Consider the following 110,898-nt stretch of genomic DNA (forward strand, 5'->3'; position numbering starts at 1 on the left):
GAGGAACGCGCGGGCGTACACGCCGGGGGAGGCGTGGCCCTGGATGAACACGTGGTCGCCGCCGCCGGGGTGGTCCTTGCCCCGGAAGAAGTGGTTGAAGCCGACCTCGTACAGGCTCGCCGACGACGCGTAGGTCGAGATGTGGCCGCCGACGCCGACGCCGGGCCGCTGCGCGCGGTGCACCGTCATCGCCGCGTTCCACCGGATCCAGGCCCGGTAGCGGCGCTCCACCTCCTCGTCGCCGGGGAACCACGGCTCACGCTCGGTGGGGATGGTGTTCACGTAGTCCGTGCTGGTCAGCGAAGGGACACCGACGTGGCTCTCCCTGGCCCGCTCGAGCAGCCGCAGCATCAGGTAGCGGGCGCGCTGCTGCCCGCCGCCCTTGAGCGCGGCGTCGAACGACTCCAGCCACTCCGCGGTCTCCTCCGGGTCGATGTCCGGGAGGTGGGCGGCCAGACCGTCACGGATGACGCGTACCCGCTCGGGGGTGTTCTGCGGGGCCAAGGGATCTCCTCGTTCCGGGGTCTTCTCAGCTCCATCGTCACCCGCCAGGCACGGTCCCGTCACCTCTACCGGTGAGTAACTCTGGATCGTTTCCTCGCGCGCGCGAATAAGAGGTGTGTAGAGCGTGCCTCATCCGGTCGGAGTACCGCACTCGGGGGTACCCGATGCGGCGTGTCTTGGCCGTTACGGTTGCGCGTGGCGGGGCTGACAGTGTTCGCTAGCCGCGACTGGTAGTGACATCGCGCGGCAGTCGTACCCCGGCTGCCGCTCTTGTGTACTTGGAGGAGTGAAAGCCGTGGTCGCCGCGGAAGACGCCGGCAAGATCGGTGTCGCCGACAGGCTCGGGATCGACCCGGGCAACGTGGTCCAGGAGATCGGCTGGGACGAGGACGTCGACGACGACCTCCGTGCCGCGATCGAGGAGCGGGTGGGCGGTGATCTGCTCGATGAGGACTCCGACGAAGTCATGGACGTGGTCCTGCTGTGGTGGCGCGAGGAGGACGGCGACCTCGCCGACGCCTTGATCAACGCCACCACGGGCTTGGCGGAGGACGGCGTGATCTGGGTGTTGACGCCCAAGACGGGTCGCGCCGGTCACGTCGAGCCGAGTGACATCGCCGAGGCCGTGGCCACCGCGGGGCTCGCCCAGACCTCCAACATCACGGTGAGCGGTGACTGGTCCGCGACCAGGCTCGTCGCACCGAAGTCGGCCAAGTCGAAGCGCTAGCCGCGCCGAGTCGCCGACCGCCCATGCCCTAGGCTCGACGGCGGGCTCCCCGATCGGGTGGAGCCCGTTCTTCGGGTTGCCCGGTTAGCGGCGTTTGTGGAGGGTTTGCATGGTCGAGGTCGGCGCTCAGGCCCCGGACTTCACGCTCAACGACTACAACAAGCAGCCCGTGACGCTGTCCTCGTTCCGCGGGGAGCGCAACGTGCTGCTGGTGTTCTACCCGTTCGCGTTCAGCGGCATCTGCACCGGCGAGCTGTGCCAGGTGCGCGACGAACTGGCCGCGTACGAGGACGAGAACGTGCAGGTCATCGGCGTGTCCGTGGACACTCCGTTCAGCTTGAAGGCGTGGGCCGCCCAGGAGGGCTACCAGTTCCCGCTGCTGTCGGACTTCTGGCCGCACGGGCAGGTCGCCCAGGCCTACGGCGTGTTCAACGAGCAGGCCGGCCTGGCCAACCGCGGCACGTTCCTCATCGACACCGCCGGCGTGATCCGCTACGCCGAGGTGAACGCCCCTGGCGAACCCCGCGACCAGGAGGCGTGGAAGAAGGCCGTCGCCGCCCTCTCCTGACAACTCCTGATACCTTCCCGGCGCCGCCTCACCACCGGCGCTCCACGGGCGCGTAGCTCAGCGGAAGAGCACTCGGTTTACACCCGAGCGGTCGCAGGTTCGAATCCTGCCGCGCCCACTGTGTCCCCTGGGGGTGCAACCCCCAGACCCCGCCCGGCGGGCTCCGCCCCCGGACCCCCGCCGTGGCTGTCGCCCCTGGCCCCCGCGTTGGCGGCCTTCGCTTCAGCGCTTCGCGCCTCCGCTCCGCCCGTCGAGCCTCACGTCGGGGTCCCGTTGCGTGCTTCAGGTTGCGTCGAGCCAGACGAGGTGGGCTCGGCGAACTCCGGCCGACTTGGAGCTGATCTCGAACAGGGTGCGGGCGTGTTCAGGGCTCTGAGAGGCGAGGTGGAAGTCGCCTTCCACCGAGTTCACCTCGGCGCGGCCCCCGTAGGCGAGGCCGTAGCCCGCGACGCGGATGTCCTCCGCGTCGCCGTACTCCTCCACGATGGCGAAAAGCCGTGGGGCTTCACCGGTGGCCAACTCACGCATCGACTCGTTCACGCGCTCCTCCTCGCGTAACCCTGGATGAGGTCCGCCAGCGCGTCGGCGGGCACCGGTTGGCTGCCTGCTTGCTCCGGCGTGATCAGCCAGATCACCGGTGTGGTGTCGAGAGCACTCGGTGGCAGCGGCATGGGCATTCCCGCGTCCACCACCCGTGCCTGGTCGCTCATCAGCACTGAGGGCAGCGGTGGGTGCACGAGGAAGTAAGCGATCGGCAGGTTCGGGAAGGCCGGCACCGGTGTCGGCAGGGCAGCGAACCGAGAATCGTCTGCCAGGGACATGACCAGCGACTCGGACACCGCGAAGGCGCCCAGGCGCTCACCGGTCACGGTGAGGACGTTCGGTTCGCGGGTACCGGGCGGAGACCACCACTCCCGCACCAGCGCGGCATCAGTGGTCGCTTCCGCGGTCGGTACCAGGCACGGATTGGCGACTCGCCGTTCAGTCACCGGGTCGGCGAAGTGTCCGTTGTGCCAGATAGCTCCCGGCAGCACCGGCCAGCCCATCTCGGCGTAGCTCAGGGCCGCTTGCAAAGCCGTCTGCGGCGGCGTGTTCGACGTGCTGGTCCGCAATGTCCTGCCCTTCCTCGGAGTGATCTTCGGCCAAGGTAGGGACCACTGAGCGTCACGGGTTGTACAAAATGTGTGACGATCTGCCGGCTAGGCTGGTCGTCGCACCCGCCGACGACCAGCGGAGGAGTCGGATGTCGGACACTCCCGACAAGATCGGCGAACGCGTCCGTTACTGGCGCCTACGTCGCAACCTCGGCCGCAAGCAGTTCGCGGACATGATCGGCCGGTCGACGTCGTGGCTGGACAAGATCGAATCCGGCGAGCGCAACCTGGTTCGCCTGCCGACCATCGACTTGGTGGCCGACGCGCTGTCGATCGACCCCGCAGTCCTCACGGACGGGTCGGCAGCGGCCCGTGCCGCGAACTGCGTGGACACGGCAGAGGTCACGGCGATCCGCGCCGCGCTGGGCCGCTACCCGGGCCTGGCCGCATCCGCCCGGGAACCGCGTGCGGTCGCCCAGTTGACCCGCCAGGCCGACTACCTCAACCACGCCTGGACGTCTTCGCACTTCACCACGGTCGCCCAGCACCTCCCGACGCTGCTGGAGGCCGCACAAACAGCGGCGCTCACCGCACCACCCGCCGAACAGGTCGCCACCCACCGGGTCCTCGTCACGACCTACCGCATCGCCTCCTCGGTGCTGCTCAAGTTCGAGAGCCACGACATCGCCTGGCTGGCGGCCGACCGGGCCATGCACACCGCGCTGGCGGTGGACGACACCTGGTCACAAGCACGAGCCACCCGCAGCGTCGCCCGAGCGATGACCGCCGCACGCCAGCGCACCGAGGCGGTCCACGCCCTCTTGGACATGTCCGAGCGGATGCGTCCCGCGGTGTCCAAGAACCCGAGCGACCTGCTTCCCCTCCACGGGATGCTCTACCTGACCGCCTCGATCACCGCTGCGAAGCAGGAGGACGCAGCCCTGGCCTTGACGATGCACGAGGAAGCGACGCGGGCCGCCGAACGCATGGAACCCCACTACGACACCAGCGACACCCAGTTCGGCGCAGCCAACGTGGCCATTCACCGCGTCGCGGCCCTCGTCCGCCTCTACGAGGCCGAGGCTGCGCTCCGCTTCGCCGAATGCATCCCGGCCGGCGCCATCAACGCCCTGCCACCGGAACGCCGGGCCAACTACTTGCTGGACCTGACCCAGGCCAACACCCACCGCGGCAACTACGCCGATGCCGTTCGCACCCTGACCCAGGCCGAGCGCATCGCGCCAGAGGAAGTCCGTTGCCGACCGGTGGCCCACAGCCTCCTGCGCACCCTGCTGTCCGTCACCACCGGTGAACCCTCCCGTCAAGTCCGTCAGCTAGCCCACAGAGCCGGAGTGCCCGCATGACAGAGCGAGTCCTGTACCTGATGGTCTGCGGCGCGGGCCCGGCGGACCAGGTCGAAGTCGTCATCAGCCTCGCGCAGGGCAGGGGGTGGTCGGTCTACTGCGTGGCCACCCCGGCCGCGGTCGAGCACTTTCTTGACCTTGAGAAGGTCGAACACCTCACCGGTCACCCCGTACGCACCGGCTACCAGCGTCAAGGGCAGGCAGCGCTACCGCGTGCCGACGCGGTCGTGGTCGCGCCCGCGACCTACAACACGATCAACAAGTGGGCGGCCGGGATTGCCGACACGTACGTGCTGACGCAACTCGCCGAGCTGACCGGGCTCGGTGTGCCGATCGCCGTCCTGCCCTTCGTGAACACGGCGCTCGCCGCCAACCCCGTCCTGCACCGCAGCATCGACGCGTTGCGGGCGTCGGGTGTGCGGGTGCTGTTCGGCGAGGACGGCTTCCGGCCGCACCCACCGAGAACCGGGGGCAGCGTGCTGGCCGACTACCCGTGGCACCTGGCCCTCGACGCCATCGAGTAGGTGTGTGCTCCGACGACGACCACGACTAGCGGCGGGGTCGGCTGATCGCACGGCGCCGATCGAACCACCGGCAGGCGGTGAAGTCCGTCGCCTGATCAGGTGGCGGCGCTCAAGGGCACCCGGCCAGTCTCGCGCCTACCACGTGATCCTCGTCGTCGGAGCGCTGCCCGAGCGAGCGCCAGATCGCCTCACAGCACGGCTCAGGGGCCGACACGGGTTCGGTGTGCCCCACCCGGTGCCAGCGGCCTTCGTGCAGGCGGTAGGTGCGGCCGTGGAGGGTGGTTTCGAAGGTCAGCCAGTGGTCCAGGGGGATCGGGGCGGTGAGCAGTTGTTCGCGTTCCTGGTCGGCGCACGGGATCAGGCGGGACTGCTTCAGCTCGTCCGTCCGGGCGAACTCGGGGATGTGGGCGAAGCGGGCGGTGACGGTGGTGACGTCCAAGGTCGCGTCCAGGGGAAGTGGGCCGTAGCCGCCCACGTCGTTGGAGCGGAACGCCACCGTGTCGCGGGCCCGGTCCGCCGCGGCGGCGGGCCAGCGCAGCGCCAGTCGACCGAACCGGGTGCTGCCGCCCAGCGCGGCGGCGAGTCGGCGTTCCAGTGCGGGGAAGGGGGTGTCGTCTTCGAGGGCGTTCACGGCGGGCCGGTGCTCCTTCTGCGGGGTGGCGGAAAAGTGCGGGAATTGGTGCGGTGAATCGACGATGGCGCACGGGAGGGTGAAACGGCCGGGTCGGTCGGTGAGTGGTGAGAGGGCAGAGCCGGGTGGCGAAGTCGATCACGGCAAGCCGATGAGGTGCGGTGACGGGATGGGTGGCCGTCTTCGGGCACGCTGCGGTGAGACGTTTGGTCGGTTCGGGTAGCGGTGGCCGGAAGACAAGTCGCTCGTTCGAGTGATTAGGCGGCTCGTTGGTGACGGTCGGCTGGTGAAAACGATTTTCGGTAAAGGCGGGATATCGGTTCCGCCGAATTGTCCGACCGGCAGCCGGACCGTTCGGCGCACGGGAGCGTCCGCTCGCCCCTGGTAGGCCGAACGGCGCATTAGGGGCTGCTAACCAGGTCCCCCTATGTGACATCCCCCTATACCGGAGCGTGTCGAGGACGTAACTTCCTCGCATGTCGCCCAGGACGGTCACCGCGGTGGTCGGTGTCGCGTTCTTCCTGGCCGGGTTGCTGATCATGCTGCTGCCCCTGTCCACCGACACGCCGGCGGGGGTTCCGGTCGCCTGCGGCAACAGCGTGGGCATGGGGTTCGACGAGGTCGCGGTCGAGGCCGAGGGTGCGGCGTTCGTCGAGATCTGCGGTCGGTTGCGGATGGAGCGGTTGGCGTGGGCGGCACCCGTGACGGTCGTGGGGATGTTGTGCGTGGCCGGGACCTTCGTGGTGCGGCGCAAGTCGTCCGCGTAGCTACCTGCGAGTAGCTTCTACCGCATGAGGTGGATGGTCTACGGCGCTTACGGGTTCACGGGCACGCTCGTCGCGGAACTGGCGGTGCGGCGCGGGCTGCGGCCGGTGCTGGCCGGGCGGGACGCGGCGAAGGTGCGGCCCCTGGCCGAACGGCTCGGGTTGGAGCACCGGGTGTTCGGGCTTGAGCAGGCGGCAAGGGCACTGGAGGACGTGGACGCGGTCGCGCACTGCGCCGGGCCGTTCTCGGCCACCTCCGGGCCGATGGTCGACGCCTGTCTGAAGAGCGGCACGCACTACCTCGACATCACCGGCGAGATCGACGTCTTCGAGGCCGTGAGCCGACGTGACGCCGAAGCCAAGGCGGCCGGGGTGGTACTGCTGCCCGGCGCCGGGTTCGACGTCGTGCCCACCGACTGCGTCGCCGCCCTGCTGCACGCCGCCCTGCCCACGGCCACGCACCTCGACCTCGCGTTCCTGGTCCAGGGCGGTGCCAGCGCGGGCACGGCGCGAACGGCCGTCGAAGGCTCGGGTGGCGGCGGACGGGCCCGCGTGGACGGCGAGATCCGCGGCGTCCGGCTGGGCCACCGGCGGCGCACGGCGCACTTCCGCGACCGGCCGAGGGAGGTCGGTGCCATCCCGTGGGGCGACGTGAGCACGGCCTACCGGTCCACCGGCATCCCGAACATCACCACGTTCACCACGATCCCGGGCGTGCTGGGCAAGCTCCAGCCGTTCACCGCGCCCCTGCTGCGCACCAAGGCCGCGCAACGGCTCGGCACCGCGTTGGCCAAGCGCATCGGCGGCCCGGACGACACCACCAGGGCCAGGACGCGCAGCGAGGTCTTCGGCGAGGCCTGGGACGGCGACGGCAACCGGGTCCGCGCCGCGCTCACCGGCCCGAACGCCTACGACCTCACCGCCGACTCGGTGGTCAAAGCGGTCCAAAGGCTGGCCGACACGACCCCCGGCGCGCACACGCCGTCCAGCGCCTTCGGAGCGGACTACGTCCGGGCGCTGGACGGCGTGGTGGTCAGCGAGCCGACAGCAGTGAGGTGATCTCCTGCGCGGCGCTGCCCGCTTCGAGCAGGTGGCGCAGGTTCTCCGGCAGCACGTCGCCGCGCTTCTGCACGGCCTGCGCGTACAGCCGGCCCGCGCGGTAGGACGAGCGGACCAGGGGACCGGCCATGACACCGGAGAAGCCGATCCGCTCGGCGGTCTCCTTGTGCGTCACGAACTCCTCCGGCTTGACCCACCGCTCCACCGGGTGGTGCCGGGGCGAGGGCCGCAGGTACTGCGTGATCGTGATGATCTCGCAGCCCGCGTCGTGCAGGTCGCTCAGCGCCTCGGTGACCTCGTCCGGCGTCTCGCCCATGCCCAGGATCAGGTTGGACTTCGTCACCAGGCCCGCCTCACGGGCGGCGGTGATGACCTCCAGCGACCGCTCGTAGCGGAACGCCGGCCGGATGCGCTTGAAGATGCGCGGCACGGTCTCCAGGTTGTGCGCCAGCACCTCGGGCCGCGACGAGAAGACCTCCGCCAGCTGCTCGGGCACCGCGTTGAAGTCGGGGATCAGCAGCTCGACGCCGGTGCCCGGGTTCATCGCGTGGATCCGGCGGACGGTCTCGGCGTACAGCCAGGCACCGCCGTCCTCCAGGTCGTCACGCGCCACGCCGGTCACGGTCGAGTAGCGCAGACCCATGGCCTGCACCGACTCCGCCACCCGACGCGGTTCATCGCGGTCGAGGTCGGCGGGCTTGCCGGTGTCGATCTGGCAGAAGTCGCAGCGACGCGTGCACTGCTCGCCACCGATCAGGAAGGTGGCCTCCCGGTCTTCCCAGCACTCGTAGATGTTGGGACAACCGGCCTCTTCGCACACCGTGTGCAGGCCCTCGCGTTTGACCAGGCCCTTGAGCTCCCGGTACTCGGGGCCCATCTTCGCCTTGGTCTTGATCCACGAGGGCTTCTTCTCGATGGGCGTTTGGCTGTTGCGGACTTCCAGCCGCAGCAGCTTCCGACCTTCAGGTACGACGGTCACGACTTCAACCCTACGTCACGAGGGGTCGGGCGCGACGCCCGTGAGCTTGGCCGTCAAGTCCCACAGCCGGCTGGCCGCGAGCTCGTCCCGGGCGGCCGTGGTGGACCTCGCCGGAGCCGGGTGGCCGCGCGTCTCGCGGAACCCGTCCGGACCGTAGTAGCCGCCCGGTTCGACGTCCGGCGCCGTGGCCGCGTAGAGCTGCGGCAACGCCCCCACCTCGACCGACTGCAGGACGAGGTTGACGATCTTGCCGCCGAGGCCGAGCAGCGCGCTGCCCCGCGCCCGCGCCATGTTGGAACTCAGCTCGGTGCCCGTCATGCCGGGGTGGGCCGCGACGGACGTCACGTCCAGGCCCGCCGCACGCGTGCGCCGGTCCAGCTCCCTGGCGAACAGCAGGTTGGCCAGCTTGGACTGCCCGTAGGCGCCCCACGACGTGTAGCGGCGCACCTCGTAGTTCGGGTCGGCCAGGTCGATCCGGCCCGCCTGGTGGGCCAGGCTCGACACGGTGACCACGCGTGCGCCCGGCCGGGTGCGCAGCGCGGGCATCAGCAGCCACGTCAACGCGGCGTGGCCCAGGTGGTTGGTGCCGAACTGGCGCTCGAAGCCGTCGGCGGTGCGCCCCAGCGGCACCCCCATCACGCCCGCGTTGTTCACCAGCACGTCCAGCGCGTCACCCGTGCGTTCACGCACCGAAGCCGCGGCCGCGCGCACCGACGACAGGTCGGCGAGGTCCAGTCGCACCAGGTCGGCCTTGCCGCCGGTGGCGAGCACGCGCTCCAGTGCGCGTTGCCCGCGTTCGGGGGACCGGCAGGCCAGCAGGACGTGCGCGCCCTTGCCCGCGAGCACCTCGGCGGTGCGCAGGCCGAGACCCGAGTTGGCCCCGGTGACCAGTGCGGTGCGCCCGCTCTGGTCCGGGATGTCCGCGATGTCCCACTTCCGGGCGATCCACTTCGGCATGGTCAATACCTACCAGGTGGTCAGGCGCTCTTGGCGAGCCTGCGGTGCCTGCCCGGCACGACGGCGGGCCGCGTGCGGACCAGGTTCGCGAACGCCGCGCCGACGCGGGCGATCTCCGCGCTCGGCTCGGACAGCTCCGCCAGGCCCGCGGTGAGCGCCAGCAGGCGCTGCTCCCGCTCGATCGCCTCGGTGGACGTCAGGTGCGCGTCGAGCACCGCGCGCAGCACCGGCTGCTCGGCGGCCAGTGCGCGCCACGTGCGGGCGACGGTCTCGACCCGGTCGTCGTCGCTGTCCTCCAGCGCCGTGCCGAGCCGTCCGGTGAGCTGCTGCATCCAGCGGTAGTGCAGGGCCAGGAGCAGCTCGTCCTCGGTCGCGAACAGGTCGCGGTCGAACGTCAGGGGTGCCGCGGGATTCCCCGCCGCGGCGCGGAGCACGGCGTCCAGAGCGTCGCGCCGTCGGTAGAAGTCGGACCAACTCATGATCACGCCCTCCTCTCGTGGTGACCGGCGTCATACCTCAGGTCTGTGGCATACCGTCGGTATGGCCGATAGGGCGAACATACCACGAGTACGTACCGCCGGTATGTCGTACGGTTGTGAACGTGGTGACAGTGCGGTCGAGGCGGTTGGACTACTCCGAGTCGACGAGGCAGGCCCTCGTGGACAGTGCCGTGGAGCTGTTCACCAAACGGGGTTACGCGGGCACTTCGCTGGACGAGGTGGCGAAGCGGGCACGGCTGACGAAGGGTGCGCTCTACCACCACTTCAGCGGCAAGCAGGCGTTGTTCGAGGCCGCCTTCGACTCGGTCGAGACCAAGTTCATCGAGAAGCTCGGCGAGATCGTCAGCGCACCCGGTGACCCGTGGGAGACCGCGATCGCGGGCCTGCGCGCGTACGTGCGGGTCTGCCTGGAGCCCGCCTACCAGCGGATCGTGATCCACGAGGCGCCGGTGGTGATGGGCTGGGAGCGCTGGCGCGAGGCCGAGGAGCACTTCAGCTACGGCCTGCTGCGCTCCACGATCGAGGTCCTGGTCACCTCCGGCGAGCTGGAGCAGCTGCCGGTGGAAACCATGAGCCGGCTGCTCTTCGGCGCGCTCTCGGCCGGTGCCAGCACGATCGCCGGCGCGTCGGACCCGCGCAAGGCCAGCGCCGAGGTGGAACGCACCATCGTCCGCGTCGTGGAAGGGCTCCGGATCCGGGAGGACGCGCCCGCGCCACCCGAGGAGAAGCGGTCCCGCTCACGTCGCCGGTGACCGAACTCCGGATCGCGAGCCCGTCCTCCGGCCGACTAGCGTCAACCGGGTGGAACTCCGCATCTTCACCGAGCCCCAGCAAGGGGCCTCCTACGACGACCTGCTGGCGGTGGCGCGTGCCGCCGAGGCCGCGGGCTACGACGCGTTCTTCCGCTCCGACCACTACCTCAAGATGGGCGGCGTCGACGGCCTGCCCGGCCCGACCGACGCCTGGATCACGCTCGCCGGCCTGGCCCGCGACACCAGCACGATCCGGCTCGGCACGCTGATGACCGCCGCCACCTTCCGCCACCCCGGCCCGCTGGCCATCTCCGTGGCACAGGTGGACCAGATGTCCGGCGGACGGGTCGAGTTCGGCTTCGGCGCGGGCTGGTACGAAGCCGAGCACACCGCGTACGGGCTGCCGTTCCCCTCCACGGTCGAGCGCTTCGAGCGCTACGAGGAGCAGCTGGAGATCATCACCGGCCTGTGGAACACGCCCGTCGGCCAGACCTACGACTTCTCCGGCAAGCACTACACCCTCGCCGACTCGCCCGCCCTGCCCAAGCCCGTGGCCAAGATCCCGGTGCTGGTCGGCGGCACCGGTCGCAAGCGCACGCCCGCGCTCGCGGCCAGGTTCGCCGACGAGTTCAACCTGCCGTTCCAGCCCGTGGACAACGCCGTCGAGGTGCTGACCCGGGTGGACGCCGCGTGCGCCGAGATCGGCCGCGACCCGGCGGAGATCACCCGTTCCGCGGCCCTGGTCGTGTGCGTGGGGCGGGACGACGCCGAGGTCGCCCGCCGTGCCGCCGTCATCGGCCGCGAGGTGGACGAGCTGCGGCAGAACGGCCTGGCCGGCACGCCCGCCGAGGTGGTCGACAAGCTGGGCTCGTGGCGCGAGCAGACCGGCATCAGCCGCGCCTACCTGCAGGTACTCGACCTGGCCGACCTCGACCACGTCGAGCTGATCGCGGCGGAGGTCGCGCCTGGGCTGCGCGGCTGACACGGCGGTGGGCAGGACGGCTCGTCCTGCCCACCCACGCCGGACGCCTACGAGAGGCTGACCTGGAAGTCCCGCAGGACAGCGGGCTCCACCAGGGCCAGCCGGACCAGCCGCGCCAGCTCACCCGCGCGGGCGAACCACGACTCGTCGACCTCGCGGATCAACACCGCCGCACTGCCGACCCGCCCGGCTTCCCGCACGCCGAGGACGACCGTGACGATCCCGGGCAGCACCGCGCACGCTTGGCCGACGTGCTCCCGGACCGACCCCACCCCGGCCAACGCCCGGTTCACCTGTGCCGCCGTGCCCGCCCACGTCCCCCTGGCCCACGGCCGCCGCCCCTCGTAGCCGCGCGGCACGTCGGGCAGCCTCCCGAGCACTTCGAGCTGCAACCGCGGATCCCGCAGATACCGCTCGACGTCCACCGACCGCCCGAGCACCAACCGCAACGCGTCGACCAGGAACGCCGGCCGCCCTCCCACCCGCACGCTCACCAGGTCCGCGGCCGCCCGGTCGCCCTCGACCATCACCGCGACCACCTGGTCCAGCGTCACGAACCGCCGCGGATCGTCCGCCTTCACCCCGTTCGTGGACGCGATGCCCAACGCCCGCAGCGCCGCCTGATGAGCCTCACCGTCGCCGAGGCAGTACCGCTCCCACTCGCCGACGCGCACCTTCTCGTCCCGCCGCACCAGCCCGCCCTCGACGGCCTTCGCGTACGCGCCCAGGTGGAAGACCGTCCCCGCCGCCCCCAACGGCTGCGGTTCGTGCGGACGCCACGAAACCCGACCACCCCTCCCGTCGTCCAGCACCGCGGCCACGTTTCGCCGGTTGGCGCGCAACCAGCCGAGCCAGTCGTCCGGCTCGGCGGCGGCCATGGGCAGCAACGTGGCCATCCCGCAGGTTTGGAACAGACGCCGTCGAGTCAGGAGCACGACAGGTCTCCCCTCATTCCGCCATGGCGGAACCCTAGAGGGAGAGCCTTCAGGCTGTCTGTACTGCGAAAGTGACGCCCGCGGCGGCTGGCTGCGTACGGACCAACGTGCGATCGGTCAACGGCAGGTCACCGTTCAGGGCGTCCACGACCGCCTGGCGCGCCAGCGGCAGCACCTCGGCCACGGTCACGTCCCGGCCCAGCTCGTGCGACAACGACGCCACCCCGGCGTCCCGGATGCCGCACGGGATGATGTCGCCGAACGCCGACAGGTCCGCGTCGCAGTTGATCTCGAACCCGTGCATGGTGACGCCACGCTGCACCCGGATCCCGATCGCCGCGACCTTGCGCTCCACGCCCTTGTCGTCGGCGGGCACCCACACACCGCTGCGCCCCTCGACCCGACCCGTGACGACGCCCAGCTGATCGCACACGTGGATCAGCGCCTGCTCCAGCCGCCGCACGTACTGCACCACGTCCAACGGCTCCGCCAACCCCACGATCGGGTAGCCGACCAGCTGCCCCGGGCCGTGCCAGGTGATCTTGCCGCCCCGGTCCACGTCGATGACCGGCACGTCACCGCCCTTGGGCCGCTCCTCGGGCTCGGTGCGCCGACCGCACGTGTAGACGGGCGGGTGCTCCAGCAGCAACACCGTGTCGCCGACCGCGCCGTCCGCGCGAGCCTCGGCGAGTTCGCGTTGCAGGTCCCACGCGGCCAGGTAGTCGATGGTGCCCAGCTCACGCACCTCGATCGGGTCCGTCGAGGTGCGGCAGGAAAGGTCAGGACTGCTCACGTCTCGACAGTACGCCCACCGGCAGCAGCCCCAGGGCACGGGCGACGACCAGCCCCACGCCCACCACCGCCAGCACCGCGCCGACCGTGTCGGTGAACCAGTGCATCTCCAGCACGACCCGGCTCGCCGCCGTCAGCACCACCGCCGTGGCCGCCAACGCCACCGCGACCTTCAGGTACCGCCGGGCCAGCCACGCGCACAGCACGACACCCGTGAACGCCACGGACGTGACCGCCGTCACGTGTCCGCTCGGGTAGGCCCACTTCGGGAACTCGATCGGCCGCACCCGCTGGTACCAGTACCTGGCGAACAACGTCGACCAGCAGACCGCCAACAGCACCGCGCCCCGCGCCAACAACGGGTCCTTCGCCAGGAAGGCGCGCAACCCCAGCGAGATCAACGCGATCGTGGCCAACCCCGGGCTCAGCACGAAGCTCACCACCGCCGACGCGTGCACGAACCCCGGCCCCAGCTCCACCGCACCCTGCCGCAATCCCTCGTCCAGCCAGGGCGGCTCGTCGCGCACGGTCAGGCCCAGGACCATCGAGGCCAGCGCCAGCACGACGCCGACGAGCGCGCCCATCACCTCTCGACGGCCGCCGCCACGGCCGCACCGAGCGCGGGGTGCAGGAACTGGAAGCCGCGCTGTTCGAGCACCCTCGGCACGGCCCTCTGACCGGACAAGAGCCCTTCCTCCGCCATCTCGCCCAAGACGGCTCTCAACACGAACGACGGCGCCACCCACGGCGTCGGCCGGTGCAACGCGTGCCCCACCGTCCGGGTGAACTCGGCATTCGTCACCGGACCGGGCGCGGTGAGGTTCACCGGCCCCGCCACGTCGTTCTCGACCAGGAACCGGATCGCCGCGATCGCGTCGTCCAACGAGATCCACGGCATGTACTGGCGCCCGTCACCCAGCCGCCCACCCAGGAAGAACGTGAACAACGGCTTGATCTTGCCGAACAACCCGCCGGACGGGCTGATCACCAGCCCCGTCCGCATCCGCACCACCCGCGCGTGCCCCTCGGCCGCCGCCGTCGCCGCCTCCCACTGCCGGCACAACTCCGCCAGGAACCCGGTCCCCGACGGGCTGCTCTCGTCGACCACCTCGTCACCGGTGTCGCCGTAGTACCCGATCGCGCCGCCGTTCACCAGCACCGGCACCCCGTGCTCCACCACAGCCGCCGCCAACACCTCCGTCGGCACCGTCCGGCTGTCCAGCAGCACCTGCTTGCGCGCGTCACTCCACCGCTTGTCCGCGACGCCCGCACCGCACAGGTTCACCACCGCGTCCACGCCGTCCAGGGTGCCCGCGTCGATCCTCCCGGCCGGCGGGTCCCAGCCCCGCTCGTCCGGCGCCGCGGGCCGCCTCCGCACCAACCGCAGGACCTCGTGCTCGGCACCGCGCAACGCGGCGACCAGACTGGTGCCGATCAACCCCGACGATCCCGCGACGACGACGCGCATGCGTTGATCGTCTCGCAGCAGGGCCCCGGTTGCACAGCAGCGAACGTGTCACCCGCACCACGCCGGGCCACAACGCTTCGGACAAGCCACAAGGCCGCCCCCCACGAGCACGGGGAGCGGCCTTGTGGTCGGACCGGAACTCCTACAGACCCAGGTCAGCCTCGAACGAGCCCTCTTCGAGCCGGTTCTTCACCGTCGTGAGGAACCGACCCGCGTCGGCGCCGTCGACCAACCGGTGGTCGTAGGTCAGCGCCAGGTAGGCCATGGACCGGATGGCGATCGTGTCGTCGCCGTTCTCGTCGGTGATCACCACCGGGCGCTTCTTGACCACGCCCACGCCCAGGATGCCGACCTGCGGCTGCTGGATGATCGGCGTGTCGAACAGCGCGCCGTTGCTGCCCAGGTTGGTCAGCGAGAACGTGCCGCCGGTCAGCTCGTCGGGCGTGAGCTTGTTGGCCCGCGCCCGCGCCGCCAGGTCGCCGATCTTGTGCGACAGGCCGGCCAGGTTCAGGTCGCCCGCGTTCGCGATCACCGCGTTGAGCAGGCCGCGCTCGGTGTCGATCGCGATACCCAGGTGCTCGGCACCGTGGTACACGACCTCCTTCTTCTCCTCGTCGATCGACGCGTTCAGCACCGGGTGCTGCTTGAGCGCCTCGACCGCCGCCTTGGCGAAGAACGGCAGGAACGTCAGCTTCGTGCCCTCGCGCTGCTCGAACGCGGCCTTGGCCTTGTTGCGCAGCCGGGCGATCTTGGTGACGTCGACCTCGAACACCTGGGTGAGCTGCGCCGAGACCTGCAGCGACTCACGCGTGCGCTGGGCGACGATCTGGCGCAGCCGGGGCAGCTTCTGCACCGTGCCGCGCTTGCCGCTGGTGTCGACCGGCGCGGAGGCCACCCGCTGAGCGGGCGCGGACGCCGCGGCGGGCTTGGGCGCCTCCGCCTTCGGGGCCTTCTTGGCCTCGACCGCGGCGAGCACGTCCTGCTTGCGGATCCGGCCGCCGACACCCGTGCCCTTGAGCGTGGCCAGGTCGATGTCGTTCTCCGAGGCGAGCTTGCGCACCAGCGGCGTCACGTAGGGCGCACCGTTGGACGAGGAGTCCTCGGCCGGCGCTTCCTGCTCGGGCGCCTCCTGGACGGGAGCCGGCGCGGGCTTCGGTGCTTCCTGGACCGGCGCGGGAGCCGGCTTGGGCGCTTCCTGGGCGGGCGCGGGTGCCGGAGCGGCGGGCGCCGGGGCGGGCTTCGGCGCTTCCTGCGCGGCGGGCGCGGGCGAACCCGAGCCGATCACCGCGAGCTGCCCGCCGACCTCGACGGTCTCGTCCTCACCGGCGGTGATCTCGAGCAACGTGCCCGCCACCGGCGACGGGATCTCGGTGTCGACCTTGTCGGTGGACACCTCCAGCAGCGGCTCGTCGACCTCGACCGAGTCGCCGACGGCCTTGAGCCACCGGGTCACGGTGCCCTCGGTGACGCTCTCGCCCAACGCGGGCATGGTCACCGGCGTGCCCTCGGCCGAGCCACCACCCGACGGGGCGGGTGCCTCGGCCTGCGGTGCGGCCCGCGGCGCGGGCTCCGGCGCCGACTGCGGCTCGGGCTGGGCCTCCTCGGCGGGCGCGGCGGCCTCGCCGGAGGTCGAGTCGGACGTGTCGGCCGACGCGCCGGACTCGGAGCCGTCGCCGATGACGGCGAGCTCCGCGCCGACCTCGACGGTCTCGTCCTCCTGGGCGACGATCTTCTGGAGCACGCCCGCGGCGGGCGACGGGATCTCGGTGTCGACCTTGTCGGTGGACACCTCCAGCAAGGGCTCGTCGACCTCGACGCGGTCACCCTCCTGCTTCAACCAGCGGGTGACCGTGCCCTCGGTGACGCTCTCGCCGAGTGCGGGCATTTGGACGGAGAAGGCCATCGTTCGCTGACTCCTCGTGCGTGGGTCGGGGATCGGCTGACTGGGGTGCGACGGTCAGCCGTGCACGTGCAGCGGCTTGCCGGCCAAGGCGAGGAAGGCCTCGCCGAGGGCTTCTGTCTGGGTCGGGTGGGCGTGGATCAGCGGAGCCACGTCCTCGGGGTACGCCTCCCAGCTGTAGATGAGCTGGGCCTCACCGATCAGCTCGCCGACCCGCTCGCCGACCATGGTGACACCGACCACCGGGCCGTCGGGCGCCTTGACGAGCTTCACACCGCCGGCGGTCTTCAGGATCTGGCTCTTGCCGTTGCCGGCGAGGTCGTAGACGAACGTCTCGACCGAACCGTACTTCTCCTTGGCCGCGGCCTCGGACAGGCCGACGGAGGCGACCTCGGGCTTGCAGTAGGTGACGCGCGGGATGCCCGCCTCGTCGATGACCTTGGGGTTCTGCCCGGCGATGTCCTCGGCGACGAAGATGCCCTGCTGGAAGCCGCGGTGCGCGAGCTGCAGGCCGGGCACGATGTCGCCGACGGCGTACACGCCCGGGACGCTGGTGCGCAGCCGCTCGTCGGTGATGACGAAGCCGCGCTCCATCGTCACGCCGGCCTCCTCGTAGCCGTGGCCCGCCGTGTTGGGGCCGCGGCCGACGGCGACCAGCAGCAGGTCGGCGTCCAGCACGTCGCCGGATTCGAGCGTGACCGACACGCCCGACTCGCTCTGCGTGGCGCCGGTGAACTTCACGCCGGTCTTGAACTTGATGCCGCGGCGGCGGAACGCGCGCTCCAGCTGCTTGGACGCGTACTCGTCCTCGGCCGGGACCAGGCGGGGCAGCGCCTCCACGATGGTCACGTCCGCGCCGAACGAGGCCCACACGCTGGCGAACTCGACGCCGATGACGCCGCCGCCGAGCACGACGACCTTCTCCGGGATGAAGTCCAGGTTGAGCGCCTGGTCGCTGGTGATGATCCGGCCGCCGATGTCCAGGCCGGGCAGGCTGCGGGCGTACGAACCGGTCGCCAGCACGACGTTGCGGCCGGTGTAGCGCTGCCCGTCCACCTCGACGGTGTTCGGGCCGACGAACTTGCCCGCACCCTCGACCAGGGTCACCTTGTTGGCCTTGACCAGGCCCTGGAGACCCTTGTAGAGCCGGCTGACCACGCCGTCCTTGTACGAGTTGACGCCCGCGATGTCGATGCCCTCCAGCGAGGACTTCACGCCGAACTGGTCACCCTCGCGCGCGTTGTCCGCGACCTCCGCCGCGTGCAGCAGCGCCTTGGTGGGGATGCAGCCGCGGTGCAGGCACGTGCCCCCCAGCTTGTCCTTCTCGACCAGGATGACGGACAGGCCGAGCTCGGCCGCGCGGAACGCGCAGGCGTAGCCGCCCGAGCCGCCACCGAGGATCACAAGGTCGGCGGAGGTGTCGGTCACGGATTCTCCCTGGAGAGCTTGATGCCTTACTCCGCGCGGGTGCGCGCGTGTAGTTGCCATCTTGTCACTACCGCGCGAACGCCCGCGACGCGGTGTCGGTCTTGGGGCGATTTGGCCCCACCTTCACACCCGCGCCGGCACCATGGTCGGCAGAGGTCCTTGCAGGAGGTGGCCCGGTGGGGCTGTTCGACCGTTTTCGCAGGAAGCAGCGCCCTGGCGTGCTCCGGGCGTCCACGTCCACGGACACCGGGCACCTGGAGCGGTGGGCCGCCGCGCGCCGCGGTGTGGAGGCGTACGTCGAGCCGAAGACGACCGTGACGGAGACCACGGTCGTGCTGGTCGCGCACGACGGTGAGTGGACGCGTCGCCGGATCGACGGCACGGAGGGCGCCAAGCGCCTGGCCAAGAAGCTGGAGATCCCGATCTACGACGCGGGCATCGTGGGCTACCCGAAGCGGATGCGGGAGTACTCGCGGCGCAAGGGCCAAGGGGCCTGACCGGCCCGGCCGTCAGGCTTGGCCGATCCCGTCCCACAACGTCCTGACCAGCGCTTCCGGGTCCGTCGGCCGGTCCGAGAAGAAGCCCAGGAACGCCTGGTACTGGCACGCGCCCAGCAGCAGGTCCGCCGCCGACCCGGCGTCGAGCACCGCGGGCAGCCGCCCCGCACCCCGCTCGGCCTCCAGGTACCGGGCCAGCATCTCCGGCACCGTCCCCGGCCCCACCCCGTGCGCCCGCAGCGCCTCGCGGTGCGCGGCCAGCAGCGCGGGCTCGGAGAAGATCGACGCGGCGATCGGGAACGTCTCGACGTAGAACGCGATCGCGGTCCGCGCGACGTCGACCAAGGTCTCGCGCACGTCACCCCGGCCGGCCTCCAGGCCCGCCAGCAGCCCGGCGAGGTCGGTCGGCGTCCGTTCCCGCAGCACGGCCAGGAACAGGTCCGTCTTGTCCGTGAAGTGCTTGTACAGCGCCGCTTCCGAGAAGCCCGCCTCCTTGGCGATCTCCTTGGTGGTCGCCCGCGCGAGCCCCTTGGTGCGCATGACGTGGGCCGCCGCGTCGAGCATGCGGTCGCGTGTGCTCATAAGGTTACCCTAGTGGTTAGTAAGTACTCACCAACCGAAGGGCGGGCCCATGCGCATCACGGTTCTCGGAGCGAGCGGCGGTACCGGGACGAAGATCGTCGAGCTGGCCCGGGAAGCGGGCCACGACGTCACCGCGATCGTGCGCACGCGCAACGGCCGCGACACCGTGGCCGACGTGATGGACCCGGACTCGATCGGCCCGCACGTCGCCGGTGCGGACGCCGTCGTCTCCGCCATCGGCCCGCGGGCGGTGCGTCAGCCGACGTCCGTGCAGACCGACAGCACCAGGTCGGTGATCCTGGCGATGAAGACGCACGGCGTCCGCCGGCTGGTCGTGGTCAGCAACAGCGGCATGGTGGTCGACGGTGACGGCCCGTTCACCCGCTACCTGGTCAAGCCGGTCCTGCGGCAGGTGCTCAAGCACCCGTGGGGCGACATGGCGCGGATGGAGGACGTCGTGCGCGCGAGCGGTCTGGAGTGGACGATCGTCCGCCCGCCGCAGCTGACCGACGGGCCGCGCACGGACACCTACCGCACGGCGGTGGACACCAACGTGCGCGGGGGCATGCGGGTGTCCCGGGCCGACCTCGCGGCGCTGGTGCTGCGCTGCGTGGTCGACCCGGGAACCGCTCGCCAGGCGATCAGCGTGGCGGACTGAGCGGGAGGCCGGGGATCAGCCGTTCGCCGCGATGTCCGCGAGCACGGCCGCCAGGGTGCGCACCGGCACGCCGGTGCCGCCCTTGGTGGTGTACCCGTACGGCCCACCGGTGTGGAACGACGGCCCGGCCACGTCGATGTGCGCCCACGTCACGCCCTCGGCCACGAACTCGCGCAGGAACACGCCCGCCGCGAGCATCCCGCCGAACCGGTGCCCGGCCACGTTCGCGATGTCGGCGACCTTCGAGTCCAGGTCGCCGCGCAGCTCGTCCGGCAGCGGCATGGCCCACGCCTGCTCGCCGACCGCGCGCCCGATCGCGGCCACCCGGTCGCGGAACTCCTCGGTGCCCATCACGCCGGCCGTCCGCTTGCCCAGCGACACGACCTGCGCGCCGGTCAGCGTGGAGGTCTCGATCAGGTAGTCCGGGGCGTCCTCGCAGGCGCGCACGATCGCGTCGGACAGGATGAGCCTGCCCTCGGCGTCGGTGTTGAGCACCTCGACGGTCTTGCCGCCGTACATGGTCAGCACGTCACCGGGCCGGTAGGCGGTGCCCGACGGCATGTTCTCCGCCATCGGCGCCCACGCGGTCACCTCCAGCGGGTACTTCAGCTTCGCGGCCAGCACGACGGTGGCGATCACGGCCGCCGCGCCGCCCATGTCCGAGGTCATCTCGTCCATGCCCGCGGCGGGCTTGATCGAGATGCCGCCGGTGTCGAAGGTGATGCCCTTGCCGACCAGCGCGACCTTCTTGTCCGCCTTCGGGCCGCGGTAGGTGATGCGCACCAGGCGCGGCGGACGGCTGGAGCCGCCGCCGACGCCGAGGATGCCGCCGAAGCCCTGCTTGCGCAGCGCCTTCTCGTCGAGGATCTCGACCTCGAGCCCTTCGGCCTTGGCCAGGGCGGCGGCCCGGTCCGCGAAGGAGGCCGGGAACAGGTCGTTCGGCGGGGTGTTGACCAGGTCGCGGGTCGCGGTGACGGCCTCGGCGATCGCGGTGGACGCCTTGAGCGTCGCCCGGTGCGCCCGGATGTTGCCCTCCGCCGGCGCGATCAGGTCGACGCGCTGGACCGGGCCGTCGCCCTTATTCGACTTGTAGGCGGTGAACGAGTACGCGCCCAGCACGGTGCCCTCGACGGCGGGGCCGAGGTGCAGCGCGGACAGCGTGGTGACGGCCCGCTTGCGGCCGCCCAGCGCGCGGGCGGCGGCACCGGACGCGCGGCGCACCTGGTCCTCGGTCACCGAGCCGTCGTCACCGGGCTTGCCCAGGCCGACGGCGAGCACGACGCGCGCGCCGAGCTTGCCGAGGGTGGGCACGGTGACGACCTCGTCGGCCTTGCCGCTCGCGCCGACGGCGTCGAGCACGTCGAGCAGCGCGCCGTCGAACGCGGCGTTCACCGCCTCGGAGCCGGCGGCGAGGGCGAGGCCGTCCGGTCCCTGGACTGTGCCCACCACAACGGCGTCGGCGGTGGTGCTGCTCGGGTCACTGTCGGTGATGGCCAGCTTCGGCGCGGTCACTGCGGCTCCTTGACGAGGTCCTCCCGGCGCTTCCTGGTCGTGCGGCGGGATGGTGGTGGATCGTGACGAATGCTAAAGGTCCCGTTCACACTCATGACGGCCGCACCTTCGATTGCGTTGAGTAACAATTAACACGAACGGGGGTCGACCGGCCGGGCGTTAGTCGTCACCTAGTTGATATGGGACGGTGTAGCGGTGACAATCACGCCCCGTGCCGGGGCCGTGGCGCTCGCTCTCGGCGCGACACTGGGCGCCGGTGTCTTCACCGGTTTCGCCCCTGCCGCCGCGATCGCGGGCCCGTGGTTCCTCCCCGGTCTGGTCTTAGCCGCGCTGACGGCGCTGTGCTGCGCGTTCTCGACCGCGGACCAGCACCGCGCGTACCCCGACGCCCCCGGCGGCTACGCCTACATCCGCTACCAACTCGGGTCGTGGCCCGCGCGCATCGGCGGCAGCGCGCACCTGATCGGCAGAGCGGGAATGGCGGCGGCGCTGGCGGGCGTGTTCGGGGCGTACGTGGTCCCGGAGCACCGGGTCGTGGCGGCTGTCGGGTTGATCGCGGTGACGGCCGGGTTGGGTGCGGCCGGGGTCCGGTGGGGTGTCGGGCTGAGCGCGGCGGCCGCGGGCGTGGTGCTGGGCGTGCTGGTGCTCGTGGTGCTGGTCTGCTTCTCGGTGGCGCCGCCGGAGAACCCCGCGGTGACCGGTGGCGGGCCCGGGTTCGACGGCGTCATGGGTGCGTCGATGCTGCTGTTCGCGGCGTTCCTCGGGTTCGAGCGGGTCACCTCGCCGCGATCCGGTGACCAGGTGTTCTCCGCCCGGGTGCTGCACTTCGCGGTGCCGGTGGTGATCGGGATCGTGCTGCTGGTGGCGATCGGGGTGGGCGCGGCGGTGCTGCGGCAGCTCGGGTCGGCGCGGTTGGCGTTGTCGCCCGCGCCGCTGCGGGACGCGTTGATCGTCGCCGATGGGCGGTGGCTGCTGCCGGTGCTCGGCTTCGGCGCGGCGGTGGCGGCGGTGTCGACGCTGTTCTTCGTGCTCGCGTCGGCCCGGCGGACGCTGGTCGGGATGACCGAAACGGGTGATCTGCCACCGATCCGGGTGGGCTGGCCGCTGGAGGTCCTGAGCGCGGGGCTGGCGGTCGTCGCGGTCGTGGCGCTGCCGCCTTCGACGGCGTTGGCGGTGGGTGCGTGCGGCACGGCGTTCTACTACGGCTTCACCAACGCCTCGGCGCGGGTGTTGCTGCAGGAAGAACGCACGTGGCCGATGCGGACGGCGTGCCTGGGGCTGGGGCTGTCGGTGTTGCTGGCGATGAGCGCGCCCGCGACGGCATTGGTCATCACCGGCGTGGGGATCGCGCTGGGTACCGGGCTGCTCGCGCTCGGTGGCGTGCGGCAACCCGTCGGCTGACCCGTCGGCTGACCCGGACGGATGGTCGGACGTCCGAGCATCGGGACGACGATTTTCTGACTTCCCAGTGGCGGCTATCGTGCTGACATGACGACCGCGTTGCCTTTCACCCGGACCCCCAACCCGCAGCCGGCGACCCCGGAGCGCGTTGCGGAGGTACTCGCCAAGCCGGGCTTCGGGCAGCACTTCACCGACCACATGGTGACGATCCGCTGGAACCAGGAGCAGGGCTGGCACGACGCCGTCGTCGAGCCCTACCACTCGCTGGAGCTGGACCCGGCGGCCATGGTGCTGCACTACGGCCAGGCGATCTTCGAAGGGCTCAAGGCCTACCGCCAGCCCGACGGATCGATCGCGTCCTTCCGCCCCGAGGCGAACGCCGAGCGCTTCCGCGCGTCGGCGCGCCGCCTGGCGATGCCCGAACTGCCCGACGAGCTGTTCCTGGGTTCGATCCGGGAGCTGCTGGCCGTGGACGGGCGGTGGGTGCCCGCCATCGCCGAGGAGTCGCTGTACCTGCGGCCCTACCTGTTCTCCACGGAGAAGGGCCTGGGCGTGCGGCCGGCGAAGGAGTACCTGTACGTGCTCATCGCCTCGCCCGCCGGGTCGTACTTCACGGGCGGGTTGAAGCCGGTGACGGTGTGGCTGTCGACGGAGTACGTGCGCGCGGCGCCCGGCGGGACCGGTGCGGCGAAGTTCGCGGGCAACTACGCGGCGTCGCTGGTGGCTCAGGCGCAGGCCGCCGAGCAGGGCTGCGACCAGGTCGTGTGGCTGGACGCGGTGGAGCGGCGCTGGGTCGAGGAGATGGGTGGGATGAACCTGTTCTTCGTCCTCGGCTCGGGTGACGACGTCCGCGTGGTCACGCCGGAGCTGTCCGGTGCGCTGCTGCCCGGCATCACGCGTGACTCGCTGCTGCGGTTGGCGGGTGATTTCGGGTTCGCGGTGGAGGAGCGGCGGATCTCCACCGAGGAGTGGGAGAAGAAGGCCGAGTCGGGTGAGCTGACCGAGGTGTTCGCGTGCGGTACGGCGGCGGTGATCACGCCGGTCGGGCACGTGAAGCACGCGGAGGGGGAGTTCTCCATTTCGGGCGGTCGGACCGGTGAGGTGACTATGAAGTTGCGCAACCATTTGACCGGCATTCAGCAGGGCCTGGTGGGCGACCCGCACGGCTGGATGACGAAGATCGACTGAAGTTCTCCGGCGGTGGGTTGAGTCCGGCTCGGTGGTTGACTTCGGTGAGATTTCGAGAGTCCGGCTCGATTTGACATGGGGCCCCTTACGGGCACTCCAGGCAGGCCAAAGCCGGGCAGGCCTGGCGGGAAAAGCGTCCGCCAAGCCTGCCCGGCTTCGACCAGCCTAAAGCACCCGAACCCCATGTAAAATCGGGCCTCTGCGGTTATGTGCGGATTGATTGGTCCTCTGGGTTATCTACAGGGCGTTGATAACCAGGACGGTCAAGGTGGTCGTTTCGCAGGCTGCGCCCAGGACGTCGCCGGTGATTCCGCCGAATCGTTTGCGCGTGTGTCGGATCAGGAGCAGGACCAGGGTTGCGGCGAGGGCGATTGCGAGTGGGCCTTGCCATGGGTGCACGAAGAAGCCGGCGGTGGCCAGGGCGGTCCACCAGGTTGCGGCTATCCATCGTGGTTGGGTGCCGGCTACCAGTGCGCCCAGGCCTTCGGGGCGTGCGGGTGGGATGCCTTTCAGGCAGCAGAGGATGAATGCGGCGCGGCCGGCGGTCAGGGCCAGCAGGACAGCCGGCCAGGTGACGGCGGGGAAGGCGGCGGCCTCCGCGCCCAGCACGACGATGAGCGCGACCACCGCGAACGGGCCGGCGCCGCCGTCCTTCATCACCGCGAGCGCCCGTTCCGGCGGGCCGTAGCAGCCCAGGCCGTCGGCGGTGTCGGCCAGGCCGTCCAGGTGCATGCCCCGGGTGGCCAGGGCAAGGAAGCCGACGGTGAGGAAACCGACCACCAGGTCGGGCAGCGGCAGCAGGAGCAGTGCGACGGCCGCCGCACCCAGCAGCAGGCCGACGAAGGGCGCGAAGGCGATGGCCCGTCGTGCCGCCCGTGCGTCGACTTCGTCGGAGCCGACGCGGACGGGCAGCACCGTCAGCCACGACAACGCCAGGCGCATCAGGCGGGTCCGGAGATGCCCGCGCTGTCGAAGGTCGCCATCTCGGCCAGGATGCGGGTCGCCATCACGACCAGGGGGAGGGCCGCCACCGCACCGGAGCCCTCGCCCAGCCGCATGTCGAACTCCAGCAGCGGTTCCAGGCTCAGGTGGCCCAGGGCCAACGTGTGCGCGGGCTCGACCGAGCGGTGGCCGGCCACCCACCAGTCACGGGCACCCGGTGCCAGTTCCTCGGCGACGACGGCGGCCGCGCCGACCACCACGCCGTCGAGGATCACGGGGGTCTTGCGCACGGCCGCCTGCGCCAGGAATCCGGCCATCGCGGCGAGGTCGGCGCCGGACGCGGTGGCGAGCAGGGCCACCGGGTCGTTGATCACGGGACGGGCGCGGCGCAGGGCGTCCCGGATGGCGGCGGTCTTGCGCATCCAGCCCTGGTCGTCGATGCCCGTGCCGCGGCCGACCACGGCCACCGGCTCGGAGCCCGTCAGGGCCGCGATCAGGACCGCGGCCGGGGTGGTGTTGCCGATGCCCATGTCACCGGCGATGAGCAGGTCCGCGCCGCCGTCCACCTCGTCGTCCACGAGCTTGCGGCCGATCCCGATCGCCCGCTCGGCCTCCTCGCGGGTGAGCGCGTCCTCGCGGTCGATCGAGCCGGAGCTCCGGCGGACCTTGAACTCGCCCACCGCGGTGTCCGAGTCGACGGCCACGTCGACCACGCGGACCGTCGCGCCGGCCACGTTGGCCAGGACGTTCACCGCGGCGCCGCCGGCCAGGAAGTTCGCCACCATCTGGCCGGTGACCTCGGACGGGTAGGCCGAGACGCCGTGCTGGGCGACACCGTGGTCGCCCGCGAAGACGACCACGCGGGGCCGGGTGAACGGCTTGGGAGGGCACTCGCCCTGGCAGGCCGCCACCCACGCGCCCAGCTCCTCCAGCCTGCCCAGCGAGCCGACCGGCTTGGTGAGCACGCCGTGCCTGGCCAGCGCCTCGGTGCGCACCCGCTCGCTCGGCGGCTCGACGGAGGGGAACTCGATGGCTGGGAACTCGCTGGTCACCGACTACCTCCGGGTTCGCGCAATCGCAGTGGGATTCCGGCGACGACCAGCAGCACCTCGTCGCAGACCTCGGCCAGCCGCGCGTTGAGCGAGCCGAGGTGATCGCGGAAGAGCCTGCCAGAGTGGGTGCTGGGCACCACGCCCAGCCCGACCTCCGCCGAGACCAGGACCAATCGGGCGCGGGTCTGTGCGACCGCTCGGACCAGCGCCGCGCACTCGCCCTCCACTTGGCCGATGCCGTGGCCCTCCCAGGCACCCGCGTCGTCCAGCACGCCGTTGAGCCAGGTGGCCACGTCGTCCACCAGGATCGGCGGATCGGTCTCGCTGGTGGCGGTGAGCAGGGTGATCAGGTCGTTCGGCGCGGGTGCCTCCACCGTGGTCCACGTGGTGGGGCGGCGGGCGACGTGCTTGGCGATCCGCAGGTCCCAGTCGGCGTCGTCGGGGTAGCGGCGCGCGGTGGCGACGTAGGTCACGACGTCCTCGGTGAGCAGGCCTTCGGCGTGCGCCGACTTGCCCGAACGCGCGCCGCCCAGCACCAGTGTCCGACGCGTCACACCGCACCCCAACCGTTCCGTGACGACATAGCCTGACCGGGACGTTACCCGTACGGCGCAGCGCGAGGAGGTCCGTCATGGAGTACCGGTGGCGGTACCAGGACGAGCAGGGGCACGAGGTCGAGGGGCCGCGCCTGGCGTTCCCGGACCAGACCGCGGCCGAGGACTGGTTCGGCTCCGCGTGGGTCGAGCTGCGCGAGGTGGGCATCGCGCAGGTGACGTTGCTGCGCAGCGAGTCCGAGGTCTACGGCCCGATGTCCCTCGCCCCGGCCGAGTAGCCGGAGCGCCGCCGCTCACCCGGTCGGTGGTCGGAGGGCGGCGGTGGCCGCGGCTCGCACGGCTGGGTGCGGGTCGTGCAGGGCGGCGGCCAGGCGGTCGGGTAGGTCGGCCGGCGCGGTGCGGCCCAGGGCGGTGGCGGCGTTGGCGCGGACGCGGGGGTGGGGGTCGGTCAGGGCTTCCGTCAGCGGTGCGAGCGCTTGGGCGATCGGTAGGCGACCCAGTGCGGCCGCGGCGCGGGCGCGGACCAGTTCGTCCTCGTCCTGCAAGGCCCTGGTCAACGTGTAGGCGTCGCGTGGGTCGGCGCGTTGACCGACGACCCAGACCACGGCGCGGCGGACGACGCGGTCGCGGCTCCACGTGTTCAGCTGCGGCCGTGCGTCGATCCGGGTGAGGGCTCGACCGGCGAGCTTGCGGGCACGCCGGTCGGTGGTGTTCAGCAGGACGTCCGCCAGGGTCGGTGCGACCGAAGGATCGGCCAGCCGCAGGAGCCCGGTGAGCGCGACGCGGACGTGTCGGCCGTCGCACGCCGCCGCCAATCGCCCGACGGCGCGCTGGTCACCGTGCCTGGCCAGCACCCGGATGGCGCGTTCGCGGACGGTCGGGTCGCCGTCGTCGGTGGCGGCGAGGGCGGCGGGGACGAGTAGCGGACCGCCGATCCGGGACAACGCCAGCAGTGCGGCCTCGCGAACGGGCGCCGATCGGTGGTCGAGCATGGACCGGACGTCCGACGCCGCCTGGTCCGAGCCGATCTTGCCGAGCGCGTGCAACGCGGTCGTCGTCAGCCCGTCGTCGGACGTGTGCAGTGCGGCGACGAGCGCGCCGGTGGCGTCGGCGATGCGCAGGTGGCCGAGCGTGTGCGCGACCGCGCTCCGACCGGTGGTGCGGGTGCGCAGGTGCTCGATCAGCGCCGGGCCGACGCGGGGGTCGCCCGCACGAACGAGCGCGTGAGCGATGTCGTGCGCGCCGCCGTTGTCCGCGTGGGCCAACGCGTCGGTCAGGACGGACAGCCGCCGGGGGTGCTCGGATTCGATGATCCGCCGTGCGGCGTAGCGGCGTGTCCAGGTCCAAGCCGGGTCGGGCCGGTTGGCCAAAGCGACCAGCTGGTCGAAGACCTCCAGCACGGTCTCGGCCGTGAGGCCGCGCACGGCCGACGCGACCACGCGCGGGTCGGGGTCGGCCAGCGCCTCGACCATGATCGTCCGGTGTGCGGGATCGCGGAGCTCGGCGAGCGCGCTGACCGCGATGGTCCGCACCGCCTCGCTCGGGTGCGCCGCCAGCGTCACCAGCCAGCGGCTCCCGGCCGGGTCGGCGAGCAGCGCCCGGTCGTGTGCGTGCTCGTAAAGCTCCTTGTACGCCTCGGTGTGCGATTGCCCCGTCGGCTCGAGCCGGACCAGCCGGGCCACGAGAACGTCACCGGAACGCCGGTCGGTCTGTTCGTGCACGGCCGTCAGTGAACGGGCAGGCCGGTGACTGGCGGTGAGCGTCCTGCGCGAAAGCCCCGCCCGGATCGTCCGAGCGGGGCTCTTGGGCTTGATTCGCGTCAGGGGGTGATGGTGTGCCGTGGGTCGGTTTCCACGACGTCGCCGAGCACGTCGTCGATCTTCTGCAGCAGCTCCGCTTCGAACTTGACGCCGGCGGCCTTCACGTTCTCGTGCACCTGTTCGGGGCGGGACGCGCCGATGATCGCGCTGGCCACGTTCGGGTTCTGCAGCGTCCACGCGACCGCGAGCTGGGCCAGCGACAGGCCGGCCTCTTCGGCGAGCGGCTTGAGCTGCTGCACCTTGGTGAGCACCTCGTCGCGCAGGAAGCGCTGGATGAACTTCGAGCCGGTCTCGTCGGTCGCCCGCGAGCCCTCCGGCACCGGCTGGCCGGGCAGGTACTTGCCGGTCAGCACGCCCTGCGCGATCGGCGACCAGACGATCTGGCTGATGCCCTCGCGCTCGGAGGTCGGCACGACCTGCGACTCGATGACGCGCCACAGCATCGAGTACTGCGGCTGGTTGGAGATGAACGGCACGTTCAGCTCACGCGCGAGCGCCGCACCCCGCTCGACCTACTACGGCGGAGCGGGGCTCTGTGCTCCAGGTGCGGAACTCGTTGCCGTCAGCGCTCGATCGTCCTCACCTCCTTATTGTGGTGCATCGCCAGAAGCCCGTAACAGGTGGCTAGCTGACGGCGAAGCCTTCGGCGATCTTCCGTAGCTCCTGGATGCGCTTGCCGAGCATCCAGTAGAGCTTCTCGGCTGCGTCGGGGCTCAATGCGAGGGTCGCGACCCTGTCGAAGCTGATCTCGTAATCACCGTCAGCCGTGATCGACTCCACGAAGTCCGCTTCGCGGTTGACCCTGAAGTAGACCGAGTGCTCGATCGCGTCCGACTTACCGGCCTGCATTTCCATCTGTGGAAAACTCTCCTCTTGCGTCGTTCTGCTGCTGCGCCACCGGCCGTCGTGCCGGGACGCAGGTACTTGTGCCCTTCGGGGCAGGTTGGGCGCAGCCCGGACAGCCGGCGTACCTCAGACCCGAGTCCGAGAACCGAGCCAGGCAGTATTCAAGGCCGGCGCGTACGAGCGGCATCCTTTGCGAGCGCGGCTGGAGTCCGGTCTTCGCGGATCGGTTCCGAAAGGGGGCAGTCCGCCGGTAGTTCCTCACGAGTCGCCTTCAGGTCTTCCAGCGAGTAGTTGCGCCACACGCCCGTGTTCAGCTCCATTGCCGAGACGGTCCCGCCGAGCTGTGCGGCTAATCGTTTGTCGAGCGGACCGACCTTTACCTGACGAGCCACGCCGTACAGCCGCACCCAACGTGTCTCGCCTTCGGAGGGGATGTCGTCGAGCGCTTCGGCGGGCTCGCCCTTCCTCCGGCTCACCACGGCATCCGCCCATGCACACGGCGAAGCCACATGAACCGACTCCGGCAGTGCCGGCAATCGCACTGGAAGCACCGGTAGTACCGCACGAGCAGAATTGCGACGCTTGCTAGGCCGACCGGTATCAGAGCTAGCCACCACATCGCCCCTCCCCGATCGAGTGCACAGGGCGAACGAAGCGGGGAGCGAAGCCGAACGCGATCCCGAGCGCCCCGGACAGTGCGCTCTCCATCTCGACTCACCTCCCGTGAAGCTGGGTGCGGACCAGGACCGGGGCTGGGCCGGTCGGGGCGGCTGTGGTCAACACCAACCCCGGTCCGCTGTCCGGGGGCTGGCGTCCTTCCGCGACGAAGCTCAGCCACCCGCTAGCCGTAGGGCCGGCGAGCAGTCCGAAGGCGGGGAGAGCAGACGTGCAACCTCGCTGCTTCGCGCCTCCGGACTGTCCCGCCGGCGGTGGGGGCGACTTTGGATCGCTGACCTGATCGACCCCGCACAAGGAGCGTAAACCGGCAATGCCGGTTCCGTGCGCTACCAAACGGGTGAAAACCGGCGTTGCCGGTTCAGTGTCCGGGCGCGAGGGTGGCCGTACTGGCCGGTGCGGCACACTTCGCGGCATGACGGACCAGGTCGACCCGTACGACGCCCGGATGAAGTTCGCCAAGCTCGCGCGGCAACTCCGCGAGGCAGCCGGGTTGGGTCAAGGCACGGCGGAAGCCGAGCTGATCGAAGTTGTCGGCGGATACGACTCGCTACTGTCGAAGCTGGAGACCGCGCAAAGGGTGCCGAAGCCCGCTCACGTGGCGTGGATGCTGACCAGGTACAACCCGTCAGCCGTAGACGCGGCTGCGCTGCAAGCGTTGGCGGACGCGGCCGGTCCACGAGCAAAGGCGACCGTCGCCGGTGTGCAGGCTCGGGAGTACATCGCGCGCATCCGGCGCGCGGAACGTATCTGGATGATCTACGACGAGATCCCCGGATCGCTACAGAAGCGGCAGTTCGCCTACTGGGCGCTTCAGGGCTCGCCGTTCATCGAGCCCGGCGATGTGGATGCGGTCGCGCAGGATCGCGCCGAGCGCGGAGAGTGGATCTTCCGGCCGGACGGTCCGGAAGTCTGGATCGTGCTCGGCGAAGGCGCGCTCGACCGCTTGGCTGGTCCGCCGGATGTCGAAGCTGAAGAGATCGAGCACCTCCGGGACGTGGCGGGACGGGAGAAGGTCCACTTCCGCATCGTCCCGAACTCGGTCGGCTTCGTGACCGGCCTGAGCAACCCCTTCACGCTGCTCCGCTCGGAGGCTGACGGGTGGCTCGCCTACGTCGGGCACTTCGCCCGGAACGACTACGTGAAGAAGGGCATCCACCGCTTCAGGGAGGTCTTCGACGATGCGTGGGACCGGGGAGTTTCGGAAGAGCAGACCCGGGCGATACTTGACGTTCGGATCGCTGACCTCAGACAACACTAGGAGTGACCATGTCAACCGATGCCACCGCCCGTGAGGGTGTCCGGTGGCGCACGAGCAGCTACACCAACGGCGGGGCTGATGCGGAGTGCGTGGAGATCGGAGTTCCGGTCGCCGGCGATGATGATCGTCGGCTTGTGGGTGACACGAAGAACCGCGGGCCGGCACTGATCTTCCCGCCGGGTGCATTCCGAGCTTTCGTCGAAGGGCTGAAGCGGGGCTGACCACTACAGGGGCGAGGCATCTCGGGCGGTCTGGGATACCTCGCCCCTTCTCATGTCCGCTCAGGGGGTGATGGTGTGCCGTGGGTCGGTTTCCACGACGTCGCCGAGCACGTCGTCGATCTTCTGCAGCAGCTCCGCTTCGAGCTTGACGCCGGCGGCCTTCACGTTCTCGTGCACCTGTTCGGGGCGGGACGCGCCGATGATCGCGCTGGCCACGTTCGGGTTCTGCAGCGTCCACGCGACCGCGAGCTGGGCCAGCGACAGGCCGGCCTCTTCGGCGAGCGGCTTGAGCTGCTGCACCTTGGTGAGCACCTCGTCGCGCAGGAAGCGCTGGATGAACTTCGAGCCGGTCTCGTCGGTCGCCCGCGAGCCCTCCGGCACCGGCTGGCCGGGCAGGTACTTGCCGGTCAGCACGCCCTGCGCGATCGGCGACCAGACGATCTGGCTGATGCCCTCGCGCTCGGAGGTCGGCACGACCTGCGACTCGATGACGCGCCACAGCATCGAGTACTGCGGCTGGTTGGAGATGAACGGCACGTTCAGCTCACGCGCGAGCGCCGCGCCGCGGGCGATCTGCTCGGCGTTCCACTCCGAGACGCCGATGTAGAGCACCTTGCCCTGCCGCACCAGGTCGGCGAAGGCGAGCATCGTCTCCTCCAGCGGCACGGACTTGTCGTACCGGTGCGCCTGGTAGAGGTCGACGTAGTCGGTCTGCAGCCGCTTGAGCGAGCCGTTGATCGACTCCATGATGTGCTTGCGGCCGAGGCCCTTGTCGTTCGGGCCGCCGGGGCCGGTCGGCCAGAAGACCTTGGTGAAGATCTCCAGCGACTCGCGGCGCTGACCGGCCAGCGCCCGGCCCAGCACGGACTCCGCCTTGGTGTTGGCGTAGACGTCGGCGGTGTCGAACGTGGTGATGCCCGCGTCGAGCGCGGCCCGGACGCAGGCCGTCGCCTGGTCCTCCTCGACCTGGGATCCGTGGGTGAGCCAGTTGCCGTACGAGATCTCGCTGATGTTCAGGCCACTGCGGCCGAGGCGTCGGAACTCCATGCCGCCCAGCCTAGTACCGGATCGTTCGGGTAGCTAATGAACTAGCCCCCGGTCGGTCAGACCTTGTCTCCCGGGCTGACCCGGGGCTTGGGCACGCGCAGCCGGCGCAGCTGGCTGGCCCGGATGAACGAGTACCAGCCGATGGACAGGCCGCGGGTGGTGTCGTTGGGGAACTTCAGCCGCACCCGCCGGTTCACCATCCGGCCGAGCACGAAACCCTCCACGATCATCGCCAGCAGCATGAACGTGGTCAGCAACGTCGCGTACTGCTGGATCGCGGGCGCGGGCACGAGCAGCGCGACGAACACCAGGATCGCCAGCGGCATGAACAGGCCCATGAGGTTGCGCCGCGAGTCGACCACGTCGCGGATGTAGGCCTTCACCGGGCCGCGGTCGCGGGGCAGGAGGTACTTGTCCTCGCCGGCCATCATCCGCTGCCGCCGCTCGACCGCCGCCGCACGGCGCTCTTCCTTGGACACCTTGTTCCCGCGCGCCCGCTTCAACGCCTCGCGCTGCGTGCGGGGCGGTGGCGGCACGGGGCCGCGCCGCTTGCCCTCGGCCTCGCGCCGCTTCGGCGTGGGCCGCCCCTTGCCGGGCGTGCGCGACGGATCGGCCGGGGTCACCTCCGCGGAAACGTCCTCGGCGGTGGTGGTCTCGGCGGCTTCGTCGGCGTTGCGGCGCAGGAACCTCACCACACCAGAGTAGGAGATGCCCCGATAAGTACTGTTCGCGAGGTGCGAGTTGTTATTGCGCCGGACTGCTTCGGCGGAACGCTGACCGCGCGGGAAGTCGCCGAAGCCGTGGCCGAGGGCTGGCGCCGCACCGCCCCCGACGACGAGCTGAGCCTGCGCCCGCTGGCCGACGGCGGGCCGGGTTTCGTGGACGTCCTGCACACCGCGCTGGGCGGCACGCTGCACGTGACGACCGTCACAGGGCCGCTGGGCACGCCGGTGGAGGCGGTGTGGCTGGAGCACGACGGGTGCGCGTACGTCGAGTCCGCCCAGGCCTGCGGCCTGCACCTCGTCCCGGCAGACGAGCGCGCGCGGGCCGCCGAGACCGCCACGACCAGGGGCGTCGGCGAACTCGTCAACGCGGCCGGCGAGGCAGGCGTTCAGACGATCGTGGTCGGTTTGGGCGGTTCGGGCACCACGGACGGCGGCGCGGGCCTGCGTGAGGTCGTCCGCCCCGTCACGGCCGCGCTGGTCGCCGCCGCCGACGTGGAGAACCCGCTGCTGGGCCCGCACGGCGCGGCGCGGACGTTCGGGCCGCAGAAGGGCGCGTCACCCGAAGCGGTGGAACGGCTGGAGGCGCGGTTGGCCGCGATGGAGGAGTTGGCCGAGGTCCGGGACCTGCCCGGCGCGGGTGCCGCGGGAGGCCTCGGAGCCGCGCTGATGGCGCTCGGGGCGACGGTGGCGTCCGGCGCGGGGATGGTGCGCTCGCTGACCGGGCTGGACGAGGCGCTCGACCGCGCCGACCTGGCCGTGACCGGTGAGGGCAGCTTCGACTGGCAGTCGTTGCGCGGGAAGCTGGTGACCGCCGTGGCCGGTGGCGCGGCGGAGCGCGGCGTGCCGTGCGTGGTGCTCGCGGGCCAGGTCACGGTGGGCAGGCGGGAGGCAGCGGCGGCGGGCGTGCAGGAGTCGTACGCGGTGGCCGAGCACGCCGGGTCGGTCGACCGCAGCCTGGCCGACCCGGCCGGCAGCCTGGCCGACCTCGCCGAGCACGTGGCGAGGCAGTGGTCACACTCCCGTCACTGACGTCTGTGCGACCATGGGGGTCAGGAACAAAGCGGGTACTTCCCGTGTTGCCCGGAATAGATGCCCGCAAAGGACCTCTGAGGGAGAGCCATGACGACCGCTCAGGACGCAGTCACCTCGACTCCTGACGCCCCGCCCACCCACGGCGTGACGCTGACCGACGCGGCTGCCGTGAAGGCGAAGGCGCTGCTGGACCAGGAGGGGCGCGACGACATGCACCTGCGCATCGCCGTCCAGCCCGGTGGTTGCGCGGGGCTGCGTTACCAGCTGTTCTTCGACGAGCGCACGCTCGACGGTGACGCGCTGCGCGACTTCGGCGGCATGAAGGTGGCCGTGGACCGCATGAGCGCCCCGTACGTCGAGGGCGCTGTGATCGACTTCGTGGACACGATCGAGAAGCAGGGTTTCACCATCGACAACCCGAACGCCGGCGGTTCCTGCGCCTGCGGCGACTCGTTCCACTGATCGACCGCGATCGACGGAAGGCCCCCGCCACGGCGGGGGCCTTCTCCGTTGCGCCCGGTGGGACGCTGGACCCATGACGCACACGCAGGTGCCCCACTTGGTAGGCCTGACCGTTCCGCAGGCGCGGAAGACGGGCAATGACGCGGGCGTGGTGGTCACCTCACGTGACGTGGACGGCCCACCACTGGCCGAGCTGACCTGGCCGGGCACCTGGATCGTCACCGCCCAGCACCCGACCGCCGGCGAGCGGGTGCGCCGCGGCACACCGGTCGCGATCGACTTCGAGGAGTACCCGGACGCGGGCGGCGCCGGCGACCGCGAACCACGCCACCCACTGCCGAGGCGTGACGAACTCAAGGCCGATCCCCTCGAGGATCGGCTGGGTGACGGTTCGTGAAATCTCAGACGTAGACGTCCAGGTCGGCCACCTGCGCGTAGTTGGCCTCGTCCACCCGCCACGCCGTCACGGCACGCGGCTCGGAGGCAGGCCTCGCCTCACCACGCAGCTCCTGCGGCACCTCGGTGCAGTCCTCGATCAGCTCGGCCAATGTGTCCGCCTCGGTGTTCCTCACTCCACCGACCGTATGCGTGCCAAGGTCTTGACAAAAGCCCTACCGGACGGTAGTACCGCCCGGTAGGGCCATCTCACACGTGCGTGGCCAACGGTGTGGGGGCCGGGGACGTTGCGGGGCGAGCGGCGGTCAGCTTGCCGACCACCAGGGCCACCCCCACGCCGAGGATGGTCGACACGCCGCCCACCGTCCCGACCCACTGCAGGCCGAGCCCGCTGGTCAGCACCACGCCGCCGAGCATCGGTCCCAGCGCCGCGGCCACGTTGAACGCGGAGATGTTCACCGAGGCGACCAGCCCGGCCGCCGAACCCGCCTGGCCCATCAGGTAGGTGTGGATCAGCGGACCCGCCGTGAACGCGCTGGCACCCAGCACGAACACGCTCACCACGGCCGCCACCTTGCTCTCCAGCATCAGCCCCTGCGCCAGCAGCCCGACGCCGAGCACGGCCAGCGGCACGGGCAGGACGCGGGCGATCCGGTCCGTCGGCACCTTGCCCGCCACCGTGCTGCCGACCAGCGTCCCCAGCCCGTACACCAGCAGCACGCCGGTCACCCAGCCCGGCTCGAACCCGCTGACCTCGCGCAACGCGGGCGCGACGTAGGTGAACGCGGTGATCAGGCCGGTGAACGACAGGATCGTGGTGGCCAACCCCAGCAGCACGGTCCGCTTGCCGAACGCGAACAGGCTGGCCCGCACACCGGGGTCCGGCTCGTGCGCGACCTTCGGCGTCCCCAGCACGACCCCGACCAGCCCGATCGCGGTCAACGCGCTGACCAGCACGAACGACGCCCGCCAGCCGTAGTTCTGGCCGATCAGCGTGCCCAGCGGGATGCCCAGGATGGTGGACAGCGCGACACCGTTGACGACCTTGGCGATGGCCGCGGTCTGCTTCTCCGGTGGCACGGCGGCGATGGCGACCTGGGACGCCACCGCGAAGAACAGGCCCTGGGCGAGCGCGGCCACCATGCGGGCCACCATGAGCAGGGTGTAGTCGTCGGCCAGGGCGCTGCCCGCGGAGGCCACCAGGGCCAGCGCCATGACGGAGATCAGGAGCGTGCGTCGCGCGATGCGCCCGGTGAGCACGGTGAGCACCGGACCGCCCACGGCGACGGAGACGGCGTACGCGGTCACCAGCAGGCCTGCGGTCGGCACGTCCACACCGAGGTCGGCGGCGACCTCGGGCAGCACGCCGACGATGATGAACTCGGATGTCCCCACAGCGAAAGCGCTGAGCATCAGGATGAAGGCGATCACGGCGACGACGCTAAAGTGTGACACTGACGTCAGGGTCAAGGTTGCGTGATCGAGCGCTCTTTTCGACAGGGGTGGAAATAAGTGCTGATCGGTGAGCTCGCGGAGAAGACCGGCACCACGGTGCGCATGCTGCGCTACTACGACCAACAGGGCCTGCTGACGCCCCAGCGCACGGACTCCCGCTACCGCGTCTACGACGAGTCCGACGTGGAACGCGTCCGCAGCGTCCGCTGCCTCATCAGCTCCGGCCTGAACGTGCGCCTGGCGCGCCTGGTGCTCGCGCACGCGTTCGACCAGGACATCGAGCTGCCCGAGGACGAGGCGGGCTGCGTGCCCCTGCTGAACATGCTGAACGAGGAGCTGGAGTCCGTCGAGACCCGCATCGAGCAGCTGACCCGCAGCAAGCAACACCTGACCAGGCTGATCGCCGACGTCACCCGCGTCATGGCCGAGAAGAGCGACGGCAAGTGCCGGGTCGAACCGGTGGAGAAAGCCGGCTGAACACGCGCGAAGGCCCCCGGCACGCGCACGCGCCGGGGGCCTCCACGATCAGTCAGAGCTTCACGGGGTAGTGCGGCTCCGGGACGACCGGCCGGATCCGGCCCTCCACGAAGATCCCGTGCCAGATCATGAACACCAGCAGCGCCCAGATCCGGCGGCTGTTGTCCGCCACGCCCGACCGGTGCTCCTCGATGACCCGCAGCACCGCGCCCTTGTCGATGTACTGGTCGGTCTGCGACTGGCGCACGTTCTCCACCGCCCAGTCGTGCATCTCGTCCTTCAGCCAGTGCCGGATCGGCACCGGGAAGCCCAGCTTGCGCCGGTTGAGCACGTGCGCGGGCACGATGTCGCGGATTGCCCGCCGCAACGCGTGCTTCGTCGTCTCCTTGGTCAGCTTCAGCTCCGACGGCACCTGCGACGCGATCCGGAACACCTCGGGGTCCAGGAACGGCACCCGCAGCTCCAGCGAGTTCGCCATCGTCATCTTGTCGGCCTTGACCAGGATGTCGCCGCGCAGCCACGTGAACAGGTCGACGTGCTGCATCCGCGTCACCGGGTCCCAGCCCTCCGACTCGCGGTACGGCTGCGCGGTCACGTCCTTGTGCGACACGTTCGGGTTGTACGTGCGCAGCACCTGCCGCAACTGGTCGTCCATGAAGATCCGGGCGTTGCCGTAGTAGCGCTCCTCCAGCGTGAGCGCACCGCGCCGCAGCAGGTCCTTGCCGCGCACGCCCTGCGGGATCTTGGTCGACACCTTGCCCATGGCCTTGCGCAGCGCGCCCGGCACCTTCTCGAACGGCGCCAGCGACAGCGGCTCGCGGTAGATCGTGTAGCCGCCGAACAGCTCGTCCGCGCCCTCGCCGGACAGCACGACCTTCACGTGCTCACGCGCCTCGCGCGCGATGAACCACAACGGCACCAGCGCCGGGTCCGCCACCGGGTCGTCCAGGTACCACGTGATCAGCGGCAGCGCGTCCATCATCTCCTGCGCCGTCACTGCCCGGACCACGTGCTTGACCCCGATCGCGGCGGCCGACTCGGCGGCCACGTCGATCTCGGAGTAGCCCTGCCGCTCGAACCCCGTGGTGAACGTGATCAGGTCCGGGTTGTGCTCCTTGGCCAGCGCCGCGACCACGGTCGAGTCGATGCCGCCGGACAGGAACGAGCCGACCGTCACGTCCGCGCGCATGTGCTTGGCCACCGAGTCGCGCAACGCCTCGGTGATCTCGTCGTACAGCCGGTTCTCGTCCGCCTCCCCGCGCACGGCACGCGGCCGGAACGTGGCCGGGAAGTACCGCTCGACCACGGGCTTGCCGCCCGGCGTGAGGGTGAACGACGTGCCGGACTCGATGCGGTGAATCTCACTCTGCAGCGACTCGGGCTCCGGCACGTACTGCAGGATCAGGTAGTGCTGCAGGGCCTTCTCGTCGACCTTCGGCCGGATGCCGATCGTCGGCGCGAGCTCCAGCACCGACTTCTTCTCGCTGGAGAACGCCACACCGCCGGGGCCCGCCGCGTAGTAGAGCGGCTTGATGCCGAACGGGTCACGCGCGCCGAACACGACCCGGCGGGCCTTGTCCCAGATCAGGAACGCGAACATGCCGCGCAGCTTCGCGACCGCGGCCGGGCCCCAGTAGTGGTAGGCCGCCACGATCGTCTCGGTGTCGCCGTCGGTGGCGAAGACCGCGCCGAACTGCTTGGTCAGCTCCGCGCGCAGCTCCACGTAGTTGTAGATTTCGCCGTTGAACAGGATCGCGTACCGACCCTGCTGGTCGTGCGGACCCCAGTGCAGGGGTTGGTGCGAGTGCTCGATGTCGATGATGGACAGCCGGTTGAAGCCGAAGACGACCTCACCGCCCTGCCAGGTGCCGCTCTCGTCGGGGCCGCGGTGGCGCATGCAGCGCAGTGCCCCCGCCACCGCCGAGCGCGCTCGCTCGGCCTCGTTCTCGCCAGGGCAAACCAGTCCTACCAGGCCGCACACGCCGTAAACACCCTTCGTGTCGTGTGGAGAAGACTCCAGTATGCCGGGGTGCCGGTGTGTGACCGAAACTGCACTCCAAGGGGGCAGCCCCCGACGGGTGACGGCCCAGGTGCTGAGCTACGCTCCCGCATGATCTGGCATGGGCGTCGTCACGCCCTGCCTGCGAGCTTTTTTGACGTTGAGGGCGACTGAGGAGGCGGCGAGCAGTGGGCCTGAAGGAGGGCACCAGGGCAGCCCGGCTGGCGAAGGTCGGCGGGCTGGTCGGCCTGGTCGGCGTCGGGGCCACGGGTTGCTCCACGGAAGAGGTGCTGCGCTTCGGTTGGCCGGTGGCCGTGACGCCGCAGGCCGAGGCGATGCGCGAGCTGTGGACCTGGTCGGTCGTCGCGGCTCTCGCGGTCGGTGTGATCGTGTGGGGCCTGATCCTCTGGTCGGTCGCGTTCCACCGCAAGAAGAGCGAGGAACTTCCCCGCCAGGTCGCCTACAACCTGCCGCTGGAACTCGTGCTGCTGGTCGTGCCGACGATCATCGTGGCGGTCTTGTTCTACTTCACCGCCGTGACGCAGAACTACGTCACGGACAAGAGCAAGACGCCTGACGTCACGGTCGACGTGATCGCGTTCCAGTGGAACTGGGAGTTCCAGTACCCGCAGTACAAGACCGAGTCGGCGGACCTGCCGGTGAGCACCGTCGGCACGTCCGGCGAGATCCCGCTGCTGGTGGTGCCGCAGGGCAAGTCGATCCGCTTCAACCTGCGGTCGACCGACGTCATCCACTCGTTCTACGTGCCGGAGTTCCACTTCAAGCGGGACGTCTTCCCCGAGCCGGAGAAGAACAACCAGGACAACGCGTTCCAGATCGACCAGATCGACCGGACCGGGTCGTTCGTCGGCCGCTGCGCCGAGCTGTGCGGCACCTACCACGCGGTGATGAACTTCGAGGTCAGGGCGCTGGAGTCGGCCGACTTCGACCGGTTCATGCAGCTGCGGCAGGAGACGAACCCGGACACCGGCCAGCCGTACAGCGCCGCCGAGGCGCTGACCGAGCTGAACTGCGGCGACCTGTGCACGCCGTACGCCGTGACGACCAAGCCCTTCGACACCGACCGGACTGTCCGCGAGGCGTCCGACGGTGGGAAGTAGGAGGACGCTGCGATGAAGGTCGAAGCCCGCATTTTTGACTTGGTGATGGCGTTCTCGTTCCTGATGGCCGTCGTGTACGGCTACTGGACCTGGGCGGACACCGGTTTCGTCGAGCCGACCGGCACGGTGGCGCTCGCGCTGACCGGTGGCCTGGCGCTGATCGTCGGCACGTACTTCCGGTTCGTCGCCCGGCGCATCGAGGTGCGGCCGGAGGACAACGCGGACGCCGAGGTCAGCGACGGTGCCGGTGAGCTGGGCTTCTTCAGCCCCGGCAGCTACTGGCCGATCGGCCTGGCGGCGGCGGCCGCGACAGCCGGGGTGGCGCTGGCGTTCTGGCACGTCTGGCTGCTGGTGATCGCCGTCGTGCTGGTGCTGATCGCCGTGGGCGGCCTGGTGTTCGAGTACCACACCGGTCCGGACCACTGAGCTGACGTGACACCAAAGGGTGCCACCTTCCGGGTGGCACCCTTTGTCGTCTTCGGGCTCGGCCGGTCAGGCCGCGGTGGCCGAGTTCTGGTAGCTGTCCACGTACTCCTGTTCGGACAGTTCCAGGATGCGGTAGACGATCTCGTCGGTGACCGAGCGCAGCACCGGCAGCGACTCGTGCAGGCCCGCGTAGCGGTCGAAGCGCAGCGGCTCGCCGAACCGGACGGTGATGGGGCGGACGCGGGGCAGCTTGCGGTCCACCGGCTGCACCTGGTCGGTGCCGATGAGCCCGACCGGGACGACCGGCGCGCCGGACTCCAGCGCCATCCGGGCCACGCCGGTGCGACCGCGGTGCAGGCGGCCGTCCAGCGAGCGCGTGCCCTCGGGGTAGATGGCGAACGCGCCGCCGTGGTCCAGGATGTCCTTGGCGGTGTCCAGGGACGCCCTGGCGGCCCGGCCGAGGCCCCGGCGCACGGGCACGTGGCCCAGGGAACCGAAGAAGTAGCGGGAGAGGGCGCCCTTGACGCCCGTGCCCTCGAAGTACTCGGCCTTGGCGAGGAACGAGACGCGGCGCGGGACCACCATCGGGATCACGATGCTGTCGATGAACGACAGGTGGTTCGGCGCGAGGATCACCGGACCGTCGGCGGGCACGTTCTCCAGTCCTTCGACCGTCGGCCGGTAGACCAGCCGCGCGGTGGGCGCCACCACTCGTTTCATCACCGTGTAGAGCATGTGGACAGCATGACGCGCGCTCGTTGCGGGACGGTGAAAAGGTGGCCGTCGTCTCTGGCCGTCATCTCCGGCTGGTCACGCCGGGTGCTCCGCGCACAGGCAGCCGACGCCCTTCCCGATCCACTCGCGACCGGACCACTCCGGGTGCTCGGCGATCATCAGCGCCTCGACCTCCTCCTGGTCGCTCCGGCTGTGGGCGCGTCCCGTGGCGCGCATCGCACCACCCGACCACCGGGCTGCGCGCCGGTCTGGTCGACGTGGCCCTCACCAGGGCGCCGTTCGACGACACGGGCATCGTCACGCACGTGCTGCGCACCGACCCGGTCGGCGTGGTCCTGCGCGCGGACGACCCACTGGCGGGCCGCGAGAGCCTGCACACCGACGAGTTGGCCGACCGCCGGTGGTTCCACCTGCCGGAGGGCGTCGACCCGGTCTGGCAGGCCTACTGGAACGGTGGGCGCGACCGGGCCGGCCCCGTCGTGCGGACCGCCCACGAGTGCCTGCAAGCCGTGCTCTGGAACGGCTCGGTGGGGTTGGCGCCCCTGGGCCACGCCCTGCCCGAAGGGCTCACGGCGGTGCCGTTGGTCGACCTGCCGCCGAGCCCGCTCGTTGTGGCGTGGGCCGGCACCGACCCGGGACCGCTCGTCCGCTCGTTCGCCCGCATCGCGGCCGCGGTGCACGGCGGTCGGACGCCGAACCGCTGAGAGCGGCTCAGGCGTCCGCGAGGGACTTCTTCAGCTCCGACGACCGCGCCGCCCACCGCCGCAGCAGGTCCGCCGCCGCACCCGAGTCGATCGCGTCGGCCGCCCGGCCCAGCGCGTTCGCCAGGTCCGCGTGCAGGTCACCCGACAGCCCGCCGTGCGTGGCGAGCGCCCCTGCCGCGTTGAGCAGCACCGCGTCCCGCACCGCACCCGGCTTCCCGGCCACCAGGTCGCGCACGACCTCGGCGTTCACCGAGGCGTCGCCGCCCTTGAGGTCGTCCGCCGACGCGGGCGCGATGCCCAGCACCGACGGGTCGATCCGGTCGGTCCGCACCTCGCCGCCGTCGGCCACCCACACCGACGTGGTGGTGGTCGTGGTGATCTCGTCCATCCCGTCGTCACCGCGCACGACCAGCATGGTGTTGCCGCGTCGTGCGAAGACGCCCGCGATCAGCGGCGCGAACGCCACCCGCGCGCACCCCACCAGGCCGGCCTTCGGCTGCGCCGGGTTGGTCAGCGGACCGAGCAGGTTGAACGACGTCGGGATGCCGATCTCGCGCCGCGGCGCGCCCGCGTGCCGGAAACCGGGGTGGAACACCGGGGCGAAGCAGAACCCGATGCCCAGCTCCTCCACCGTCTGCTGCACGCCCAGCGGCGGCAGGTCGATGGCCACGCCGAGCTCCTCCAGCACGTCCGCCGTGCCGCACTTGGAAGACGCCGCGCGGTTGCCGTGCTTGACCACCGGCACGCCGGCGGCGGACGTGACGATCGCCGCCATGGTCGAGATGTTCACCGACCCGGAGCTGTCACCGCCCGTGCCGACGATGTCCGCCGCGCTCACGTCCACGGTGAACCGGCGCGCGTGCGCCAGCATCATCGTGGCGATGCCGTCGACTTCTTCCGGCGTCTCGCCCTTCGCCCGCAGCGCCACCGCGAACGCGGCGATCTGCGCGGGCGTCGCGGCACCGGACATCACTTGGTCCATCGCCCACGCCGTGTCGTCCTGCGTCAGGTCGACCCGGTCGACGAGCTGGTTGAGCAGTAACGGCCAGGTGCGCTCCACGGCGACCTCAGCCCCGGACGACGGGCAGCGCCGTCGAGCGCAGCACCTCGGCCACGGTCTCGGCGGCGGCCAGCGGGTCGAGCGGGTGCACCAGCACCGCGTCCGCCTGCGACCACGTCGCCAGCCACCGGTCGTCCTTGCGGCGCACCGCGACCACGATCGGGGGGCAGTCGGTGATCTCGTTCTTCAGCTGCCGGGACAGTCCCATGCCGCCGGTCGGCTGCGCCTCGCCGTCCAGGATCGCCAGGTCGATGCCGCCGTTGTCCATCTCGTACAGGACGTCGGCGATCGTGCCCACCTCGACGTAGTCGACGCGGCCCAGGTCGGGCGCGGGACGGCGACCCACCGCAGTGATGATCGTCTCACGCACCTCGGGGCGGTGGCTGAACACCAGGATCCTGGTCGTCTGCGTGCTCATCGGCGCGATCCTCCGGCGGGTCGGGGTGCCAGGTAGCCAGATGTTATCCGGCTAACGTTGCGTGACTTGCAGTGCGTCCCACCCGATCCAGTCACCGCCCAGCCGCTGGGCCAGGCCCGCCATCCGGGCCCGCTCCTGCGCGCAGTGCAGCGCGTCCAACCGCTGCACCCGCAACGCGTGCCAGCGCTCGCCGTGACGAAGCTCCCAGCCGTCCGGCGCGAGCAGCTCACGTGCGCGTTCTACCTGGTCAAACGGCAGTTCGAGGTGGTGGCGCAGCACCGCGGGCTCGTCCGGGCGCCACCGCGGCGAACGGGCCAGCGCGGCCGAGTCGGCCTCCGCGATGTCGAACGCCTCCACCACGACCGCCAGGCCGGGTGAATCGATCTCCAGTGCGGGTACACCCCGCCGCGCGCGTCGATCACGCCACCGGCTCAACAACCCCATGACCGTCCTCACCGTGCGTGTGACCCAGATGACCTGCGTACGTGCCCCGGACCCGATGGGCGGGGCGAAATCCTGCAAGCAATAATGCGTCGTGTGACAACGGCAGCGCCCTCAATCGGCCAGCGCGTGCACTCGCTGAACCGCCCGAACATGGTCAGCGTCGGCACGATCGTCTGGCTGTCCAGTGAGCTCATGTTCTTCGCGGGGCTCTTCGCCATGTTCTTCACGGTGAAGGCCCAGAACGAAGGGCCCTGGCCACCAGAGCCGACCCACTTGAACGTGCCCTACGCACTGTTCTTCACGATCATCCTGGTGGCGTCATCCTTCACGTGCCAGTGGGGCGTCTTCGCCGCCGAGCGCGGTGACGTGTTCGGCCTGCGTCGCTGGTACGTCGTGACGCTGATCATGGGTTTGATCTTCGTGGGCGGCCAGGCGTTCGAGTACGTCACGCTGGTCAGCGAGGGGACCACGATCCCCGGCTCGGCCTACGGCACCGTCTTCTACCTCACGACCGGCTTCCACGGCCTGCACGTGATCGGTGGCCTGATCGCGTTCGGCTACCTGCTGGTCCGCACGAAGCTGAGCAAGTTCACGCCCGCGCAGGCGACCTCCGCGATCGTCGTGTCGTACTACTGGCACTTCGTCGACGTCGTCTGGATCGGCTTGTTCGCCGTCATCTACATCGTGCCCTGACCAGCTCGAACCCCGAACTCACACCAGCAAGGGTTGCCGCACACATGACCACCAACACCACACGGGCCCGGAAGCGCAGCACCAAGTTGCGCCGGCGGATCTCGGGCCTGCTCGCGCTGGGCTTCGCGCTGCTGGCCGCGGGCTTCCTGTTCAGCGCCCTCGCGCCGCAGCCGCAGACCGCGCAGGCGCAGGACGACCCGGCGCAGGTGCGACTGGGCGAGCAGCTCTACAACAACAGCTGCATCACCTGCCACGGCAAGAACCTCGACGGCGTCGAGGACCGCGGCCCCAGCCTGATCGGCGTGGGCGAGGCGGCCGTGTACTTCCAGGTGTCCTCCGGCCGCATGCCCATGGCCCGCCAGGAGGCGCAGGCGCTGCGCAAGCCGGCGAAGTTCACGCCGGAGGAGGTGGACGCGATCGGTGCGTTCATCCAGTCCCGCGGCGGCGGCCCGACGACCCCCGAGGAGCGCGGTGAGGCGCTGCGCGGCGAGGACCCGGCCCGCGGCGGCGAGCTGTTCCGGCTCAACTGCTCGGCGTGCCACAACTTCACCGGCCGCGGCGGGGCGCTGTCGTCCGGCAAGTTCGCGCCCGAGCTCGACGGCGTGACCGAGGAGCAGCTGTACACCGCGATGCTCACGGGCCCGCAGAACATGCCGAAGTTCTCCGACCGGCAGCTCACGCCGGAGGAGAAGGAAGACATCATCGCTTACATCAAGTCGGTGACCGACGGGAACAACAACCCCGGCGGCGCCCCCCTCGGCGGCCTCGGGCCGGTTTCGGAGGGTCTGATCGCGTTCATCGTGGGTATCGCCGCACTCATCGGCGTGACCCTCTGGATCGGAGCCAAGGCATGAGCGAGCTCGCGAGCGAATCATTCAACACAGTGCGTGCCGCTCTTGCCACGCCGAGCGCCAGCGAGGTGTGCGCATGAGCGGCGTGAAGCCGAACGAGCTGCCCGACGAGGCGGAACTCGCCGGGATGAGCCGGGACGAGCTGGTCAAGCTCGGTTCCAGGATGGACGGCGTCGAGCTCGTCCACTATGAGGACCGCTGGCCCGTCAAGGGCACCCGCGCGGAGAAGCGCGCCGAGCGCCTGGTGGCCCTGTGGTTCACCATCGCCGCGCTCTCGGGCCTCGCGTTCCTGGTGGCGTTCATCTGGTGGCCGTGGAAGTACGAGGCTCCGCACGCCGGCGACCACTTCCTGTACAGCCTGTACACGCCGGTCATCGGGTTGACGCTGGGCCTGTCGATCCTCGGCCTCGGCGTCGGCGCGCTGCTCTACACGAAGAAGTTCATCCCGGAGGAGCTGGCCGTCCAGCAGCGCCACGACGGCGGTTCGACCGAGGTGGACAAGGCCACGATCGTCGCCAACCTGGCCGACGCGGGCGAGCGCTCCACGATCGGCCGCCGGTCGCTCATCAAGAGCACCGCGGGCCTGGGTGCCGGCGTGTTCGGCCTGGGCGTGCTGGCCGTCGGCGTCGGCGGCCTGATCCGCAACCCGTGGGCGAAGAGCGACTCGAAGGACTCGCTCTGGCACACCGCGTGGAAGTCCGACGACGGCGAGAAGGTCTACCTGCGCCGGCACACGGGCAACTTCCACGAGGTCGCGCTGGTGCGTCCGGAAGACCTGGACGCCGGTGGTTTCGAAACGGTGTTCCCGTTCCGCGAGTCGGAGCGTGACGACGAAGAAGCCCTGGTCCACGCGTTGAAGCGGGCGGACAGCCCGGTCATGCTCATCCGCCTGCGCCCCGGCCAGTCCGTGGTCAAGCGCGCGGGCCAGGAGGACTTCAACTACGGCGACTTCTACGCGTACTCGAAGATCTGCACCCACCTCGGGTGCCCGACTTCGCTGTACGAGCAGCAGACCGGCTTGCTCCTGTGCCCCTGCCACCAGTCGCAGTTCGACGTCTTCCACTACGGCAAGCCCCGGTTCGGCCCGGCGACCCGTGCCCTGCCGCAGCTTCCGATCACGGTTGACGAGGACGGATACTTGATTGCCCGCGGCGACTTCATCGAGGCCGTGGGTCCGGCGTTCTGGGAGCGTAAGTCATGAGCGGCATCACCACGCCGACAAAACGGCAGGGCGCGGGCGCCCGCGTGGCGGGTGGCGCCGCCAAGTGGGCCGACGACCGGTTCCACATGGCTTCCGGCATGCGGAAGCAGTTGAACAAGGTCTTCCCGACGCACTGGTCGTTCCTGCTCGGCGAGATCGCGCTGTACAGCTTCATCGTCCTGCTGCTGTCGGGCACCTACCTGGCGCTGTTCTTCGACCCCTCCATGGAGGAGGTCGTCTACAACGGCAGCTTCGTGAACCTCCAGGGCATCGAGATGTCCCGGGCGTTCGAGTCGACCCTGCAGATCTCGTTCGAGGTGCGCGGCGGTCTGTTCGTGCGCCAGGTCCACCACTGGGCCGCGCTGCTGTTCATGGGCGCGATCGTCGTGCACATGTTCCGGATCTTCTTCACCGGGGCGTTCCGGCGCCCGCGTGAGATCAACTGGGTCATCGGCATCGTGCTGTTCATGCTGGGCGCGATCGAGGGCTTCCTCGGCTACTCGCTGCCCGACGACCTGCTGTCCGGCACGGGCCTGCGGGTGATGGCGGCGCTGCTGATCTCGATCCCGGTGATCGGCACGTGGACCAACTGGCTGCTGTTCGGTGGCGAGTTCCCCGGCACCGAGGTCATCCCGAGGCTGTACTCGCTGCACATCCTGCTCATCCCGGGCATCATCCTGGCGCTGATCGCGGTGCACGTGGGCCTGGTCTGGTACCAGAAGCACACGCAGTTCCCGGGTGTCGGCCGCAAGGAGACCAACGTCGTCGGCGTGCGCATCATGCCGGTGTTCGCGGTCAAGGGCGGCGGGTTCTTCGCGGTGGTCGTGGCCGTCACGGCGATCATGGGCGGCATCTTCCAGATCAACCCGATCTGGAACTTCGGCCCGTACAACGCGGCCCAGGTGTCGGCGGGCGTGCAGCCCGACTGGTACATGGGCTGGACCGACGGCCTGATCCGCCTGTGGCCCGCGTGGGAGCTGTACCTGGGCAACTACACGGTGCCCGCGCCGTTCCTGCCGTTCATGCTCGGCCTGCCGCTGCTGACCGGTCTCGCCGCGGTGTACCCGTGGATCGAGCGCAAGATGACCAAGGACTACGCGCACCACAACCTGCTGCAGCGCCCGCGCGACGTGCCGGTCCGGACGTCGCTGGGTGTCATGGCGATCTCGTACTTCATGGTGCTGCTGCTCTCGGGCGGCAACGACATCATCGCGATGAAGTTCGACATCTCGCTGAACGCGATGACGTGGATGGGCCGCATCGGCATGCTCCTCGTCCCGCCGCTGGCCTACTTCATCACCTACCGCATCTGCATCGGCTTGCAGCGCGCGGACCGCGAGGTGCTGGAGCACGGCGTCGAGACGGGCATCATCAAGCGCCTGCCGCACGGCGAGTTCATCGAGGTCCACCAGCCACTGGGCCCGGTGGACGACCACGGCCACCCCCTGCCGCTGGCCTACCAGGGCGCGTCGGTGCCGAAGAAGATGAACAAGCTGGGGTCGGCCGGCCACCCGGTGCCGGGCAGCTTCCTCACCCCGGACCCGCGGGAGGAGACCGCCGCCCTGGCCCGTGCCCGTGCCGAGCACGGTGTCTCGGCGGACGCCCTGTCCGGCGAGAACAAGCCGGCCGGCGAACTGGCCGGCAAGCCTTCGCAGCCGGAGGACTGACCGTCAGGTCTTGTCGCAGAGGCCCCGCACCCCCGTGGTGCGGGGCCTCTGCGCATCAGTGGTCCGGGTCGTCCTGGTCGACGACCGCCCACCCCAGCGTGCGCGCGACGGTGTCCAGCAGGCGGCGCTGGGCTTGGTGGGTCGCCTCGTCGGGCCACCGCACCGTGCGGCCGGAGTGGGGGCACCACAAGGTGACGTCGAGGCTGACCACGAGGTCGTCGGCCGCTACGGCGAACCGGCCCGAGGCGTCGACCTCGGCGTTGACCAGCAGGTCGGCGGTCTCCTCCCCGGTCAGCCAGGTGCCGCCGCCGTCGTGCCGCAGGCCGAGGGCGGAGAGCCGTGCACCGACCTCGGCGAGCGGCAGCGGCCTGCCCTTCGGGGCGCGGATCACGACGTAGTCGCACACAGCCCGGGAGGTGCCGGCCGGTTCGGGTGTCAGCCGGTCAGGCGTCTTCGAGGCCGATGGCGAACGCCGCGTCCGTGTCGCGCTTCGAGTACGACCGGAAGGAGATGTGGGTGTCGGTGTTCAACACGCCGGGCACCTTGGAGATCTGGCCGGGCACCAGGTCGGCGAGGTCCTCGTGCCGGGCGACCTTGACCAGGGCGATCAGGTCGACGTCGCCGGCGCACGAGTAGACCTCGGTGACGCCCTCGATGTCGGCGATCGCCTGCGCCGCGTCCGGGATGGTCTCGGCGGCGGCCTGGATCAGCACGATCGCGGTGATCACAGCGGTCCTCCACAAGTCGTCGGGTTAATCGACCGACCACATGCTAGTGCCACGACCGGCAACCTTCACCGCGTCTTCCGGCGCTCGGCAGGGCGCCTCGCGGCACCGGCCCCACGCCCCCATCCGACCAGGATGAGGACGTGGGGCCGGCACCGCGATCCACCCGTCGGAACACGGGGCGAAGGCCGCCGGTCGCGGCACTAGTGGCCGGCCACCCGGTACTGGTCGCGACCGGCTTCGGCGCGGGCCACCCACTCGCGCCACGCGCCGGCGGCGGACGCGGGTGACGTCCACGGGCGCTCGCAGTAGACGAGCCGCGTGCCCGGCCGGTCGATCCACCGCAGCACCACCCCGACCTCCTCGGCGGGCGCGCCGAACAGCGGGCCCTCGCCCGGCACCACCGTCTCCGCCGACGCCGCCAGCGCGTCGACCACCGGCATCGGCCGCGTGCCGCGCCGCGCCACCCCGGCCGACGCCAACCGCCCGTGCCGCACCACGGCGAACTCCCACCCGCCGGACCCGTCCGGACGCGCGGCCACCACCTCGGGCAACGCGGCCAGGCCCGCGAGCCGCTGCGCCCGGTCCAACGAGCGCACCAACGACGACATGCGGTCACGGCGGGTGGCGGCGTCCTCGAACCGGTGGGCCAGCGCGAGCGCGTCGATCTGCGCGGTCAGCCCGCGCAACGGCGCCACGTCCGACCCTGCCACCAGCTGCCGGAACGCGGAGACGGCGGGGGAGTAGTCGTCCACCGACTGCCGTCCCGCGCACGGCGCCTTGCACCGGCCCAGCTCGAACAGCGCGCACGGCGTGGCGGAGGCGTTGCGCGCCGGGATCCGCATCGAGCACGCCCGCAGCGGGACGGCCTCCAACACCGCCTCCATCGCCGTCTCGGCCAACCGCCGGGACCGGAACGGGCCGAGCGCGCCCTCACGCGGCGTGCGGACCACGGAGAGGCGTGGAAACGCCTCCTCCGTCAACACGAGCCACCACGCCTGCCCCTGGTTCTTGGAACGCCGGTTGTAGGCGGGCTTGTGCGCGGTCAGCAGCCGCAGCTCCCGCACCTCGGCCTCCAGCGAGTGCGCGCACTCCACCGCGTCCACCCGTACCGCCAGCGAGACCATCTCCCGCAGCCGCTTGCGGCCCTCGCTCGCGGTGAAGTACTGCCGCACCCGTCGCCGCAGGTCGGAGGCCGTGCCGACGTACAGAACCTCCTCCGACGGTCCGCGGAACAGGTAGACGCCGGGGGTGGACGGCAGGTGTGAGGCGAGCGTCCGCTTGCGCCGCTGCGCCGGGGTCACCTCGGGCAGGTAGGCGACCAGCTCCTCCAGCGAGTGCACGCCGACCGACCCGACCCGCTCCAGCAGGTGGTGCAGCACCTCGACGGTCGCGCGGGCGTCGATGAGCGCCCGGTGGTTCGGCTGCACGGACACGCCGAACAGCTGGGCCAGCGCCGAGAGCCGGCAGCTGGGCGCCTCGTCCCGGCTGAGCACCCGGCGGGCCAGCTTCACCGTGCACACGACCGTCGGCTTGGGCCACGTGTACCCGTGCCGGGCGCAGGCGGCCTTGATGAACCCCACGTCGAAGCCGGAGTTGTGCGCCACCAGCACCGCGCCGGCGGCGAACTCCAGGAACGCGGGCAGCACCGTGGCGAGCCGGGGCGCGCCGGTCACCATCAGCTGGGTGATCCCGGTCAGCGCCACGACCTGCGGCGGGATGCCCCGCTCGGGGTCGACGAGGGTGCCGAACTCGCCGATCACCCGCCCGCCGCGCACCTTCACCGCACCGATCTCGGTGATCGAGTCCTCGTCCGCCCGGCCACCGGTGGTCTCCAGGTCGAACACGACGAACGTGGTCTCGCGCAGCGGTGTGCCCAGTTCGTCGAACGTGAGCTGAGTAGTCATCGCGCGGCACGGTACTGATCGACCCCGACAGTGTTGGATTGCGCCGCCTCCGGCGTCGCGGGCGAGGTCGCCTGGAAGTCGACCGTTCGCGCCCTGATTCGCCGACGATCGAAAAGCGTGATCGCCGGCGAATGAGGACGCGAACGATCGACGCGACCTCGCGGGTGGGGTGCGGGGGTGAGGAGCGGGTGCCGCTGGAGCCGGCCGGGTGAGGTGTAGAGGTGAGGTGCGGGTGCTGCCGGAGTCGGCCGGGTGCGGAGCAGCGGCAATCGAACACAGCGGCGCAATCCAACACAGCTAGCCTGTACGGGTGCAAGACCCGATCGAGCCCCCGGATGGCGTCGACGACCTGGAACCCGCCCAGGCCGTCGAGTCCACTGTGGACTGGTCTGCCCTGCCCGAGCCGCTGCGCGCGCGGCTCGCGGAGTTGAGCGCGGACGCGTTGGGGGACTTGGCGAAGGTGGACATCCCGCAGTCGCTGCGGGCGGTCGCGCGGTTCGCGCCGACCAAGCGGGCACGGCTGGGTGCGCCGGCGTTGATCGGCGGGTTGAAGTCGTCGGCGAACTTCCGGGCCGCCGTCGTGGAGTGGCTGCGCCGCAACCGGCCGGCGGTGCTCGAGGTGACCTCGCCCGACCCGGTCGCGGCGGGTGCGGCGGCGATCCTGCAGGGCGAGGAGGTCGCGTCCCACTTCATCGAGCTGGTCGGCAGGCGTGCGGCGGACGCGGCGCTGCGGTCCGAGCGGGACCTGGCCGTGCAGCGGGCCGAACGGCTCGAGGTGGAGCTGGAGCGGCTCAAGGCGGAGCGGGCCGAGGCGGGCGGCGCGGTGGACAAGATCCGCGAAGCCTCGGAGGCCGAGCTGGAACGGCTGCGCAAACGGTTGCGCGAGCAGGGCGTGCGGCTGCGCGAGGCCAAGGACCGGGCCGAGTCGGCGGCGGCCGAGGTGGACCGGGTGCGCGCGGAGGCCGAGGCGGAGTTGCGCAGGCTGACCGCCGAACGGGACCGCGAACGGGAACGGGCCGAGCACGAGCGCGCCAAGGCGCAGCGGGCCGAGTCGGACGCCGAGGTGGCGCGGCAGTCCGCCAAGGAGGCGCGGCAGGCCGACGAGGTGCGGCTGGCCCTGCTGGTGGACACGCTGGACGGCGCGGTGAACGGCCTGCGCCGCGAGCTCGCCCTGGGTGGCGCGGGCCCGCGACCGGCGGACCTCGTGCGCGGCGCGAGCGCGGCGCAGGGCGCGGTCGGCCGGGTGGAGGACCCGGCGGCGTTGGACCGGCTGCTGGCGCTGCCCGCCGTGCACTTGATCGTGGACGGCTACAACGTCACCAAGACGGGTTACCCGGAGCTGTCGTTGTCGGACCAGCGGGACCGGCTGGTGCACCAGTTGGCCGTGTTGGCGGCGCGCACCGGCGCGGAGGTGACGTTGGTGTTCGACGGCGCGGGCGTGGTGGCCGTGCCGACGTCCGCGCCGCGCGGGGTGCGGGTGTTGTTCAGCGACCCGGGTGTGCTGGCCGACGACGTGATCCGCGCGCTGGTGACCGCCGAGCCCGAGGGCCGTCCGGTGGTCGTGGTGACGTCCGACCGGGCGGTGGCCGATTCCGTCCGGCGGCGGGGTGCGCACCCGGTGCCGTCCGCGGTGCTGTTGGCGCGCCTGGGCCGGGTGTGACGCAGATCGTGTTTTTAACACCACCGGTGGTCACACGACCAGGTCACAGCTAGGCCGTTCGCGATCAAAGGTGAACTCGCCGTGATTTCCTTGCCCCGCTAGTGGACTCCGAGGCTCACTTTTCGTAACCTGGCCGAGATCTCGCGGCGGGCAGTGGTCCAACCTGGGCCGCGACGCGGGTTCACCGCCGAATCGGCCTGTCGGGGAGCCGAGCCGGGAATCTCGCAACACGAGGTGTGTCGGGCCGCGTCACGCGCCCGACCGGCAGGCGGGTTCAGACGAAGGAGACACACGCGACTGTGGCGTCGCAACGACTCAAGCGCGGCCTGCGCGGGGCGATGGCGGCCACGGCGGTGGCCGCTGCCGCGGTGGGCGTCCTGCCCGTACCCGCCGGAGCTCAGCCGAACACCCCCGCGAACGCCTCCGAGGCGCTGAAGAAGTACAACGAGCTCGCCGAGCAGGCGACCAAGCTCAACGAAGAACTCCTGCGCGCCGAAGAGCAGCGCGATGCCAACCAGGCCGAACTGGACAAGGCCACCGCCGACCTGGCGCAGGCGACCCAGGCGGGCGACCAGGCCAGGGCCGACGAGGAGACCTTCCGGGTCCAGGTCGACAAGCTGACCGAGGCCTCGTTCGAGGGTGCCCGGTTCAACCAGCTGTCGGCGCTGCTGGTCTCCGACTCCCAGCAGGACTTCCTGAACCGCATGTCCGCGCTCGGCGTGCTCGCGTCGGACAACAACGAGTCCCTCGAACGGCTCTCCGGCGCGGTCGACGCGGCCGAGGACGCCCGGCAGAAGGCGGCCGACGCCCAGAGCCGCGCACAGGCCGCGACCGACGAGGCGACCAAGATCGCCGACGACGTCAAGAAGCGGAAGTCCGAGCTGGACGGCCAGATCACCGAGGTCCGCAACCAGCTCAACCGGCTGACCGCGCAGGAGCGCAACACGCTCACCAACACCGGCCCGAGGGTCACCGCGACCAACGTGCCCGCGGGTGCGGCGGGTGTCGCGTTGCAGTTCGCGCTGGACCAGCAGGGCGACATGTACCTGTACGGCGCCACCGGCCCCGACCGCTGGGACTGCTCCGGCCTGACCTCGAAGGCCTACGCCTACGCCGGCGTGACGATCCCGCGCACCTCCGGCGGCCAGGCGGGCGCCGGGCGCCCCGTCACCCGCGGCGAGGTCCAGGCGGGCGACCTGATCATCTACAACGGCGGCAACCACGTCGGCATGGCGGTGGACAACGCGCGGGTCGTGCACGCGTCCACCGACGGCGTGCCGGTCAAGGTCGTGCCGCTGGAGAACCCCGGCAGCATCTACGCGATGCGGCGCATCGCGGGCTGACCGGGCTGACAACCGTCGCTCAGCAGGGCCATCCTGGACGGGGTGGCCCTGCTGATGACTTTGGAGGCCCGTGAGCCGCTTCAGGGTCGTGCTGGCCGCGCTGGTGGCCGTGACGTTCCTCGTCGGACTGGTCACGGCCGTCGTCCCGGCGACCCCGACGGCACCCCCGGCGTCGGCCGACACCGCCGCGACCTCCCGTGCCGACGCCGTCCGGGCGCTGCTCGAACGACGCGCGCGGGCGGTGCGGGACCGTGACGAGGTGGCGTTCACCGCGGACCTCGACCCGCTGGCCGACGCCGGGTTCCGGCAACGGCAGCGCGACCTGTTCCGCAACCTCTCCGCCGTGCCGCTGGCCGAGTGGGAGTACGCGCTGGACGGCGAGGTCGACCTCACCGCGCTGGACCTGCCCGCCGCCGACGACGTCTGGGCGCCCGAGGTGCGGCTGTCGTACCGGCTCGGCGGCGTGGACGTGGCGCCGAGCGGCCAGGCCATGGCCTACCTGTTCACCCGGCGCGACGGCCGCTGGTACCTCAACTCCGACACCGCGCTGGAACCGCTGGGCCGGCGCACCTGGCGCGGACCGTGGGACTTCGGGCCGTGCCAGGTGCACGCCGGCACCGGCGGGTTCGTGCTGAGCCACCCCGGCGGCGAGGTGCTGGCCGCACGGGTGCTGGACGAGCTGGACGACGCCGTGGCGGCGGTGACCGAGGTGTGGGGCCAGGCGTGGGCACGTCAGGTGGCCGTGCTGATCCCGGCGAGCCCGGCCGAGATGGTCGCGCTGGTCGGTCCCGGGTTCGCCACCGGTGCGATCGCGGGTGTCGCGGTGGCCGACGGGGTCGACCGGGACACGCACACGGCCCGCGGCCAACGCGTGGTGCTGAACCCGGACAGCGCGGGGGCGTTGTCGCCGTTGGCGTTGCGGGTGCTGCTGCGGCACGAGATCACGCACATCGCGGCGCGCGGCGAGACCGTGGACGGCGCGCCGATGTGGGTGCTGGAGGGGTTCGCGGACTACGTCGGCTATCGGCGCAGCGACGTGCCGCCGCGCAAGGCCGCGCCGCTGCTGGCCGCGCAGGTGCGGGACGGGTTGCCCGCGGCGCTGCCGTCGGACGCCGACTTCCGCGGCGCCGGGATGGAGCTGGCCTACCAGCAGGCCTGGTCGCTGAACCTGTACCTGGCGTCGTCGCTGGGCGAGCCGGGGCTGGTGGCGCTGCACCGGCGGCTGGCGCGGGTTCGGGCGTCCGAAGTGGACGGCGTGCTGCTGGAGGTGACCGGCGGGGACACCGCGGCGCTGGTGCGCGGGTGGCAGGATTTCCTGCGGCGGTCGTTCCCGTAACGTGGTCGCGTGCGTCGGACCCTGCTGGTGACCAATGACTTCCCGCCGCGGCCCGGTGGCATCCAGGCCTACCTGCACGCGTTGGCCGTGCGGCTGCCCGAGCTCGTGGTGTACGCGCCGTCGTGGGAGTCGTCGTCCGGCTCGCACCCGGAGTTCGACGCGGCGCAGCCGTTCGAGGTGGTGCGGCACCCCGGGACGTTGATGCTGCCCACGCCGGACGTCGTGCGGCGGGCGTCGGACATCCTGCGCGGAGCGCGCTGTGACGCCGTGTGGTTCGGGGCGGCGGCGCCGTTGGCGTTGATGACGTCACGGCTGCGTGCCGCCGGTGCGTCGCGGGTGGTGGCGTCGACGCACGGGCACGAGGTCGGGTGGTCGATGCTGCCGGGTGCGCGGCAGGCGTTGCGGCGCATCGGGTCGGACGCGGACGTGGTGACGTTCGTGAGCCGGTACACGCGGTCCCGGTTCGCGGCGGCGTTCGGTCCACTGGCGGCGTTGGAGCACCTGCCGTCCGGGGTGGACACGTCGGTGTTCGCGCCCTCGGCGTCGGCGCGGGAGGAGATCCGCGCCCGGTACGGGCTGGGCGAGCGGCCGGTGGTGGTGTGCGTGTCGCGGCTCGTGCCGCGCAAGGGGCAGGACGTGCTGGTGCGGGCGTTGCCGGAGATCCGGCGGCAGGTGCCCGACGCGGCGTTGCTGCTGGTGGGCGGTGGGCCCTATCGGGGGACGGTGGAGCGGCTCGCGGCGTCGGTCGGGGTGTCCGAGCACGTCGTGCTGACCGGGTCCGTGCCGTGGGAGGAGCTGCCCGCGCACTACAACGCCGGTGACGTGTTCGCGATGCCGTGCCGGACGCGGGGGCGCGGGCTGGACGTCGAGGGCCTGGGGATCGTGTACCTGGAGGCGTCGGCCACCGGGCTGCCCGTGGTGGCGGGGCGTTCCGGTGGTGCCCCGGAGACCGTGCGCGACGGCGTGACCGGGCGGGTGGTGGACGGGCGTGAGGTGACCGAGGTGGCCAACGCCGTCGCCGCCCTGCTGGCCGATCCCGACACCGCCGCGAAGATGGGTGCCGCGGGCCGCGAGTGGGTCACCGGGCACTGGCGCTGGGACGACCTGGCCGCCCGCCTGGCCGGCTTGATCAACGCCTGAGCGTTGAACTCGGGGTGCCTGAACGTAGGACACACGCGTTCCGAACGTAGGACTCTCGCGTGTGTCCTACGTTCGCGACGCGTGAGTCGTACGTTCAGGACCCCTGAGTTCTACGTTCGGGCCGGGTCGTCGCCCAGGGCTTCGTGGATGGCGGCCAGCTCGGTGCGGGCCAGGCGTTCGGTGATGCGCAGGCCCAGCCGGGACGTGAGGGCCACGGCCTCGTCGGCCAGGGACTTCGCCTCGTCGGTCTGGCCCAGCAGTCGGCGCACGCCCGCCAAGCCGACCAGGGCACGCGCCTCGGCCGGCAGGTAGCCGATCCGGCGAGCCTTGGTCAGGGCCTGCTGGAACTGCTCGTCGGCGGTGCGCAGGGAGCCCAGGCCGCGGTTCGCCGAGGCCATCACCACCAGCACGTTCGTGGTGATCCGCTGGTCACCGTCCTGGCGCAACTCGGCTAACGCCCGGTCGGCCAGCTCCAGGGCCTCGGCGTGCTCGCCCAGGTCGAGGCGCACGGACGCGGTGCTCTCCAGCACCCGCGCGGCGGCCTCGCGGAACCCCGCCTCCGTCGACAGGCGCAACCCCTCGGACAAGTGGCCGAGCGCGCGCTGCGGCTCACCCATGAGCTGCGACGCCACGCCCAAGAGCGTCAACGCGGTGATCTCGCTGCCCCGCAGCCCGTGCGCCACGCTGATCGCCAGCGCCTCGCCGAGCAGGTCCACCGCCTCGGCCAGCTCACCGGTCTCGATCGCCAGCACGCCCAACCCGGTCAGCACGCCCGTCTCACCCGACCGCAGCCCGCCGGACTCGCGCTTGAGCGCCAGGCACGTCTCCAGGTCGTTGCGCGCCGACGCCAGGTCGCCCGCCTCCAGCCGCACCACGCCGAGGTTGCCGAGCACCTCCGCCTCCGACGCCAGGTCACCGGACATCCGGTGCAGCTCGACGGACCGCGTGTAGTGCGCGACGGACGTGCCGAAGTCGCCGAGCCGCCAGTGCAGCGTGCCCAGGTTCTGGTGCATCGCCGCCTCGCCCGCCACGTCGCGCTGCTCGTGCGCGGCGTCCAACCCGTACCGCGCGGTCGACAACCACTCGGTGACGTGCTTGCCGATCCACAGGTAGCCGCGCAGCCCGTCGGCCAGCCGCCACGACATCGCGGCCGGACCGCGTTCGGCGGCCGACCGGATCGCCGCGGTCAGGTTCGCCCGCTCCGCGTCCAGCCACGCCCGCGCCTGCGCCGCCGTCTCGATCCGGGGCAGCCGCACCGCCCGACCGGCCGGCGTCGGCAGCCGCATCAGGTCCGGGTACAGCAGCTCGGCGCAGTGGTCCACGGCACGCACGTAGAACTCCAGCAGCCGCACCCGCGCCGCGGCCACGTCCTCGTTCCCGGCTTCGGCCATCCCGGCGGCGAACCGGGCCAGCTCGTCGTGGAACGCGTACCGGCCGTAGTCGGCGCTCACCATCCGCGCCGCGGTCAGCCGGCCGAGCAGCGCGGCGGCCTCGGTCACCGTCAACTCGGCCGCGTTCGCCGCCGCCTCGGTGCTGAAGTCCGGCCCCGGGACCACGCTGAGCAGCGCGAACAGCCGTCGCGCGGCAGGTGTCAGGGCGGCGTGCGCCAAGTCGAGCGGATGGCGGTCGCCCAACCTCTCCAGGTACCGCGCCACCGAACCGCCCGCCACCGACGCCGCCGCGACGCGCAGCGTCAACGGCAGGTGCCCGCACCGCCGCGCCAGCTCCTGCGCCGCCTGCCCGGACCGCTGCAGCACGGCCAGCGACTCGTGCGGCTCCAACACGTCCAGCCCGAGCCTCCGGGCGCCGTCGACGGCGATCAGCCCGCGCAGGTCGTCCCGGCTGGTCACCAGCACCGGGCAGCTCGCCGCGCCGGGCAGCAGGGGACGCACCTGGTCCGGTGCGGCGGCGTTGTCCAGCACCAGCAGCATCCGGCGACCGGTCAGCAGCGACCGGAACAGCGTGCTCTGCTCGTCGGAGTCCACCGGGATCTGCTCCGGCGGCACGCCCAGCGCCCGCAGGAACCGGGTCAGCACCTCCACCACCGGCGTGGCCGGCCCGGAGGCGTACCCGCGCAGGTCCACGTACAGCCGACCGTCGGGGAACCGGTCGCGCAGCCGGTGCGCCACGTGCACCGCCAACGCCGTCTTGCCCACGCCCGGCACACCGGTCAGCGCCACGATCGGCACCGCGGTGCGCGGCCCGTCCGGCGCGATCAGCCGGGAGATCCGGTCCACCAGCTCGTCCCGGCCGACGAACCCGGGCACGTCCGGCGGCAACTGGTCGGGCACGTCCGGGTCGGCCCGTTCGGCGGGCGCGGCCAGGCTCGGGTCGCCGACCAGGATCGCCTGGTGCAGCTCCCGCAGCGCGGCGCCCGGCTCGATGCCCAGCTGCTCGTCGAGCAGCCGGTCGACCAGCCGGAACGCCTCCAGCGCCTCGGCCTGCCTGCTGCCCCGGTACAGCGCCACCATCAGCTGCGCCCAGAACCGCTCCCGCAGCGGGTGGTCGGTGGTCAGCGACCGCAGCACCGGCACCAGCCGTTCGTGGTTGCCCAGCGCGAGCTCGACGTCGTTGCGCTCCTCGTGCACCACCAGCAGCCGTTCGGCCAGCCGCGGCACCTCGTGCTCCCGCAACGCCTCCGACGGCACGTCCGACAGCGCCGGGCCGCGCCACAGGCCCAACGCCTCGGCGTACAGCTCGGCGGCGTCGGCCAGGTGCCCGGACTGCGCGGCCTGCCGGGCCAGGCCCGCCGTGGTGGTGAACCGGTGCACGTCCACCTGTTCCGGCGGCACCACCAACCGGTAGCCGTCCGAAGTGGTCCGGATCAGCGACGGGTCGCCCAGCAACTGCCGCAGCCGCATGACGTAGGTCTGCAACGTGCCGCGCGTGCGTGCGGGAGGGTCGCCGCCCCACAGGAACGAGACCAACTCGCCAATTGAGACGACCCGGCCGGCGCGCAGCGTCAAGGCAGCCAGCAGTGCCCGGTGCTTACCCGCCCGAACGGGCACCGGCTGACCCTGTATCCGCACTTCAAGCGGGCCGAGAAGGCCGAACCACGGCCCAGCGCCCATCCGTTTGCGTCCCCTCGTTCCGCCTCGCCGTGGCACAGCCTAAGGCGGCCGCTGACGGCACGAGTCATCGCCGCGTCAGCGATACGACAGCGCGCTCCGGCACTCTATGAATCGTCCCGGTTGGGGGACCGGGACAACAGAACTTCTCGGGTCCGCGTCAGCGGATACGCGATCACTGGGGGTCGAGTGGCCTGCGTCTTCGGACGCAGGCCACTCGTCTGTGTTGGATTGCGCCGCCTTCGGCGTCGCGGGCGGGGTCAGCCCGCGTAGATTGCTTCGATGTCCTGCTTGTAGGTGCTCGCGACGACCGAGCGGCGCAGTTTCAGGCTCGGGGTCATCTCGCCGCCCGCCTCGGTGAAGTCCACCGGCAGGATGCGGAACTTCTTGATCGCCTCCGCCTTGGACACCGCCTGGTTGGCCTCGTCCACCGCGGCCTGGATCTCGGCGCGCAGCGTCTCGTCGTCCACCATCTCGGCCACGGTCGCCGACGCGGGCTTGCCGTTCTGCTCCTTCCACGCCGGGAAGAACTCCGGGTCGATCGTGATCAGCGCGCCGATGAACGGCTGCGCGTCGCCGACCACCATGCACTGGCTGATCAGCGGGTGGGCGCGGAGCCGGTCCTCCAGCACGGCGGGCGAGACGTTCTTGCCGCCGGCGGTGACGATGATCTCCTTCTTGCGGCCGGTGATCTTCAGGAAGCCGTCGGCGTCGAGCTCGCCGATGTCGCCGGTGTGGAACCAGCCGTCCTCCAGCGCCTCCGTCGTGGCCTGCTCGTTGTTCCAGTAGCTGCGGAACACGACGTCGCCCTTGATCAGGATCTCGCCGTCCTCGGCGATGCGGATCGCGGTGCCGATCAGCGGGCGCCCCACCGTGCCGACCCGGAACGCCGCCGCCGTGTTCACGCACGCCGCCGCGCTGGTCTCGGTCAGGCCGTAGCCCTCCAGCACCGGCACGCCGATGCCGCGGAAGAAGTGCGCCAGCCGCTCACCGAGCGGTGCGCCACCGGAGATCGCGTTGCTGCACCGACCGCCCAGCGCCGCCTGGAGCTTGCTGTAGACGAGCTTGGCGAACAGCGCGTGCTTGAGCTTGAGGCCCAGGCCCGGCCCGCCGGCGTCCAGCGCCTGGCTGTAGGCGACCGCGGTGGCCTCGGCGGCGTCGAAGATCTTGCCCTTGCCCGCCGCGTGCGCCTTCTGCTTCGCGCCGTTGTAGACCTTCTCGAACACGCGCGGCACGGCCACCACGAACGTGGGCCGGAACGACTGCAGGTCGTCCACCAGGTTCTTCACGTCGGCCGTGTGACCCATGGTGACCCGCGTGTAGACGCCGCACACCGACAGGGCACGGGCCAGGATGTGCGCCAGCGGCAGGAACACCAGCAGCGAGTTGCCGGCTTGCATGAGCTGCGGGAACGCGGTGATCGCGCCACGTACCTCCGACAGCAGGTTGCGGTGGGTCAGCTCGCAGCCCTTGGGGCGGCCGGTGGTGCCCGAGGTGTAGACGATCGTCGCGGTGTCGTCCGCGCCGACGACCTTGCGCCGGGCGCGCGCGTCGTCGTCGGACACCGAGGCGCCCAGCGCGGTCAGCTCGTCGATCGCGCCCGCCGCGTCACCGGAGGGGCCGTCGATCTGCCACACGTGCCGCACCTCGGGCAGGCCCGCCACCACCGAGTCGACCGTGGCGCGGTGCTCGGCGGTCTCCACGAACACGGCCTTGGCCGAGGAGTCGGACAGGATCCACTCGACCTGCTCGGCCGAGGAGGTCTCGTAGATCGGGACCACGACGCCGCCGGCGTGCCAGATGGCGAAGTCGAGCAGGGTCCACTCGTAGCGGGTCTTGGACATCAGGCCCACCCGCTCACCTGGCTGCAAGCCCGCCGCGACCAACCCCTTGGCGACCGCGAGGACCTGCGCGGCGAAGTCGCGGGCGGTGACGTCCACCCACGTACCGTCCACGCGGCGGCGGAAGCTGACGGCGTTGCCGAAGCGCTCCGCGTTCGCCCACACCATGTCGGTGAGGTTCTCCTCGGCGGCCACAGTGGTGGTGGCGGGGACGCTGAACTCGCGCACGTCGACCTCCGGACGTTGTTTGTTACCGGTGGGGAAACCTAGCCTGTGATTCCGGCGATACACCAGGCCGGCCGGTGTTTCCGTAACCGTGTCGTGGCACTCTTCCCTCTCGTGCCCAGTGTCGACGTCGTGGACGAGACGTTCCTCGCAGTGCCTCCGGCCGTGGTCGCCGCCGCTTTCACGCCGCCCGCCGCGTGGGCGCGGTTCTGGCCCGACCTGACCCTCGACGTCTACGCCGATCGGGGTACTGAGGGGTTGCGCTGGACGGTCGGGGGCGCGCTGGTCGGAACGATGGAGGTGTGGCTGGAGCCGGTCCTGGACGGCACCCTGCTGCACTACTTCCTGCGTGCCGACCTTCCCGGCGATGCGTCCGACCGGCGAGCGCGGCGCGAGGTGCGCCGCCGCCAGTTGGCCGCCAAACAGGTGTCACTCGGCCTCAAACTGATCTTGGAGGACGATCGGCCGCCTGGTGTGGCACCCGCGCTGCCGTAGATTTGGCTCTTGTGCGGGTTCACGTCGTCTCGGATGTCCACGGCAACGCGGAGGCGCTCGCCCGAGCCGGTGACGGCGCCGACGCGCTGGTCGTGCTCGGCGACCTGGTCGACTTCGTCGACTACTACGACCACGGCAAGGGCATCCTCGGCAGGGTGTTCGGCGCGGAGAAGGTCGAGGTGTTCGCCCGGCTGCGGCGCGGCCGGTTCGGCGCGGAGACGGTCCGCTACATGCGGTCGCTGTGGGAGAGCCTGGACAACGCCGCGGACGTCGTCCAAGAGGCGATCATGGAGCAGTACGCCGCGCTGTTCGGCGCGATGAGCGCACCCACCTACGCCACTCCCGGCAACGTCGACAGCCCCGAGCTGTGGCCGCTGTTCGCCCGCGACGGCGTGCACGTGCTGGACGGCGAGGTGGCGGAGATCGGCGGGCTGCGGTTCGGCTTCGCGGGCGGCGCGGTGCTGCACCTGGGGTTCGTGCCGAACCGGCGCGGACCGTGGCGGCCCTACCTGCGCACCGAGGAGGAGTTCGGCGCGGCGCTGGCCGGGCTGGGCGAGGTCGACGTGCTGTGCACGCACGTGCCGCCCGCCGTGGCCGAGCTGACCTACGACGTGGTGGCCCGCCGTCCCGAGCTCGGCTCGACGTCGTTGCTGAAGGTGATCGAGCGCGACCGGCCGCGGTGGTCGGTCTTCGGGCACGTGCACCAGCCCATGGCGCGCCGGGTGCGGGTCGGCTGGACCGAGTGCGTCAACGTCGGCCACTTCCAGCGCACCGGCACGCCCCACGTCCTGCGTTGGTGAGCCGAACCACCGGGTAGCCTCCCCGACATGGCCGACGAGTCCACCCAGTCCATCGTCATCGACGCGACGCCCGAGGAGATCGCGGCGGTCATCGCCGACTTCGACGCCTACCCGCAGTGGGCCAACGGGGTGAAGCGCGCCGAGGTGCTGGAGACCGGGGCGGACGGCCGCGCGGCGCAGGTCAAGTTCAACATCGACCAGGGTCCGATCAAGGACGAGTACGTGCTCGCCTACGACGAGTGGTCGCCGAGCCGCATCTCGTGGCACCTGGTCAAGGGCCAGATGCAGAAGTCGCAGGAGGGCAGCTACGCGCTGACCCCGAAGGGCGGCTCGACCGAGGTCACCTACACGTTGTCGGTGCAGCTGGTCGTGCCCATGATCGGCCTGTTCCGGCGCAAGGCCGAGAAGATGATCATGGACACCGCGCTCAAGGAGCTCAAGCGCCGGGTGGAACACCGGGTGGACAACGCTGGATGAGCGCCCGACTGCTGCTCTTCACCGGTAAGGGCGGGGTCGGCAAGACGACCTTGGCCGCCGCCACCGCCACCGCGCTCGCCGCCGGTGGCCGCAAGGCGCTGGTCGTGTCCACCGACCCGGCCCACTCGCTGGGCGACGCGCTGGGCGTGCCGCTGTCCGGGCACGTCAGCGAGGTCGACGGTGCCGGTTCCTCCGGGGTCCTGCACGCGGCCCAGATCGACCCCCTCGCGCTGGTCGACGACGCGTGGCGCGACCTGCGCGGACACCTGCGGACCGTGCTCGCCGGCGCGGGCGTGGACGAGCTGGACGCCGAGGAGCTGACCGTCCTGCCCGGCGTCGAGGAGCTGCTGGCGCTGTCGGAGGTGCAGCGGTTGGCCCGAGGCGGGCCGTGGGACGTGGTGGTCGTGGACTGCGGGCCGACCGCCGAGACGCTGCGCCTGCTCGCGCTGCCCGAGGCGTTCTCCTCCTACCTGGAACGGCTGTTCCCGACCCACCGCCGGGTGGTGCGCGGGCTGCTGGCCGGTGTCGCGGGCAACGGCACGGTGGAGAAGTGGGACGCCACCGCCGACGCGCTGGGCAGGCTGGCCGAGAACCTGGAGCAGCTGCGCGCCCTGCTGACCTCGCCCACGACCAGCGTGCGGCTGGTGCTGACCCCGGAACGGGTGGTCGCGGCGGAGACCAGGCGGACCGTCACGGCGCTCGCGCTGCAGGGCATCAGGGTCGACGGCGTGGTGGCCAACCGGGTTGTGCCGCACCCCGGCTCCGGTCGCGGACCGGCCGCCGCGTGGCTGCGCACCCGCCGGGCCGAGCAGGACGCGGTGCTCGCCGAACTGGCCGACCTCGGGTCGGTGCGCACGGTGGAGCACCGGGCGGCCGAACCCGTCGGCACGGCCGCGTTGCTGGACGTCGCCGAAGGCCTCTACCAGGGGCGCGACCCGCTGGAGGGTGCCTCGGGGGGCGGCGGTCAGCTGCTCTCGGTCGAGCGGACCGGCGAGCTGGAGTACACGTTGCGCATCGCGCTGCCGGTCGGCGACTCGTCGCTCGACCTGGCGCGGGTGGGCGACGACCTGGCCGTCACCGTGGACGGCAGGCGGCGGCTGGTCGCGCTGCCATCGCTGCTCAAGCGCTGCCTGGTGACCGGCGCGGAGCTGGACGACACCGGGTTGGCGGTGCGGTTCGCACCCGACCCCGATCTGTGGATGCGGTGAGGCCCGTGGACTCGAAGCTCGCCGAAGAGCTGCGCCTGCTGCTCGACGCCGCCGCCGAGCGGGCTCAGCCGTGGCTGGACCGGGTGGCCGCCGAGGGTGAGCACGACACCCGGACGTGCGGCTGGTGCCCGTTGTGCAACGCGGTGGCGCTGGCCCGCGGTGACCGGTCGGAGCTGGCCGCCAAGGCGGCGGAGCACGTGGCCGGGTTGATCGCCGTGCTGCGGGCGGCGCTGGCCGAGCCAGCCGCCTCCGACGACGCTGCGCAGGAGCAGCCGGTGCGGCCGGAGAAGCCGCGCGTCCAGCACATCCCGGTGGTGCGGCGCGACCAGGGGTCGCAGTGCTGACTGTCGGCGTCGACGTCGGCGGGACGAGCGTGCGCGCGGGTGTGGTCGACGGTGACGGCGCGGTGCTCGACACGGCGCGCGCGGCCACGCCCAGCGGCGAGGAGGCGTTGGAGGAGGCGATCGGCACGGCCGTCGCGGAGCTCGCGTCCCGGCACCGGATCTCGGGTGTCGGCCTGGCCGTGGCCGGGTTCGTGGCCTCCGACCTGCGCACCGTGCGGTTCGCGCCGCACCTCGCGTGGCGGCAGGCGCCCGTGGCGGACCGGATCTCGCGGCGCGTCGGCATGCCCGTGGTGCTGGAGCACGACGCGAACGCCGCCGCGCTGGCCGAGCACCGGTTCGGCGCGGCGCGCGGGGCGAAGATCGCCGCGCTGGTCGCGATCGGCACCGGGATCGGCGGTGCGCTGCTGCTCGACGGGCAGGTGTTCCGCGGCGCGCACGGCGTGGCGCCCGAGCTGGGGCACCTGCGGCTGGTGCCGGACGGGCGGCCCTGCCCGTGCGGGAAGAGCGGCTGCTGGGAGCGGTACTGCAGCGGCACGGCGTTGAGCACGACGGCGGTCGAGCTGCTGGCCCGCTACCCCGGCCAGTCGACCGTGCTGGCGCGGGAGGCGTTGGGCGACTCGCGGGCCGTCACCGGGCGTCGGGTGGCGGGCGCGGCGCGGGACGGCGACCCGTTGGCGCAGCGCGCCATGGCGGACCTCGCCCGGTGGCTGGGGGAGGGGTTGGCGCTGGTCGCCGACGTGTACGACCCCGAGGTCGTGGTGATCGGCGGTGGCGTGTCGGAGTCGGCGACGCTGTTCCTGGACGACGCCCGCGAGCGGTACGCGGCCGTGGTGACCGGTGCCGGGCACCGGCCGCTGGCCCGCATCCGGACCGCGCAGCTCGGTGACGACGCCGGGATCGTCGGGGTGGCGACGCTGGCGCGCGACGTGGCGGCGAGCACCGCGCGCAACGGCCGGCACCGTTGACCTAGTTGCATGGCCGCTGCTCCGCAGACGGCGGGCGAGGTCGCCGGGAAGTCGGTCGTTCGCGCCCTGATTCGTCGACGATCGAAAAGCGTGATCGCCGACGAATGAGGACGCGAACGACCGACGCGACCCTGCCGGGCACGCGTAGCATCGCGGAATGCGGACCGCCACCATCAGGGGACCGCGAGACCTCCACGTCCGCGAGTCCTGTCCCGACCTCGTGGTGCGTCGATGAGGACCGGTGCGGCGCACGGGCACGCCGGGTACTTCCACGAGACCGCGTTCTACGGCAGCGACGACGACTACCGGTCGGTCGTCGTGCCGTTCGTGGAGGAGGGCGTGGCGGCGGGTGAGCCGGTGGTGGTGGCGTGCCGCCCGGGGAACGAGCGGCTGATCCGGGACGCGGTGGCGGACCCGTGCGGCGTGGTGTTCGTGCCCGGCGGCGACCAGTACGACCGGCCGACCGAGGCGATCCTGGGGTACCGGAAGCTGTTCGCCGAGTACGCGGGCGTGGCGCAGATCCGGGTGGTCGGCGACGTGCCGCACCCCGGCGTCGGTGCGGCGTGGGACTGGTGGTCGCGGTACGAGGCGGCGCTGAACGAGGTCTTCGCCGAGTACCCGCTGTGGGGCCTGTGCCCGTACGACCTGCGGACCACGCCGGCGCGGGTGCTGGCGGACGTGATGCGCACCCACCCGCACGTGGCCGGGACGGACGGGTCGCACCTGCCGAACCCGCGGTACCGGTCGACGTGGACGTTGCCGTCCGCCGTGCCGACGGCGTTCGAGGCGGGTCGGCCGCTGGTGGAGCTGACCGACCCGACGCCCGCGGAGGCCAGGCGGGCGGTGACCACGGCGTGCGCCGGTGTCCGGTTGAGCCGCGACGAGGTGGACGACATCGTGTACGCGGCGAGCGAGGCCGTGACCAACGCGCAGGCGCACGGCCGACCGCCCGTGCGGCTGCGGGCGTGGGCCGGGGTGACGCACGTGCTGGTGGCCGTGACGGACCAGGGCGACGGCCCGTCCTCACCGCTGGCCGGCCTGGTCCCGACCGACCGCACCACCACCGCCGGCGTGGGCCTGTGGCTGACCCACCGCACGTGCCGCGACGTGACCATGACCCGCGACCCCGAGGGCTACACCATCCGCCTGACCGCCGGCTCCTAACCCCTCCCGCGTGTCCTACGTTCGCGTCACGCGTGTCCTACGTTCGGAACACCCGAGTTGAACGTTCAGAACAAGATCGACTGTTCTGAGCGTTCAACTCGGGGTGCGCGAACGTAGGACACGCGCGTTCTGAACGTAGGACACGCGGGGTCAGAGGACGGCGCCGTCGTCCCAGCCCGAGTCGGGTGGTGGGGTGTTGCGCATGCGCAGGATCAGCCAGCCGGCGCCCGAGCACATCACGATCAGGGCCAGCGGGGTGCCGATCGCGCCGGTCAGGCCGAACAGGCCCGGGAAAAGCAGGAGGACCACGCCCAGGGCGATCACCACCAGCGCGGCGATCGTGCCCGGCCGCAACGCGGGCAGCGGCGGCGGTTCCGGCGGCACGTAGTGGTCGTTCGGGTCGTCCGAGTCGGCCGAATCCGGGTACGAGTCGGGGTCGTCGTCGACCGTGGCCACGGCGGGCTGGCCCTCGGGCCGCCCGGCACGCGCCGGTTCGGCCTCGTCGCCCTCGTCGGGTTCGAGCTCGTCGGGGAGGACCTGTTTGCCCACGCCTTCGCGTTCCAGGCCCGCCACGATCTCGGCGAAGGTCGCGTCCACGTCCTCCGGGCCGTCGGTCGAGTCGCGTCGGGAATTCATCGGCGTGCTCCAGCCCTCCGGGTCGTGAAGGCCAATCCTCTGCCAGGTTCCATCGTCCCACGGGCCCGTTGTGTTGCGGATTACGGCAGCCGGTGGACCTTGGGACCGTACCGCCTCGGCCCGGGTGTTCGTTGTGTGTTTCGCCGCCGGCTCCGTAGGCTGGCGTCGGGGATCAAGCACGTCGAGGAGGCGCTCCCAGCGGTGCTCTACTGGTTGATGAAACACATCTTTCTCGGGCCGCTCCTGAAGCTGTTCTTCCGACCCCGGATCATCGAGGGCGCGGAGAACATCCCCAAGGAGGGCGGTGCCATCCTGGCGAGCAACCACCTCGCGGTCTCCGACTCGTTCTTCCTCCCGTTGAAGCTGTCCCGCCGGGTCACCTTCCCGGCCAAGATCGAGTACTTCACCGGCAAGGGGCTCAAGGGCCGGTTCCAGCGCTGGTTCTTCTACGGCGTCGGCCAGGTGCCGATCGACCGGTCCAGCGCGTCGGCCGCCCAGGGCGCGCTCGACACCGGCGTGCGGATCGTGCGCGAGGGCAAGCTGCTCGGCATCTACCCCGAGGGCACGCGCTCGCCCGACGGCCGCCTCTACAAGGGCAAGGTCGGCGTGGCGTGGATCGCGCTGGAGTCCGGCGCGCCGGTCATCCCGGTCGCGATGTTCGGCACGGACAAGGCCAACCCGATCGGCTCGCGGATGTGGCGGCCGTACCCGATCCGGATCAAGATCGGCAAGCCGCTGGACTTCTCCCGCTACGAGGGCCTGTCCGGCGACCGGTTCGTGCTGCGGTCCATCACCGACGAGATCATGTACGCCCTGATGGAGCTGTCCGGCCAAGAGTACGTCGACGTGTACGCGGCCAAGGCCAAGGAGGGCCCCAAGCCGGACGGGCAGGGCGAGGAGAAGCAGGCGAAAGCCGTCGATCGGCTGCCCGAGACGAAGGCGGGCTGATCGGCACCCCTAGGCTGGTGGGGTGCGGTTCTTCTACGACTGTGAGTTCATCGAGGACGGGGTCACCATCGACCTGGTCTCCATCGGGGTGGTCGACGAGGAAGGCCGCGAGTTCTACGCCGTGTCCACCGAGTTCGACCCGGCCAAGGCCGGTCCGTGGGTGCGCGCGAACGTGCTCAACCAGCTGCCGCCGCCCGCCGACCGGGCGTGGCGCAGCCGGGAGCGCATCCGCGAGGACCTCCTCGACTTCCTCGGCGGTGCCAAGGCCAACCGGGACGACATCGAGCTGTGGGCCTGGTTCGCCGCCTACGACCACGTCGCGCTGGCCCAGCTCTGGGGCCCGATGCCGGCGTTGCCGCGCAGCCTGCCCCGGTTCACCCGCGACCTGCGCCAGCGCTGGGAGGACGTGGGCAAGCCCCGCCTGCCGCAGGCGCCCGCGGACGCGCACGACGCGTTGGCCGACGCGCGGCACAACCTCGCGCGGTGGAAGGTGATCGAGAGCGAGCGGCTGCGGAAGGGCTTCGCGGTCCGGTAGGTGGACCCTCGCTTGCTGCACCGATCCAGCACGTGTCAGGCTTGGGTGACCAACGCCACGAGAAGAGATTGGCTAAGCAAATGCGCATTGGTGTGCTCACCGGCGGTGGCGACTGCCCCGGCCTCAACGCGGTCATCCGCGGTGTGGTCCGCAAGGGCATCGAGACCCACGGCTGGGAGATCGTGGGTTTCCGGAACGGGTGGCAGGGTCCGATCGAGAACCTGACCAAGCCGATCGGGCTCGGTGACGTCGAGGACATCCTCACCAGGGGCGGTACCATCCTCGGCTCGTCGCGCACCAACCCGTACAAGGTCGAGGGCGGTGTCGACCGCATCCGCGAGACCCTCGCGGCGAACAAGGTCGACGCCCTGATCGCCATCGGCGGCGAGGACACCCTCGGTGTCGCCAAGCGGCTCACCGACGACGGCATCGGCGTCGTGGGCGTGCCGAAGACCATCGACAACGACCTGGGCGCGACCGACTACACGTTCGGCTTCGACACCGCCGTGCACATCGCCACCGAGGCGATCGACCGGCTGCGCACGACGGCCGAGTCGCACCACCGGGCGCTGGTGGTCGAGGTCATGGGCCGCCACGCGGGCTGGATCGCGCTGCACTCCGGCCTGGCCGGCGGCGCGAACGTGATCCTGGTGCCGGAGCGCAAGTTCAGCGTCGACAAGGTGGTCGAGTGGGTGGAGCGGCGCTTCGAGCGCCAGTTCGCCCCGATCATCGTGGTCGCCGAGGGCGCGATCCCCGAGGGCGGCGCCGAGGTGCTGCACTCCGGTGAGAAGGACGCGTTCGGCCACGTCCGGCTGGGCGGCGTCGGCACCTGGCTGGCCGAGGAGATCGCGGAGCGGACCGGCAAGGAGTCCCGCGCGGTCGTGCTGGGCCACGTGCAGCGCGGCGGCATCCCGACCGCCTACGACCGCGTGCTCGCCACCCGGTTCGGCCTGCACGCGGTGGACGCGGTCGCCGAGGGCGACTTCGGCGTCATGGTCGCGCTGCGCGGCACGGACATCGTCCGGGTGAAGCTGGCCGAGGCGACCGCAGAGCTGAAGACCGTTCCGCTGGAGCGCTACCAGGAGGCCGAGGTCTTCTTCGGCTGAGCCGAGCCAGGCAAGGACGAGCGCCCTCGGACTCCCAGGTCCGGGGGCGCTGTTCGTCGTTGGGCGGACTACTTCCTGGCGTAGTCGCGCAGGCCCGTGAAGTCGACCATCACGCACGGCTCGTCGCCGACGATCCAGGCGTCGTGGCCCGGCTCCACCATGATCGCCTCACCGGGGCCCGCCTCGCCCTCCGCGCCGTCGTCCATGACGACGTGCATCCGGCCGGAGAGGATGTAGCCGGTGTGGGCGGACTGGCAGGAGTCGGTGCCGGCGATCGGCTTGACGTCCTTGGACCACCGCCAGCCCGGTTCGAACTCCGCTCTGCCGACCGTGGTGTCACCGACGGTGACCAGGTCGACGTGACCGTGCGGGAACTCCCGCACCTCTTCCGGTTCCGTGAAGCTCTTCGACGCCAGTACGGACATCTCGGTCAACTTTCGTCTCAGCCTTGCACCACGGGGTGGATCTCGTCGGCCACGAGGCCGTGCGCCTCGCGGTGCACCCGGTGCGCGCTCTCCGCGTCCGGCGCGTCGACCAGGCAGAAGACCTTCCCGTCCTGCTCGTCGACCCAGTAGTTGAGGTACCGGACGCCGTACTGGTCCTGGGTGCGGAGGTCGGCGGCATGGGCGTCGGCCACGTCCTTGGGACCGGCGCCTTCCGGCAGGTGGTTGTGCACGTCCATGAACAACATGGCGTCCTCCTAACGGGTGAGATCGGGCCACGCTAGGCGGCGGGGCGTTCCCAAACCGTTCCCACGGGCGGTACCGCCGGAGCGGACGTAGGGTGCCGCCATGCCGGCCACCTGCCAGGTGCGCGTGCTGGGCAGGTTCACCGTCTCGGTCGACGGCAGACCCGTCCCCGGTGACGTGTGGCGCAACCGCCGCGCGGCCGACGTGGTGAAGCTGCTCGCCATCGCGCCCGACCACCGCCTGCACCGCGAGCAGGTGATGGACCGCCTGTGGCCCGACCTCCCCGTGGACGCGGCGGGCGCGAACCTGCGCAAAGCCCTGTACTACGCCCGGCGCGCGCTCGGTCGTGCCGACGCCGTCCGCTGCGAAGGACGGCTCCTCACGCTCTGGCCCGCCGGTGACCTCGACGTCGACCTGGACCGGTTCGAACGCGCCGCGGACGCCGCCCTGGCCTCGGGCGACCCGGCCCGCTGCGCGCACGCCGCCGCCGACTACCGCGGCGGCCTGCTCGCGGACGACCGCTACGAGTGCTGGGCCGCCGAACCGCACGAGAAGGTCGAGGCCAGGTACGTCGCACTCCTCCGCGCCGCCGGTGACTGGGAGCGCCTGCTGGAGCTGGACGAGACCGACGAGGACGCGCACCGGGCCGTGATGCGGCGGCACCTGGCCACCGGTCACCGCCGCGAGGCGCTGCGCCAGTTCGAACGCCTCCGCCGCGCGCTGCGGGAACGGATCGGGGTCGGACCGGACGCGGAGACCGTCGCGCTCTACGAGTCGGCGCTGACCTCGGCGCGGCCACCGTCACCGGCGCAGCGGGCGGCCGTCGCGCTGGCCAACGGCCTGGTCGCGTTCGGACGGCGCCACCTGGCCGAAGCCGAGGACCTGGCCAGGCAGGCCCGGGTGCTGGCGCTGGACGCCGACCTCGGCCACGAGTTGGGCGAGGCCTCCACGCTCCTCGCCCTGGTCGCCCACGCCCGCGGCACGTGGCACCGGCTGTTCCGGGAGAAGTTCGCCGACTCGGTGCGGCACCCCACCCGTCCCGAGGTGTTCGACGCGCACCTGTGCTTCCAGGAGTTCTACCTCTACGGGCCGGAGGGGCACGAGGGCGCGGAGTCGTTCGGCCGCGACCTGCTCGCGATCGCCTCCCGGGCGGGCTCGGCGGCGGGCCGCGCGTTGGCCCACCTGCTGCTGGGCGAGTTCGCGCTGCTGTCCGGTCACCTCGACGCCGCGGTCGCCACGTTCGGCGCGTCCCTGGCCGAGGCCGAACGCGCCGGCTGCGTCTCGGCGCGGTCCCTCGCGCTCGAACGGCGGGCCGAGGCGAACGTCCGTCGCGGCGACCGTGCCGCCGCCCGTGCCGACCTCGACCGGGCCCTGCCGCTCGCCCACGCGTCCGGCATCCCGTCGCACCTGGTCATCCGCGTGCACGGGGTGCGCGTGCCGGCCGCCGACAGCCTCGGCGGCGAGCTGGGCGCGATCCGTGACGCGGAACGGTGGCTCGCCGAGGTGCCGCACGTGTGCGACCCGTGCTCCATCGGCTTCCGGATCGCGGCGGCGACGGCGTGCGCGACCGCGGGCAGCCCGAGCCGCGCCCGATCGCACCTGGCCGAGGCCGAGCGGATCAGCGGGCTGTGGCAGGGCGGACCGTGGACGGCCGCGCTGTGGGAGGTGCGCGCCGAGGTCCGGCGCGCGGAAGGCCACCACGCGCAGGCGGCGGCGTTGTTCCTGGAAGCCGCCGACCGGTTCGCCGCGCTGGGCCGACCGCTGGAACAGCGGCGGTGCCTGGCCGTCGCCGGCCTCAGCGGTCCGTGAACGCCCCGAGGTGCAGGTAGGCGGCGAACGTGCCCAGCCAGTGCTCGGCGTAGTAGCCGTGCCCGAACACGTACCGCAGGCCGGTCTCGCGGTGGGCGTCGGCGGCGGTGCGGGCCAGGTCGGTGTAGCGGTGGCCGGCGGGCAGGGCGGCGGCGATCGCACGCCACTGCCAGGCACGCGACAGGGCCAGGCCGATCAGGTGCGAGCCGTAGGCGTCACCGGGGTCGTCCACGGGCACCGGCTCGCGCAGCACCTTCCACCGCGAGTCCTCCAGGTGCGGCAGGAACGCCTCGAACCACGCGGTGAACTCGTCGGTCGGCAGCACGCGCCGCACGAGGTCCGCCTCGGTCAGCGCGGGGGAGAGGAAGTCCGCCGCGTCCGGCTCGAACCCGCCGTAGCCGACGTCCTCCCGGTGCCACCGCAACGCCGCCTCCGCGCACGCCGCCGCCAGCTCCTCGTCACCCACCGCCCGTGCCGCGTCGAGCACCAGCCCGGTCGCGAACGCGGTGTTGCCGTGCGTGCCGGTCCGGACCGGCAGCCGCGCGCCCGCCACCTTGACGAGATACCGGTCACGCAGCACCGCGCTCAACGGCCGCAGCGCCGCCGCCCACGGCGAGTCCCACGTGCGCAGTTCGGCGTCGAGCACCAGCAGCCACGCCCACCCGTAGGGACGCTCCCAGAACCCGCCGCTCGGCCCGTCGAAGAACGCCGCCTCGGTCCGCGCGTGGTCCTCCGTGATCAACGAGTCCAGCACCCGACGGGCCTGCTCCGCGCCCTCGACCTCGGGCCGGACCCGCAGCAGCCGGGCCGCCAACCAGGTCTGGTGCACGCACGAGTGCCAGTCGAACGACCCGGCGAAGATCGGGTGCAGCGCGCGCAGCGGCACCAGGTCGGCGTCACCGGTGACGACGTGCGACCAGTGCGCCGGGTAGTCCCGCTGAACGTTGTGCACCGCGGTCGACAGCAGCCTCGCCGCCGTGTCGTCATCCAATCGGGTGTCCGGCATGGTCCACATCATGCACAGGCCGGACCCGCGTCCGTCTCTGAGTGTGGACAGCTATCTTTAACGTGTGAACTGGACCGTGGACGTGCCCGTGGACACGCTTCCCGAGCTTCCGCCCCTACCGCCCGAGATGCGCGACCGGCTCGACGACGCGCTCGCCCGGCCCGCCGCCCAGCAGCCGGAGTGGCCGGATGCCGAGCAGGTGCGCCGCGTGCGCGCCGTGCTGGAGAGCGTGCCGCCGATCACCGTGCCCGCCGAGATCGACCGGCTGCGCGACAACCTGGCCGAGGTCGCCCGCGGCGAGGCGTTTCTGCTGCAGGGCGGTGACTGCGCGGAGACGTTCGCGGACAACACCGAGCCGCACATCCGCGCGAACATCCGGACCCTGCTGCAGATGGCCGTCGTGCTCACCTACGGCGCGAGCCTGCCGGTGGTGAAGATCGGCCGCATCGCCGGCCAGTACGCCAAGCCGCGCTCGTCGGGCATCGACGCGCTCGGCCTGCCGTCCTACCGCGGCGACATCGTGAACTCGCTGGTCGCCACGCCCGAGGCGCGCGTGCCGGACCCGTCCCGGATGATCCGCGCCTACGCCAACGCGGGCGCGGCGATGAACCTGCTGCGCGCCATGACCACCGCGGGCATGGCCGACCTGCACCGGCTGCACGACTGGAACAAGGACTTCGTCCGCCAGTCGCCCGCCGGCGAGCGGTACGAGGCGCTGGCCGGCGAGATCGACCGCGGCCTGCGGTTCATGTCGGCGTGCGGTGTGAACGACGTGTCGCTGCACACCACCGAGATCTTCGCCTCGCACGAGGCGCTGCTGCTCGACTACGAGCGGGCGCTGCTGCGCCTGGACACCAGCGGTGACCAGCCGAGGCTGTACGACCTGTCGTCGCACTTCCTGTGGATCGGGGAGCGGACCAGGCAGCTGGACGGCGCGCACATCGCGTTCGCCGAACTGCTGTCCAACCCGATCGGGTTGAAGATCGGCCCGTCGACCACGCCGGAGATGGCGGTCGAGTACGTCGAGCGGCTCGACCCGCACAACCAGCCCGGCCGGTTGACGCTGATCAGCCGCATGGGCAACGGCAAGGTGCGCGACGTGCTGCCGCCGATCATCGAGAAGGTCACCGCCTCCGGCCACCAGGTCATCTGGCAGTGCGACCCGATGCACGGCAACACGCACGAGTCGTCCACCGGCTACAAGACGCGGCACTTCGACCGGATCGTCGACGAGGTGCAGGGCTTCTTCGAGGTGCACCGGCGCCTGGGCACGCACCCGGGCGGCATCCACATCGAGCTGACCGGCGAGGACGTCACCGAGTGCCTGGGCGGCGCCCAGGAGATCTCGGACCTCGACCTGGCGGGCCGCTACGAGACCGCCTGCGACCCGCGGCTGAACACCCAGCAGTCGCTGGAACTGGCCTTCCTCGTCGCCGAAATGCTGCGGAGCTAGCGACACCTGAACGCCACCGGTGGCCCCCGACCCGCGCGGTCGGGGGCCACTTGTCGTCCAGCACCCGCCTCGACCACCCCGCGAGGTCGCGTCGGTCGTTCGCGTCCTCATTTCCGGCGATCACGCTTACGATCGTCGGGAAATCAGGGCGCGAACGACCGACTTCCGGGCGACCTCGCCCGCGACGCCGGAGGCGGCGCAATCCTACACAGCGATGATCGTGATCCTCGTGTCCTTCGGGACGCGCTCACCGGCGCGGATGGACTGGTTCACCACGCGGGCCCGGTCGCGGTCGTTGAACTGGACGTCGACCTTCAGGCCCGCGTCCTCCAGGATCTTCTTCGCTTCCTTGACCGACTTGCCCTCGACCTGCGGCACGGTCACGCCTTCCGGCGCCACGAAGACGGTCACCCGCCGGTTGTTCGGGGGCAGGTTCGTGCCCGCCGGCGGGTCGGTGCGCACCACCTTGCCACCCTCGACCCGGTCCGAGGACTCCTGCGGCCCGTCGACCGGCTCGAACCCGGCCTCGCGGAGCTCGGTGAACGCCTCGTCCCTCGTCTTGCCGATCACGCTGGGCACCGGCTTGGGCTCGGAACCCTTGCTCAGCACGATCGTCACCGTCGAGCCGATCGGCACCGGCGTGCCCGGCGCGGGCTTCAGCGTCACCACCTTGCCCTTGGGCACGCGGTCGCTGAACTCGTCCTCGGCGGAATTGACCTGCGGCTTCAACCCGACGGACATGATCTCCTGCTCGGCGAGCGCCACCTCGGCCCCCGCGTTGACCTGCGGCACCACCGGCCTGCCCGCGGACACCACGAGCCGCACCAGGTCACCCTGCTCGGCCTCGGTTCCGGCGGGCGGGTCGGTGCTGATCACCTGCCCGCTGGGCACGGTGTCGCTGTTCTCCCGGCGCACGGTCTTGGTCAGCGACGCCTCGTCCAGCATCGCGGTCGCCGCGGCCTCGTCCTGGCCGACCAGGTTCGGCACGGTGGTGACCCGGCCGACCGTCAGCCACCAAGTCGTGACACCGATGAGGATCGCGGCCACCACGACGACGCTGAGCCACGTGATGAACTGCCGCTTGCTGCGCGCCCGCATCTCCTCGAGGACCTGCTCGGGCGTCTTCTTCTTCGGCGGTCTCTTGGGACGCGGACGGGCCGCGGGGGGCGCGGGCGCGGCGGGCTGCGGCTCGGGCGGCGCGAGCAGGGCGGCCCGGGGGATCGCCCTGGTGCCCTGCGGGCCCGACGTGGGCGGCACGAGCGGGTTCGGGCGGTGCACCGGCACGGTGGGCTCGGCGAACGGCGCGCCCGCACCCACCCGCACCGGCTCGACGCGCACCGTCTGCTCGGCCGTGCCGATCGGCGCCGGCACGTGCCCGGTCGCCTCTGCCGCGGTCGCGGTGGCGGTGGGCAGCGGCACGTCCACGGCGGCGATGCCGAGCTTGGCCCGCGCCGTCTCCACCTCGGACAGGAACGACTCGGCGTCCGCGGGCCGCAGGAACGGCTCCTTGCGGGTTGCCCGGCGCACCAGCTCCGCCACCTCGGCGGGCACGTCCGGCACCGGCGGCACGTCGTCGTTCACGTGCCGGTAGGCCACCGAGATGGCGTTGTCGCCCACGTACGGCGGCGTGCCGGTCAGCATCTCGTACAGCAGCACGCCCGCCGAGTACACGTCGCTGCGCGCGTCCGTGGTGCCCGTGGTGACCTGCTCGGGCGAGAGATAGGCCACCGTGCCCAGGATCATGGTGTCGCTGGTCACACCGGCCGTGGAGACGGCCCGGACCAGCCCGAAATCGGCGACCTTCACCGTGCCGCCCGGCCCGATGAGCACGTTCTCCGGCTTCACGTCCCGGTGCACGAGGTCGGCGCGGTGCGCGGCGGCCAGCGGCGAGAGCACCTTCTCGATGACGGTCAGCGCCAGTGGCACGTCCAGCTTGCCGCGCGCGTTGAGCAGGTCGCGCAGCGTGCCGCCCTCGACCAGTTCCATGACCAGGTACACCCGGTCCTCGTCCACGCCCTGGTCGTGGACCTGCACCACACCGGGGTGGTGCAGCTTCGCGGCGGCCCGCGCCTCCCGCTCGAACCGCGCCACGAACTGCGGGTCGGCGGAGAAGCGGGGGTCCATGACCTTGATGGCCACGGTGCGCTCCAGGCGCGTGTCCACACCGCGGTACACGGTGAACATGCCGCCCCGCGCGACCAGGGCGCCCACCCGGTAGCGTTGTTCGAGCAGCCCGCCGATCACGTTCGTCGCCGACCTTTCCACAGCCGTGGATCGTACGGTGGGGTGATGCCGACCGATGCTGTGCGCTGGAGCATCCCACGCGTGCTTGTGGGATCCGTGTCAAAGTCGGTGGAAACAGGGGGTGTCCGCAAGCCGACCCGCGGGTGTACCGCGACCACCCGGTTGGCGCAGGGCGTCGTTCACGTCGTTGTGGCATCGTGACGCACGTGAGTGCGATTCCTGCCGCTGCGGATGTGCTGGCTCCCGACCTGGAGGTCCTGCCCCTCCCCGAGGTCGCCGAGCGTCTTGGCCTGCCGATCAACCGAGTCCACCAGTTGCTGCGCGACGGTCAACTGCTCGCGGAGCGCCGGAACGGCGTCCTCGTCGTCCCCGCCCAGTTCCTCGCCGCCGGAGGCGTGGTGAAGGGGCTGCCCGGCACCATCACGGTGCTGCGCGACTCCGGCTTCTCGACCGAAGAGATCCTCCGGTGGCTGTTCACCGAGGACGAGACCCTGCCCGGCACGCCCATCGAGGCGTTGCGCGGCGACCGCGGCCGTGAGGTGAAGCGGCGGGCACAGGCCCTGGGCTTCTGACGAGCACCGCACCACCCGAGACGACCGAACCACGTCCGGGCGGCTCCCTCTGCCGCGGAGTCGTCCGGACGTCGTCTTCCGGCTGGAGGGGAGCCCGGTGGACCGCCACATCCGGACGGTCGAGGACGTGTTGGAGCTGTTGGACGGCTTGTTCGCGCCCGCAGCGGACCGGTGGACCGCCGGCGCGGGCTCGTCGTGGTGGGACCGGTTCTACGCCGACCGCTCCCGACCCGTGCCGTTCTTCGCCGCCGAACCGGACGAGAACCTCGTCTCCTACCCTCGACCGCGGCCTGGTCACGCCCGGTCGGGCGCTCGACGTCGGCTGCGGGCCCGGCCGCAACGCCGTCCACCTCGCCTCGGCGGGCTTCACCGTGGACGCGGTGGACCTCTCGCCCGCGGCTGTCACCTGGGCCGAGGACCGTGCCCGCGAGGCGGACGTCGCCGTCCGGTTCCGCTGCGGCGACGTCTTCGACCAGGACGGCGAGTACGACCTGGTCTACGACTCCGGCTGCTTCCACCACCTGCCGCCGCACCGCCGGATCAGCTACCTCGCCCTGCTCGACCGCGTGCTCGCACCCGGCGGTCACTTCGCGCTGACGTGCTTCGCGACCGACGAGGGTTCCGCCCGGCCCGATGCCGACTTCTACCGGCAGGCGGGTCTGGAGGGCGGCATCGGCTACACGCCCGAGTCGCTGCGCTGGGTCTTCACCGACCTGGTCGAGGTCGAGCTGCGCCGGATGAACGACGAGCCGGACGACTCGCCGCTCTTCGGGGAGCCGTTCCTGTGGACGGCCCTGTTCCAGCGGCCCTAACGCCCCGTGACGCGCGCCATCAGGGCCCGCGCGAACCCCGGGACGGCCACCGCCAGCCGCCGCGAGTTCGGCACCACGACCCGCCGGTCCAGCACCTGGTAGTCGGCCGCCGCGATCCCGTCCAGGATCTCCCGGTACAGGGTGAGCGCGGTCCGCACGCACGGCCGTGACACGGGCCGCAGCATCGGCACTCCCACCTCGGCCTCCCGGTACACGGCCGACGTGTGCGCGACCAGGTGCTTGAGCACCCGCCGCACCCGCTGGTCGACCTGCCCCGTCCGCCGGCACCACACCAGCAGCTCCCGGTCGACGCCGTAGGCCGCCAGCACGTCCTGGGGCAGGTACACCCGGCCCCGGTCGAGGTCCTCGCCGACGTCGCGCAGGAAGTTCGTCAGCTGGAACGCCCGACCCAGCGCGGCGGCGGACGGCTCGGCCTCCGCGCGCGGCACGACCGTGCCGAACACCGGCAGCAGCTGCAGCCCGATCACGGCCGCCGAACCGTGCACGTACCGCTCCAGCGCGGCGAAGTCCGGGTACGACGTGACGGTCAGGTCCATCCGCATCGACGCCAGGAACTCGCCGAACAGCTCCGGGTCGATCGAGTAGCGGTGCGCGGTGTCCACCAGGGCGGCGAGCACCGGGTGACCCGTGCGCCGCCCCGCCAGCTCGTCGGCCAGCTCGGCTTCCAACTGCTTCAGGTCACCGGCCGGGTCGGTGGAGGCGCCGCTGTCCACGATCTCGTCGGCCCACCGCGCGAAGCCGTACAGGGCGTGCACGGCGGGCCGCTGCGCGGGCGTGAGCAGGCGGGTGGCGAGGAAGAACGTGCGGCCGTACCGGGCGTTCAGCTCGCGGCACCGGGCGTAGGCCGCGGCCAGGTCGGTCACGCGTGCCCGCCGTGCGGTCGCGGTGGTCTGGTGCGGGTAGCCGACGACCGCACCGGCCCGGCGGGTACGGCGCTCGATCGGGGGAAGGACGGGGTCGCGGCCATCGCGGCGACATCGTCGCACAGCGCCCGCACCCGCCCGCGCCCCCCGGATGGGCCACACGGACGAGTGACCACCGGCCGCGTGGTCGGTCAGTGCCGGGTGTGTGCCCGCCGCGGCTGCGCCGGCCGTCGCGACCGCGTGGCGGCGGGTCCCGTGATCCGCTGCGCGGCCAGCCTGCCCGAGATCAGCACCGGCGGCACGCCCACGCCCGGCGTGGTGCCGCAGCCGGCCAGCACCGCGTTGTCCAGCACGAGGTTGCGCGGTCGGAACGGCCCGGTCTGGGCGAACGTGTGCGCGGCCGAGAACGGCGTGCCCGCGGCCAGGCCCATCGCGGCCCAGTCCTTCGGCGTGACCAGCCGCTCGACCTCGATCGCGGCACCGAACCCGGTGAGCCCGCGCCGCTCCAGCACGCCCACCAGCTCGTCGCGGTAGGCCGGGCCGACGCGGTCCCAGTCGACCGGCCCGGTCCGCAGGTTCGGCGCGGGCGCCAGCACGAACATGCCCTGCCCGGGTGGCGCGGTGACCAGCAGCGACGGATCGCTCATCAACGTGCCGCGGCGGGTCAGCTCGTCGAACGTCCGCTCCCACTCCCGGCCGAAGAACAACGTGTGGTGCGCCAGCTCCGGCCACGTCCGGTCCACGCCCGCGTGCAGCACGACGGCCGACGGCGACCACGTGATCGGCAGCGGGCGGCGCGGGCGGTGGCCCAGCAGGCGGTACGACATCGGCAGGTCCGGGGTGAGCACCACCGCGTCGCACGGGATGCGCTCACCGTGCGAGGTGCGCACCGCGGTGACCCGGCCGCCGATGCGCTCCAGCCACGCCACCGGCGTCTGGAAGCGCAGGTCGGCGCCCGCGTCCCGGGCCGCCGCCGCCAGCGCGTCCGGCAGCGCCCGCATCCCGCCCTCGGGGTGGTGGACGCCCGCGATCGTGTCCATGTACGCGATGACGGCGTACGCGGCGAGGGCCTTGCGCGGCGGCACGCCCGCGTACAGCGCCTGGAACGAGAACACCCGCTGCAACCGCTCGTCGTGCAGGAACCGCGCCACCGACGGCCCGAGCCTGGCGAACCCGCGCAGTCCGGCCAGCTTCGCCAACTGGGGCGTGAGCAGGGACAACGGCGAGTCGAAGTTCGCGCCGATGAACTGCTCGCGCTCCACCCGGTACAGCTCGGTCAGCCAGCGGCGCAGCGCCCGGTACCCGGCGGCCTCGCGCGGACCGGCGAACCGGCGCACCTCGGCCTCCATCGCCTCGGCGTCGGAGTGCACGTCCAGCGTGCTGCCGTCGGCGAAGCGGGCCCGGTAGGCGGGGTGCAGGGGCCGCAGGTCCAGCCGGTCGCGCAGCGACTCCCCGACCGCGTTGAGCGCCTCGTCCACCAGTTCCGGCATGGTCAGCACGGTCGGCCCGGTGTCGAACCGGTAGCCGCCCAGGTCCAGTCGACCGGCCCGGCCGCCGGGCACGGCGTCGCGCTCGACCACGGTGACCCGGCGTCCCGCGCCGAGCAGGTGCAGCGCGGCGGACAACCCCGCCAGGCCGGCACCGACCACGACGACGTGGTCCGTGCGGCCGGTGACCGTGCGCATGGTCAGGAGGTCCTCTTCGTGGCGCTGATCGCCAGCTCCGCGAGCCGCTCACCGGCCGGTTCGGCGATCGGCGACCGGTCGAGGGCCCGCAGCGCGGACTCGGTCAGCTCGGCGATCCGCTCCTCGACCGCGTCCACCGCGCCGACCTCGCGCAGCCGGGCGCGCACGTGGTCCACGGTCGCCACGTCCAGGTCGGGCTTGCCCAAAGCCTCGTGCAGCACGTCCGCGCCGAACTCCATGCCCAACGCGACCAGCAGCGTCCGCTTGCCCTCGCGCAGGTCGTCCCCGGCGGGCTTGCCGGTCACCGCCGGGTCGCCGAACACGCCGAGCAGGTCGTCGCGCAGCTGGAACGCCACCCCGATGTCCGTGCCGAACGTCCGCAGGCCGTCCACCAGCTCCGGTGACGCTCCGCCGATCGCCGCACCCATGTGCAGCGGCCGTTCGACGGTGTACGCGGCGGTCTTGAGCCGGTCGATGCGCAGCGCGGCGTCCGGCGAGGCGTCGCCGCGCGCCTGCGTGAGCACGTCGAGGTACTGGCCGGCCAGCATCTCGGTGCGCATGTCCCGCCACGGCAGGCTCAGCCGCTGCAGGGCGTCGGTGGGCAGGCCGGCGGCGAACAGCATGTCGTCGGCCCAGGCCAGCGCCACGTCCCCGATCAGCACGGCCGCGGCCAGCCCGAACCGCTCCGGCTCGCCGAGCCAGCCCTGGTCGAGGTGCCTGCGGGCGAACCGGACGTGCACGGTCGGCATGCCGCGGCGGGTCTCGGAGGAGTCCATCAGGTCGTCGTGCACGAGCGCGCACGCCTGGATCAGCTCCAGCGAGCTGACCGCGGTGAGCACGGCCTCGGCCAGCTCGCCGTCCGGGTCGCCGCCCGCCGCGCGCCAGCCCCACCACGCGAACGTGGGCCGGATCCGCTTGCCGCCGCCGAGGACGAAGTCGGCCAGCGCGTCGACGGCGCTGGTGAAGTTCTCCTCCATGCGCTCACCCAGGGCCCGGCGGTCGGCCAGGTAAGCGGCCAGCGCTTCGTCGACGTGCTTGGGCAGTTCGAGGTCCAACGGGTGGGGCGGCACCCGTCTATGGTCACCTCTGCCGCTTCGGGATGCCCAACCGGGGTGGCCGGTCCGGCTCGTCCCATCCAGTGACAGCCGTCTTCCACACCTCGGGCGTACCTCTAGGCTGTGCGGCATGACGTCGGTGGTCGAGCGCCTGCACGGGGATTCCCCCGCGTTCTCAGTCGAGTTCTTCCCCGCGCGTGACGAGGCCGAGGAGACCGTGCTGTGGCGCGCGATCCGCGAGCTGGAGGCGTTCGACCCGGCCTTCGTGTCCATCACCTACGGTGCGGGCGGCTCCACGCGGGACCGGACCATCCGCACCACCAGCCGGGTGGCGCAGGAGACGACCCTGCTGCCTATGGCGCACCTCACTTTGGTCAACCACTCGGTGGCCGAGCTGCGCAACGTGATCGGCTGGTACGCGGCCGTCGGCGTGCGCAACATCCTGGCCGTGCGCGGCGACCCGCCCGGCGACCCCAACGGTGAGTGGACGGCCCACCCCGAGGGGCTGATCTACGCCGAGGAACTGGTCCGGCTGTGCCGTGAGCTCGGCGACTTCTGCGTGGGCGTGGCGGCCTCGCCGTACGGCCACCCCCGGTCGGCGGACCTCGACACCGACACCGAGTACCTGGTGCGCAAGCTGCGGGCGGGCGCGGACTTCGCGATCGCGCAGCTGTTCTTCCAGCCGGAGGACTTCCTGCGCCTGCGCGACCGGGTGGCCGCGCGTGGCTGCGACACGGTGCTGATCCCGGGCCTCATGCCGCTGACGACGCTGCGGACGCTGGCCAAGACGGTGGAGCTGTCGGGCTCCTCGGTGCCGGACTCGGTGGCGCGCCGCCTCGACCCGTACGCCGACGACCCGGCGGGCTTCCGCGCGGCCGGGATCGACCTGGTGACCGAGATGGGGGAGCGGCTGCTCGCCGAGGGCGTGCCGTGCCTGCACTTCTACACGTTCAACCGGTCGAAGGCGACGCGCGAGATCGTGGGCCGACTCGGCCTGGTTCCCGCCAGGGCCTGAGGTCCGCCCGCCCTGGTCCCCGCCAGTGCCCAACGACCGCCCGCCCTACCCCGACCCGCGAGGTCGCGTCGGTCGTTCGCGCCCTGATTTCCGGCGATCACGCTTTTCGATCGTCGGAAATCAGGGCGCGAACGATCGACTTCCCGGCGACCTCGCCGCCGTCTGCGGAGCAGGGGCAATCAAACACGGTGGCGGCGGTGGGAGATGATCGCCAGGATGACGACGATCAGTGCCGCACCGCCGGTCAGGCCCGCGACCAGCATGGTCCAGCCGAAGTACGGCACCGAGTTGGCGCCCGCGTAGCGGACGGTGGCGGACAGCATCGATGCCTGGCCAGGCTTCGGGGACCACGCGATGGTCGCGTTGTCCTCTTCTCGCCCGTTCGTGTCGATGATTTCACCCGGGAAGCTGATCTTCACCTGGATGTCGGCGCGCTCCGGCGGCACCTGCGTCAGGTCGACCGAGCCGGACAGCGTCACCAGGTCGCCGGACCGCCGGAACGTGAGCTGGTACCGGCTGGACGACGCGCTGGTCGCCACCGACAGCGCCCGCACCTCGTCGAACGTCAGCCCGCTGAACGACAGCTGCGTGCCGACGTAGTCGTCCACCTTGTACGGCTTGGTGCTGACTCTGCTGGCCAGCTCGTTCGGCACCTTCAGCTGCGGGCCGGGGTCGTTGTCCTTGGTCGGCGGCGTGGCGGCGGTGATCTCGCCGGACACGCGGTCGTCGGAGGACAACGCCATGGCGGCGTGCAGCCGGACGCACCCCGTCAGCGAGAGCAGCGCGAGGAGGAAGACCGGCAGGAGGAGCGCGGAGGCCCTGGACACCCGGCCATCCTGCCGGCCACGGTCAAAAGTTGACCGCCGGGACACGATCGTGAGCGTGGCTAATTACCTGTTGGGGGGACACGACCCGCAGGTAACGTGCGGCGCATGTCAACCTCCTCCGCCGGCGGCGTGCACGGCATCAGCAACCAGTTCGTGGTCGACTACGCGGCAGCGGACCCGTTGGCCGCGACGTTCATCGGTGTGCCCGGTCACGACGACCGGCTCACGGACTACTCGCCGGAGGGTCACGCCACCCGCAAGGAGCTGGCGCGGCGGGCCCTCGCCGCGATCGACGCCGCCGAGCCCGCGGACAAGTCGGAGGCCGACGCGAAGGCCGTGTTCCAGGAGCGGGTCGGCCTGGAGGTCGAGCTGCACGAGGCCGGCCTGATGGAGGGCGGCCTCAACGTCATCGCGAGCCCCGTGCAGTCGATGCGTGAGGTGTTCGACCTGATGCCCACCGACACCGCCGACGAGTGGGCCGTGATCGCCAAGCGGCTCACCGCCATGCCGGACGCGGTGGCGAACCTGCGCGCGGGCCTGGCCTACGCCGCCGACCGAGGGCGGGTCGCGGCGTTGCGGCAGGTCACCAAGGTCGCCGAGCAGTGCGACACGTGGGCGGGGCGGTCCGGCGGAAAATCGTTCTTCGCCGCCCTGATCGCCGACGCGCCCGCGGACGGCGCGCTGCGCACCGAGCTCGAAGCGGGCGCGAAGGCCGCCGCCGAGGCCTACGGCGACCTGGCCGCGTTCCTGCGCGAGGACCTGGCGCCCAAGGCGCCGAAGAAGGACGCCGTCGGCGAGGACGTCTACCGGCTGCAGTCCCGCTACTTCACCGGTTCCCGCCTCGACCTGGCCGAGGCCTACGAGTGGGGCTGGGCGGAGTTCACCCGCATCGAGACCGAGATGAAGCAGGTCGCGAACCGGATCAAGCCGGGTTCGACCCTCGCCGAGGCCGCCGCCACGCTGGACGCGAACCCGCGTTACCTGGTGCACGGCAAGGACGGCCTGCGGTCGTGGATGCAGGAGCTGTCGGACAAGGCGCTGCTGGACGTGCGCGGCGTGCACTTCGACCTGCCGGACGAGCTGATGAAGCTGGAGTGCCGCATCGCGCCGCCCGGCGGCGGTGTCGGCGCCTACTACAACGGCCCCACGCCGGACTTCTCCCGGCCGGGCCGCATGTGGTGGTCCGTGCCGGAGGGCAAGGAGGAGTTCTCCACCTGGCGCGAGGTCTCGACCGTCTACCACGAGGGCGTGCCGGGCCACCACCTCCAGGTCGCCACGGCGGTCTACCAGGCGGAGAAGCTGAACGACTTCCAGCGCCTGATGTGCTGGGTGTCGGGCCACGGTGAGGGCTGGGCGCTGTACGCGGAGCGGCTGATGCGCGAACTCGGCTACCTCCAGGACGACGGCGACCTGCTGGGCATGCTGGACGCCCACCTGTTCCGCGCGGCCCGCGTGATCATCGACATCGGCATGCACCTGGAGCTGGAGATCCCCAAGGGCACCGGCTTCCACGAGGGCGAGCGGTGGACCCCGGAGCTGGGCCTGGAGTTCATGCTCACCCGCACCATCACCGACCCGGCGCACGTCCACGACGAGATCGACCGCTACCTGGGTTGGCCCGGCCAGGCACCGTCGTACAAGCTGGGTGAGCGGCTGTGGCTGGCGGCCCGCGACGACGCCCGCGCCCGGCACGGTGACGCGTTCGACCTCAAGACGTTCCACCGGCAGGCCTTGGAGATGGGCGCCATGGGGTTGGACACTCTTCGTGAGCGGCTCACGGAACTCTGACCCGATCGTGGTTCCGGACACGGTCACCTCGGTTTCACGCCGAGGTCACCGTGTCCGGTGTTGGATGGGTGGGCGAACGACCATAGGGGGGACCTGATGACCGGACGTGCGAGGCGGGCCGCGCTCGGCGCGGTGCTGGCGGGCGCGTTGCTCGTCGCCGGCACCCCGGCGCACGTGCAGGCCCAACCGCTCGGTGACCAGGCCCAGTGGCGCATCCGCCAGGAAATCGTGGACCACGCCCTCCGCCAGGTCGGCCAGCGCGAAGGAAACGGCAACTACTACCCGCCGCAGTACCAGGTTGCGGGTCAGGGCGTGCTGCGGCCGGCCGAGTGGTGCGGCGTCTTCGTCAACTGGGCCTGGACGACCGCCGGCGTCCCGGACCGCCCGTCGATGCGGCCCGCTGCGGGCGCGTCGGTGCTGGACCAGGGGCACTGGGCGACGTACTGGCAGAAGTGGGGCAAGGCCAACGGCCGGTGGAAGGACATCGTCGAGCGCGACGTCGAGGCGGGTGACGCCGTGGTCTACGGCAACTACCCGGACATGCACGCGCACGTCGGCCTGGTGGTCGAGGTCAAGTACGACCGGACGGGCCGCAAGGCGACCCACGTGCGGACGGTCGAGGGCAACTTCGGCGACCGGGTCGTCTACTCGAAGCTGCGCAAGATCGAGGGCCTGAACGCGGGCAGGTACCTGCAGGCCTCCGGTTTCGTCTCGCCTTTCTGAGGCTTTGGTCTTCGAATCTTCCGGGCTTGCGCGTTCAGGTGATCGGAAGGGTGCGACCCAGCACGGCGAACGGCCGGGGGTCGCCGGTGAACTGGTAGTGCCGCAGCACGTCCACGAACCCCATCCGCCGGTACAGCCGCCAAGCCTTGCTCGGACCCTCCGGGGTGGACAGCAGCACGCGTGAGCTGGGCACGCCCTCCATCAGGTTCCGCAGCAACTGCTCGCCGACACCCCGCCCCTGCGCTCGCGGCAGCACGTGCAGCTCGGTCAGCTCGAAGTAGTCGTGCATCCACTCCTCGACCGCCTTCGGCCCGGACACCATGGTCAGGCCGTGCCGCACCTGCTCGTGCCACCACTGGCCTACCGAACCGCGATACCCGTACCCGATGCCGATCAGCTCGTCCCGCTCACCCAGCGCCACCACGCACCGCCACCCCTCGCGCAGCATGTGCGCCAACCACATGGGCGCGCGCTGCTCGGCGGTGCCGGGCGGGTAGTCCATGGCGCTGACGTAGAGCGCGAGGGCCTCGTCCAGCCGGGAGTTCAGCTCCCGCGCGGACAGCGTGACGATCCGCTGGGACGGCGCGGCGGTCACTGGGCGACCTCGGCCGGTGTGCCGCCGGTCAGGTCGAGCAGTCCCGCGTACGTCGTCGGGTAGACGGCGTGCGGGTGCCCGGCCGCCGCCCACACCGCCTCGTACTGCTCCAGCGCCACGTCCACGAACGTCATGATCGGCGCCGGGTGCCCCACCGGCGAGACACCGCCGATGACCTGACCGGTGTGCTCGCGCACGAACGCGGGCGTGGCGCGTTCGATCGAATCCGCACCCGCCAGCACCGCCAGCCTCGTCGTGTCCGCCCGGTGCGCGCCGGAGGTGAGCACGAGCAGCGGCGAGGCGACGCCGTCCCGAACGGCGGCGAACACCAGGCTGTTGGCGATCGCGCCGACCGGCACGCCCACCGCCTCGGCCGCCGCGGCGGCGGTGCGGACGGCGTCGGCCAACACGCGGATCCCGTTCGCTGCCTCGTGGTGGCCCGCCTCGGACAGTGCGGCGGCCACCTTGCGGATGCCGGGGTGGTCGAGTGCGCTCACCTGTTCATAAGACCACGCGTGGTCGGGTTGAGGAGTGCCGGGCCGGCAGGATAGTCTGGTCTGGCTCGAACGTTTGTTCGAGCAATGCCTTGGTGGTGGGGCGGGGGAAGCGCCCCACCACCAAGTGCCGCCGTCTCCCCGCGGCGGTCGTCGCTGTCCCGACGCCGCGAGGAGGCCGCGAGATGACTCAGACCTTCCCCCGCCGCATTCCCCTCCCGCTACCACCGGCGTCGGCGGTGACCCTGCTCGGACAGGCCCGTGAGTGCCTGGCCGAGGCCGAACGGGACCCGAACCCGCCCACCCGCTTCGCCACGGCCTACCTGGCCGCGATGAGGGCCGCGGCGGCCGTGCTGGCGGCTCGGGGCCGTCCCCACCGGGGCCGGGCCAAGCCGACCAGCGTGTGGGTCCTGCTGTCCTCCCTCGCGCCGGAGCTGCGCGAGTGGGCCGCGTTCTTCGCCGAGTGCTCGGCGACGCGCGCGGCCGTGCTGGCGGGCATCACCAGGCAGGTCACCCAGCGCGCAGCCGACGACCTGGTGCGCCAAGCGGCGCAGTTCACCGAGTTGGTCGACGAGATCATGTACGAGGACGGACTGTGAGCAGGGGACTGGTCGCCTACGACCGCCTGATCGACGTAGTGGAAACCGAAGCGGAGCGCCTGGCGGCGTCGGCCGAGGGACAGCGCCCGGAACGCCAGGTGCCCGCGTGCCCCGGGCTCAACCTCGGGGAGACGGCGCGGCACGTGGGCAGCACGTACCGGATGGTGTCGACGTGGCTGAGGGAAGGCAGCCAACCCCTGGTGTGGCAACAGGACCCGGAGCCGGGGCAGACGTTGCCGGAGTACGTGCGCGCGGGCGTGCGGCCGCTGGTGCGGGCGCTGTGCCCGCACGAACCGGACGACCCGTGCGAGACGTGGTGGCCCGCCGAGCGCAACCACAACTTCTGGGCACGGAGGCTGGCGCACGAGTCGACCGTGCACCGGATGGACGTGCAGGCGGCGGCCGGGCTGCCGGTCGACCCGGTGGACGACGACATCGCCGAGGACGGCGTGGACGAGATCCTCACCCTCTGGCTGGGGCACCGGTTGGACATCCTCGGCGTGCGCGGCACGCGTGAGGGGACCGTGGCGATCCGCGCGGGTGAGAAGGTGTGGCTGGCCACGACCGGCCCCGACCCGGCGGTGGCGCGACTGGTCACCGAAGAGGAAGCCGGTGCCGCGAACGGCGAGGTGACCGGAACCCCGATGCAGGTCTACCGCTGGCTGTGGGGCCGCATCCCGGACCGCGACCTGCCGCCGACCACCGGCGACCACGACGCGATCGCCCAGCTGTGGGCGTTGCTGAGGCTGGCCACCAAGTGACGACGTGCGCCCGCCGCCGGCCACCCGACCTGTGTCCCGCGGCGGGCGCACCACACCCGGAGCACCGCCCTCACAGCGCCAGCGCGGTGACCTCCTCCAACCCGTCGCCCTTCGCCGTCTCCAACCGGAACCGCGCCGCGCGCCCGTCGACCTCCAGCACGCCGACCGAGTTGCCGAAGTGCGGCCCGCTGAGCTTGTGCCACCCCACCGGGTCCGGCGAGATGCCGCGCCGGTCGGCCCACCACCGCAGCACGCGCGCGATCGGCTTCGACCACGACAGCCGGAACGCGGGCCGGAACACCCACGGCGGATCGTTGTGCACGGGCGAGCACACGAGCTGGTACACCTTCGCGTCCACCGACGAGGCGAACGTCGCCCGTGCCGCGTAGCTGTGGTGCACGTCCCCGGACAGCACGCACACCGTGCCGGGAGCGTCGTCGGACCGCGAGATCCGCTCCAGCAACCGGGCCAGCCGCTCGAACGACGCCCGGAACGCGGGCCAGTGCTCCAGGTCCGCGACCTGCCGCACCTTCTCGCCGACCCGGCCGCGCCACCCCGGCAGGCCCGCCATCCGCTCGTTCAGCGACTGGAAGTGGCTCAACGCGTGCGGCATCAGCCACGGCAGCGACGAGCCGATCAGCAGGTGGTCGAAGTCGCCGCGGGCGTTCTCCTCGATCCAGTCGAACTCCCGGTCGCCCACCATCAGCCGTCGCGGCCCGGACAGGATCCGCCCGCTGCGCGTGTCGATCACCAGCAGCCGCACCCGGCCGAAGTCGCGCCGGTAGCTCCACCGCGTCGACTTGCCGCCGTCGACCTCGCGGTCGGCCTGCTCGGCGAAGTCCTCCAGCAACGGTTGCACGTCACCGCCGGAGGACCGCACCTTGGCGTACAGCTCGTCGGTCGCCAGCTCGTCCGGGCTGAGGTTGCCCAGGTGCTGGTACACCCAGTACGACGCGAGCCCGGCCCGGATGCGCTCCGGCCACCAGCGCTTGGCCGCCATCTGCTCGCGCCACGTGCGCGAGGTGTTCCAGTCGTCGCGCACGTCGTGGTCGTCGAAGATCATCGACGTCGGCACCACGGACATCAGCCAGCGGATCTCCGGATCCGACCACGACTCGTGGTACAGCTCGGCGTACTCGCGGAACGACACCACCTCGCCCGCCGGCTCCGGTCTGCGCTCGGCCAGCCACCGCGTGACGCGCGGCGTCGGTTCGTCGGCGTAGACCTGGTCGCCGAGCAGCACCAGCGCGTCCGGCCACCGCTCCCGCGGCTCGTCCTTCATCCGCAACGCGTACGCGTCCAGCGCGTCGGGGCCGAGCTTGTCCGCCGCACCGTCGACGACGTCACCCTTGGCGGCACGGCACGACCCGAACAGCAGCCGCCGCACCGGCGTGGTGCGGATGCACGGCGGCGGGAACGGCGAGTCCGGCCGCGGCCACACCACGTCACCGTCCAGCCGCACGTCGTAGGCGGTGGTGGCGTCCGGTGCCAGGTTCTCGACCACCACCAGCGCGAAGTGCTGCTCGCCGACCTGGAACGTCTCCGCCCGGTGACCCGCGACGGCGACCTCGCAGGCGGTGTCCGTCTCGACCCACACCGTCGCCGAGGTGGAGTCGACGTGCCGCAGCACCGGACCGAGGACCAGGTCAGCCATTCGTGAAAGGTAGCGCGGGAGCCGGGGTCAGCGGCGTGCGGCGTGCGGCCCGATCACGGGCGCCTGCCGATCGGTCCGGACGACCAGCTGGTCCACCACGTCACGCAGGTCGCCGCGGTGGGCGTGCGCTTGGCGTTGCTGTCGCGCTCCGCCACCGTGTCGGCACAGGTGGCGCAGCACGGTTCGCACCTCCGTGAGCTCGCCGAACCCGTCGAGCACGGGCGCGACGTCGTCCAGCAGGCGGCGCACGAGGTGCGGCAGCGGTCGCAGGCGGCCGTCGTGCGGGTCGTTGCCCTGGCCGGTGCAGCCGTCCCGGGCGGCACGCCAGTAGGCCGCGCCCAGCACGTGGTCGGCCACGGCGGGACCGGTGTCGCCCCGCCGGACGCGGTCGAGGGCGAGGACGGCCATGGCGCGCACGAGCGCGGCGAGGGCGACCACCTGCTCGACGTCGGTCACGGCGTCCATGGGACGGATCTCGATGGTCGGCAGGTGGGCGCTGGGACGCACGTCCCAGAACAACGTCGCCTCGTCCACCAGGGCGCCCGCCTCCATCAGCCGGGAGACGGCCTGGTCGTACTCGTCGGCGGAAGCGAAGTGGGGCGGTGGGCCGGACACCGGCAGCAGCTGCGTGACCATCGTGCGCCAGCAGGCGTAACCGGTGTCGCGGTGGTCGTGGAACGGCGAGTTGGCGGCCAGCGCGATCAAGACCGGCAACCAGGGGCGCAGGTGGTTGCCGACCAGCACCGCGTGCTCGCGGTCGGGCATGGCCACGTGGACGTGCGTGGCGCACACCGCCGAAGTGTCCGTCACGGCACCGTAACGGCGTTGTCCTTCCCGGTACCGGGGGTCCTCACGCACCGGTGGCGGGAGGCGCGCCCCCAGCACCGGTGTCCCCGACGCGTACACCGTCAACCCCTCGCGCAGCGCCGCCTCCCGGACCGCCGCCCTCATCCCGAGCACCTGGTCGCGCACCTCCTCGATACCGCCGCACGGCGCCGTCTTGGCCTCCACCTGGTACTCGGTGAACTCGCCGCTGACCTGCTCGCCCAGCGCCCGTTCGGCGACGGGCAGCACCTGCGACGCGCACGGCGCGACAGTCCGGGTCCGGGGATCGACCAGGAAGTACTCCTCCTCGATCCCCACGGTGGGGCGCGCGTGGTGCTTCGGCGTCACGGCCTGCAGGGTTCCCCGTGACGCGGGATCACACCGGCAACCACCCGGTCGAGCACCGTTTCTCCGGCGAGAGGACCCCTGCCCCGGGCGCTACCGTCGGACCATGGCAACGAGGTGGCACGACGTCGTGGTCGATTCGGCCGATCCCGCCGCACTCGGCCGGTTCTGGGCGGCCCTGCTCGACCGGCGGATCACCGGCGAGCACGCGGACGAGGTGGACGTGGCGCTCGGCAACGGGCAGGAACTGGTGTTCGGGCTCGTGGCCGACCCGAAGGCGGTGAAGAACCGGATCCACCTCGACCTCACGTCCACGTCGCCGGACGACCAAGCGGCGATCGTGGCGCGGGCGGTGGAACTGGGCGCGAAACCGGTCGACATCGGGCAGATCGACGTGCCGTGGGTGGTGCTGGCCGACCCGGAGGGCAACGAGTTCTGCGTGCTGACACCCCGGTGACCCTCAGCCGTGCTCGGCGGGCGGTAGCGCGAACCACCGGCGGCTCGCGGGCAGGTACTGCAGCACGATCGCGGGCACGACGAAGAGCAGCGTGATGATCGCCAGGCCCGACAGCGCACCGAGCACGGTGAGCACGGCCCGGTTGTCGTAGCCGAACCGCAGCCTGCTGCCGAACCTCCAGATCACCACCGCGAACGCGAGCGCGAACGTGCCTCGCGTGACGTCGCCGTAGGTCCCGAAGGCGCGCAGTGCCTCGAAACCGTAGGCGAGGGTGAGGAGCACGCCTTCACTGATCCACAGCACCGCCGCGGCCGTGACGGTGCCCGGCCGCGGCACGTGGTAGGCCGCCGGCGGCGGGAACTGGACTTCTGGCGACACGGCGTACCCCTCTCCGTCGGGCGGTTCGGTGCCATCGTCGGCGGCGTCACGCCGCCCCGGGATCGGTTGGCACCAACCGGACACGCCACATCGCGCCTTGACCGGCGTGCCCGGCATGCTGAACCATGGTTTCCTTGCTGGACAACGAAGAACTGGCCCGTTCCTCGGTCGTCGCGAACAACACCATGAATCGCGAACGCCGACTCACCGGCTCCAACGGCTACGGCCGCTACCTCGGCGCCGACGACCGGGCCGGACCCAACTACACCGGCCAGCCGGCGGTGCACTCGTACTACGCCGACGCGTCCGCGAAGCAGGGGTAGCCCTCCCGCTGCTGCGCCGGTAGGTGCCCTCGTGCCCGCTGATCGACCACTCCCACGCCTCTCGGCTCCGCGGATTGTCGGTGGGTGCCGGCACCGTACGGTCCCGTGCCCCGGCTTGTGCCCGCGCTGCTGCGCGACCCGACGTTCCGCTGGTACTTCATCGCCCGGACCTCCTCCCACTTCGGTGACGGCCTGATCGGCACGGCGCTGGTCTTCGGCTCGTTGCGGCTCGGCGCGTCGCTGACCGAGGTCGGACTGGTGCTGCTCGTCGGCCGGTTACCGGTGGTGGTGTTCACGCTCGTCGGCGGGGTGGTGGGCGACCTGGTGTCGCGTCGGGACGTCATGCTCGCCGCCGACGTCGTCCGCTGCGCCTCCCAGGGCCTGACGGCCGCGCTGTTGATCACCGGCGTCGGGACGCTGTGGCACCTGGCCGCGTTGCAGGCGGTGGCGGGCGCGGCGAACGCCTTCTTCGCCCCCGCCGCAGCGGGCCTGGTCGCCGACGTGGTGCCCCAGGAGCAGCGCCATCAGGCCAACGCCTTGGTCAACGCCGCCCAGAACGCCGCGACGCTCCTCGCCCCGGTGGTGTCCGCGGTGCTGGTGGAGACGGTCGGGGCGGGCGCGTCCTTCGCGGTGGACGCGGCCACGTTCGCGGTCAGCGCCGCCGCGCTCGTCGCGCTGAAAGTCCCGGACAGGCCGATGCCGCCACGGCCCGCACTGCTCGACGCCGCACGGCACGGGTGGCGCGACTTCCGCGCCCGCCCCTGGTTGCAGGCCACCACGATCCAGGTCGCCGTCATCAACGGCGCCTGCATCTCCCCGTTCCTGGTCCTCGCCCCGGTCATCGCCGATCAGCAGCTGGGTGGCGCTCTGGCCTGGGGGTTCATCGCCAACGGCTACGCCGTCGGCGCGCTGCTGGGCAGTGCCCTGGCCCTGCGCCGGCGACCGCGACGCCCGCTGCTGGTGGCCGTCACCGTCCCGGTCGCCCTGGCACCGCTGCTGGCCCTGCTCGCCGCCGGCGCGCCGGTCCCGATCCTCGTCGCAGCGGCCGTCCCCGCCGGGGTGCAGGCCGGCCTCTACGCCGTGCTCACCCAGACCGCGCGGCAGGTTCACGTGCCCGCCGACCTCGTCGCCAGGGCCACCGGCTTCTCCACCGTCGTCGGCCTGGCCGCCGCGCCGCTGGGCATGGCCCTGGCCGGACCGGCGGCCGAGCTCATCGGCACGGACGCCGTGCTCCTCGCCGGCGCGGCGATCGCCGTGCTGAGCGCACCACTGGCGCTCGGCGTGCGCTCCGTCCGGCAACTCCCGGCCGAGCCCGCACCCGCCGACTGACCCCGGAACGGCGCGGCCGCTCACCTTTACCGCGCCCCACCCACCCCGGCACGCGCTTCCTGGCGATCATCCGGCGGAGCGTCTACAGTGCGCTGGTATGCAATATATTACTCGGGCGCTGTTCCGGGACCAGGCGCTGACCGCGATCCGCGAGGCGATCCTGGGTGGCGACCTGGCGCCCGGCGTGCCGATCAAGGACGTGGAGCTGGCCGAGCGGCTGGGGCTGTCCCGGACGCCGGTGCGCGAGGCGTTGGCCCGGCTGGCCGACGAGGGCCTGGTCGAGAGCAAGCCGCACAGCTACACGCGGGTCACACCGCTGGACACGGCGGCGGTGCGTGACGCGCACGTCGTCGTCCAGGCCATGCACGCGCTGGCCGCCCGGCTGGCCACGCCACGCGTTGTCGGCGCCGACCTGGATGCCATGCGTGCCGCGAACACGGCGTTCGCCCACGCCCTGGCCAACGGCGACGTGCCCGCCGCGCTCGCCGCCGACGACGAGTTCCACGCGGTGGCCGTGCGGCGGGCCGACAACTTCGCCGTGTCGGCCACCATCGAGCGCTACACGCCGCTCGTGCGCCGGCTGGAACGGCTGCGGTTCGCCGCGCCGACCGGCCGCCACTCGGTGGCGATGCACGACGAGATCATCACCGCCTTCGCCGCGGCCGACGCCGACCTCGCGGTCCGGCTGGTCGAGCGGAACTGGGCGACGTTGGCCGACCTGCTCCCGGTTGAGGAGAACTGACATGGCGCTGAACGACTTCGAGCGGTTCCCGCTGACCTTCGGCCCGTCGCCGGTGCACAAGCTGGAACGGCTGACCAGGCACCTCGGCGGTGCGCAGGTGTGGGCCAAGCGGGAGGACTGCAACTCCGGGTTGGCCTACGGTGGCAACAAGACCCGCAAGCTGGAGTACCTGGTGGCCGAGGCGTTGGCGACGGGTTGTGACACGTTGGTGTCCATCGGCGGCGTGCAGTCGAACCACACGCGCCAGGTCGCCGCGGCGGCGGCACGGGCCGGGCTGAAGTGCGTGCTGGTGCAGGAGAGCTGGGTCGACTGGCCGGACGCCGTGTACGACCGAGTCGGCAACATCCTGCTGAGCCGCCTGATGGGCGCCGAGGTGCGGTTGGTGGAGGCGGGCTTCGGCATCGGCGTGAAACCCGCGTGGGAGCAGGCGATCGAGGACGTGCGTGCCGCCGGCGGCACGCCGTACGCCATCCCGGCGGGCGCGTCGGACCACCCGTTGGGCGGGCTCGGCTTCGCCGGCTGGGCGGCCGAGGTCGAACGGCAGGAGGCCGAGCTGGGGGTGCGGTTCGACACGATCGTCGTGTGCTCGGTGACCGGCAGCACGCAGGCGGGCATGGTCGCCGGTTTCGCCGGCAGCGGGCGGAGGATCATCGGCATCGACGCCTCCGCCGAGCCGTGCGACACCCGCAACCAGATCACGCGCATCGCCAAGAACACGGCGGGCCTGCTCGGCGTCGAGGTGACCGACGAGGACGTCATCCTCGACGAACGGTTCCACGAGGGCATCTACGGCGTACCGGGCGAGTCCACTGTGGACGCCATGAAGCTCGGTGCCCGACTGGAGGGCATGATCACCGACCCGGTGTACGAGGGCAAGTCGCTGGCGGGCCTGGTGGAACTGGTCTCGACCGGCGAGATCCCGCGCGACTCCACGGTCTTGTACGCCCACCTCGGTGGCCAGCCCGCGCTCAACGCCTACAGCGCCCTGTTCCGTTGAGGTGCGCACCGGTCCGGTGAGCGTTCCGTGAGGGGCCTGGTGAGCGTTCCGTGAGGCTGAGCGTTCCGTGCGCGCGAGGGCGGCGGTCAGGTCGGTCTGCGGGGTCGTCCGTTGGTCGATGAGGGGTGTCGGTCGGGGCTGTGGGGGTTCGGTTTGTGGGGTTCGTCTTGGGGGCGGGCGGAGCGGTTCGCCGTGCGCCGCCGCCTCCTTTCATTCCGGCAACGTCGATGGTCGGCGAAAAGTTCCTTGGTGGCTTGCACTTTCGGGTGATCCGTGGGGGGCGGTTGCGGGCTCGTTGGTTGGGTCATGCCCGAAGCCGCAAACCCTTGGGCGTGGCGCGGAAGCCTGCTTCTTGGAGGATGCCGGCCAGTCGGGAGCCCAGGGCCACCTCGCCGTCTGCCCGCTGCACGGCCAGTTGACCCAGCCAGCCGTCGCGCACGGCCCGGCTCAGGGCCTGTGCGGCCGCACGCAACGATTCCTCCTCCTCCGTGAACGACAGCAGCGACCGGCCGCCCCGTTCGACGTAGAGCGTGGCCAGGCCGTCCACCAGCACGACCAGCGCACCCGACTTGCGGCCCGGTCGGTGTTTGCCCTCGCCCGACGGGTCCGGCCAGGCCAGCGCCGCGCCGTACGGCTGCGCCGGGTCGGCCGCCGCCAGCACCACGGCGTCCGGAGTGCCCGCGTGCTCCTGGCCGGGCGGTCTGGACGACGCGCGCAGCCGGTCCACCGCGCCCCTTGCCGCGAACTGCGCCGCGCCGAGCCCTTCGACCACGTACCCGCGCACGACCTGCCCGGACTCCTCCATCGCCCGCAGCACCCGGTACACGCCGCTGAACCCGCCGGTCACCCGCTCGGTGTCCAACGCGCCCCGCGTCAGCACGCCGTGCCGCTCCAGGAACGCCTCGGCCCGCGCGTGCGCCCGCCGCGTCGCGTCCGCCGCCGGCACCACGGCCAGCGACCACCGGCCCGCCACGGTCGGCGGCCCGGTGCGGCTGGGCATGTCCGGTCTGCCGGCCCGCATCCGCGCATACCGGCCACGTGGCGCGGCCCGCCGGGGCTTGTGCGCCGTGCCGCCGCCCGCGACCAGCGCACGCAGCGGCGCCAACGTGTCGTTGGTGACCACGCCCGCCCACACCAGGTCCCACAGCGCGCCGACGACCTCGCCGTCCGTCGTCGGCCCCTGCAACGACACCCGGTCGACCACCTGCCGGAAGAACAGCGCACCGCCGCCCAACGCCTCCACCACGGCCGTGTGCAGCGACGAGTCCGGCATCGCCTCCAAAACCAGGTCCGGCAGCAGCAGGTCGGCCACGTCGGTCGGCGCCAACGCGATCCAGCCGTCACCACCGGCCAGCGAGCCGCACCCCGTCCACGTCACCTCGCCGGACGCGGTCAGCTCGTCCAGCAGCGCCGGGCTGTAGCCGGGCAGCCGCGCGGGCAGGATCAGCGACTCCACCGCGCTCGCGGGCAGCGGCGCGCCGGCCAGCTGCTCGACCACCGAGTACACGTCGTCCACCGTCGGCGCGGACCGCAGCCGCCGACCGACCCCGTGCCAGCTCGGCAGGAACCGGCCCAGCGCGGCGGGCTCCACCGGCTCCACCTCGGCCCGCAACCGGGCCAGCGACGCACGCCGCAGTCGCCGAAGCACCTCGGCGTCGCAGTACTCGGTGTGCGTGCCACCGGGCCGCAGCTCACCGCGCACCAGTCGACCGGTCGCGGCCAACCGCTCCAGCACCCCGGTCACCACGGCCACGCCGAGCCCGAACCGCTCCGCCACCTCCACCGCCGGGAACGGCCCGTGCGTGCGCGCGTACCGCGACAACAAGTCGCCCAACGGGTCGGCCACCGGCTCGGTGAACACCTCCGGCACGCCCACCGGCAGCGCCACGCCCAACGCGTCACGCACCCGGCCCGCGTCCTCGATGCCGATCACCCGGTCCTCGCCCGCGATGCGCACCCGGATCGCCCGCCGCTGCGCCACCAAGTCCGCCAGCCACTCCGGCCGCACGCCCCGCGCCAGCGCCTCCGCCTCGGACAGGTCACCGAGGAACCGCAGCAGGTCCGCCGCACCTTCCGCGTCACGCGCGTGCCGGTCCGGTGCCAGGCGCTGCAGGTTCCGCTCGACCTCCTCGACCACCTCCGGGTCCAGCAGCTCCCGGATCGCCTCGGAGCCCAGCAGCTCCGCCAGCAGCGCCGAGTCCAGCGACAACGCCGCCGCCCGCCGCTCCGCCAGCGGCGCGTCCGCCTCGTACAGGAACATCCCGACATACCCGAACAGCAGGCTGCGCGCGAACGGCGACGGCGACGGCGTCTCCACCTCCACCACGCGCACCCGCCGTGCGCGGATGTCGGTCATCAGCTCGCGCAGGCCGGGCACGTCGTACACGTCCTGCAGGACCTCGCGCATCGCCTCCAGCACGACCGGGAAGCTCTCGTACTTCGCCGCCACCGACAGCAGCTGCGCCGCCCGCTGCCGCTGCTGCCACAACGGCGAGCGCTTGCGCGGATCACGCCGGGGCAGCAGCAGCGACCTCGCCGCGCACTCCCGGAACCGGGCCGCGAACAGCGCCGACCCGCCCACCTCGGCCACCACGACCTGCTCGACCTCCTCCGGATCGAGCAGCACGTCCTCCGCACCCGCCACGACCTGAGCGCCGTCCAGGTCGACCGCGTCGGGCAGCCGGATCACGATCCCGTCGTCGGAGTGCGCCGCCTGCACCTCGATGCCGCGCCGCCGCTCCCGCAACCGGGCCGCGATCGCCAACGCCCACGGCGCGTTGACCTGCGCCCCGAACGGCGAGTGCACCACCAGTCGCCAGTCGCCCAGCTCGTCGCGGAACCGCTCCACCAGCACGACCCGGTCGTTGGGCACGTGCCTGGTCGCCTCACGCTGCTCGCCCAGGTAGGCCAGCAGGTTCGAGGTCGCCCACGCGTCCAGCCCGGCCGACGCGGTCCGCTCCGCCGCCGCCGAGTCGTCCATCGTGGACACTTCACGCAGGAATTTCCCCAGCGCCCGCCCCAGCTCCAGCGGACGGCCCGGTGCGTCGCCCTTCCAGAACGGCATCCGCGCGGGCTGACCGGGCGCGGGCACCACGATCACCCGGTCGTGGGTGATGTCCTCGACCCGCCACGACGACGTGCCCAGCAGGAACGTGTCGCCGACCCGCGACTCGTAGACCATCTCCTCGTCCAGCTCGCCCACCCGCGAGCCGGGGCCGCGCTCGGACGGCGGCGTCATCACCGCGAACAGCCCCCGGTCGGGGATCGTGCCGCCCGACGTCACCGCCAGCCGCTGCGAGCCGGGCCTGCCGCGCAGCTCGCCGGTGATTCGGTCCCACGTGATGCGGGGCCGCAGCTCGCCGAACTCCTCGCTCGGGTACCGGCCCGCGAGCATGTCGAGCACGGCCTGCAGCGCCGATTCCGGCAGCGCGGCGAACGGTGCGGCCCGCCGCACCAGCCCGGACAGCGCCTCGACCGTCCACGTCTCCATCGCCACCATCGCCACCACGTGCTGCGCGAGCACGTCCAGCGGGTTGCGCGGGTACCGCACGGCCTCGATCGCGCCGTCGCGCATCCGCTCCGCCACCACCGCGCACGACACCAGGTCGCCCCGGAACTTGGGGAACATCACCCCGCGCGACACCGCGCCCACCTGGTGCCCGGCCCGGCCGACGCGCTGCAACCCGGACGCCACCGTCGGCGGCGCCTCCACCTGCACTACCAGGTCGACCGCGCCCATGTCGATGCCCAGCTCCAGCGACGACGTCGCCACCACGCACGGCAACCGACCGGACTTCAGCTCCTCCTCGACCACCACCCGCTGCTCGCGCGACATCGAGCCGTGGTGCGCGCGGGCGATCGCGGCCGAGCGCTGGGTCGTGACGCCGGACTGGGCGGGCGCCTCGGCGGGGAACCGCTCCAGCTCGAAGGCCTCCTCGGCCAGCTCGTTGAGCCGCGCGGTGAGCCGTTCGGCCAACCGCCGCGAATTGGCGAACACGATGGTGGACCGGTGCTGCCGGACCAGCTCCAGCACCCGCTGCTCGACCGACGGCCAGATCGACGCCCGCTGCTCCGCGCCCGCCGCCGACCCCGACACCTCGCCGGTCGGTTCGCCGAGCACCGACATGTCCTCGACCGGCACCTCGACCTGGACCTCGATCGTCTTGGGCGTCTTCGGCTGCACGACCCGCACCGGCCGCCCACCGGCGAGGAACGAGCTCACCTCCTCGACCGGCCGGACCGTCGCGGACAGCCCGATCCGCTGGGCGGGCCGCTCCAGCAGCGCGTCCAGCCGTTCGAGGGACAACGCCAGGTGCGCGCCGCGCTTGGTGCCCGCCACCGCGTGCACCTCGTCGACGATCACCGTCTCCACACCGCGCAACGACTCCCGCGCGGCCGACGTGAGCACCAGGAACAGCGACTCCGGCGTGGTGACCAGCACGTCCGGCGGTGTCCGGGCGAACGCCCGCCGCGCGTCCGCGGGAGTGTCGCCGGTGCGCATGCCGACCGTGACGTCCGGCTCGGGCAGCGACAGCCGGTGCGAGGCCTGCCGGATGCCCGCCAACGGCGCCCTCAGGTTGCGCTCCACGTCCACCGCCAGCGCCTTCAGCGGCGAGACGTACAACACCCGGCACCGCCGCTTCGGCTCGGCGGGCTTGGGCTCCGACGCCAGCCGGTCCAGCGCCCACAGGAACGCGGCCAGCGTCTTGCCCGAGCCCGTGGGTGCGATGACCAGCGCGTGCTCGCCGGCAGCCGCCGCCTCCCACGCGCCCGCCTGCGCCGCCGTGGGCGCGGCGAAGGCCCCGGCGAACCACTGCCGGGTCGCGGGGGAGAACGCGGCCAGAGCATCCATGCCGTCCATAGTGAACCCGGGGTACGACAATTTCGGGTTGTGGCACGATCACCCCGTTCACATCAAAGGGGTGGATCGTGCGCGTCCTGTCCGTTGACCTGGGCACTTCCAACACCGTCGCGGTGCTCGCCGCGCACGGCAGGCCGCCCAGGGTCGTGGAGGTGGACGGCTCGGCCACCATGCCGTCGGCCGTGTACTGCGAAGAGGACGGCACGCTGGTCGTCGGCCGGGACGCCGAGCGCCGCGCCCGCCTCGACCCGGCCCGGTTCGAGCCCAACCCCAAGCGCCGGGTGGACGACGGCGTGCTGCTGCTGGGCGACAACGTGGTGCCGGTCACCGACGCGCTGGCCGCCGTGCTGCGCCGCGTGCTGGACGAGACCACCCGCCAGCTGGGCGGCGAGCCGCTGGACGAGGTCCGCCTCACCCACCCCGCGCAGTGGGGCCCGACGCGCCGCAACGTGCTGCTGTCCGCGGCCCGCCTCGCGGGCGTGACCTGCGAGATCGTGCTGGTGCCCGAGCCGGTCGCCGCCGCCTCCCACTACGCCTCGCTGTCCGTCGGCCAGGCGCTGGCGGTCTACGACCTGGGTGCGGGCACGTTCGACGTGGCCATCGTCGGCGCCACCCAGAGCGGTTTCACCGTGCTCGCCGAGGACGGCCTGCCGGACCTGGGCGGCCTGGACGTCGACCAGGCGCTGCTGGAGCACGTCGGCAGGCAGGTCTCGCACCGCGACCCGGCGGCCTGGCAGCGGCTGCTGCGCCCCGAGTCAACCGCCGACCGCCGGGCCCGCCGCACGCTGCAGGAGGACGTGCGGGCGGCCAAGGAATCCCTGTCACGGCACGCGCACACCGAGGTGCCGATGCCGGAACCGTTCGAGGACGTGCTGGTCAACCGCACGGATCTGGAAGCGCTGGTCCGGCCGAGCATGATGCGCAGCGTCGAGCTGCTGGAGTCCACGATCCGCTCCACCGGCATGGCGCCCAACCAGCTCGCGGGCATCTACCTGGTCGGCGGCGCCAGCCGGATCCCGCTGGTCGCGACGATGATCGCCGAGCAGGTGCGGATCGTGCCGACGAGCCTGGACCAGCCCGAGACCTCGGTCGCCCTGGGCGCGCACCACGTGCCCAAGAACGGCGTCACGCCGAGGTCCCAGGAGCCGACCAGGCCCAAGGAGCCCGACACGGTCGTCACCAAGCCGGTGACCCCGCCCGGCGGGGTGTACCAGCAGAACCCGGCGGTCAGCGGCGCGCACCCGGTGAACCCGGCCGTCAGCGGCCCGTACCAGGTCAACCCGAGTTCCAGCGGCGCGTACCAGGTCAACCCCGGCACGAGCGGCGCCTACCAGGTCAACCCGGGCACCAGCGGCGCCTACCAGGTCTACCCGCAGACCGGGCCGCAGCAGTTCAACTTCCCGAGCGTCGGCGGGCGTGCCCAGCCCGAGTCGAAGAAGAAGCCCGACCGGAAGACCCTGCTCATCTCCGCGGGCGCGGCCCTGGTGCTGGTGCTGGGCGTGGTCGGCGGCATCTTCGCGTTCAGCGGGGTGGACGTGCCCAGCGCGCAGGAGTGCAAGAACGACACCCAGCTGGACGACAAGGGCTTCACCGAGTGCCTGCGCCTGCTCGCGGGCACGATCCCGGACACGAGCACGTGCAAGGCGGGCGGCACGCCCGGCGTGGGCGGCGTCAACGGCATCAAGGGCACCGTGGTCAGCTGCGCGGTGAAGGACGACTACTCGGTCCAGTACGTGCTCACCGAGACGGTCGTCGGCGCGCAGCACGGCGCGGAGGCCGTGGTGCGGTCGCTCAAGACCGACATGGTCGAGGCGCAGTGGGCGGGCAACGGGCTCAGCGGCAAGTACCGGGCCGCCGCGGACGGCGGGCTGGGGCTGCTCGTGTTCACCGCGAACGACCTGCCGCTGCTGGGCATCGTGACCAAGAGCGGCGGCGAGGAGTTGACCGCCGACCAGGTCGCGGACTTCTTCGAGGCCACGGTCCAACCCGGCACCTGAGACCCGGACGGTGGCTGGTAGGCCCCCGTCCCGCCTGGCACAGTCAAGATCATGACCGTGGTCGACGCCGTGCAGCGCAGGGTCCTGCGGGTGCTGGCGGTGACCCAGGTCCTCGGTGCGGCCGGCGTCACCATCGGCCTGGCGGTGAGCACGCTCATCGCGGCCGTGCTCGCCGACTCCGACGCGGTCGGCGGGATGGCGCAGACCGCCGCGGTGCTCGGCGCGGCCGTGTTCGCGCTGCCCGCGGCCCGGTTGGCGGCCCGTGCCGGACGCCGCCCCGCGCTGGTCCTGGGCTACGGCGCGGGCGCGGTGGGTGCGGCGGTGGCGGCGTGCGCGGTCGTGCTCGGCTCGTGGCACGTGCTGCTGGTCGCGCTCGTCCTGTTCGGTGCGGCGTCGAGCGCGAACCTCGCGGCCCGGTACGCGGGCGCGGACCTAGCCCACCCGCACCGCAGAGCGCGCTCGGTGGCGTTGGTGGTGTGGGCGGCGACGGTGGGCGCGGTGGTCGGGCCGAACCTGGCCGACCCGGCGGGGCGGGGTGCCGCGCGGCTGGGGCTGCCGGTGGGCGCCGGGCCGTACCTGCTGTCGGCCGTGCTGTTCGGCCTGGCCGCGCTCGTCGTCCTGCGGTTCCTGCGGCCCGACCCGCTCGCGCTGGCCCGGTCCGGCCTGCCGCCCGCGGTCGGCACCAAGCGGTCGATGGCGGTGTGGCGGTCCCTGCCCGCCGCGGGGAAGCTCGCGCTGGGCGGCGTGACGCTGTGCCACACCGCGATGGTGGGCCTGATGTCGATGACGCCGGTGCACATGGAGCACGCGGGGTCGTCGCTGCGCGTGGTGGGCGTGGTGATCAGCCTGCACGTCGCCGCGATGTACGCGGCCAGCCCGCTGTTCGGGTGGATGGCCGACCGGCTCGGCCGGGTGCCGGTGCTCGCGATCGGCGCGGCCCTGGTGGTCGCCGCGTCCGGCATCGCGGGCATGGCGCCCTCGCACGACGCGCCGCAGCTGGCCGCCGGGCTGGCGCTGCTGGCGTTCGGCTGGTCGGCGGGCGTGGTGGCGGGATCGGCGCTGCTCACCGAGTCGGTCGAGGTGGTGGACCGGCCGGCCGCGCAGGGCCTGTCCGACCTGTGCATGAACGTCGGCGGCGCGCTCGGCGGCGTCACGGCGGGCATCGTGGTGACCGCGTGGTCCTACGCCGCGCTGGGCCTGGTCGTCGGGTTCACCGCGCTGCCGCTGCTGGTGACGTGCCTGTTCGCGTCGTCACGGCGGGCGTGGTGATCAGCGCTTGCGGTTGTACCAGAGGGCGCGCACGCCGACCACGATCGCCGCGACGAGCACGGCGATCGTCGCGACCGTGGCGATCGGCGACGACAGGCCGGTGGGGTCTTCCTGCAACAACAACACAGGTCGAGGTTAGCGCGCCGCCGCGGCGAACTCGCGGACGCGGACCGTTTCGCCCGCCGTGCGCCAGACCAGTCCCCACGTCAGCCGCGGCGCGCCGACCAGCGGCAGGAACGCGATCCTCGGGCGGGCGAAGTAGCCGGCGGCGTGCGCGCCAAGCGGGCAGACGCCCTCGCCGTTGGCGATCGCGGTGAGCAGCTCCTGGAACGTCGTGACGGCCCGGCCACGCGTGATCGGCGCACCCTCGGGGGTCGTGTCACGCCAGTAGGCGGCGCGGAGGACCGTGTCCCGGGCCAGGTCCTCCAGGGTCACCGACGCCTGCCGGGTGAACGGGTGCGTGTCGCACACCGCCAGCACCAAGGGCTCCTCGAACACGACCGGCCCGGACGTCAGCCCCGGCTCGCCGACCGGGAACAACGTCACCAGCACGTCCACCTCGTCATCCCGGAGCAGCGAGAACGGGTCGGTGAACGGTGCCTCGCGGACCCGCACCTCGCTGTCGGGGTGCCGGGCGCGGAACCGGTCGAGGACGTCCGTGACGAGGTCCGCGATGGCCGGGGCCTCGAACCCGACGCGCAGCAGCGACGTCCCGCGTGCGGCCTCTGCAGCGCGCGCTACGCCGTCCACGATCTGCCGGTAGGCCGGCGCCAGGTCGTCACGCAGGCGGCGGCCGATGGGGGTGAGCGCGACCCGGCGGCTGGTCCGGTCGAACAGCGGCGCGCCGATGCGGCGTTCCAGCTGCTTGACGGACTGGCTGACGCGGGCCTGGGAGACGTGCAGCCGCTCGGCGGTGCGGCTGAAGTGCAGCTCCTCCGCCAGCGCCAGGAAGACCTCCAGGTCACGTCGTTCCATAACCGTGAGGTTATCGTTCCATCCGGTCTGCGTCGTTGTTCGGGCGCGTCCCGGCGACGAGTCTCGGGATCATGGAAAACACCCTGCTCGTCCGCGCCGACCAGGCCGAGAAGCTCGACGCCGACCCCGCCGCCGTGGTCACCCTCCTCGCCGACCTCGACGGCCTGACCGGCAACCGGTCCACGTTCCGCGACGGTGCGGACGGCGCGCCACCGCACTTCCACACCCGCGCCTCGGAGCTGTTCTTCGTGCTCGACGGCACGCTCCAGGTGCTGCTGGACCAGGACGTGGTGACCCTGGAGCGCGGCGACTTCCTGGTCGTGCCGCCACGCGTGCCGCACGCGTTCGGCGCGCTCAAGGGAGCCGACGCGGACGTCCTGTTCGTCTTCACGCCCGGCATGGGCCGGTTCGACTACTACCGCCTGCTCGACCGCGTGCAGCGCGGCGAGGCGAGCCCTCAGGAGATCCGCGACTCGCAGGACCGGTTCGACAACCACTACGTCGACAGCCCGGCCTGGAAGGCGGCGCGATAGCCTGGACCCGATGCGCATCACGATGTTCCGCAAGCTGATGGCCGCCGAGTTCGGCGAGGTCAGGGCGGAGATGGTGGCCAGGGACCACGTGCTGTCCGCCCTCGGCGGCCGGACTCCCGACCAGGCGTTGGAGGACGGTGTGCCCGCCAAGGAGATCTGGGTGGCCGTCTGCGACGCGTTCGACGTGCCGGAACAGCGGCGGTGACCCGGCGTGTCGACCAGGTGGTCGAACACCTGTTCGGCTACACTCCCCGACACGACCGGGTGACAACACCCCGCAGGTGACCTGGTCCCCACCGAAAAATGTCGGACCCCACCCGTAACGTCGGTCCCGACATCGCACCGCGACCCCAAGACACTCCGAGGTGGACTCCAGATGGCACCCCAGGCACCCGACCGGGACAAGGCCCTCGAACTGGCCCTGGCCCAGATCGACAAGCAGTTCGGCAAGGGCTCGGTCATGCGGCTCGGCGAGGAGACCCGCGCCCCGATCCAGGTGATCCCCACCGGCGCGATCGCGCTCGACGTCGCGCTCGGCATCGGCGGCCTGCCCCGCGGCCGCGTGATCGAGATCTACGGCCCCGAGTCCTCCGGTAAGACCACGGTGGCGCTGCACTCCGTGGCCAACGCCCAGCGCAACGGCGGCATCGCGGCGTTCATCGACGCCGAGCACGCGCTCGACCCGGACTACGCGAAGAAGCTGGGCGTCGACACCGACGCGCTGCTGGTCTCGCAGCCCGACACCGGCGAGCAGGCGCTGGAGATCGCGGACATGCTGGTCCGCTCCGGCGCGCTCGACATCCTGGTCATCGACTCGGTGGCGGCCCTGGTGCCCCGCGCCGAGATCGAGGGCGAGATGGGCGACAACCACGTGGGTCTGCAGGCCCGCCTGATGAGCCAGGCGCTGCGCAAGATCACCGGTGCGCTCAGCTCGTCCAACACCACCGCGATCTTCATCAACCAGCTGCGCGAGAAGATCGGCGTGATGTTCGGCTCGCCCGAGACCACGACCGGTGGCAAGGCGCTGAAGTTCTACGCGTCGGTGCGGCTGGACGTGCGGCGCATCGAGACCCTGAAGGACGGCGGCGAGCCGGTCGGCAACCGCACCAGGGTCAAGGTCGTGAAGAACAAGGTGGCCCCGCCGTTCAAGCAGGCCGAGTTCGACATCCTCTACGGCCAGGGCATCAGCCGTGAGGGCTCGCTCATCGACATGGGCGTCGACCAGGGCATCCTGCGCAAGTCAGGCGCCTGGTACACCTACGAGGGCGACCAGCTGGGCCAGGGCAAGGAGAACGCGCGGAAGTTCCTGCGCGAGAACCCGGACGTGGCCAACGAGATCGAGAAGCGGATCAAGGAGAAGCTGGGCATCGGCGCCACCCTCGACGCCGAAGAGGCCGCTGCGGCTCCGGTCGAGTTCTAAGCGGGCGTGGCAGGACGAGGTGGCCGTGGTCGCGGGCTGTCCCGCGACCCTTCGGCCGACGAGGACGAGCCGCGCCCGGTCGACCCGGCGAAGGAGCAGCGCAAGGCGACGGACATCTGCTACGCGCTGCTCACCGCACGGGCCCGGACGCGCGTGGAGTTGAAGGACGCCTTGCTGCGCAAGGGCATCAGCGAGCAGACGGCCGAGCTGGTGCTGGCCAAGTTCGACCGGGCGGGCCTGATCGACGACGCCGCGTTCGCCGAGGTCTGGGTGCGTTCGCGGCACACCTACCAGGGCCTGGGCCGCCGTGCCCTGGCCATGGAGCTGCGCCGCAAGGGCGTGGCGGACGAGGTGGCGGCAGAGGCCGTCGCCGCGGTGGACGACGAGGCCGAGGAAGACCGGGCCCGTGACCTGGTGCGCAAGAAGCTGCGCGCCATGGCGAACCTGGACGACACCACCAAGATCCGCCGCCTGGTCGCCGCCCTGGCCCGCAAGGGCTACGCGGAGGGTTTGGCCTACCGCGTGGTCCGCGAGGAACTGCGCCGGGCGGGCGAGGACGCGTCCACGTTGGACGAGCTGACCCAGGACTGACGCCCGGTCACGTGTCGCCCGTCGTCGGCGGCCGACCTCGGGCGGCCTCGCGTCGCCGCCTACTACCTCAGGGCAGCGGCCGGGGCAGGCGCCAGTACTGGCGCTTCTTCTCCTCGCGCACGACGACACCGAGCCGGCTCAACTCGTCCCGCAGCTCGGCCGCGTCCTCCTTGTCGCCCTTGCGCAACGCCTCGGCCCGCACCTTCAGCAACGCGTTCGCACCCGGCGGGAGGTCGGGCGTGCCGTCGACCCACCGCCGGTAGTCGTCCCGGTACGGGTCACCGTCCAGCCACTGGTAGCCGTGCGTCTGGAACGCCTCGGCCAGCTCCTCCGGCTTCAGGTCGTGCGTCTCCCGCGCCAACTCGCCGGTGTCCACGCCGAGCAGCACCAGCTTCTTGCCGTCCAGGAACACACCGGACACCAGCGTCCGGTCGAAGCTGCGGTGCCTGCCGCCCCGCAGCAGCTCGACGCCCTCGTTGAACACCTCGACCACCAGCCGCTCGTGCGCCGCGATCCCGGCCACCAGCAGCCCCAGCACCGCGCCCGCGGCCACCGAGCCGATCGTCGCCCACGGCTCCGGGATCGACGCCACCAACCGGAACGGCCCCTGCATCGGCGCCCAATCCAGGTCGGCCACCCACCCGGCGATGGACTTCAGCCCCCACACCACGAGCGCGCCCAGCACCGGGAACCCGACCGACACTAGCGCCACCTGCCCGCGTGGCTCGGCGACCACCGTGGTCCGTCGCGCGTTCATCCCCCACTACCTCCCCAGAAGTGAGCCCTCAACCTATCGCCGTAGCCTGATCGAGTGAGGATCAGGGCCGAGCACATCGTCTGGGACTGGAACGGCACGCTGTTCGCCGACAACGACGCCGTGCTCGCCGCGGTCAACCGGGTCTGCGCCGACTTCGGCCACCCGCCCATCACGCTGGAGCAGTGGCGCGAGACGTACAGCCGCCCGATCAAGGACTGCTACGAGCGGATGTTCGGCCGACCGCTGACCGGCGCGGACTGGACCCGCATCGACCTGGTCTACCACGCCGAGTACCGAACCCTGATGGACCGGTGCGAGCTGGCTGTAGGCGTGCCCGACCGGCTGGCCGCGCTGCGCCACACCCAGTCGCTGCTGTCGATGTGGTTGCACGACGAGCTGGTGCCGCTGGTCACCCGCTTCGGCCTGCACGAGCTGTTCCGCCGGGTCGACGGCCTCAAGGCCGCGGGTGACGGCGGCTCGAAGGCCGAGCACCTCGCCGAGCACCTGGACGCCCTGAAACTGCACCCGAAGGACGTCGTGCTCATCGGTGACGTGGCCGACGACGCCGAAGCCGCCCGGCACGTGGGCGCGCGGGTCGTCCTGGTCGCCACCGGCGCCAGCTCGCGCCAGGTGCTGGAACGGACCGGCGCCCCGGTCGCCGACTCGATCCCCGGGGCCCTCGCCCACCTGGCCTGACCGGGCGCGGCGCGGACGAAGGGCGCCTACTTGCGAGAAGACGCCCTTCGTGCCGCTCAGAGAGCCGAAGCGGCCCGGGCCAGCTCCTCGACCCGCGCCCAGTCGCCCGCCGCGAGCGCCTCCTTGGGTGCTAGCCACGACCCGCCCACGCAGCCGACGTTCGGCAGCGCCAGGTAGTCCGGCGCGGTCGCGGGGGTGATGCCGCCGGTCGGGCAGAACCGCAGGCCGGGCAGCGGACCGCCGATCGACTTGAGGTAGTCCACCCCGCCCGCGGCCTCGGCCGGGAAGAACTTCAACGACGTCAGCCCGCGTTCGGCCAGCCGCATCGCCTCCGACACGGTCGCCGCGCCCGGCAGGAACGGCAGCCCGGTGTCCTCGGCCGCGTCCAGCACCCGGTCCGTCGACCCCGGCGTCACCAGGAACGCCGCACCGGCCTTGGCCGCCTGCTCGGCGTGCTCCGGCGCGGTCACCGTGCCCGCGCCGATCACGATGCCCGGCACCTCCGCCGCCACCCGCTCGATCGCGGCCAGCGCGGCGGGCGTGCGCAGCGTCAGCTCGATCACCCGCACCCCGCCCCGCAGCAGCGCCTCCGCCAACGGCACCGCGTGCGCCGCGTCGTCCACCACGACGACCGGGATGACGGGGGACAGCGCCAACAAGTCGGCCGCCGTGGCGTGCGCTGGGGCGTTGGTCACCGGGACACCTCCTGGTTGAACTGGCCTGCGAAGTGCGAGGCCGCGATCGGTCCGAACACGCTCGCGCCCCGGTCGGCTGGCCCGACCGCCCGGCGCAGCGCGGCGAACAGCTCCCGGCCCGTGCCGGTCCACGCCTGCGCGTCCGGCGGGAAGTCCACCAGGTCGCGTGCGGCCAGCTCCGCCGGGTCCACGAACACCTCCAGCGTGCCGGTCTCGGCGTCCAGCCGCAGCACGTCGCCGTCGCGCACGCGGGCCAGCGGACCGCCGACCGCCGCCTCCGGCGTCACCTGGATGGCGGCCGGGATCTTGCCCGACGCGCCGGACATCCGACCGTCGGTGACCAGCGCGACCTTGAAGCCCCGGTCCATCAACACGCCCAGCGCGGGCGTCAGCTTGTGCAGCTCGGGCATCCCGTTGGCCTGCGGGCCCTGCTGTCGCACCACCACGACCACGTCCCGCTCGAGCTCACCGGCGTTGAACGCGGCGCTGAACGCCTCCTGCGAGGTGAACACCCGCGCGGGCGCCTCGACGACCCGGTGCTCCGGCTTGACCGCCGACACCTTGATCACCGCGCGGCCGAGGTTGCCCGACAGCATGCGCAGGCCGCCGTCGGCCGCGAACGGCTCCGACACCGGGCGCAGCACGTCGGTGTCCAGCGAGTGCGGCGGACCCGGCCGCCACTGCAGCACGCCCTCGACCAGCACCGGCTCCTTGCGGTAGGGGTCGAGCCCGTCACCGGCCACCGTCTTGACGTCGGCGTGCAGCAGGCCCGCGTCCAGCAGCGTCGAGACCAGGAACGACGTGCCGCCCGCGGCCTGGAAGTGGTTGATGTCGGCCGAGCCGTTCGGGTAGATCCGGGTCAGCAGCGGCACCACCGAGGACAGCTCGGAGAAGTCGTCCCAGCTCAGCTCGATGCCCGCGGCCGACGCGATCGCGACCAGGTGCATGGTGTGGTTGGTCGACCCGCCGGTGGCCAGCAGCGCGATCACGCCGTTGACCACGGACTTCACGTCCACCACTTGCCCGATCGGGGTGTACTCCCCGCCCCGGCTGATCTCCACCGCGCGCCG

Annotated in this window: 116 protein-coding genes, 1 tRNA gene and 2 pseudogenes (2 of these 119 running past the window's edge); 62 read left to right on the top strand and 57 right to left on the bottom strand. The window is 71.8% G+C overall.

Annotated elements, in window-relative coordinates:
- Positions 1–504: the start of a pyruvate dehydrogenase (acetyl-transferring), homodimeric type gene (gene aceE / locus A6A25_RS04485; protein ID WP_073886472.1), read on the bottom strand. The gene continues 2,247 nt to the left of window position 1, outside the view; the window shows 504 of its 2,751 coding nt (coding positions 1–504); it begins with the start codon at positions 502–504; its stop codon lies off the left edge, out of view.
- A 295-nt stretch (positions 505–799) separates the two neighbouring features.
- On the opposite strand from aceE, the gene A6A25_RS04490 reads away from it, so the two are divergent.
- The 3 genes from A6A25_RS04490 (at position 800) to A6A25_RS04500 (ending at position 1,917) form a co-directional block, all read left to right on the top strand.
- Positions 800–1,231 carry a DUF3052 domain-containing protein gene (locus A6A25_RS04490; protein WP_073886473.1) on the top strand — a complete coding sequence of 144 codons (432 nt, stop codon included), beginning with the start codon at positions 800–802 and terminating at the stop codon, positions 1,229–1,231.
- 109 nt (positions 1,232–1,340) lie between these two features.
- Positions 1,341–1,799, top strand: a complete 459-nt coding sequence (locus tag A6A25_RS04495; RefSeq protein WP_073886474.1) for a peroxiredoxin — start codon at positions 1,341–1,343, stop codon at positions 1,797–1,799.
- A gap of 46 nt (positions 1,800–1,845) precedes the next feature.
- Positions 1,846–1,917 (top strand) — tRNA-Val (locus A6A25_RS04500).
- A gap of 164 nt (positions 1,918–2,081) precedes the next feature.
- Here A6A25_RS04500 and A6A25_RS04505 read toward each other — a convergent pair.
- Together A6A25_RS04505 and A6A25_RS04510 are read right to left on the bottom strand one after the other, a co-directional pair.
- Positions 2,082–2,339 carry a hypothetical protein gene (locus tag A6A25_RS04505; protein WP_198932567.1) on the bottom strand — a complete coding sequence of 86 codons (258 nt, stop codon included), beginning with the start codon at positions 2,337–2,339 and terminating at the stop codon, positions 2,082–2,084.
- Positions 2,336–2,911 (bottom strand): bifunctional DNA primase/polymerase, encoded by a 576-nt coding sequence (locus tag A6A25_RS04510; RefSeq protein WP_073886475.1) that lies wholly within the window; start codon positions 2,909–2,911, stop codon positions 2,336–2,338. Before A6A25_RS04510 ends, A6A25_RS04505 begins: the two co-directional genes overlap by 4 nt.
- Positions 2,912–3,042: 131 nt before the next feature.
- Between A6A25_RS04510 and A6A25_RS04515 the strand changes: the two genes are divergently transcribed.
- Positions 3,043–4,257: a helix-turn-helix domain-containing protein gene (locus tag A6A25_RS04515; protein ID WP_073886476.1), complete on the top strand. Its 1,215-nt coding sequence runs from the start codon at positions 3,043–3,045 to the stop codon at positions 4,255–4,257.
- Entirely contained in the window at positions 4,254–4,781 is a 528-nt protein-coding gene (locus tag A6A25_RS04520) for a flavoprotein (RefSeq protein WP_073886477.1), read from the top strand. Before A6A25_RS04515 ends, A6A25_RS04520 begins: the two co-directional genes overlap by 4 nt.
- A 109-nt stretch (positions 4,782–4,890) precedes the next feature.
- Here A6A25_RS04520 and A6A25_RS04525 read toward each other — a convergent pair whose 3' ends face one another.
- Positions 4,891–5,412, bottom strand: a complete 522-nt coding sequence (locus A6A25_RS04525) for a DUF6119 family protein (protein ID WP_073886478.1) — start codon at positions 5,410–5,412, stop codon at positions 4,891–4,893.
- Between the two features lie 476 nt (positions 5,413–5,888).
- On the opposite strand from A6A25_RS04525, the gene A6A25_RS04530 reads away from it, so the two are divergent.
- The gene (locus A6A25_RS04530) at positions 5,889–6,179 is read left to right on the top strand and encodes a hypothetical protein (protein WP_073886479.1); all 291 of its coding nucleotides are present in this window, start codon (positions 5,889–5,891) and stop codon (positions 6,177–6,179) included.
- A 24-nt stretch (positions 6,180–6,203) separates the two neighbouring features.
- Complete coding sequence (locus A6A25_RS04535) at positions 6,204–7,235, top strand: saccharopine dehydrogenase family protein (protein ID WP_073886480.1); 1,032 nt, start codon at positions 6,204–6,206, stop codon at positions 7,233–7,235.
- Here the strand turns inward: A6A25_RS04535 and lipA are convergent.
- From lipA to A6A25_RS04550, 3 genes are read right to left on the bottom strand one after another with little or no spacing between them, the layout of a single operon-like run.
- The gene (gene lipA, locus A6A25_RS04540) at positions 7,210–8,214 is read right to left on the bottom strand and encodes a lipoyl synthase (RefSeq protein ID WP_073886481.1); all 1,005 of its coding nucleotides are present in this window, start codon (positions 8,212–8,214) and stop codon (positions 7,210–7,212) included. The genes A6A25_RS04535 and lipA overlap by 26 nt on opposite strands.
- Before the next feature lie 15 nt (positions 8,215–8,229).
- Positions 8,230–9,171 (bottom strand): oxidoreductase, encoded by a 942-nt coding sequence (locus tag A6A25_RS04545; protein ID WP_073886482.1) that lies wholly within the window; start codon positions 9,169–9,171, stop codon positions 8,230–8,232.
- Between the two features lie 20 nt (positions 9,172–9,191).
- Entirely contained in the window at positions 9,192–9,650 is a 459-nt protein-coding gene (locus A6A25_RS04550) for a hypothetical protein (protein WP_073886631.1), read from the bottom strand.
- A 131-nt stretch (positions 9,651–9,781) separates the two neighbouring features.
- Between A6A25_RS04550 and A6A25_RS04555 the strand changes: the two genes are divergently transcribed.
- Positions 9,782–10,423, top strand: coding sequence for a TetR/AcrR family transcriptional regulator (locus A6A25_RS04555; RefSeq protein WP_073886632.1), 642 nt, complete (start codon positions 9,782–9,784; stop codon positions 10,421–10,423).
- Positions 10,424–10,472: 49 nt separating this feature from the next.
- Positions 10,473–11,405, top strand: coding sequence for an LLM class F420-dependent oxidoreductase (locus tag A6A25_RS04560; protein ID WP_073886483.1), 933 nt, complete (start codon positions 10,473–10,475; stop codon positions 11,403–11,405).
- Between the two features lie 47 nt (positions 11,406–11,452).
- Here the strand turns inward: A6A25_RS04560 and A6A25_RS04565 are convergent, their stop codons facing one another.
- The 6 genes from A6A25_RS04565 to lpdA all read right to left on the bottom strand — a co-directional run bounded on the left by A6A25_RS04565 (position 11,453) and on the right by lpdA (position 17,928).
- Positions 11,453–12,301 carry a hypothetical protein gene (locus A6A25_RS04565; protein WP_073886484.1) on the bottom strand — a complete coding sequence of 283 codons (849 nt, stop codon included), beginning with the start codon at positions 12,299–12,301 and terminating at the stop codon, positions 11,453–11,455.
- 88 nt (positions 12,302–12,389) lie between these two features.
- Positions 12,390–13,133, bottom strand: coding sequence for a lipoyl(octanoyl) transferase LipB (lipB, locus tag A6A25_RS04570; protein WP_073886485.1), 744 nt, complete (start codon positions 13,131–13,133; stop codon positions 12,390–12,392).
- Positions 13,120–13,716, bottom strand: a complete 597-nt coding sequence (locus A6A25_RS04575) for a phosphatase PAP2 family protein (protein ID WP_073886486.1) — start codon at positions 13,714–13,716, stop codon at positions 13,120–13,122. Before A6A25_RS04575 ends, lipB begins: the two co-directional genes overlap by 14 nt.
- Positions 13,716–14,600, bottom strand: coding sequence for a TIGR01777 family oxidoreductase (locus A6A25_RS04580; protein WP_073886487.1), 885 nt, complete (start codon positions 14,598–14,600; stop codon positions 13,716–13,718). The genes A6A25_RS04575 and A6A25_RS04580 overlap by 1 nt, the downstream gene beginning before the upstream one ends.
- A gap of 142 nt (positions 14,601–14,742) precedes the next feature.
- A complete protein-coding gene (sucB, locus tag A6A25_RS04585; protein WP_073886488.1) occupies positions 14,743–16,503 on the bottom strand; it encodes a 2-oxoglutarate dehydrogenase, E2 component, dihydrolipoamide succinyltransferase in 1,761 nt (586 codons plus the stop codon).
- Between the two features lie 54 nt (positions 16,504–16,557).
- On the bottom strand, positions 16,558–17,928 hold the full coding sequence (gene lpdA / locus A6A25_RS04590) for a dihydrolipoyl dehydrogenase (protein ID WP_073886489.1): 1,371 nt from the start codon (positions 17,926–17,928) through the stop codon (positions 16,558–16,560).
- Between the two features lie 176 nt (positions 17,929–18,104).
- Between lpdA and A6A25_RS04595 the strand changes: the two genes are divergently transcribed.
- Complete coding sequence (locus A6A25_RS04595; protein WP_073886490.1) at positions 18,105–18,425, top strand: oxidoreductase; 321 nt, start codon at positions 18,105–18,107, stop codon at positions 18,423–18,425.
- A 12-nt stretch (positions 18,426–18,437) separates the two neighbouring features.
- Here A6A25_RS04595 and A6A25_RS04600 read toward each other — a convergent pair whose 3' ends face one another.
- Positions 18,438–19,007: a TetR/AcrR family transcriptional regulator gene (locus A6A25_RS04600; RefSeq protein ID WP_073886491.1), complete on the bottom strand. Its 570-nt coding sequence runs from the start codon at positions 19,005–19,007 to the stop codon at positions 18,438–18,440.
- A gap of 49 nt (positions 19,008–19,056) precedes the next feature.
- On the opposite strand from A6A25_RS04600, the gene A6A25_RS04605 reads away from it, so the two are divergent.
- Complete coding sequence (locus tag A6A25_RS04605) at positions 19,057–19,665, top strand: NAD(P)-dependent oxidoreductase (RefSeq protein ID WP_073886492.1); 609 nt, start codon at positions 19,057–19,059, stop codon at positions 19,663–19,665.
- Between the two features lie 15 nt (positions 19,666–19,680).
- On the opposite strand, the gene A6A25_RS04610 is transcribed toward A6A25_RS04605, so the two are convergent.
- The gene (locus A6A25_RS04610; protein ID WP_073886493.1) at positions 19,681–21,177 is read right to left on the bottom strand and encodes a leucyl aminopeptidase; all 1,497 of its coding nucleotides are present in this window, start codon (positions 21,175–21,177) and stop codon (positions 19,681–19,683) included.
- A 195-nt stretch (positions 21,178–21,372) separates the two neighbouring features.
- Here A6A25_RS04610 and A6A25_RS04615 point away from each other — a divergent pair, with 195 nt between their 5' ends.
- A complete protein-coding gene (locus A6A25_RS04615; protein WP_143192955.1) occupies positions 21,373–22,578 on the top strand; it encodes an APC family permease in 1,206 nt (401 codons plus the stop codon).
- A gap of 87 nt (positions 22,579–22,665) precedes the next feature.
- Positions 22,666–23,766: a branched-chain amino acid aminotransferase gene (locus A6A25_RS04620; protein ID WP_073886495.1), complete on the top strand. Its 1,101-nt coding sequence runs from the start codon at positions 22,666–22,668 to the stop codon at positions 23,764–23,766.
- A gap of 237 nt (positions 23,767–24,003) precedes the next feature.
- On the opposite strand, the gene A6A25_RS04625 is transcribed toward A6A25_RS04620, so the two are convergent.
- Genes A6A25_RS04625 through cobU form a run of 3 tightly spaced genes read right to left on the bottom strand, consistent with a single transcriptional unit; the run spans position 24,004 to position 26,314 of the window.
- The gene (locus tag A6A25_RS04625; RefSeq protein WP_073886496.1) at positions 24,004–24,708 is read right to left on the bottom strand and encodes an adenosylcobinamide-GDP ribazoletransferase; all 705 of its coding nucleotides are present in this window, start codon (positions 24,706–24,708) and stop codon (positions 24,004–24,006) included.
- Positions 24,708–25,760 carry a nicotinate-nucleotide--dimethylbenzimidazole phosphoribosyltransferase gene (cobT, locus tag A6A25_RS04630; RefSeq protein ID WP_073886497.1) on the bottom strand — a complete coding sequence of 351 codons (1,053 nt, stop codon included), beginning with the start codon at positions 25,758–25,760 and terminating at the stop codon, positions 24,708–24,710. The genes A6A25_RS04625 and cobT overlap by 1 nt, the downstream gene beginning before the upstream one ends.
- Positions 25,757–26,314: a bifunctional adenosylcobinamide kinase/adenosylcobinamide-phosphate guanylyltransferase gene (gene cobU, locus A6A25_RS04635; protein WP_073886498.1), complete on the bottom strand. Its 558-nt coding sequence runs from the start codon at positions 26,312–26,314 to the stop codon at positions 25,757–25,759. The genes cobT and cobU overlap by 4 nt, the downstream gene beginning before the upstream one ends.
- A 77-nt stretch (positions 26,315–26,391) precedes the next feature.
- On the opposite strand from cobU, the gene A6A25_RS04640 reads away from it, so the two are divergent.
- The gene (locus A6A25_RS04640) at positions 26,392–26,592 is read left to right on the top strand and encodes a hypothetical protein (protein WP_073886499.1); all 201 of its coding nucleotides are present in this window, start codon (positions 26,392–26,394) and stop codon (positions 26,590–26,592) included.
- A gap of 15 nt (positions 26,593–26,607) precedes the next feature.
- Here the strand turns inward: A6A25_RS04640 and A6A25_RS04645 are convergent, their stop codons facing one another.
- From A6A25_RS04645 to A6A25_RS42775, 4 genes and pseudogenes are all read right to left on the bottom strand, one after another.
- Positions 26,608–28,035 (bottom strand): HEAT repeat domain-containing protein, encoded by a 1,428-nt coding sequence (locus tag A6A25_RS04645; protein ID WP_073886500.1) that lies wholly within the window; start codon positions 28,033–28,035, stop codon positions 26,608–26,610.
- Positions 28,036–28,133: 98 nt separating this feature from the next.
- A pseudogene (locus tag A6A25_RS04650) lies at positions 28,134–28,646 on the bottom strand (aldo/keto reductase); the annotation flags it as partial.
- Between the two features lie 112 nt (positions 28,647–28,758).
- Complete coding sequence (locus tag A6A25_RS04655) at positions 28,759–28,989, bottom strand: hypothetical protein (RefSeq protein WP_073886501.1); 231 nt, start codon at positions 28,987–28,989, stop codon at positions 28,759–28,761.
- Positions 28,990–29,141: 152 nt separating this feature from the next.
- The gene (locus tag A6A25_RS42775) at positions 29,142–29,456 is read right to left on the bottom strand and encodes a hypothetical protein (RefSeq protein ID WP_143192957.1); all 315 of its coding nucleotides are present in this window, start codon (positions 29,454–29,456) and stop codon (positions 29,142–29,144) included.
- Between the two features lie 614 nt (positions 29,457–30,070).
- Here A6A25_RS42775 and A6A25_RS04660 point away from each other — a divergent pair.
- Together A6A25_RS04660 and A6A25_RS04665 are read left to right on the top strand one after the other, a co-directional pair.
- The gene (locus tag A6A25_RS04660; protein WP_073886502.1) at positions 30,071–30,916 is read left to right on the top strand and encodes a DUF5753 domain-containing protein; all 846 of its coding nucleotides are present in this window, start codon (positions 30,071–30,073) and stop codon (positions 30,914–30,916) included.
- An 8-nt stretch (positions 30,917–30,924) separates the two neighbouring features.
- Positions 30,925–31,137 carry a DUF397 domain-containing protein gene (locus A6A25_RS04665; RefSeq protein WP_073886633.1) on the top strand — a complete coding sequence of 71 codons (213 nt, stop codon included), beginning with the start codon at positions 30,925–30,927 and terminating at the stop codon, positions 31,135–31,137.
- A gap of 60 nt (positions 31,138–31,197) precedes the next feature.
- Here the strand turns inward: A6A25_RS04665 and A6A25_RS04670 are convergent, their stop codons facing one another.
- Together A6A25_RS04670 and A6A25_RS04675 are read right to left on the bottom strand one after the other, a co-directional pair.
- Positions 31,198–32,184 carry an aldo/keto reductase family protein gene (locus tag A6A25_RS04670; RefSeq protein WP_073886503.1) on the bottom strand — a complete coding sequence of 329 codons (987 nt, stop codon included), beginning with the start codon at positions 32,182–32,184 and terminating at the stop codon, positions 31,198–31,200.
- Between the two features lie 56 nt (positions 32,185–32,240).
- The gene (locus A6A25_RS04675; protein WP_073886504.1) at positions 32,241–32,876 is read right to left on the bottom strand and encodes a DUF3043 domain-containing protein; all 636 of its coding nucleotides are present in this window, start codon (positions 32,874–32,876) and stop codon (positions 32,241–32,243) included.
- Positions 32,877–32,918: 42 nt separating this feature from the next.
- Between A6A25_RS04675 and A6A25_RS04680 the strand changes: the two genes are divergently transcribed.
- From A6A25_RS04680 to A6A25_RS04690, 3 genes are all read left to right on the top strand, one after another.
- Positions 32,919–33,938 carry a glycerate kinase family protein gene (locus tag A6A25_RS04680; protein WP_073886505.1) on the top strand — a complete coding sequence of 340 codons (1,020 nt, stop codon included), beginning with the start codon at positions 32,919–32,921 and terminating at the stop codon, positions 33,936–33,938.
- Between the two features lie 90 nt (positions 33,939–34,028).
- The gene (locus tag A6A25_RS04685; protein ID WP_073886506.1) at positions 34,029–34,403 is read left to right on the top strand and encodes a HesB/IscA family protein; all 375 of its coding nucleotides are present in this window, start codon (positions 34,029–34,031) and stop codon (positions 34,401–34,403) included.
- A 73-nt stretch (positions 34,404–34,476) separates the two neighbouring features.
- Complete coding sequence (locus tag A6A25_RS04690) at positions 34,477–34,800, top strand: PASTA domain-containing protein (protein WP_073886507.1); 324 nt, start codon at positions 34,477–34,479, stop codon at positions 34,798–34,800.
- Positions 34,801–34,804: 4 nt separating this feature from the next.
- Here the strand turns inward: A6A25_RS04690 and A6A25_RS44580 are convergent, their stop codons facing one another.
- Positions 34,805–34,975 (bottom strand): hypothetical protein, encoded by a 171-nt coding sequence (locus A6A25_RS44580; protein WP_198932568.1) that lies wholly within the window; start codon positions 34,973–34,975, stop codon positions 34,805–34,807.
- A gap of 73 nt (positions 34,976–35,048) precedes the next feature.
- Complete coding sequence (locus A6A25_RS04695; protein ID WP_241828499.1) at positions 35,049–36,230, bottom strand: MFS transporter; 1,182 nt, start codon at positions 36,228–36,230, stop codon at positions 35,049–35,051.
- A gap of 81 nt (positions 36,231–36,311) precedes the next feature.
- Between A6A25_RS04695 and A6A25_RS04700 the strand changes: the two genes are divergently transcribed.
- Entirely contained in the window at positions 36,312–36,731 is a 420-nt protein-coding gene (locus A6A25_RS04700; protein WP_073886508.1) for a MerR family transcriptional regulator, read from the top strand.
- 52 nt (positions 36,732–36,783) lie between these two features.
- On the opposite strand, the gene asnB is transcribed toward A6A25_RS04700, so the two are convergent.
- Positions 36,784–38,712 (bottom strand): asparagine synthase (glutamine-hydrolyzing), encoded by a 1,929-nt coding sequence (gene asnB, locus A6A25_RS04705; protein ID WP_073886509.1) that lies wholly within the window; start codon positions 38,710–38,712, stop codon positions 36,784–36,786.
- Between the two features lie 206 nt (positions 38,713–38,918).
- On the opposite strand from asnB, the gene ctaC reads away from it, so the two are divergent.
- Entirely contained in the window at positions 38,919–39,851 is a 933-nt protein-coding gene (gene ctaC, locus A6A25_RS04710; protein ID WP_198932569.1) for an aa3-type cytochrome oxidase subunit II, read from the top strand.
- Between the two features lie 12 nt (positions 39,852–39,863).
- Positions 39,864–40,277 (top strand): cytochrome c oxidase subunit 4, encoded by a 414-nt coding sequence (locus tag A6A25_RS04715; protein ID WP_073886510.1) that lies wholly within the window; start codon positions 39,864–39,866, stop codon positions 40,275–40,277.
- A 66-nt stretch (positions 40,278–40,343) separates the two neighbouring features.
- Here the strand turns inward: A6A25_RS04715 and A6A25_RS04720 are convergent, their stop codons facing one another.
- Complete coding sequence (locus A6A25_RS04720) at positions 40,344–41,012, bottom strand: lysophospholipid acyltransferase family protein (protein WP_073886511.1); 669 nt, start codon at positions 41,010–41,012, stop codon at positions 40,344–40,346.
- Between the two features lie 75 nt (positions 41,013–41,087).
- A complete protein-coding gene (locus tag A6A25_RS44585; protein ID WP_241828508.1) occupies positions 41,088–41,228 on the bottom strand; it encodes a hypothetical protein in 141 nt (46 codons plus the stop codon).
- A gap of 8 nt (positions 41,229–41,236) precedes the next feature.
- Here A6A25_RS44585 and A6A25_RS04725 point away from each other — a divergent pair.
- A pseudogene (locus A6A25_RS04725) lies at positions 41,237–41,716 on the top strand (LysR substrate-binding domain-containing protein); the annotation flags it as partial.
- Positions 41,717–41,723: 7 nt separating this feature from the next.
- Here A6A25_RS04725 and trpD read toward each other — a convergent pair.
- Genes trpD through A6A25_RS04740 form a run of 3 tightly spaced genes read right to left on the bottom strand, consistent with a single transcriptional unit; the run spans position 41,724 to position 43,638 of the window.
- A complete protein-coding gene (trpD, locus tag A6A25_RS04730; protein ID WP_073886512.1) occupies positions 41,724–42,776 on the bottom strand; it encodes an anthranilate phosphoribosyltransferase in 1,053 nt (350 codons plus the stop codon).
- A gap of 7 nt (positions 42,777–42,783) precedes the next feature.
- Positions 42,784–43,194 carry a hypothetical protein gene (locus tag A6A25_RS04735; protein ID WP_073886513.1) on the bottom strand — a complete coding sequence of 137 codons (411 nt, stop codon included), beginning with the start codon at positions 43,192–43,194 and terminating at the stop codon, positions 42,784–42,786.
- A gap of 51 nt (positions 43,195–43,245) precedes the next feature.
- Positions 43,246–43,638: a hypothetical protein gene (locus tag A6A25_RS04740; protein ID WP_073886514.1), complete on the bottom strand. Its 393-nt coding sequence runs from the start codon at positions 43,636–43,638 to the stop codon at positions 43,246–43,248.
- A gap of 84 nt (positions 43,639–43,722) precedes the next feature.
- Here A6A25_RS04740 and ctaE point away from each other — a divergent pair, with 84 nt between their 5' ends.
- The 4 genes from ctaE (at position 43,723) to qcrB (ending at position 48,050) form a co-directional block, all read left to right on the top strand.
- Positions 43,723–44,331 carry an aa3-type cytochrome oxidase subunit III gene (gene ctaE, locus A6A25_RS04745; RefSeq protein ID WP_073886515.1) on the top strand — a complete coding sequence of 203 codons (609 nt, stop codon included), beginning with the start codon at positions 43,723–43,725 and terminating at the stop codon, positions 44,329–44,331.
- A 44-nt stretch (positions 44,332–44,375) separates the two neighbouring features.
- Entirely contained in the window at positions 44,376–45,185 is an 810-nt protein-coding gene (gene qcrC / locus A6A25_RS04750) for a cytochrome bc1 complex diheme cytochrome c subunit (protein ID WP_073886516.1), read from the top strand.
- Between the two features lie 73 nt (positions 45,186–45,258).
- Positions 45,259–46,383: a cytochrome bc1 complex Rieske iron-sulfur subunit gene (gene qcrA / locus A6A25_RS04755; protein ID WP_073886517.1), complete on the top strand. Its 1,125-nt coding sequence runs from the start codon at positions 45,259–45,261 to the stop codon at positions 46,381–46,383.
- A complete protein-coding gene (gene qcrB / locus A6A25_RS04760) occupies positions 46,380–48,050 on the top strand; it encodes a cytochrome bc1 complex cytochrome b subunit (RefSeq protein ID WP_073886518.1) in 1,671 nt (556 codons plus the stop codon). The genes qcrA and qcrB overlap by 4 nt, the downstream gene beginning before the upstream one ends.
- 55 nt (positions 48,051–48,105) lie before the next feature.
- Here qcrB and A6A25_RS04765 read toward each other — a convergent pair whose 3' ends face one another.
- The 3 genes from A6A25_RS04765 to A6A25_RS04775 all read right to left on the bottom strand — a co-directional run bounded on the left by A6A25_RS04765 (position 48,106) and on the right by A6A25_RS04775 (position 50,682).
- Positions 48,106–48,456 carry a hypothetical protein gene (locus tag A6A25_RS04765; RefSeq protein ID WP_073886519.1) on the bottom strand — a complete coding sequence of 117 codons (351 nt, stop codon included), beginning with the start codon at positions 48,454–48,456 and terminating at the stop codon, positions 48,106–48,108.
- 37 nt (positions 48,457–48,493) lie between these two features.
- Positions 48,494–48,778, bottom strand: coding sequence for an Lrp/AsnC family transcriptional regulator (locus tag A6A25_RS04770; RefSeq protein ID WP_073886520.1), 285 nt, complete (start codon positions 48,776–48,778; stop codon positions 48,494–48,496).
- Positions 48,779–48,978: 200 nt separating this feature from the next.
- The gene (locus tag A6A25_RS04775; RefSeq protein ID WP_073886521.1) at positions 48,979–50,682 is read right to left on the bottom strand and encodes a DEDD exonuclease domain-containing protein; all 1,704 of its coding nucleotides are present in this window, start codon (positions 50,680–50,682) and stop codon (positions 48,979–48,981) included.
- 310 nt (positions 50,683–50,992) lie between these two features.
- On the opposite strand from A6A25_RS04775, the gene A6A25_RS04780 reads away from it, so the two are divergent.
- The 4 genes from A6A25_RS04780 to A6A25_RS04795 all read left to right on the top strand — a co-directional run bounded on the left by A6A25_RS04780 (position 50,993) and on the right by A6A25_RS04795 (position 56,161).
- Positions 50,993–52,342 carry an NYN domain-containing protein gene (locus A6A25_RS04780; protein ID WP_083667958.1) on the top strand — a complete coding sequence of 450 codons (1,350 nt, stop codon included), beginning with the start codon at positions 50,993–50,995 and terminating at the stop codon, positions 52,340–52,342.
- Between the two features lie 299 nt (positions 52,343–52,641).
- Complete coding sequence (locus A6A25_RS04785) at positions 52,642–53,685, top strand: C40 family peptidase (RefSeq protein ID WP_083667960.1); 1,044 nt, start codon at positions 52,642–52,644, stop codon at positions 53,683–53,685.
- Positions 53,686–53,755: 70 nt separating this feature from the next.
- A complete protein-coding gene (locus tag A6A25_RS04790; RefSeq protein ID WP_073886523.1) occupies positions 53,756–55,021 on the top strand; it encodes a hypothetical protein in 1,266 nt (421 codons plus the stop codon).
- 9 nt (positions 55,022–55,030) lie between these two features.
- Complete coding sequence (locus A6A25_RS04795) at positions 55,031–56,161, top strand: glycosyltransferase family 4 protein (RefSeq protein WP_073886524.1); 1,131 nt, start codon at positions 55,031–55,033, stop codon at positions 56,159–56,161.
- Positions 56,162–56,271: 110 nt separating this feature from the next.
- Here the strand turns inward: A6A25_RS04795 and A6A25_RS04800 are convergent, their stop codons facing one another.
- Both A6A25_RS04800 and A6A25_RS04805 read right to left on the bottom strand, forming a co-directional pair.
- Positions 56,272–59,169 carry an AfsR/SARP family transcriptional regulator gene (locus tag A6A25_RS04800; protein WP_073886525.1) on the bottom strand — a complete coding sequence of 966 codons (2,898 nt, stop codon included), beginning with the start codon at positions 59,167–59,169 and terminating at the stop codon, positions 56,272–56,274.
- Positions 59,170–59,489: 320 nt separating this feature from the next.
- On the bottom strand, positions 59,490–61,298 hold the full coding sequence (locus tag A6A25_RS04805) for an AMP-dependent synthetase/ligase (RefSeq protein WP_073886526.1): 1,809 nt from the start codon (positions 61,296–61,298) through the stop codon (positions 59,490–59,492).
- 111 nt (positions 61,299–61,409) lie between these two features.
- Here A6A25_RS04805 and A6A25_RS04810 point away from each other — a divergent pair, with 111 nt between their 5' ends.
- The 7 genes from A6A25_RS04810 (at position 61,410) to A6A25_RS04840 (ending at position 66,748) form a co-directional block, all read left to right on the top strand.
- On the top strand, positions 61,410–61,790 hold the full coding sequence (locus A6A25_RS04810; protein ID WP_143192958.1) for a polyketide cyclase / dehydrase and lipid transport: 381 nt from the start codon (positions 61,410–61,412) through the stop codon (positions 61,788–61,790).
- Positions 61,791–61,801: 11 nt separating this feature from the next.
- Positions 61,802–62,590: a metallophosphoesterase family protein gene (locus A6A25_RS04815; protein ID WP_073886528.1), complete on the top strand. Its 789-nt coding sequence runs from the start codon at positions 61,802–61,804 to the stop codon at positions 62,588–62,590.
- A 27-nt stretch (positions 62,591–62,617) separates the two neighbouring features.
- Positions 62,618–63,067, top strand: a complete 450-nt coding sequence (locus tag A6A25_RS04820) for an SRPBCC family protein (protein ID WP_073886529.1) — start codon at positions 62,618–62,620, stop codon at positions 63,065–63,067.
- Entirely contained in the window at positions 63,064–64,275 is a 1,212-nt protein-coding gene (locus A6A25_RS04825; protein WP_073886530.1) for an ArsA family ATPase, read from the top strand. The genes A6A25_RS04820 and A6A25_RS04825 overlap by 4 nt, the downstream gene beginning before the upstream one ends.
- A 5-nt stretch (positions 64,276–64,280) precedes the next feature.
- Positions 64,281–64,619, top strand: coding sequence for a hypothetical protein (locus A6A25_RS04830; protein ID WP_073886531.1), 339 nt, complete (start codon positions 64,281–64,283; stop codon positions 64,617–64,619).
- Positions 64,613–65,584: an ROK family protein gene (locus tag A6A25_RS04835; RefSeq protein ID WP_073886532.1), complete on the top strand. Its 972-nt coding sequence runs from the start codon at positions 64,613–64,615 to the stop codon at positions 65,582–65,584. Before A6A25_RS04830 ends, A6A25_RS04835 begins: the two co-directional genes overlap by 7 nt.
- Positions 65,585–65,815: 231 nt before the next feature.
- Positions 65,816–66,748 (top strand): sensor histidine kinase, encoded by a 933-nt coding sequence (locus A6A25_RS04840; RefSeq protein WP_073886533.1) that lies wholly within the window; start codon positions 65,816–65,818, stop codon positions 66,746–66,748.
- 150 nt (positions 66,749–66,898) lie between these two features.
- On the opposite strand, the gene A6A25_RS04845 is transcribed toward A6A25_RS04840, so the two are convergent.
- Positions 66,899–67,384, bottom strand: coding sequence for a hypothetical protein (locus A6A25_RS04845; protein ID WP_073886534.1), 486 nt, complete (start codon positions 67,382–67,384; stop codon positions 66,899–66,901).
- A gap of 201 nt (positions 67,385–67,585) precedes the next feature.
- On the opposite strand from A6A25_RS04845, the gene A6A25_RS04850 reads away from it, so the two are divergent.
- The 3 genes from A6A25_RS04850 (at position 67,586) to A6A25_RS04860 (ending at position 69,973) form a co-directional block, all read left to right on the top strand.
- The gene (locus A6A25_RS04850; protein WP_073886535.1) at positions 67,586–68,332 is read left to right on the top strand and encodes a lysophospholipid acyltransferase family protein; all 747 of its coding nucleotides are present in this window, start codon (positions 67,586–67,588) and stop codon (positions 68,330–68,332) included.
- 22 nt (positions 68,333–68,354) lie between these two features.
- Positions 68,355–68,867, top strand: a complete 513-nt coding sequence (locus A6A25_RS04855; protein ID WP_073886536.1) for a polyadenylate-specific 3'-exoribonuclease AS — start codon at positions 68,355–68,357, stop codon at positions 68,865–68,867.
- An 80-nt stretch (positions 68,868–68,947) separates the two neighbouring features.
- Positions 68,948–69,973: a 6-phosphofructokinase gene (locus A6A25_RS04860; protein WP_073886537.1), complete on the top strand. Its 1,026-nt coding sequence runs from the start codon at positions 68,948–68,950 to the stop codon at positions 69,971–69,973.
- Between the two features lie 68 nt (positions 69,974–70,041).
- Here A6A25_RS04860 and A6A25_RS04865 read toward each other — a convergent pair whose 3' ends face one another.
- Both A6A25_RS04865 and A6A25_RS04870 read right to left on the bottom strand, forming a co-directional pair.
- Positions 70,042–70,398: a cupin domain-containing protein gene (locus A6A25_RS04865; protein ID WP_073886637.1), complete on the bottom strand. Its 357-nt coding sequence runs from the start codon at positions 70,396–70,398 to the stop codon at positions 70,042–70,044.
- Positions 70,399–70,415: 17 nt separating this feature from the next.
- Positions 70,416–70,664, bottom strand: coding sequence for a DUF4242 domain-containing protein (locus tag A6A25_RS04870; protein WP_143192959.1), 249 nt, complete (start codon positions 70,662–70,664; stop codon positions 70,416–70,418).
- Positions 70,665–70,764: 100 nt separating this feature from the next.
- Between A6A25_RS04870 and A6A25_RS04875 the strand changes: the two genes are divergently transcribed.
- The gene (locus tag A6A25_RS04875; RefSeq protein WP_073886538.1) at positions 70,765–72,471 is read left to right on the top strand and encodes an AfsR/SARP family transcriptional regulator; all 1,707 of its coding nucleotides are present in this window, start codon (positions 70,765–70,767) and stop codon (positions 72,469–72,471) included.
- On the opposite strand, the gene A6A25_RS04880 is transcribed toward A6A25_RS04875, so the two are convergent.
- Positions 72,458–73,477, bottom strand: coding sequence for a DUF2891 domain-containing protein (locus A6A25_RS04880; RefSeq protein ID WP_073886639.1), 1,020 nt, complete (start codon positions 73,475–73,477; stop codon positions 72,458–72,460). The two genes, A6A25_RS04875 and A6A25_RS04880, sit on opposite strands and share 14 nt — an antisense overlap.
- Before the next feature lie 64 nt (positions 73,478–73,541).
- Here A6A25_RS04880 and A6A25_RS04885 point away from each other — a divergent pair, with 64 nt between their 5' ends.
- Positions 73,542–74,930 carry a class II 3-deoxy-7-phosphoheptulonate synthase gene (locus A6A25_RS04885; protein ID WP_073886539.1) on the top strand — a complete coding sequence of 463 codons (1,389 nt, stop codon included), beginning with the start codon at positions 73,542–73,544 and terminating at the stop codon, positions 74,928–74,930.
- A 204-nt stretch (positions 74,931–75,134) separates the two neighbouring features.
- On the opposite strand, the gene A6A25_RS04890 is transcribed toward A6A25_RS04885, so the two are convergent.
- Positions 75,135–77,195, bottom strand: a complete 2,061-nt coding sequence (locus A6A25_RS04890) for a Stk1 family PASTA domain-containing Ser/Thr kinase (RefSeq protein ID WP_073886540.1) — start codon at positions 77,193–77,195, stop codon at positions 75,135–75,137.
- Between the two features lie 185 nt (positions 77,196–77,380).
- Here A6A25_RS04890 and A6A25_RS04895 point away from each other — a divergent pair, with 185 nt between their 5' ends.
- Both A6A25_RS04895 and A6A25_RS04900 read left to right on the top strand, forming a co-directional pair.
- Complete coding sequence (locus tag A6A25_RS04895) at positions 77,381–77,746, top strand: Rv2175c family DNA-binding protein (protein WP_073886640.1); 366 nt, start codon at positions 77,381–77,383, stop codon at positions 77,744–77,746.
- Positions 77,747–78,036: 290 nt separating this feature from the next.
- A complete protein-coding gene (locus A6A25_RS04900) occupies positions 78,037–78,558 on the top strand; it encodes a class I SAM-dependent methyltransferase (RefSeq protein ID WP_241828505.1) in 522 nt (173 codons plus the stop codon).
- On the opposite strand, the gene A6A25_RS04905 is transcribed toward A6A25_RS04900, so the two are convergent.
- From A6A25_RS04905 to A6A25_RS04915, 3 genes are all read right to left on the bottom strand, one after another.
- Positions 78,555–79,442 (bottom strand): phytoene/squalene synthase family protein, encoded by an 888-nt coding sequence (locus A6A25_RS04905; RefSeq protein ID WP_073886541.1) that lies wholly within the window; start codon positions 79,440–79,442, stop codon positions 78,555–78,557. The genes A6A25_RS04900 and A6A25_RS04905 overlap by 4 nt on opposite strands.
- Positions 79,443–79,633: 191 nt before the next feature.
- Positions 79,634–81,127 carry a phytoene desaturase family protein gene (crtI, locus tag A6A25_RS04910; RefSeq protein WP_073886542.1) on the bottom strand — a complete coding sequence of 498 codons (1,494 nt, stop codon included), beginning with the start codon at positions 81,125–81,127 and terminating at the stop codon, positions 79,634–79,636.
- Between the two features lie 2 nt (positions 81,128–81,129).
- Positions 81,130–82,197 carry a polyprenyl synthetase family protein gene (locus A6A25_RS04915; protein WP_073886543.1) on the bottom strand — a complete coding sequence of 356 codons (1,068 nt, stop codon included), beginning with the start codon at positions 82,195–82,197 and terminating at the stop codon, positions 81,130–81,132.
- A gap of 115 nt (positions 82,198–82,312) precedes the next feature.
- Between A6A25_RS04915 and A6A25_RS04920 the strand changes: the two genes are divergently transcribed.
- Complete coding sequence (locus A6A25_RS04920; RefSeq protein ID WP_073886544.1) at positions 82,313–83,197, top strand: methylenetetrahydrofolate reductase; 885 nt, start codon at positions 82,313–82,315, stop codon at positions 83,195–83,197.
- Positions 83,198–83,376: 179 nt separating this feature from the next.
- Here the strand turns inward: A6A25_RS04920 and A6A25_RS04925 are convergent, their stop codons facing one another.
- A complete protein-coding gene (locus A6A25_RS04925; protein WP_083667964.1) occupies positions 83,377–84,024 on the bottom strand; it encodes a DUF3153 domain-containing protein in 648 nt (215 codons plus the stop codon).
- Positions 84,025–84,129: 105 nt separating this feature from the next.
- Between A6A25_RS04925 and A6A25_RS04930 the strand changes: the two genes are divergently transcribed.
- The gene (locus A6A25_RS04930) at positions 84,130–85,812 is read left to right on the top strand and encodes a DUF885 domain-containing protein (RefSeq protein WP_073886546.1); all 1,683 of its coding nucleotides are present in this window, start codon (positions 84,130–84,132) and stop codon (positions 85,810–85,812) included.
- Positions 85,813–85,908: 96 nt separating this feature from the next.
- Positions 85,909–86,535 (top strand): hypothetical protein, encoded by a 627-nt coding sequence (locus tag A6A25_RS04935; protein WP_073886547.1) that lies wholly within the window; start codon positions 85,909–85,911, stop codon positions 86,533–86,535.
- A 34-nt stretch (positions 86,536–86,569) separates the two neighbouring features.
- Here the strand turns inward: A6A25_RS04935 and A6A25_RS04940 are convergent, their stop codons facing one another.
- On the bottom strand, positions 86,570–87,130 hold the full coding sequence (locus tag A6A25_RS04940) for a GNAT family N-acetyltransferase (protein WP_073886548.1): 561 nt from the start codon (positions 87,128–87,130) through the stop codon (positions 86,570–86,572).
- Positions 87,127–87,627, bottom strand: coding sequence for a YbaK/EbsC family protein (locus A6A25_RS04945; RefSeq protein ID WP_073886549.1), 501 nt, complete (start codon positions 87,625–87,627; stop codon positions 87,127–87,129). Before A6A25_RS04945 ends, A6A25_RS04940 begins: the two co-directional genes overlap by 4 nt.
- Positions 87,628–87,809: 182 nt before the next feature.
- On the opposite strand from A6A25_RS04945, the gene A6A25_RS04950 reads away from it, so the two are divergent.
- Both A6A25_RS04950 and A6A25_RS04955 read left to right on the top strand, forming a co-directional pair.
- Positions 87,810–88,223, top strand: a complete 414-nt coding sequence (locus A6A25_RS04950) for an SAV_6107 family HEPN domain-containing protein (RefSeq protein ID WP_073886550.1) — start codon at positions 87,810–87,812, stop codon at positions 88,221–88,223.
- The gene (locus A6A25_RS04955; RefSeq protein ID WP_073886551.1) at positions 88,220–88,984 is read left to right on the top strand and encodes a maleylpyruvate isomerase N-terminal domain-containing protein; all 765 of its coding nucleotides are present in this window, start codon (positions 88,220–88,222) and stop codon (positions 88,982–88,984) included. Before A6A25_RS04950 ends, A6A25_RS04955 begins: the two co-directional genes overlap by 4 nt.
- Positions 88,985–89,054: 70 nt before the next feature.
- On the opposite strand, the gene A6A25_RS04960 is transcribed toward A6A25_RS04955, so the two are convergent.
- Both A6A25_RS04960 and A6A25_RS04965 read right to left on the bottom strand, forming a co-directional pair.
- Positions 89,055–90,638: an alkaline phosphatase D family protein gene (locus tag A6A25_RS04960; protein ID WP_073886552.1), complete on the bottom strand. Its 1,584-nt coding sequence runs from the start codon at positions 90,636–90,638 to the stop codon at positions 89,055–89,057.
- Positions 90,639–90,665: 27 nt separating this feature from the next.
- The gene (locus A6A25_RS04965) at positions 90,666–91,811 is read right to left on the bottom strand and encodes a carboxylate-amine ligase (RefSeq protein ID WP_073886553.1); all 1,146 of its coding nucleotides are present in this window, start codon (positions 91,809–91,811) and stop codon (positions 90,666–90,668) included.
- 103 nt (positions 91,812–91,914) lie between these two features.
- Here A6A25_RS04965 and A6A25_RS04970 point away from each other — a divergent pair, with 103 nt between their 5' ends.
- A complete protein-coding gene (locus tag A6A25_RS04970; RefSeq protein ID WP_073886554.1) occupies positions 91,915–92,265 on the top strand; it encodes a VOC family protein in 351 nt (116 codons plus the stop codon).
- A 3-nt stretch (positions 92,266–92,268) separates the two neighbouring features.
- Here A6A25_RS04970 and A6A25_RS04975 read toward each other — a convergent pair whose 3' ends face one another.
- The gene (locus A6A25_RS04975) at positions 92,269–92,643 is read right to left on the bottom strand and encodes a hypothetical protein (RefSeq protein WP_143192960.1); all 375 of its coding nucleotides are present in this window, start codon (positions 92,641–92,643) and stop codon (positions 92,269–92,271) included.
- A 134-nt stretch (positions 92,644–92,777) separates the two neighbouring features.
- Between A6A25_RS04975 and A6A25_RS04980 the strand changes: the two genes are divergently transcribed.
- The 4 genes from A6A25_RS04980 (at position 92,778) to A6A25_RS04995 (ending at position 96,034) form a co-directional block, all read left to right on the top strand.
- Positions 92,778–92,966, top strand: coding sequence for a hypothetical protein (locus tag A6A25_RS04980; RefSeq protein WP_073886556.1), 189 nt, complete (start codon positions 92,778–92,780; stop codon positions 92,964–92,966).
- Between the two features lie 105 nt (positions 92,967–93,071).
- Entirely contained in the window at positions 93,072–94,295 is a 1,224-nt protein-coding gene (locus tag A6A25_RS04985) for an MFS transporter (protein WP_158073680.1), read from the top strand.
- Positions 94,296–94,392: 97 nt separating this feature from the next.
- On the top strand, positions 94,393–95,037 hold the full coding sequence (locus A6A25_RS04990; RefSeq protein ID WP_073886558.1) for a GntR family transcriptional regulator: 645 nt from the start codon (positions 94,393–94,395) through the stop codon (positions 95,035–95,037).
- 1 nt (position 95,038) lies between these two features.
- Positions 95,039–96,034 (top strand): 1-aminocyclopropane-1-carboxylate deaminase, encoded by a 996-nt coding sequence (locus tag A6A25_RS04995; RefSeq protein WP_073886559.1) that lies wholly within the window; start codon positions 95,039–95,041, stop codon positions 96,032–96,034.
- Between the two features lie 304 nt (positions 96,035–96,338).
- Here A6A25_RS04995 and A6A25_RS05000 read toward each other — a convergent pair whose 3' ends face one another.
- On the bottom strand, positions 96,339–100,886 hold the full coding sequence (locus A6A25_RS05000; RefSeq protein WP_380735440.1) for an ATP-dependent helicase: 4,548 nt from the start codon (positions 100,884–100,886) through the stop codon (positions 96,339–96,341).
- A gap of 77 nt (positions 100,887–100,963) precedes the next feature.
- Here A6A25_RS05000 and A6A25_RS05005 point away from each other — a divergent pair, with 77 nt between their 5' ends.
- Positions 100,964–102,892 (top strand): Hsp70 family protein, encoded by a 1,929-nt coding sequence (locus A6A25_RS05005; protein WP_073886561.1) that lies wholly within the window; start codon positions 100,964–100,966, stop codon positions 102,890–102,892.
- A 51-nt stretch (positions 102,893–102,943) separates the two neighbouring features.
- Entirely contained in the window at positions 102,944–104,161 is a 1,218-nt protein-coding gene (locus tag A6A25_RS05010) for an MFS transporter (RefSeq protein ID WP_073886562.1), read from the top strand.
- Here the strand turns inward: A6A25_RS05010 and A6A25_RS46205 are convergent, their stop codons facing one another.
- Together A6A25_RS46205 and A6A25_RS05015 are read right to left on the bottom strand one after the other, a co-directional pair.
- Positions 104,162–104,287 carry a hypothetical protein gene (locus A6A25_RS46205; RefSeq protein WP_274534288.1) on the bottom strand — a complete coding sequence of 42 codons (126 nt, stop codon included), beginning with the start codon at positions 104,285–104,287 and terminating at the stop codon, positions 104,162–104,164.
- 9 nt (positions 104,288–104,296) lie between these two features.
- A complete protein-coding gene (locus A6A25_RS05015; RefSeq protein ID WP_073886563.1) occupies positions 104,297–105,136 on the bottom strand; it encodes a LysR family transcriptional regulator in 840 nt (279 codons plus the stop codon).
- A 71-nt stretch (positions 105,137–105,207) separates the two neighbouring features.
- Between A6A25_RS05015 and A6A25_RS05020 the strand changes: the two genes are divergently transcribed.
- The 4 genes from A6A25_RS05020 (at position 105,208) to A6A25_RS05035 (ending at position 107,680) form a co-directional block, all read left to right on the top strand.
- Complete coding sequence (locus A6A25_RS05020; RefSeq protein ID WP_073886564.1) at positions 105,208–105,669, top strand: cupin domain-containing protein; 462 nt, start codon at positions 105,208–105,210, stop codon at positions 105,667–105,669.
- Between the two features lie 10 nt (positions 105,670–105,679).
- Positions 105,680–105,874 carry a DUF3046 domain-containing protein gene (locus A6A25_RS05025; RefSeq protein ID WP_073886565.1) on the top strand — a complete coding sequence of 65 codons (195 nt, stop codon included), beginning with the start codon at positions 105,680–105,682 and terminating at the stop codon, positions 105,872–105,874.
- 171 nt (positions 105,875–106,045) lie between these two features.
- Positions 106,046–107,089: a recombinase RecA gene (gene recA / locus A6A25_RS05030; protein WP_073886566.1), complete on the top strand. Its 1,044-nt coding sequence runs from the start codon at positions 106,046–106,048 to the stop codon at positions 107,087–107,089.
- A 36-nt stretch (positions 107,090–107,125) separates the two neighbouring features.
- Positions 107,126–107,680, top strand: coding sequence for a regulatory protein RecX (locus A6A25_RS05035; RefSeq protein WP_073886641.1), 555 nt, complete (start codon positions 107,126–107,128; stop codon positions 107,678–107,680).
- A gap of 67 nt (positions 107,681–107,747) precedes the next feature.
- On the opposite strand, the gene A6A25_RS05040 is transcribed toward A6A25_RS05035, so the two are convergent.
- Entirely contained in the window at positions 107,748–108,437 is a 690-nt protein-coding gene (locus A6A25_RS05040; protein WP_073886567.1) for a YqeB family protein, read from the bottom strand.
- 54 nt (positions 108,438–108,491) lie between these two features.
- Between A6A25_RS05040 and A6A25_RS05045 the strand changes: the two genes are divergently transcribed.
- Positions 108,492–109,133, top strand: coding sequence for an HAD family hydrolase (locus tag A6A25_RS05045; RefSeq protein ID WP_073886568.1), 642 nt, complete (start codon positions 108,492–108,494; stop codon positions 109,131–109,133).
- A 56-nt stretch (positions 109,134–109,189) separates the two neighbouring features.
- On the opposite strand, the gene eda is transcribed toward A6A25_RS05045, so the two are convergent.
- Together eda and edd are read right to left on the bottom strand one after the other, a co-directional pair.
- Positions 109,190–109,828, bottom strand: a complete 639-nt coding sequence (gene eda / locus A6A25_RS05050; protein ID WP_073886569.1) for a bifunctional 4-hydroxy-2-oxoglutarate aldolase/2-dehydro-3-deoxy-phosphogluconate aldolase — start codon at positions 109,826–109,828, stop codon at positions 109,190–109,192.
- A protein-coding gene (gene edd, locus A6A25_RS05055) for a phosphogluconate dehydratase (RefSeq protein WP_073886570.1) crosses the window boundary here: on the bottom strand, positions 109,825–110,898 show its 3' portion. Its footprint extends 792 nt past the window's final position; only the last 1,074 of its 1,866 coding nucleotides appear in the window; its start codon lies beyond the right edge, outside the window; the stop codon is at positions 109,825–109,827. The genes eda and edd overlap by 4 nt, the downstream gene beginning before the upstream one ends.

The organism is Saccharothrix sp. CB00851 (genome assembly GCF_001905065.1).
Classification (GTDB): Bacteria; Actinomycetota; Actinomycetes; order Mycobacteriales; family Pseudonocardiaceae; genus Actinosynnema.

Coding starts and splice junctions, on each gene's coding strand:
- A6A25_RS04720 (WP_073886511.1), bottom strand. CDS start 41,012: ATGCTCTACACGGTGATGAAACGAGTGGTGGCGCCCACCGCGCGGCTG.
- A6A25_RS05010 (WP_073886562.1), top strand. CDS start 102,944: ATGACCGTGGTCGACGCCGTGCAGCGCAGGGTCCTGCGGGTGCTGGCG.
- A6A25_RS04860 (WP_073886537.1), top strand. CDS start 68,948: ATGCGCATTGGTGTGCTCACCGGCGGTGGCGACTGCCCCGGCCTCAAC.
- A6A25_RS04995 (WP_073886559.1), top strand. CDS start 95,039: ATGGCGCTGAACGACTTCGAGCGGTTCCCGCTGACCTTCGGCCCGTCG.
- ctaE (WP_073886515.1), top strand. CDS start 43,723: ATGCGTCGTGTGACAACGGCAGCGCCCTCAATCGGCCAGCGCGTGCAC.
- A6A25_RS04660 (WP_073886502.1), top strand. CDS start 30,071: ATGACGGACCAGGTCGACCCGTACGACGCCCGGATGAAGTTCGCCAAG.
- A6A25_RS04840 (WP_073886533.1), top strand. CDS start 65,816: ATGAGGACCGGTGCGGCGCACGGGCACGCCGGGTACTTCCACGAGACC.
- recA (WP_073886566.1), top strand. CDS start 106,046: ATGGCACCCCAGGCACCCGACCGGGACAAGGCCCTCGAACTGGCCCTG.
- A6A25_RS04950 (WP_073886550.1), top strand. CDS start 87,810: ATGACTCAGACCTTCCCCCGCCGCATTCCCCTCCCGCTACCACCGGCG.
- A6A25_RS04565 (WP_073886484.1), bottom strand. CDS start 12,301: ATGGCCACGTTGCTGCCCATGGCCGCCGCCGAGCCGGACGACTGGCTC.
- A6A25_RS04690 (WP_073886507.1), top strand. CDS start 34,477: ATGACGCACACGCAGGTGCCCCACTTGGTAGGCCTGACCGTTCCGCAG.
- A6A25_RS04670 (WP_073886503.1), bottom strand. CDS start 32,184: ATGGAGTTCCGACGCCTCGGCCGCAGTGGCCTGAACATCAGCGAGATC.
- A6A25_RS05020 (WP_073886564.1), top strand. CDS start 105,208: ATGGAAAACACCCTGCTCGTCCGCGCCGACCAGGCCGAGAAGCTCGAC.
- A6A25_RS04845 (WP_073886534.1), bottom strand. CDS start 67,384: ATGAATTCCCGACGCGACTCGACCGACGGCCCGGAGGACGTGGACGCG.
- qcrB (WP_073886518.1), top strand. CDS start 46,380: ATGAGCGGCATCACCACGCCGACAAAACGGCAGGGCGCGGGCGCCCGC.
- A6A25_RS04930 (WP_073886546.1), top strand. CDS start 84,130: ATGTCAACCTCCTCCGCCGGCGGCGTGCACGGCATCAGCAACCAGTTC.
- sucB (WP_073886488.1), bottom strand. CDS start 16,503: ATGGCCTTCTCCGTCCAAATGCCCGCACTCGGCGAGAGCGTCACCGAG.
- A6A25_RS05040 (WP_073886567.1), bottom strand. CDS start 108,437: ATGAACGCGCGACGGACCACGGTGGTCGCCGAGCCACGCGGGCAGGTG.
- A6A25_RS04880 (WP_073886639.1), bottom strand. CDS start 73,477: ATGCCGGACACCCGATTGGATGACGACACGGCGGCGAGGCTGCTGTCG.
- A6A25_RS04875 (WP_073886538.1), top strand. CDS start 70,765: ATGCCGGCCACCTGCCAGGTGCGCGTGCTGGGCAGGTTCACCGTCTCG.
- A6A25_RS04740 (WP_073886514.1), bottom strand. CDS start 43,638: ATGGGGTTGTTGAGCCGGTGGCGTGATCGACGCGCGCGGCGGGGTGTA.
- A6A25_RS04550 (WP_073886631.1), bottom strand. CDS start 9,650: ATGAGTTGGTCCGACTTCTACCGACGGCGCGACGCTCTGGACGCCGTG.
- A6A25_RS04735 (WP_073886513.1), bottom strand. CDS start 43,194: ATGAGCACGCAGACGACCAGGATCCTGGTGTTCAGCCACCGCCCCGAG.
- A6A25_RS04865 (WP_073886637.1), bottom strand. CDS start 70,398: ATGTCCGTACTGGCGTCGAAGAGCTTCACGGAACCGGAAGAGGTGCGG.
- A6A25_RS04535 (WP_073886480.1), top strand. CDS start 6,204: ATGAGGTGGATGGTCTACGGCGCTTACGGGTTCACGGGCACGCTCGTC.
- A6A25_RS04655 (WP_073886501.1), bottom strand. CDS start 28,989: ATGGAAATGCAGGCCGGTAAGTCGGACGCGATCGAGCACTCGGTCTAC.
- A6A25_RS44585 (WP_241828508.1), bottom strand. CDS start 41,228: ATGCGCGCCACGGGACGCGCCCACAGCCGGAGCGACCAGGAGGAGGTC.
- A6A25_RS04920 (WP_073886544.1), top strand. CDS start 82,313: ATGACGTCGGTGGTCGAGCGCCTGCACGGGGATTCCCCCGCGTTCTCA.
- A6A25_RS04990 (WP_073886558.1), top strand. CDS start 94,393: ATGCAATATATTACTCGGGCGCTGTTCCGGGACCAGGCGCTGACCGCG.
- A6A25_RS04620 (WP_073886495.1), top strand. CDS start 22,666: ATGACGACCGCGTTGCCTTTCACCCGGACCCCCAACCCGCAGCCGGCG.
- A6A25_RS05015 (WP_073886563.1), bottom strand. CDS start 105,136: ATGGAACGACGTGACCTGGAGGTCTTCCTGGCGCTGGCGGAGGAGCTG.
- A6A25_RS04520 (WP_073886477.1), top strand. CDS start 4,254: ATGACAGAGCGAGTCCTGTACCTGATGGTCTGCGGCGCGGGCCCGGCG.
- A6A25_RS04685 (WP_073886506.1), top strand. CDS start 34,029: ATGACGACCGCTCAGGACGCAGTCACCTCGACTCCTGACGCCCCGCCC.
- A6A25_RS04960 (WP_073886552.1), bottom strand. CDS start 90,638: ATGGCTGACCTGGTCCTCGGTCCGGTGCTGCGGCACGTCGACTCCACC.
- A6A25_RS04605 (WP_073886492.1), top strand. CDS start 19,057: ATGCGCATCACGGTTCTCGGAGCGAGCGGCGGTACCGGGACGAAGATC.
- A6A25_RS04495 (WP_073886474.1), top strand. CDS start 1,341: ATGGTCGAGGTCGGCGCTCAGGCCCCGGACTTCACGCTCAACGACTAC.
- A6A25_RS04665 (WP_073886633.1), top strand. CDS start 30,925: ATGTCAACCGATGCCACCGCCCGTGAGGGTGTCCGGTGGCGCACGAGC.
- A6A25_RS04715 (WP_073886510.1), top strand. CDS start 39,864: ATGAAGGTCGAAGCCCGCATTTTTGACTTGGTGATGGCGTTCTCGTTC.
- A6A25_RS04530 (WP_073886479.1), top strand. CDS start 5,889: ATGTCGCCCAGGACGGTCACCGCGGTGGTCGGTGTCGCGTTCTTCCTG.
- A6A25_RS04935 (WP_073886547.1), top strand. CDS start 85,909: ATGACCGGACGTGCGAGGCGGGCCGCGCTCGGCGCGGTGCTGGCGGGC.
- A6A25_RS04775 (WP_073886521.1), bottom strand. CDS start 50,682: ATGACTACTCAGCTCACGTTCGACGAACTGGGCACACCGCTGCGCGAG.
- A6A25_RS04820 (WP_073886529.1), top strand. CDS start 62,618: ATGGCCGACGAGTCCACCCAGTCCATCGTCATCGACGCGACGCCCGAG.
- A6A25_RS04600 (WP_073886491.1), bottom strand. CDS start 19,007: ATGAGCACACGCGACCGCATGCTCGACGCGGCGGCCCACGTCATGCGC.
- A6A25_RS04970 (WP_073886554.1), top strand. CDS start 91,915: ATGGCAACGAGGTGGCACGACGTCGTGGTCGATTCGGCCGATCCCGCC.
- A6A25_RS05000 (WP_380735440.1), bottom strand. CDS start 100,886: ATGGATGCTCTGGCCGCGTTCTCCCCCGCGACCCGGCAGTGGTTCGCC.
- A6A25_RS04515 (WP_073886476.1), top strand. CDS start 3,043: ATGTCGGACACTCCCGACAAGATCGGCGAACGCGTCCGTTACTGGCGC.
- A6A25_RS04870 (WP_143192959.1), bottom strand. CDS start 70,664: ATGTTGTTCATGGACGTGCACAACCACCTGCCGGAAGGCGCCGGTCCC.
- A6A25_RS04575 (WP_073886486.1), bottom strand. CDS start 13,716: ATGGGCGCGCTCGTCGGCGTCGTGCTGGCGCTGGCCTCGATGGTCCTG.
- A6A25_RS04625 (WP_073886496.1), bottom strand. CDS start 24,708: ATGCGCCTGGCGTTGTCGTGGCTGACGGTGCTGCCCGTCCGCGTCGGC.
- A6A25_RS04545 (WP_073886482.1), bottom strand. CDS start 9,171: ATGCCGAAGTGGATCGCCCGGAAGTGGGACATCGCGGACATCCCGGAC.
- qcrA (WP_073886517.1), top strand. CDS start 45,259: ATGAGCGGCGTGAAGCCGAACGAGCTGCCCGACGAGGCGGAACTCGCC.
- qcrC (WP_073886516.1), top strand. CDS start 44,376: ATGACCACCAACACCACACGGGCCCGGAAGCGCAGCACCAAGTTGCGC.
- A6A25_RS04825 (WP_073886530.1), top strand. CDS start 63,064: ATGAGCGCCCGACTGCTGCTCTTCACCGGTAAGGGCGGGGTCGGCAAG.
- A6A25_RS04580 (WP_073886487.1), bottom strand. CDS start 14,600: ATGCGCGTCGTCGTCGCGGGATCGTCGGGGTTGATCGGCACCAGTCTG.
- A6A25_RS04640 (WP_073886499.1), top strand. CDS start 26,392: ATGGAGTACCGGTGGCGGTACCAGGACGAGCAGGGGCACGAGGTCGAG.
- A6A25_RS05025 (WP_073886565.1), top strand. CDS start 105,680: ATGCGCATCACGATGTTCCGCAAGCTGATGGCCGCCGAGTTCGGCGAG.
- crtI (WP_073886542.1), bottom strand. CDS start 81,127: ATGCGCACGGTCACCGGCCGCACGGACCACGTCGTCGTGGTCGGTGCC.